The 84264-nt window shown below is 38.0% G+C and carries 99 protein-coding genes and 1 pseudogene (1 of these 100 cut by a window edge); 77 read left to right on the plus strand and 23 right to left on the minus strand.

Annotated features, from left to right (window positions below):
* Nucleotides 1-1335, minus strand: the 5' portion of a protein-coding gene (gene gdhA, locus IEW44_RS05855; protein ID WP_188614105.1) for an NADP-specific glutamate dehydrogenase. It extends 36 nt beyond the left edge of the window; 1335 of the gene's 1371 nt are visible here — the first part of the coding sequence; the start codon lies at nucleotides 1333-1335; its stop codon lies off the left edge, out of view.
* 192 nt (nucleotides 1336-1527) lie between these two features.
* Between gdhA and IEW44_RS05860 the strand changes: the two genes are divergently transcribed.
* Nucleotides 1528-1980: a YaiI/YqxD family protein gene (locus tag IEW44_RS05860; RefSeq protein ID WP_188614210.1), complete on the plus strand. Its 453-nt coding sequence runs from the start codon at nucleotides 1528-1530 to the stop codon at nucleotides 1978-1980.
* 146 nt (nucleotides 1981-2126) lie between these two features.
* Here IEW44_RS05860 and IEW44_RS05865 read toward each other — a convergent pair whose 3' ends face one another.
* Nucleotides 2127-2951: a squalene/phytoene synthase family protein gene (locus IEW44_RS05865; protein ID WP_373286132.1), complete on the minus strand. Its 825-nt coding sequence runs from the start codon at nucleotides 2949-2951 to the stop codon at nucleotides 2127-2129.
* A 317-nt stretch (nucleotides 2952-3268) separates the two neighbouring features.
* Between IEW44_RS05865 and coaW the strand changes: the two genes are divergently transcribed.
* From coaW to IEW44_RS05895, 6 genes are all read left to right on the plus strand, one after another.
* Nucleotides 3269-4105, plus strand: coding sequence for a type II pantothenate kinase (gene coaW, locus IEW44_RS05870; protein ID WP_188614106.1), 837 nt, complete (start codon nucleotides 3269-3271; stop codon nucleotides 4103-4105).
* Between the two features lie 348 nt (nucleotides 4106-4453).
* Nucleotides 4454-5554, plus strand: coding sequence for a citrate synthase (gene mmgD / locus IEW44_RS05875; protein WP_188614107.1), 1101 nt, complete (start codon nucleotides 4454-4456; stop codon nucleotides 5552-5554).
* Between the two features lie 119 nt (nucleotides 5555-5673).
* Nucleotides 5674-7110: a bifunctional 2-methylcitrate dehydratase/aconitate hydratase gene (locus IEW44_RS05880; RefSeq protein WP_188614108.1), complete on the plus strand. Its 1437-nt coding sequence runs from the start codon at nucleotides 5674-5676 to the stop codon at nucleotides 7108-7110.
* Between the two features lie 12 nt (nucleotides 7111-7122).
* Nucleotides 7123-8031 (plus strand): methylisocitrate lyase, encoded by a 909-nt coding sequence (prpB, locus tag IEW44_RS05885; RefSeq protein WP_188614109.1) that lies wholly within the window; start codon nucleotides 7123-7125, stop codon nucleotides 8029-8031.
* A gap of 338 nt (nucleotides 8032-8369) precedes the next feature.
* Entirely contained in the window at nucleotides 8370-8768 is a 399-nt protein-coding gene (locus IEW44_RS05890) for a MarR family winged helix-turn-helix transcriptional regulator (protein ID WP_188614110.1), read from the plus strand.
* A gap of 5 nt (nucleotides 8769-8773) precedes the next feature.
* Nucleotides 8774-9961, plus strand: coding sequence for an MFS transporter (locus tag IEW44_RS05895; RefSeq protein WP_308421627.1), 1188 nt, complete (start codon nucleotides 8774-8776; stop codon nucleotides 9959-9961).
* Here IEW44_RS05895 and IEW44_RS05900 read toward each other — a convergent pair.
* A complete protein-coding gene (locus tag IEW44_RS05900; protein WP_188614112.1) occupies nucleotides 9956-10348 on the minus strand; it encodes a ribonuclease HI family protein in 393 nt (130 codons plus the stop codon). The genes IEW44_RS05895 and IEW44_RS05900 overlap by 6 nt on opposite strands.
* Nucleotides 10349-10439: 91 nt before the next feature.
* Between IEW44_RS05900 and IEW44_RS05905 the strand changes: the two genes are divergently transcribed.
* The 3 genes from IEW44_RS05905 (at nucleotide 10440) to IEW44_RS05915 (ending at nucleotide 11901) form a co-directional block, all read left to right on the plus strand.
* Nucleotides 10440-10628 (plus strand): zinc-finger domain-containing protein, encoded by a 189-nt coding sequence (locus tag IEW44_RS05905; protein WP_229704176.1) that lies wholly within the window; start codon nucleotides 10440-10442, stop codon nucleotides 10626-10628.
* An 81-nt stretch (nucleotides 10629-10709) separates the two neighbouring features.
* The gene (locus IEW44_RS05910; protein ID WP_188614113.1) at nucleotides 10710-11261 is read left to right on the plus strand and encodes a hypothetical protein; all 552 of its coding nucleotides are present in this window, start codon (nucleotides 10710-10712) and stop codon (nucleotides 11259-11261) included.
* Between the two features lie 58 nt (nucleotides 11262-11319).
* Nucleotides 11320-11901: an SCO family protein gene (locus tag IEW44_RS05915; protein WP_188614114.1), complete on the plus strand. Its 582-nt coding sequence runs from the start codon at nucleotides 11320-11322 to the stop codon at nucleotides 11899-11901.
* 51 nt (nucleotides 11902-11952) lie between these two features.
* Here the strand turns inward: IEW44_RS05915 and IEW44_RS05920 are convergent, their stop codons facing one another.
* Nucleotides 11953-12852 carry a DMT family transporter gene (locus tag IEW44_RS05920; protein WP_188614115.1) on the minus strand — a complete coding sequence of 300 codons (900 nt, stop codon included), beginning with the start codon at nucleotides 12850-12852 and terminating at the stop codon, nucleotides 11953-11955.
* 143 nt (nucleotides 12853-12995) lie between these two features.
* On the opposite strand from IEW44_RS05920, the gene IEW44_RS05925 reads away from it, so the two are divergent.
* Both IEW44_RS05925 and IEW44_RS05930 read left to right on the plus strand, forming a co-directional pair.
* Entirely contained in the window at nucleotides 12996-13898 is a 903-nt protein-coding gene (locus IEW44_RS05925) for a LysR family transcriptional regulator (RefSeq protein ID WP_188614116.1), read from the plus strand.
* 40 nt (nucleotides 13899-13938) lie between these two features.
* Nucleotides 13939-14601 (plus strand): phosphopantothenoylcysteine decarboxylase domain-containing protein, encoded by a 663-nt coding sequence (locus IEW44_RS05930; RefSeq protein ID WP_188614213.1) that lies wholly within the window; start codon nucleotides 13939-13941, stop codon nucleotides 14599-14601.
* Nucleotides 14602-14720: 119 nt separating this feature from the next.
* Here IEW44_RS05930 and IEW44_RS05935 read toward each other — a convergent pair whose 3' ends face one another.
* Entirely contained in the window at nucleotides 14721-15110 is a 390-nt protein-coding gene (locus tag IEW44_RS05935) for a membrane lipoprotein lipid attachment site-containing protein (protein ID WP_188614117.1), read from the minus strand.
* A gap of 50 nt (nucleotides 15111-15160) precedes the next feature.
* Nucleotides 15161-15361, minus strand: coding sequence for a cold-shock protein (locus IEW44_RS05940; RefSeq protein WP_188614118.1), 201 nt, complete (start codon nucleotides 15359-15361; stop codon nucleotides 15161-15163).
* Between the two features lie 221 nt (nucleotides 15362-15582).
* Here IEW44_RS05940 and IEW44_RS05945 point away from each other — a divergent pair, with 221 nt between their 5' ends.
* Both IEW44_RS05945 and IEW44_RS05950 read left to right on the plus strand, forming a co-directional pair.
* The gene (locus IEW44_RS05945) at nucleotides 15583-17259 is read left to right on the plus strand and encodes a formate--tetrahydrofolate ligase (RefSeq protein WP_188614119.1); all 1677 of its coding nucleotides are present in this window, start codon (nucleotides 15583-15585) and stop codon (nucleotides 17257-17259) included.
* Nucleotides 17260-17772, plus strand: coding sequence for a hypothetical protein (locus IEW44_RS05950; protein WP_188614120.1), 513 nt, complete (start codon nucleotides 17260-17262; stop codon nucleotides 17770-17772).
* 98 nt (nucleotides 17773-17870) lie between these two features.
* Here IEW44_RS05950 and IEW44_RS05955 read toward each other — a convergent pair whose 3' ends face one another.
* Nucleotides 17871-19058: a multidrug effflux MFS transporter gene (locus IEW44_RS05955; protein ID WP_188614121.1), complete on the minus strand. Its 1188-nt coding sequence runs from the start codon at nucleotides 19056-19058 to the stop codon at nucleotides 17871-17873.
* Nucleotides 19059-19644: 586 nt separating this feature from the next.
* On the opposite strand from IEW44_RS05955, the gene IEW44_RS05960 reads away from it, so the two are divergent.
* The 4 genes from IEW44_RS05960 (at nucleotide 19645) to brnQ (ending at nucleotide 25236) form a co-directional block, all read left to right on the plus strand.
* Nucleotides 19645-20271, plus strand: a complete 627-nt coding sequence (locus tag IEW44_RS05960) for an HD domain-containing protein (RefSeq protein WP_188614122.1) — start codon at nucleotides 19645-19647, stop codon at nucleotides 20269-20271.
* Nucleotides 20268-22148, plus strand: a complete 1881-nt coding sequence (locus IEW44_RS05965) for an ABC-F family ATP-binding cassette domain-containing protein (protein ID WP_188614123.1) — start codon at nucleotides 20268-20270, stop codon at nucleotides 22146-22148. Before IEW44_RS05960 ends, IEW44_RS05965 begins: the two co-directional genes overlap by 4 nt.
* Nucleotides 22149-22160: 12 nt before the next feature.
* Nucleotides 22161-23270: a conserved virulence factor C family protein gene (locus IEW44_RS05970; RefSeq protein WP_188614124.1), complete on the plus strand. Its 1110-nt coding sequence runs from the start codon at nucleotides 22161-22163 to the stop codon at nucleotides 23268-23270.
* A 622-nt stretch (nucleotides 23271-23892) separates the two neighbouring features.
* Nucleotides 23893-25236: a branched-chain amino acid transport system II carrier protein gene (gene brnQ, locus IEW44_RS05975; RefSeq protein WP_188614125.1), complete on the plus strand. Its 1344-nt coding sequence runs from the start codon at nucleotides 23893-23895 to the stop codon at nucleotides 25234-25236.
* Between the two features lie 52 nt (nucleotides 25237-25288).
* On the opposite strand, the gene IEW44_RS05980 is transcribed toward brnQ, so the two are convergent.
* The 4 genes from IEW44_RS05980 to IEW44_RS05995 form a co-directional block, all read right to left on the minus strand.
* Nucleotides 25289-26167, minus strand: coding sequence for a DMT family transporter (locus IEW44_RS05980; RefSeq protein WP_188614126.1), 879 nt, complete (start codon nucleotides 26165-26167; stop codon nucleotides 25289-25291).
* A gap of 71 nt (nucleotides 26168-26238) precedes the next feature.
* Nucleotides 26239-27486, minus strand: a complete 1248-nt coding sequence (locus IEW44_RS05985; RefSeq protein ID WP_188614127.1) for a glutamate-5-semialdehyde dehydrogenase — start codon at nucleotides 27484-27486, stop codon at nucleotides 26239-26241.
* A complete protein-coding gene (proB, locus tag IEW44_RS05990; protein ID WP_188614128.1) occupies nucleotides 27483-28562 on the minus strand; it encodes a glutamate 5-kinase in 1080 nt (359 codons plus the stop codon). Before proB ends, IEW44_RS05985 begins: the two co-directional genes overlap by 4 nt.
* Nucleotides 28563-28862: 300 nt before the next feature.
* On the minus strand, nucleotides 28863-29255 hold the full coding sequence (locus tag IEW44_RS05995) for a sodium:proton antiporter (RefSeq protein ID WP_188614129.1): 393 nt from the start codon (nucleotides 29253-29255) through the stop codon (nucleotides 28863-28865).
* 129 nt (nucleotides 29256-29384) lie between these two features.
* Between IEW44_RS05995 and IEW44_RS06000 the strand changes: the two genes are divergently transcribed.
* The 11 genes from IEW44_RS06000 (at nucleotide 29385) to IEW44_RS06050 (ending at nucleotide 40671) form a co-directional block, all read left to right on the plus strand.
* Complete coding sequence (locus IEW44_RS06000) at nucleotides 29385-29999, plus strand: GntR family transcriptional regulator (RefSeq protein ID WP_188614130.1); 615 nt, start codon at nucleotides 29385-29387, stop codon at nucleotides 29997-29999.
* Nucleotides 30000-30011: 12 nt separating this feature from the next.
* Nucleotides 30012-30740 carry an NAD-dependent deacylase gene (locus IEW44_RS06005; protein ID WP_188614131.1) on the plus strand — a complete coding sequence of 243 codons (729 nt, stop codon included), beginning with the start codon at nucleotides 30012-30014 and terminating at the stop codon, nucleotides 30738-30740.
* Nucleotides 30741-30978: 238 nt separating this feature from the next.
* A complete protein-coding gene (locus IEW44_RS06010; protein ID WP_188614132.1) occupies nucleotides 30979-32382 on the plus strand; it encodes a cytochrome ubiquinol oxidase subunit I in 1404 nt (467 codons plus the stop codon).
* On the plus strand, nucleotides 32369-33391 hold the full coding sequence (gene cydB, locus IEW44_RS06015; RefSeq protein ID WP_188614133.1) for a cytochrome d ubiquinol oxidase subunit II: 1023 nt from the start codon (nucleotides 32369-32371) through the stop codon (nucleotides 33389-33391). The genes IEW44_RS06010 and cydB overlap by 14 nt, the downstream gene beginning before the upstream one ends.
* On the plus strand, nucleotides 33391-35088 hold the full coding sequence (gene cydD / locus IEW44_RS06020) for a thiol reductant ABC exporter subunit CydD (protein WP_188614134.1): 1698 nt from the start codon (nucleotides 33391-33393) through the stop codon (nucleotides 35086-35088). The genes cydB and cydD overlap by 1 nt, the downstream gene beginning before the upstream one ends.
* Nucleotides 35085-36794, plus strand: a complete 1710-nt coding sequence (gene cydC / locus IEW44_RS06025; RefSeq protein WP_188614135.1) for a thiol reductant ABC exporter subunit CydC — start codon at nucleotides 35085-35087, stop codon at nucleotides 36792-36794. The genes cydD and cydC overlap by 4 nt, the downstream gene beginning before the upstream one ends.
* 226 nt (nucleotides 36795-37020) lie before the next feature.
* The gene (locus tag IEW44_RS15990) at nucleotides 37021-37395 is read left to right on the plus strand and encodes a protoglobin domain-containing protein (protein ID WP_188614136.1); all 375 of its coding nucleotides are present in this window, start codon (nucleotides 37021-37023) and stop codon (nucleotides 37393-37395) included.
* A 25-nt stretch (nucleotides 37396-37420) separates the two neighbouring features.
* Nucleotides 37421-37681 (plus strand): hypothetical protein, encoded by a 261-nt coding sequence (locus IEW44_RS15995; protein WP_268236352.1) that lies wholly within the window; start codon nucleotides 37421-37423, stop codon nucleotides 37679-37681.
* 87 nt (nucleotides 37682-37768) lie between these two features.
* Nucleotides 37769-38308 (plus strand): methyl-accepting chemotaxis protein, encoded by a 540-nt coding sequence (locus IEW44_RS06040; RefSeq protein ID WP_229704177.1) that lies wholly within the window; start codon nucleotides 37769-37771, stop codon nucleotides 38306-38308.
* Nucleotides 38309-38463: 155 nt separating this feature from the next.
* Nucleotides 38464-40200, plus strand: coding sequence for a dynamin family protein (locus IEW44_RS06045; protein WP_188614139.1), 1737 nt, complete (start codon nucleotides 38464-38466; stop codon nucleotides 40198-40200).
* Nucleotides 40201-40248: 48 nt separating this feature from the next.
* A complete protein-coding gene (locus IEW44_RS06050; protein ID WP_188614140.1) occupies nucleotides 40249-40671 on the plus strand; it encodes an acyl-CoA thioesterase in 423 nt (140 codons plus the stop codon).
* Nucleotides 40672-40746: 75 nt separating this feature from the next.
* On the opposite strand, the gene IEW44_RS06055 is transcribed toward IEW44_RS06050, so the two are convergent.
* Together IEW44_RS06055 and IEW44_RS06060 are read right to left on the minus strand one after the other, a co-directional pair.
* Nucleotides 40747-41823 (minus strand): hypothetical protein, encoded by a 1077-nt coding sequence (locus IEW44_RS06055; protein ID WP_188614141.1) that lies wholly within the window; start codon nucleotides 41821-41823, stop codon nucleotides 40747-40749.
* A gap of 61 nt (nucleotides 41824-41884) precedes the next feature.
* Nucleotides 41885-43213 carry a sensor histidine kinase gene (locus tag IEW44_RS06060; protein ID WP_188614142.1) on the minus strand — a complete coding sequence of 443 codons (1329 nt, stop codon included), beginning with the start codon at nucleotides 43211-43213 and terminating at the stop codon, nucleotides 41885-41887.
* A 216-nt stretch (nucleotides 43214-43429) separates the two neighbouring features.
* Between IEW44_RS06060 and IEW44_RS06065 the strand changes: the two genes are divergently transcribed.
* Nucleotides 43430-44632 (plus strand): EAL domain-containing protein, encoded by a 1203-nt coding sequence (locus IEW44_RS06065; RefSeq protein ID WP_188614143.1) that lies wholly within the window; start codon nucleotides 43430-43432, stop codon nucleotides 44630-44632.
* Nucleotides 44633-44735: 103 nt separating this feature from the next.
* Here the strand turns inward: IEW44_RS06065 and IEW44_RS06070 are convergent, their stop codons facing one another.
* Entirely contained in the window at nucleotides 44736-45260 is a 525-nt protein-coding gene (locus tag IEW44_RS06070; RefSeq protein WP_188614144.1) for a YceI family protein, read from the minus strand.
* A gap of 148 nt (nucleotides 45261-45408) precedes the next feature.
* Nucleotides 45409-45582, minus strand: coding sequence for a hypothetical protein (locus IEW44_RS06075; RefSeq protein ID WP_188614145.1), 174 nt, complete (start codon nucleotides 45580-45582; stop codon nucleotides 45409-45411).
* Between the two features lie 251 nt (nucleotides 45583-45833).
* On the opposite strand from IEW44_RS06075, the gene IEW44_RS06080 reads away from it, so the two are divergent.
* Entirely contained in the window at nucleotides 45834-46310 is a 477-nt protein-coding gene (locus tag IEW44_RS06080) for a GNAT family N-acetyltransferase (protein ID WP_188614146.1), read from the plus strand.
* 85 nt (nucleotides 46311-46395) lie between these two features.
* Nucleotides 46396-47262: an aminoglycoside 6-adenylyltransferase gene (locus tag IEW44_RS06085; protein WP_188614147.1), complete on the plus strand. Its 867-nt coding sequence runs from the start codon at nucleotides 46396-46398 to the stop codon at nucleotides 47260-47262.
* A gap of 1116 nt (nucleotides 47263-48378) precedes the next feature.
* Here IEW44_RS06085 and IEW44_RS06090 read toward each other — a convergent pair.
* The 4 genes from IEW44_RS06090 to IEW44_RS06105 all read right to left on the minus strand — a co-directional run bounded on the left by IEW44_RS06090 (nucleotide 48379) and on the right by IEW44_RS06105 (nucleotide 51805).
* Nucleotides 48379-49524: a site-specific integrase gene (locus tag IEW44_RS06090; protein WP_188614148.1), complete on the minus strand. Its 1146-nt coding sequence runs from the start codon at nucleotides 49522-49524 to the stop codon at nucleotides 48379-48381.
* 20 nt (nucleotides 49525-49544) lie between these two features.
* A complete protein-coding gene (locus IEW44_RS06095; RefSeq protein WP_188614149.1) occupies nucleotides 49545-50048 on the minus strand; it encodes an ImmA/IrrE family metallo-endopeptidase in 504 nt (167 codons plus the stop codon).
* An 87-nt stretch (nucleotides 50049-50135) separates the two neighbouring features.
* Entirely contained in the window at nucleotides 50136-51002 is an 867-nt protein-coding gene (locus IEW44_RS06100; RefSeq protein ID WP_188614150.1) for a hypothetical protein, read from the minus strand.
* Nucleotides 50999-51805, minus strand: a complete 807-nt coding sequence (locus tag IEW44_RS06105; protein ID WP_188614151.1) for a HipA family kinase — start codon at nucleotides 51803-51805, stop codon at nucleotides 50999-51001. The genes IEW44_RS06100 and IEW44_RS06105 overlap by 4 nt, the downstream gene beginning before the upstream one ends.
* Before the next feature lie 336 nt (nucleotides 51806-52141).
* On the opposite strand from IEW44_RS06105, the gene IEW44_RS06110 reads away from it, so the two are divergent.
* Nucleotides 52142-52747: a hypothetical protein gene (locus IEW44_RS06110; RefSeq protein ID WP_188614152.1), complete on the plus strand. Its 606-nt coding sequence runs from the start codon at nucleotides 52142-52144 to the stop codon at nucleotides 52745-52747.
* On the opposite strand, the gene IEW44_RS06115 is transcribed toward IEW44_RS06110, so the two are convergent.
* A complete protein-coding gene (locus IEW44_RS06115) occupies nucleotides 52744-53076 on the minus strand; it encodes a hypothetical protein (RefSeq protein WP_188614153.1) in 333 nt (110 codons plus the stop codon). The genes IEW44_RS06110 and IEW44_RS06115 overlap by 4 nt on opposite strands.
* Nucleotides 53077-53160: 84 nt before the next feature.
* A complete protein-coding gene (locus IEW44_RS06120) occupies nucleotides 53161-53538 on the minus strand; it encodes a helix-turn-helix domain-containing protein (RefSeq protein WP_188614154.1) in 378 nt (125 codons plus the stop codon).
* 134 nt (nucleotides 53539-53672) lie between these two features.
* Here IEW44_RS06120 and IEW44_RS06125 point away from each other — a divergent pair, with 134 nt between their 5' ends.
* The 7 genes from IEW44_RS06125 (at nucleotide 53673) to IEW44_RS06155 (ending at nucleotide 56366) form a co-directional block, all read left to right on the plus strand.
* On the plus strand, nucleotides 53673-53870 hold the full coding sequence (locus IEW44_RS06125; RefSeq protein WP_188614155.1) for a helix-turn-helix transcriptional regulator: 198 nt from the start codon (nucleotides 53673-53675) through the stop codon (nucleotides 53868-53870).
* A 178-nt stretch (nucleotides 53871-54048) separates the two neighbouring features.
* Complete coding sequence (locus IEW44_RS06130) at nucleotides 54049-54372, plus strand: DNA-binding protein (RefSeq protein WP_188614214.1); 324 nt, start codon at nucleotides 54049-54051, stop codon at nucleotides 54370-54372.
* 94 nt (nucleotides 54373-54466) lie between these two features.
* Entirely contained in the window at nucleotides 54467-54754 is a 288-nt protein-coding gene (locus IEW44_RS06135; RefSeq protein WP_188614156.1) for a helix-turn-helix domain-containing protein, read from the plus strand.
* A 29-nt stretch (nucleotides 54755-54783) separates the two neighbouring features.
* Nucleotides 54784-55104, plus strand: a complete 321-nt coding sequence (locus IEW44_RS06140) for a hypothetical protein (RefSeq protein ID WP_188614157.1) — start codon at nucleotides 54784-54786, stop codon at nucleotides 55102-55104.
* Nucleotides 55105-55155: 51 nt separating this feature from the next.
* Nucleotides 55156-55371 (plus strand): hypothetical protein, encoded by a 216-nt coding sequence (locus IEW44_RS06145; protein ID WP_188614158.1) that lies wholly within the window; start codon nucleotides 55156-55158, stop codon nucleotides 55369-55371.
* A 163-nt stretch (nucleotides 55372-55534) separates the two neighbouring features.
* Nucleotides 55535-55993 (plus strand): hypothetical protein, encoded by a 459-nt coding sequence (locus IEW44_RS06150; protein WP_188614159.1) that lies wholly within the window; start codon nucleotides 55535-55537, stop codon nucleotides 55991-55993.
* Between the two features lie 184 nt (nucleotides 55994-56177).
* Complete coding sequence (locus IEW44_RS06155; RefSeq protein ID WP_188614160.1) at nucleotides 56178-56366, plus strand: hypothetical protein; 189 nt, start codon at nucleotides 56178-56180, stop codon at nucleotides 56364-56366.
* Here the strand turns inward: IEW44_RS06155 and IEW44_RS06160 are convergent.
* Entirely contained in the window at nucleotides 56363-56590 is a 228-nt protein-coding gene (locus IEW44_RS06160; protein WP_188614161.1) for a hypothetical protein, read from the minus strand. The genes IEW44_RS06155 and IEW44_RS06160 overlap by 4 nt on opposite strands.
* 75 nt (nucleotides 56591-56665) lie before the next feature.
* On the opposite strand from IEW44_RS06160, the gene IEW44_RS06165 reads away from it, so the two are divergent.
* Nucleotides 56666-56866, plus strand: a complete 201-nt coding sequence (locus tag IEW44_RS06165) for a hypothetical protein (protein WP_188614162.1) — start codon at nucleotides 56666-56668, stop codon at nucleotides 56864-56866.
* On the opposite strand, the gene IEW44_RS06170 is transcribed toward IEW44_RS06165, so the two are convergent.
* Nucleotides 56856-57074, minus strand: a complete 219-nt coding sequence (locus tag IEW44_RS06170; protein WP_188614215.1) for a hypothetical protein — start codon at nucleotides 57072-57074, stop codon at nucleotides 56856-56858. The genes IEW44_RS06165 and IEW44_RS06170 overlap by 11 nt on opposite strands.
* A gap of 278 nt (nucleotides 57075-57352) precedes the next feature.
* Here IEW44_RS06170 and IEW44_RS06175 point away from each other — a divergent pair, with 278 nt between their 5' ends.
* The 36 genes and pseudogenes from IEW44_RS06175 to IEW44_RS06350 all read left to right on the plus strand — a co-directional run.
* A complete protein-coding gene (locus IEW44_RS06175) occupies nucleotides 57353-57988 on the plus strand; it encodes an ORF6N domain-containing protein (RefSeq protein ID WP_188614163.1) in 636 nt (211 codons plus the stop codon).
* 36 nt (nucleotides 57989-58024) lie between these two features.
* Nucleotides 58025-58789: a conserved phage C-terminal domain-containing protein gene (locus IEW44_RS06180; RefSeq protein WP_188614164.1), complete on the plus strand. Its 765-nt coding sequence runs from the start codon at nucleotides 58025-58027 to the stop codon at nucleotides 58787-58789.
* Nucleotides 58789-60057 carry a replicative DNA helicase gene (locus tag IEW44_RS06185; protein WP_188614165.1) on the plus strand — a complete coding sequence of 423 codons (1269 nt, stop codon included), beginning with the start codon at nucleotides 58789-58791 and terminating at the stop codon, nucleotides 60055-60057. Before IEW44_RS06180 ends, IEW44_RS06185 begins: the two co-directional genes overlap by 1 nt.
* Complete coding sequence (locus tag IEW44_RS06190) at nucleotides 60038-60508, plus strand: hypothetical protein (protein WP_188614166.1); 471 nt, start codon at nucleotides 60038-60040, stop codon at nucleotides 60506-60508. The genes IEW44_RS06185 and IEW44_RS06190 overlap by 20 nt, the downstream gene beginning before the upstream one ends.
* A gap of 15 nt (nucleotides 60509-60523) precedes the next feature.
* Nucleotides 60524-60733 (plus strand): hypothetical protein, encoded by a 210-nt coding sequence (locus IEW44_RS06195; RefSeq protein ID WP_188614167.1) that lies wholly within the window; start codon nucleotides 60524-60526, stop codon nucleotides 60731-60733.
* A gap of 23 nt (nucleotides 60734-60756) precedes the next feature.
* On the plus strand, nucleotides 60757-61041 hold the full coding sequence (locus IEW44_RS06200; protein WP_188614168.1) for a helix-turn-helix domain-containing protein: 285 nt from the start codon (nucleotides 60757-60759) through the stop codon (nucleotides 61039-61041).
* 204 nt (nucleotides 61042-61245) lie between these two features.
* On the plus strand, nucleotides 61246-61443 hold the full coding sequence (locus tag IEW44_RS06205; protein ID WP_188614169.1) for an XtrA/YqaO family protein: 198 nt from the start codon (nucleotides 61246-61248) through the stop codon (nucleotides 61441-61443).
* A gap of 100 nt (nucleotides 61444-61543) precedes the next feature.
* The gene (locus IEW44_RS06210; protein WP_188614170.1) at nucleotides 61544-62770 is read left to right on the plus strand and encodes a Fic family protein; all 1227 of its coding nucleotides are present in this window, start codon (nucleotides 61544-61546) and stop codon (nucleotides 62768-62770) included.
* Between the two features lie 92 nt (nucleotides 62771-62862).
* Nucleotides 62863-63285, plus strand: coding sequence for an ArpU family phage packaging/lysis transcriptional regulator (locus IEW44_RS06215; RefSeq protein ID WP_188614171.1), 423 nt, complete (start codon nucleotides 62863-62865; stop codon nucleotides 63283-63285).
* Nucleotides 63285-63830 (plus strand): site-specific integrase, encoded by a 546-nt coding sequence (locus IEW44_RS06220; protein ID WP_188614172.1) that lies wholly within the window; start codon nucleotides 63285-63287, stop codon nucleotides 63828-63830. The genes IEW44_RS06215 and IEW44_RS06220 overlap by 1 nt, the downstream gene beginning before the upstream one ends.
* Nucleotides 63831-63842: 12 nt before the next feature.
* Nucleotides 63843-64670 (plus strand): hypothetical protein, encoded by an 828-nt coding sequence (locus IEW44_RS06225; protein WP_188614173.1) that lies wholly within the window; start codon nucleotides 63843-63845, stop codon nucleotides 64668-64670.
* A 620-nt stretch (nucleotides 64671-65290) separates the two neighbouring features.
* On the plus strand, nucleotides 65291-65815 hold the full coding sequence (locus tag IEW44_RS06230) for a type IV toxin-antitoxin system AbiEi family antitoxin domain-containing protein (RefSeq protein ID WP_188614174.1): 525 nt from the start codon (nucleotides 65291-65293) through the stop codon (nucleotides 65813-65815).
* On the plus strand, nucleotides 65799-67649 hold the full coding sequence (locus tag IEW44_RS06235; protein WP_188614175.1) for a phage terminase large subunit family protein: 1851 nt from the start codon (nucleotides 65799-65801) through the stop codon (nucleotides 67647-67649). The genes IEW44_RS06230 and IEW44_RS06235 overlap by 17 nt, the downstream gene beginning before the upstream one ends.
* Before the next feature lies 1 nt (nucleotide 67650).
* Entirely contained in the window at nucleotides 67651-67869 is a 219-nt protein-coding gene (locus IEW44_RS06240; protein WP_188614176.1) for a DUF6148 family protein, read from the plus strand.
* A gap of 12 nt (nucleotides 67870-67881) precedes the next feature.
* Nucleotides 67882-69453 carry a phage portal protein gene (locus IEW44_RS06245; RefSeq protein ID WP_188614177.1) on the plus strand — a complete coding sequence of 524 codons (1572 nt, stop codon included), beginning with the start codon at nucleotides 67882-67884 and terminating at the stop codon, nucleotides 69451-69453.
* Nucleotides 69386-70420, plus strand: coding sequence for a head maturation protease, ClpP-related (locus IEW44_RS06250; protein WP_188614178.1), 1035 nt, complete (start codon nucleotides 69386-69388; stop codon nucleotides 70418-70420). The genes IEW44_RS06245 and IEW44_RS06250 overlap by 68 nt, the downstream gene beginning before the upstream one ends.
* Nucleotides 70420-70776 carry a hypothetical protein gene (locus IEW44_RS06255; protein ID WP_188614179.1) on the plus strand — a complete coding sequence of 119 codons (357 nt, stop codon included), beginning with the start codon at nucleotides 70420-70422 and terminating at the stop codon, nucleotides 70774-70776. The genes IEW44_RS06250 and IEW44_RS06255 overlap by 1 nt, the downstream gene beginning before the upstream one ends.
* The gene (locus IEW44_RS06260; RefSeq protein WP_188614180.1) at nucleotides 70769-71824 is read left to right on the plus strand and encodes a major capsid protein; all 1056 of its coding nucleotides are present in this window, start codon (nucleotides 70769-70771) and stop codon (nucleotides 71822-71824) included. The genes IEW44_RS06255 and IEW44_RS06260 overlap by 8 nt, the downstream gene beginning before the upstream one ends.
* Before the next feature lie 2 nt (nucleotides 71825-71826).
* Nucleotides 71827-72174, plus strand: coding sequence for a hypothetical protein (locus IEW44_RS06265; protein ID WP_188614181.1), 348 nt, complete (start codon nucleotides 71827-71829; stop codon nucleotides 72172-72174).
* Nucleotides 72174-72500: a hypothetical protein gene (locus IEW44_RS06270; RefSeq protein ID WP_188614182.1), complete on the plus strand. Its 327-nt coding sequence runs from the start codon at nucleotides 72174-72176 to the stop codon at nucleotides 72498-72500. The genes IEW44_RS06265 and IEW44_RS06270 overlap by 1 nt, the downstream gene beginning before the upstream one ends.
* Complete coding sequence (locus IEW44_RS06275) at nucleotides 72500-73057, plus strand: phage tail protein (RefSeq protein ID WP_188614183.1); 558 nt, start codon at nucleotides 72500-72502, stop codon at nucleotides 73055-73057. Before IEW44_RS06270 ends, IEW44_RS06275 begins: the two co-directional genes overlap by 1 nt.
* Nucleotides 73054-73527, plus strand: coding sequence for a hypothetical protein (locus tag IEW44_RS06280; RefSeq protein WP_188614184.1), 474 nt, complete (start codon nucleotides 73054-73056; stop codon nucleotides 73525-73527). The genes IEW44_RS06275 and IEW44_RS06280 overlap by 4 nt, the downstream gene beginning before the upstream one ends.
* Nucleotides 73517-73819: a hypothetical protein gene (locus tag IEW44_RS06285; RefSeq protein WP_188614185.1), complete on the plus strand. Its 303-nt coding sequence runs from the start codon at nucleotides 73517-73519 to the stop codon at nucleotides 73817-73819. The genes IEW44_RS06280 and IEW44_RS06285 overlap by 11 nt, the downstream gene beginning before the upstream one ends.
* A complete protein-coding gene (locus IEW44_RS06290) occupies nucleotides 73812-75266 on the plus strand; it encodes a phage tail sheath family protein (protein WP_188614186.1) in 1455 nt (484 codons plus the stop codon). Before IEW44_RS06285 ends, IEW44_RS06290 begins: the two co-directional genes overlap by 8 nt.
* Nucleotides 75267-75278: 12 nt before the next feature.
* Nucleotides 75279-75803 carry a phage major tail tube protein gene (locus tag IEW44_RS06295; RefSeq protein WP_188614187.1) on the plus strand — a complete coding sequence of 175 codons (525 nt, stop codon included), beginning with the start codon at nucleotides 75279-75281 and terminating at the stop codon, nucleotides 75801-75803.
* Between the two features lie 6 nt (nucleotides 75804-75809).
* Nucleotides 75810-76124: a hypothetical protein gene (locus IEW44_RS06300; RefSeq protein ID WP_188614188.1), complete on the plus strand. Its 315-nt coding sequence runs from the start codon at nucleotides 75810-75812 to the stop codon at nucleotides 76122-76124.
* A gap of 157 nt (nucleotides 76125-76281) precedes the next feature.
* On the plus strand, nucleotides 76282-79323 hold the full coding sequence (locus IEW44_RS06305; protein WP_188614189.1) for a phage tail tape measure protein: 3042 nt from the start codon (nucleotides 76282-76284) through the stop codon (nucleotides 79321-79323).
* Complete coding sequence (locus tag IEW44_RS06310; protein ID WP_188614190.1) at nucleotides 79316-79519, plus strand: tail protein X; 204 nt, start codon at nucleotides 79316-79318, stop codon at nucleotides 79517-79519. Before IEW44_RS06305 ends, IEW44_RS06310 begins: the two co-directional genes overlap by 8 nt.
* A gap of 3 nt (nucleotides 79520-79522) precedes the next feature.
* Entirely contained in the window at nucleotides 79523-80539 is a 1017-nt protein-coding gene (locus IEW44_RS06315) for a phage late control D family protein (protein ID WP_188614191.1), read from the plus strand.
* Nucleotides 80539-80940: a phage baseplate assembly protein V gene (locus tag IEW44_RS06320; protein WP_188614192.1), complete on the plus strand. Its 402-nt coding sequence runs from the start codon at nucleotides 80539-80541 to the stop codon at nucleotides 80938-80940. The genes IEW44_RS06315 and IEW44_RS06320 overlap by 1 nt, the downstream gene beginning before the upstream one ends.
* 1 nt (nucleotide 80941) lies before the next feature.
* Nucleotides 80942-81334 (plus strand): phage tail protein, encoded by a 393-nt coding sequence (locus tag IEW44_RS06325; protein ID WP_188614193.1) that lies wholly within the window; start codon nucleotides 80942-80944, stop codon nucleotides 81332-81334.
* The gene (locus IEW44_RS06330; RefSeq protein ID WP_188614194.1) at nucleotides 81331-81651 is read left to right on the plus strand and encodes a hypothetical protein; all 321 of its coding nucleotides are present in this window, start codon (nucleotides 81331-81333) and stop codon (nucleotides 81649-81651) included. The genes IEW44_RS06325 and IEW44_RS06330 overlap by 4 nt, the downstream gene beginning before the upstream one ends.
* On the plus strand, nucleotides 81635-82747 hold the full coding sequence (locus IEW44_RS06335) for a baseplate assembly protein (RefSeq protein ID WP_188614195.1): 1113 nt from the start codon (nucleotides 81635-81637) through the stop codon (nucleotides 82745-82747). The genes IEW44_RS06330 and IEW44_RS06335 overlap by 17 nt, the downstream gene beginning before the upstream one ends.
* A complete protein-coding gene (locus IEW44_RS06340) occupies nucleotides 82737-83591 on the plus strand; it encodes a phage tail protein I (protein WP_188614196.1) in 855 nt (284 codons plus the stop codon). Before IEW44_RS06335 ends, IEW44_RS06340 begins: the two co-directional genes overlap by 11 nt.
* Nucleotides 83592-83596: 5 nt before the next feature.
* Nucleotides 83597-83950 (plus strand): hypothetical protein, encoded by a 354-nt coding sequence (locus IEW44_RS06345; protein WP_188614197.1) that lies wholly within the window; start codon nucleotides 83597-83599, stop codon nucleotides 83948-83950.
* Nucleotides 83943-84264: pseudogene (locus IEW44_RS06350) on the plus strand (hypothetical protein); the annotation flags it as partial. The gene IEW44_RS06345 and the pseudogene IEW44_RS06350, both read left to right, overlap by 8 nt.

The following is an 84264-nucleotide window of genomic DNA, read 5'->3' on the forward strand; positions in this document are numbered from 1 at the left end:
TTTAGTAAAGCCTGCAATATTAGCACCAACTACTAAGTTACCAGAAAAGCCGTAACTTTCAGCGCAACGTTTAGCGTTTGCATAAATATCTTTCATAATGCTGTGTAATTTTTCATCGACTTCATCAAATGACCAAAAGATGCCTGTTGCATTTTGCGCCATCTCTAATGAAGAAACGGCTACACCACCAGCATTAGCTGCTTTAGCAGGGCCAAATAAGATACGATTATCTAAAAATAAATTGATGGCATCAATTGTGCAAGGCATATTAGCGCCTTCACCCACTACTTTAACACCGTTATCTACTAGTACTTGTGCGGCTTCCGCATCGATTTCATTTTGTGTTGCACATGGTAGTGCAATGTGGCATGGTACAGACCAAATCCCTTCGCAACCTTCTGTATAAGTAGCGTTAGGATGATAATTAACATAAGTAGAAATGCGATCGCCTTTTTCTTCTTTAATTAATTTGACTGTACGTAAGCTAATGCCGTCAGGGTCATAAATATAGCCACCTGAATCCGAGCAAGCAACGACGCGAGCGCCTAAATGACGAGCTTTTTCAATGGCATAGATGGCAACATTACCAGAGCCAGATACCACAACGGTTTTATTATAGAAAGATTGCCCAATATCTTTTAACATCTCTTCAACAAAATATACGGTACCGTAACCTGTTGCTTCTTTACGACCTAATGAGCCTCCATAACCAGGACGTTTCCCTGTAAGCACACCAGGTTGATAAGCTCCTTGTAAACGTTTATATTGTCCCCATAAATAACCGATTTCACGTGCGCCAACACCAATATCACCTGCAGGCACATCAATATCAGGGCCAATATGGCGATAGAGTTCAGTCATAAATGCTTGGCAAAAGCGCATAATTTCCGCATCGGATTTACCTTTAGGGTTAAAGTTAGAGCCACCTTTACCTCCACCAATAGGTTGCCCGGTTAAAGCATTTTTAAAAATTTGCTCAAAACCTAAAAACTTCATAATGGATTCATTGACAGAGGGATGAAAACGTAAGCCACCTTTATATGGCCCAATCACATTATTATATTGTACACGATACCCACGATTGACTTGTGTACGGTTTTCATCATCTTGCCACGCCACGCGGAATGACACCACCCTGTCAGGTTCTACCATTCTTTGCAAAATGTTATGTTCAATATATTCAGGGTGTTGCTCGAATACAGGCTCTAAAGAAAGAAAAATTTCTTCCACAGCTTGTAAAAATTCGCGCTCATGTCCATATATTTGTCGTAATTGTTCATAAACACCATCAATATATTGTTTAGCGACCGTTTTTTCAGTTGTTACATTTGTCATAACAATTCCCCCCACGTAAAATAGTTCTTGTAACTATCGTATCTTGATTTTTTTCACTATTCAATAAAATGTTTTGTAGTTGTCTGTATCATTGTGAATAAATGAGCATAAACATGCAAAAAATAAATTATATTGTTATAGTATTTAAGTGAGGGAATGTAGTAAGAGAGGAGGCGAAATAAGACGATGAAAATACATGTATTAATTGATGCAGATGCTTGTCCTGTAACGGATATTGTCATACGTGTATCATCTGATTACGAGATTGAACCTATCTTGTTTTGCGATACATCACATCGTATCGAACGAGAGAATGTGAAAACAATCACAGTTGATAAAGGAAGAGACGCAGTTGATTTTGCGCTATTGGAGACGCTTACACCAAATGATATCGTAGTTACGCAAGATTATGGGTTGGCAGCGATGGCGTTAGCTAAGCGTGGTTTTGCGATTGACCAAAATGGTAGAGAATTCACGAACGAAAACATTGATTCATTGCTCTATACTAGGTTTGTAGGTCAGCAAATTAGACAGGCAGGTGGAAGAACAAAAGGACCAAAAAAACGTAAAAAAGAAAATAATTCTGCATTCGAAACGAAATTTCGACAAATTTGTGAACAGGCGATTTTAATAAAAGAAAAATAGTAAGACGGCTACTTATATCTCAAAATGAGATAAATACAATATCGCGTAAAGTTATAACGATTGTTTTGCAAAACGTTAATAAACATATACATCAATAAAAAAGTGGTAAAGAGAAAATCGTTATTTCTCTTTACCACTTTTTATAATTAATCTTGTTGTACTTCTTGTACGGTTTGTTCCACTTCTTCGCGAGAGATTTTTTCTCGGCCACTTTTCATCGCTTTTAATGTTTTATGTGCTAAGGCTAATGGTAAGCGACAGAATAATAAGATAGACCGTTTATTAATATCTTTCATATAAAGGTCTGCTTTGGCTAAGTTGTCATCTGCATAAGAGAAGAGGTCGTCACGTGTCCAGTTTGTAGGCATAAAGTTGACGCCACGCTCATCAAGATCTTCATCTGCATTGCGTAAAATATTAACAGCTTGTAATCCACGTCCATAACCAATGGCTAAATCACGATCTGTTTTTACACCAGCACTCCACTCCCAAAGTTCTGACAACATAACGCCTACCAATCCTGCTACGTAGTAAGTGTAGTCATCCAAATCTTCTTTTGTGTCGATTTGCCAATCACGCTGAGCCCATTTTGCCATACCAGTTGCCATTTCCGCTGTAGCACGACTAATGATGGGGCGCGCTTCTGCGGGGCAGAATGTTAACCAATCGCCTAAACGTAATGTCACCTCAGGTAAGAGAGCACTATACGATTGCAAACACGATTGGTACTGTGTGGCATCAAAAGGTTGATGCGCTAATAATTGACTTACTTCCATAAGTACATCATATTTAACGTCATTTGTTAGTTTCTCATGGTCTTCAATCTCATCAATGGCACGCATCGCTAAGTAGGCAGCAGCCACTGCTTGTTTTACATCTTTTTGTAAAAAGGTAATGGGTATGTAAAAGGTACGACTTGTATCCTTCAATACTTGCATTGCTTCTTTGTTTAATTGTTTGTCATTCACGATCAATTGCCTCCGTTTCAATACCTCCTGTCTATCGTAACGTATCTAGGAGTTAACATACAACTGAAATCTATCAATTTCTATTGTTTCCTATATATAGCCCATTTTATAATTAACAAAATAGGTAGCCTATTTTATGATTAACATCATCTAGTATGTGAAAGTTAATGTTGACGGTAACATATGTGACCGTTACACTAATGTGAGAGCTAACCATATGGAGTTAGCTTTTTTGTTTATCATACGTGATACGGTGTAAAAATGCATGTTAAAAAGTAGCGTTACAGTGTAGGAAAGGCGCAAATAAAGGAGAAAATGTTATGACAAAGGTGATAGGAATCGATACTGGGGGCACGTTAACAAAAATTGCGCATTTAGATGCTCAAGGTGAGTTACAGTATGTGTCATTTCCTTCAAATGATTTACAAGCTGTTCGAGAGTGGATTTTGGCACAAGGCGACTTGGACGAAATAGGGGTAACAGGTGGTCGGACAGAGCAACTACGCGAAGCATTACAAGATGTAAAAACGATACATTATATTGTAGAATTCGAAGCTACTTTAAAAGGTGTACGCTATTTACTGAAACAGCAAGGACATCAAATTGATGAATGTATAATTACGAATATCGGTACAGGAACATCTGTGCATTATATGAATGGCAACCATGATGTTCGAGTTGGCGGTACAGGTATTGGTGGTGGTACATTAATTGGTTTGTCAACATTGATGACAGGCATCACAGATTTTGAAGAGATCCGCACATTGGCGAATGTGGGGAAACGTGAGCATATTGATTTATTAGTAGAAGATATTTATCAAGGTATGGATACACCAATTGATGGCAAATTAACCGCTAGTAATTTTGGTAAAGTAGGCATCACAGAACAAGGCAATCAACCCGTAGAAGATGTGTTGGCTACCATTCAAGGTTTGGTAGGCGAAGTCATTACTACATTTAGTATTCAATATGCGGATGAGAAAAAGACAGAACATATTGTTTACATTGGCTCAACGCTAAGCGACAATGCTCATCTAGAAAGAGTGATTGCCAATTATACACGCACAAAAAAACACTCACCTGTATTTGTGGGTGACCACGGTTTTGCAGGTGCTGTAGGGGCATTATTAAATATAGTAGAACATGCGATCACTTAAAGATATGTAAACCATTTGCTTATTTATTACAGTAAATGGTTTTTATTATGGCTATTTTTAAAATTTGTGACGGAATGATGAATAAATATAAACAACATATTTTTTGAATAATCACACATATTTTTAACTATGTTTTAAATATGCTAATTGTCACTCAATTCTTAATTTAGCGTACATTGCACGCTAAAAAAACTTCTGTTAAGGTTTTTGTAGGAGGGTTAGCCATAATTTAGGCAATCTTCCTTTTACCAAGAAATCGAGAAAAGCGGGGGGATTTGATTTTTACGAATGTTAAATATGGTGTATGGGGATGCACAACATATTAATTAAATCAAAGGGGTTGGAAATATGGAAAAAACATACTCACCAGGTTTAGACGGTGTCATTGCAACAGAAACACAATTATCGTTTTTAGACACAGTGAATAGTCAAATTATTTTACGTGGCTATGACTTAATTGATTTATCAAAAGAAAACGTTTACTTAGATATTGTACATCTTTTGCTTAATGGCACATTGCCAACAAATGAAGCACGTAAAGCATTAGAAGATGACTTGAAACAAAAATACGTTATTCCACAAGCAATTATCAAAATTTTTAAACTACTTCCTAAAAACACGCATCCAATGGATGGTTTACGCACAGGTATTTCAGCATTAGCGGGTTATGATGAGCATATTGATGACCGTTCAGCTGAAAGAAATATGGAGCGTGCGCATACCTTATTAGGTGCAGTGCCTACTATCGTAGCGGCAAGCTACCGTGTACTACAAGGACAAGATGTAGTGCAACCTGATCAACGTCTCTCTTATAGTGGTAACTTCTTTTATATGATTACAGGTAATAAGCCAACGCCTGTCCAAGAAAAAATCTTTGATCAATCTTTACTCTTATATAGTGAACACGAAATGCCAAACTCGACATTTGCAGCTCGTGTTATTGCATCTACACAAGCCGATTTATACGGGGCATTAACAGGTGCTGTAGCGTCACTAAAAGGTAATTTACATGGCGGTGCCAACGAAGCTGTAATGTATATGTTATTAGCAGGTAAAGATGTTACTGGTTTTGAAAAATTGTTGTATGAGAAATTGGCAAATAAAGAAAAAATTATGGGCTTTGGTCACCGTGTCTACATGAAAAAGATGGATCCACGCGCTTTAATTATGAAAGAAGCATTAAAAGTGTTATGTGAAGAAAAAGGGGACGACTTATTATATCGCATGTGTGTGGCTGGAGAGGCCATTATGGAGAAGGAAAAAGGCTTATATCCAAACTTGGATTATTATGCGGCACCTGTGTATTACTTATTAGGTTTACCTATTGAAATTTATACACCTATTTTCTTCAGTGCACGCACAGTTGGTTTATGTGCACATGTTGTGGAGCAACATGACAATAACCGATTATTCCGCCCACGTGTTAATTATGTAGGCGAGCGTCAATAACTGTAACGAAGCTAGTAACGTATTACAAATGGATGATACTCACTACTGACGGGCGTACAATCACCACGCTCATCCGTCCATAGTATACAAAATTAACAATTGAAAGGGAAGTGCTTGTATTGATTAAAACAAATGACATTTCAAAAACAGACCAACTATTAGAAGATATTGCAGACTACGTCTTAAATACGGAGATTACGAGTGAAGAGGCGTTCGAAACAGCGAGATACGTATTGATTGATACGTTAGGTTGTGGGATTTTAGCATTGCAATATCCAGAGTGTACAAAACTATTAGGGCCTGTTGTTAAAGGTACTGTTGTTCCAAATGGTACGCATGTCCCAGGTACATCTTATGTACTTGACCCTGTTAAAGGCGCATTTAATATTGGTTGTATGATTCGTTGGCTAGATTATAATGACACATGGTTAGCAGCAGAGTGGGGTCACCCATCGGATAACTTAGGCGGTATTTTAGCTGTAGCAGATTATATTAGTCGTGTTAATGTATCCCAAGGTAAACCAGCGTTAAAAGTGCGCGAAGTATTAGAGATGATGATTAAAGCGCATGAAATCCAAGGTGTGTTGGCACTAGAGAATAGTTTAAATCGCGTAGGTATTGACCATGTGCATTTTGTTAAAGTGGCATCAACAGCAGTCGTGACAAAGGCATTAGGTGGTACTCGTCAAGAAATTATTAACGCTTTATCCCATGCATGGATTGATGGCGCAAGCTTACGTACGTACCGTCATGCACCGAATACAGGTTCACGTAAATCATGGGCAGCAGGTGATGCTACAAGTCGTGCGGTACATTTAGCAATGATGGCGGTAACAGGTGAAATGGGTTATTCAACTGCATTAACAGCACCAGTATGGGGCTTCCAAGATGTTGTATTTAATAAACAAGAACTTGTATTAGCTCGCCCACTTGCTTCATATGTTATGGAGAATGTACTATTTAAAGTATCATATCCAGCCGAGTTCCATGCACAAACGGCAGCAGAATGTGCTGTGCAATTACATGATGAAATTAAAGACCGTCTAGATGAGGTTGAGCGCATTCAAATTACTACACATGAGTCAGCTATTCGCATCATTGATAAGGAAGGGCCATTAAATAACCCAGCCGACCGTGACCACTGTATTCAGTATATTACAGCAGTTGGTTTAATCCATGGTGATATCGTAGCCGACCATTATGAAGATGAAGCAGCGGCAGACCCACGCATTGATGCACTACGCGATAAAATGGTAGTCGTAGAAAATGAGCAATATACGATTGACTATTTAGATCCAGATAAACGTTCGATTGCAAATGCTGTACAAATCTTCTATAAAGATGGTACATCTTCGGAGAATGTTACTTGTGAATATCCACTAGGGCATCGTTTCCGTCGTGAAGAAGCTTATCCACAAATTGAAGCGAAATTTAACGCTAATATGGCAACACACTTCGCTCAAAAACAATTTACACAAATTCAAGAAGCTTGTTTAGATCAAGAGTATTTGCCAAATATGGATGTACATGAATTTGTGAATTTATTTGTAAAATAGGAGGCAATACACATGGCTTGGATTGTGGAAAAACCTAAAACACAACAACAATTAGCACAACAATTTTTGACTTTGATGAAGGCGCCTGATATTTTGCAAATCCCAGGTGCGCATGACGCCATGGCTGGCTTAGTCGCAAGAAATATAGGTTTTGATGTTTTATATTTATCTGGTGCAGCATATACAGCAAGCCGAGGGTTACCTGATTTAGGTGTTATTACATCCGAGGAAGTAGCCAATCGTGCAAGAGAAATTATTCGTGCAACAAATTTGCCAATGTTAGTTGATATTGATACAGGCTTTGGTGGTGTACTAAACGTAGCACGTACGGCGCGTGAGATGGAAGAAGCAGGTGTTGCAGCTGTACAAATCGAAGACCAAGATCTGCCCAAAAAATGTGGTCACCTAAATGGCAAAAACTTAGTGAGCTGTGATGAGATGGTGCAAAAGATTAAAATGATTAAACAAGTAGCGCCAACATTAGTGGTAGTAGCTCGCACAGATGCAAGAGGTGTGGAGGATTTAGAGAGTGCAATTGATCGTGCCAAAGCTTATGTAGAAGCGGGGGCAGATGCTATTTTCCCAGAAGCACTTCATGACGAGGCAGAGTTTGCTCGCTTCTCAAACGAAATTCAAGTGCCGTTACTCGCAAATATGACAGAGTTTGGCAAGACACCGTATTATACAGCAGACGAATTTAAGGAAATGGGCTATGCCATGGTCATCTATCCTGTGACATCATTACGTGTAGCAGCTAAAGCTTATGAGCGTGTATTTACGATGATTCGCGATAAAGGTACACAAGCTGATGCTGTAGAAGATATGCAAACACGCAGTGAATTGTATGAGGCAATTGCATATGACGACTTTGAATCATTAGATACTAACATTGCCAAAACAGTTTTAACAAAAGAACAATAACATAACACAAATTTGTTAGACATCTCTCCTAAAAATAGCCAATGAAGTAAAAACTCAAATGTTGAATAAAATGTGACGAGAACGAACACAGAAGGTACATTATGTACTTTCTGTGTTTTTATGAATGAAACAATCGTACGTATGCTTTGGGAATACTTTTATTGAACGAAGTTAAACATTCAAAATATTTGGTGAGCATAGCAGTTATAAAAGAAATGAAAAAGCATAAAGGCATCTTTAACAGTGTGAGGGTGCACGTATGTCATCATATTGTCAAAAAGACGAAAGAAGCGTATAGTAGAATTATTGTTTACCTAGGTAAACAAAAGGAGGCCAATATGAATCCGTTATTTCATAAGTTATTTCAACAAAATCGTTATTTAACGAATCAATTAAATGATGTATTACAGCCTTTTGGTTTATTTAGCTCGCAGTGGACAATTATTTATTGTCTTGCACAACATGAAACGATGACATTGACTCAAATATGGCGTTATATTAACGTCGAGGCACCGACCGTGACAAGGACTGTAAATCGCTTAGAGAAGCTAGGGTGGGTGAGGCGTATTGAAGGAATGGACAAGCGTGAAAAAATCATAGCTTTAACAAGTAAGGCACAACAACAATTGCCGCGTATTCTTGTCGAAATCCAAGCATTTGAAGCTCAAATGTTAGGTTCTTTAACCGAAGAAGAACAGCGACAATTCATGCGTTTATTGCAAAAGATGAAAGGTTGAGTGATTTGAAACAAGTAGCAGAAAAAATATGGACACCGCGTTTTATTAGTTTATTTTTAACAAACTTAGCTGTGTTCTTTGTGTTTTATGGTTTAGTGACAACACTGCCTTTGTATGCTATTGATGCATTGGGGCAAACAGATAAAGAAGCAGGCTTATTATTGTCGGTGTTTTTATTATCAGCGATTATTGTAAGACCTTTTTCAGGCAAGTTATTAGATGTTATCGGGAAACGAAAAATGCTGTTAATCGGTTTAGCGATTTATTTTTTATGTACTATTTTATATTTATGGATTAAGCCTTTATGGTTATTATTAGGTTTGCGGTTTTTCCATGGGATTTGGTTTAGTATTATTACAACAGCAGCAGGTTCTTTAGCAGCAGATATAGTACCCAATAGCAAAAAAGGTACAGGTTTAGGTTATTATTCTATGTCAACAAACTTAGCTATCGTTGTAGGGCCTTTAGTTGGCTTGTTAATTATTCAAAAGGGTGATTTTAATACACTATTTCTCGTATTGAGTAGTGTGGTATTTTTAGGCGGCTTGTTAGCATTGACCATTAAAACACATGATCTAGCAGCGCCGAAAAAAACAAAGCTCGTATTTCAATGGGGTGACCTGTTTGAGAAGCCATCTGTCCCAATCGCTTTTATCGCTTGCCTAAGTTCATTTGCTTATGCAAGTGTGTTATCATTTATTTCGGTCTACGCTCAGCAGCAGGGTTTAATGGCAGCAGCTAGTTGGTTTTATGCCGTATTTGCTGCTGCCATGATTAGTACAAGACCGTATGTTGGTAAATTGTATGATAAAAAAGGACCGCGTGCTGTTATTGTACCTTCGTTTCTCTTTTTTGCGGCAGGGCTGTTTTTACTTGGCTATGCGGAAGGTACAGGGCTGTTTTTATTAGCGGGTGCATTTGTTGGGATTGGTTATGGCTCATTGAATATGAGTTTACAAACACAAGCGATTCAAGCGACAACACCTGATCGTAGCAGCTACGCCACTGCCACTTATTTTACTTTGTTTGATGTTGGCATTGCTGTTGGTTCATTTGTTTTAGGGATGATAGCAAGTCAATTTACGTACAAAGTGGTGTATCTTTTCTCTGCTGTGTTTGCACTCCTTGTGTTAGCCTTGTATTTGTTAATTTATCGTAATGTCAAGCAGGAAAAACAAATTGAATCACTATGATTTTTGCGCTTGAATGGCTTTACGCGCAAGGTGATCAGCCGCTTTGTTTTGTGCGTCTGGCAACCATGTAATGTAAAACATATCAAAATTTTGGATAATGTCCATTGCTTCTTTTAACAAAGGTTGGTATAATGGGTTCTTAACATAGTTTTTTTCAATGGAAGAAACTACAATTTTAGAATCTGACTTGGCCGCAACAAAGTTTGCGCCAAGTTTTTTTACTTCCTGCAAACCGCGAATTAATGCAGTAAATTCTGCAATATGATTATTCGTTGGTTGAATGGGCTCACTTAATTGAATAAGATGTCCTTCGCCTCGAATAAAAATACCAATACCACTAAGACCTGGATTGCCAGCGCTGGCACCATCTACGAATAATTCAATCATCATGACAACTCCTTACTGTATCGTTCTTCCTAGTATAGCAAAAGAGGAGACATGTGCTAAAATAAAAAATCATGAAAGAAAGGTGATTGATGTGACACAACCATCTCTTATTGAAAATATGGACCAGTTACATGATGCTTATTGTAAAGACTGCCCGATTAAAGCGGTTTTACGTAAAGAGCAAGGGAAGCGTAAGGCGCATGAATTTTGCATTACGACTTGCTCCGTTGGTCATAAATTAAAAGAGTTAGGAAACTCACTTCTTCAGCAAAAATCGTAGGCGTTATGTCTGCGATTTTTGTTGTGTTAGGATTGGTTTTATATAAAAGCGGGGAATTACATCAGTGAAGGGGGAATGAATATGGGAAGAGCATCAGCGAAAGATTTTTCTACAGAAATGTATTACGAAGCATTGCACTTCTCTTCATTGGCTCAACTCGAAAGTGATGATGTCTTAAAAAGACGTTATTCACGCTTTGCTATTATTAGCTATGCCACTTCATTTGAGGCGCTATTAAATTATTATTTGCGCAAAGAAACATCTGAGCTGAAGGGAAATCAGTACCGAGATGTCTTTAATTATTTGCAATATGGACGTCCACAATATGAGCCGCCTCATATTTTAAATACGGTGCGCAGTAAAATTGAATTGTTAGGGAAGTTAACAAAAGGAGAAAGTAAAATTGTATTAGATAGCTTTGCCTTTAAACAATTTGAAGAAGATATTATTCATTTACGCAATAATATTTTACATTACGCTCATGGCAATTTTTCGGAAGTATACGGCGCTACATTGCACGAGGCAGCGGCGAAAGGAGCAAGTGCATTACAACATGTTTTGGCAGAAATGAAAGAAAATTTAAATGTCATTCCACCGAGCTTCTTTGGTGTTATGAAAGTTGAAGTAAGTTAATGTATTGTTAGGATAAAAGGTGCTACAATAAGTATCGTGTGTAGAGGAGGCATCTTTTATGAAAAAACAACTGGTCGTCATGATGTTTACCATATTACTCATCATAACCGGATGTAGCAATTACAAAGTAAAACAGGAAACAGACATTGAAGTCCAAGATTTTACCCATAAGGATCAACGCGGTGAGGAAGTATCATTAGAAGATTTAAAAGGTTCACCGTGGTTGGCTACTTTTTTATTTACCAATTGCACCACAGTATGTCCGCCTATGACAGCTAACTTAACAGAAGTCCAAGAAGCTCTTAAAGAAGCAGGCGTAGAAGATTATAAAATTGTAGCCTTTAGTATTGACCCTGACAATGACTCACCAGAAGTCATCCAAGCCTATTTAGATAAGTATCCGATTGTAGACGAGAGTAAATGGCATTACTTAACAGGCTATGATCAAACGTACATCGAACAATATGCGAAAAAATCATTCAATGCGCATGTAAAAGATGACGTAAATTCTGACCAAGTCATTCATACAACCTACTTTCATCTTGTAACACCTGACGGGAAAGCGATTAAGTCTTATGACGGTATTGACGTACCAGTCGAGGTGATTGTAGAAGATTTAAAAACATTAGGTAAGAATTAAAGTAGAGTAAGGCATAGAAAACCCACCTTGAGAATTTCAAGGTGGGTTTTATTAGGTGTGCATTTCATGGTCATTTGTTTTATTTAGTGCACGCAATAAGTGGAACTGTTCAAACTGTGCGGCTAAATTGCCTACTAAAATGAAACTTCCACCTACAATGATTTGTATGGTAATCGCTTCATGTAAAAATAAAGCAGCAAATGCAGCAGCAAAGATAGGTTCAGCAGAGAAAATTAAGCCTGTGTGTGTAGGTGATGTATGCTGTTGTACAACAGCTTGTGTAATAAAACAAAAGGCACTACATACAATACCTAAACCTAAAATAGCTATCCACTCATTTGATGTTTGTGGTAGTTGTGGCGTTTCATAAGTGATGCAAAGAGCAAGTGCAATCAAACCTGCAAACCCTAATTGGTAGACACCGTATGTAATGGAGTCAACACGTGTTGTAAAGCGCCCATTTAAAATTAAATAAGTAGAGTAAGCCAGTGCTGCTAACACCATGTAAAAATCGCCTGGCTGAATAGATAGTGAACCCTTCAATGTTAAAATAGCGATGCCAATCAGCGTGAAGGCTACAGCGAAGCCAATGGCGCGAGTTGGTAATTTTTTATCAATAATGCTAGCCATAATCGGCACCATCACGACAGTTAATGACAAAATAAAACCTGCATTTGCAGCCGAAGTTGTTTCCAAACCAATTAAACTAAAAGCAAATACAATGAATAAGAGAAAGCCTTGGATAAAGGCGTATTGTAATGTTTTAATTGTTACTTTAATCATGCGTTGATAAAAGATAATGCCAGCAACAATAAAGGCGAGCAAACAGCGTTGCGCTACGATATTAAATGTGGACATTGTTTCAGCGCCTATAATCATAAATGTATAGGACAACCCCCAAAACATCGTCACAATTAACATTAATCCATTTGCTTTCATTTGTGTACTCATCTTTCATCACCTCAATAAATTACTTCTGTACTATGACAATATCTATAACAACATTTACTATAAGCAATGTATTGAGATTAGTAAAACGAATGTTTATAATAAGTTATATGAATAAAAATCATGTAAAGAAAAAGGTGCATTAAGTGAGCATAATCAAGTACGAAATAGTGAATAAAGTAGCAATGGAAAATAGTTTTACGCAAGCCGCACAGGTGTTAGGTTTGACACAATCCGCTGTTAGTCATGCGATTTCAAGCTTAGAAAAGCAATACGGGTTTGCCTTATTTCATCGCAACCGAGCAGGCTTAACAATTACACCAGAAGGTGAAGCGATGCTACGACAAATGCGCCGTGTATTAGAAGCTGAGGAATTAGTACAACAAGAAGCGACTAATCTTTTAGGCGTAGCCACTGGTACAATCCGTATCGGCGTTATTTCAAGTATTTCATCGAGTTGGATGCCAGGTATTATTCACATGATGGACCAACGTTTTCCGGGGATTAAGATTGAATTACGAGAGGGCGATTATTATGAGATTGAACGTTGGTTGATGAATGGAGAGATTGAGGCGGGCTTTTTAAATACTTTTGAGTCTGAACAATTTCAATATATGCCGTTGCGTAAAGACCCCTTACTATGTGTTGTCTCAGAACAGAGTGGTTTTTATCATCACACGCAAATTGACATTCATGAACTACAAGATGTCCCGTTTATTTTAATTGATTATAGAGGGGATAATGATGTGCGTAGATTATTGGCCTCATACCATGTGAAGCCGTATATTCGTTTTTTATTATCCGAAGAAGTGGGCGTATTATCTATGATTAAACATCATTTAGGTATTACCATTTTACCGCAATTATCGATTAATGCATTACCACGAGGTTTGCGAGTTATTCCGCTACAGCAAGGGAGTTATCGTACAATTGGTTTGGCATTGCGAAAAAATCCATCACCTGCCACAAAACAATTCGTTGCTGTTTTACAGGACTGGATTGATGAACAATATGAAAATCGCATACCATCCTCTCCTTTTTTGCGGTAAACTACTAAGTAAATGAACGAAAAAAGGTGATACAGTGAATATAACGGGGAAGACAGTACTCATAACGAGTGGCGGTACGCTTGAAAAATGGGATAATGTGCGTGGGCATACAAATTTGTCGAAAGGGATTATGGGGTGTTATTTAGCCGAAGCGGCATTAGCAGCAGGTGCTAATGTCATTTATGTACATGGTTATTTTGCGAAGTTACCTAATCATGCTGAGCAAATGTGTTTGATTGGCTTTGAAGGCATTGAACATTTAGGTAGCATTATTCAACAATACGTACAGGAAGAAAAAGTAGATATTGTTATCATGGCAGCAGCTGGTAGTGATTGGTTGGTTGATAAAGTGTTTGACCAGTCAGGTAATGAGCTAACAGAACAAGGAAAAATGCCATCCGATGAGCCACCGATTATTCATTTTAAAAAAGCGCCAAAAATTTTGCCGCAAATTAAAAAATGGCAACCAAATGTTACATTAATTGGCTTTAAATTAGAAGCAACAACAGATGAAGTCGAATTGAAAAAGCGTGCCATGAAACGCATGCAAACATCACAGGCACAATTTATGGTAGCTAACTCCTCTGCTTCATTATACGGAGAACATGAGCCACATTGGATTATTGCGGCAAATGGGGAAGTGATCCGAGTAGAAGGTAAAGAAGCGACAGCTCAACAGTTGATGAAAATAGTAATAACATAATCTAAAGTCTTTAAACAAGGTACGCATGACAGATGTGTATCTTGTTTTTTTCGCCGTAATAACTATTAAAAAAACAGCAAACGGGTAGCTTATTGTTTGCTGTTAGCGTGAGGGTTATTTTATTGTTGATTTGTAGACAATGGGAATGTTTCTTTTTTACCATCCCATTCTATTGTAAATGTAACGTCGTCTTGTTCTTGTAAAATGTCACAAGATGTACAAGTAAAAAGCCCATCTTCTTTAATCGTGCCTACAACCGATAAAGCTTTCGTATTATCATAGGTCATTTGAGGTGTTACTAATGTGTATGTAATATCAGGCTCTGTAGCTAAATCTAAAGTGTCTCCTATATATTTTATCTCTAGTAAGTAGTCATTCGTTGCGCTGGCATTTTGTTTTACTGTTAGTGCAATTTTCCATTCGTCGGATATGTGTCTATAAGTATGAGTGTTGGACGTACACCCTGCTAGTAACAGAATAGCTGTCACGAATACAATCAGTTTTTTCAATATTTCCCCTCCTATACGCATAAAAAAACGCACAAACGAGTGTGCGTGGTTTATTTCTTCACAACATTAGTTGCTTGAGGGCCTCTATTACCTTGAACGATGTCATACGTCACTTGCTGACCTTCTTCTAGCGTTTTGAAACCGTCAGTTTGGATAGCTGTGAAATGTACAAAAACGTCTTCACCATCAGTACCCTCAATAAAGCCATAACCTCTCTCGTTATTAAACCATTTTACTACGCCTTCAAACATAAAGAATCCCCCTTAACTCATGAATGTATGACAATTACTTGTACAACATACCTTATTTATTTCCCAATGTCAATGAATTGTCAGGATGGTTCATCATAAAGAAATTGCCCATTTTTGGTGTTGTAGGGCGGGGAGTACTTCGTCAGAAAATAGCGAATTGCTAGTGAAAACAGGTCACTTCTTTTATAATAGAACTATCAACAGAGAAGGAAGGTTACGTGATGACTACAGTTAAACCATTAACGGATTTAGAAATTGCGATGCAAGCAGAGTTGCGTCCTATTACAGAGATTGCTAAAGTGGCAGGTATTCCGGAAGAAGCGTTAGAACAGTATGGGAAATATAAAGGCAAAATTGACCCGAATTTGATTGCCCCTCAAGGTGACGATGCTAAAGTGGTACTAGTAACGGCAATCAGCCCTACACCAGCAGGGGAGGGGAAATCAACCGTAACTGTAGGGTTAGCGGATGCGCTACATCAATTAGACCAAAAGGTGATGGTCGCATTGCGAGAGCCTTCATTAGGGCCTGTAATGGGAATTAAAGGTGGAGCAGCAGGAGGCGGTCATGCACAAGTAGTGCCAATGGAAGATATCAATCTACACTTTACAGGTGATTTGCATGCAATCTCAACAGCTAATAATGCTTTAGCAGCAATAATTGACAATCATATTCACCAAGGTAATGCGTTACAAATCGATCCGCGACGTATTATTTGGAAACGTGTAGTAGATTTAAATGACCGCGCGTTGCGTAATGTTGTCGTTGGTCTAGGTGGGCCTGCACAGGGCATGCCGCGTGAAGATGGTTTTGATATTACCGTCGCGTCAGAAATTATGGCTGTATTTTGCCTAGCCACAAGCCTTACGGATTTACAGGAGCGCTTGGCTAATATTGTGATTGGCTATACCTTTGAAAAAGAACCTGTATTTGTACGTGACTTACAAGTAGAAGGTGCATTGACATTATTGTTAAAAGAAGCCTTTAAACCAAACTTAGTCCAAACGCTAGAAGGTACACCAGCCATTATTCATGGTGGGCCATTTGCTAATATTGCGCATGGTTGTAATTCGATTATGGCTACACAAACAGCGCGTAAGTTAGCTGATATCGTTGTTACAGAAGCAGGCTTTGGCTCAGACTTAGGTGCGGAGAAATTTATGAATATTAAAGCGCGTATGGGGCAATTTAAGCCAAGTGCTGTTGTTGTTGTAGCCACAATACGTGCTTTAAAAATGCATGGTGGCATAGCTAAATCAGATTTGGCTCAAGAAAATGTAGCTGCATTACAACAAGGCATGGCAAATCTAGCGAAACACGTGGATATTATTCGCACATTTGGTGTAGAGCCTATTATTGCCTTAAATCGTTTTATTACGGATACAGAGGCCGAGTTGCAAGCGGTATTAGATTGGTGTGCTACAGAAAATATCCGAATTGCTCGTACAAATGTATGGGAACAAGGTGGAGAAGGTGGTATAGCCTTAGCACAACAAGTATTACAAGTCATTGAACAAGAAAACGAATTCCACGTACTATACGATGTGACAGAAAGTATTGAACAAAAGGTGACAACCATTGTACAACGTATTTATGGTGGGGCAGGCGTTCAATTTGGTGAGAAAGCGAAAAAACAAATCCAACAAATTGAACAGTATGGATGGGATATTTTGCCGATTTGTATGGCGAAGACGCAATACTCTTTATCTGACCAACCGCAATTATTAGGTAGACCAGAAGGCTTTACCGTAACCATTCGAGAAATTATACCTAAGCTAGGCGCAGGCTTCTTAGTCTGTTTAACAGGTGACATTTTAACGATGCCTGGATTGCCAAAACAACCTGCTGCTTTACATATGGGAGTAACAGCGGATGGTAAGGCGAAAGGGCTGTTCTAATTGACATTTGTCATCATTATTGTCGTAGCCGCATTACTGTTATTCCTACTTACAACAAGTCAAAGTAAAGAGAGTTTTCAGTTCACGAATTTTGTAAAAGCCAAGTCAAAAGATTATATTGATGAAGAAATGGCGTACTATAAAGCAACATTACGGAATGCTAATGAAGATGCAGAGCATTATATGGCAGCTAAATTACTGGCTGAATTTAATAAAACGTACCAAAAAGAATTGCTGCCGTTATGTGAGGGGCGCATCAATGGCACATATACAGCACAACAATTTATTACTGCTACGACAGTACTGATTCAAACAACAGCTATTATTACAATGAAGGATTGGCGTGCTGCTTGTCAGGAGTTAGGCGATTTTGCCGTGCAGCATGGCTATAGTTCAAATGATTTTATCTTAATGAATACAGCAACTGTAGCAGCACTTATGACGACATATGATAATGATCATACCGCAAGTGATGCTTCCACAGACAGTGGTGATGGTGGCGGCGGAGAATAAGGCAAAAACAGCAAGAATCAAAAAATGTTAGGCCAGTGGTATTGGTCTAACATTTTTTAAATAGATGAAATGACATCTCTATTAAAGTTTTCTTTGCTTTAATATGCAGGCGCTTTAATAAGGAAACTATTGCCTACTGCTAATAAAGTACAGAATAAGATGACAATCGCCATTGGCAAAGCATTAGCGTCTCCCATTAAGCCAACTAAAGGTGAGGCAATGCCCCCACCAACAAAAGGAAGTAAACCGAGTAAGGCAGAGGCACTCCCTGCATTTTTCCCCTGGGCTTGCATAGCTAGAGAGAAAGTTGTGGTGGATACCATACCTACAGCAGAGACAATGAAAAATAACCCAATAAGAACAACTGCTACATGAGTGTTTACTAAAATAGCTAATAGTAAAATACAGGCGCCTATACCAGCTTGCATGACACTATATTTTAATAATGTCAACTCTGTAAAGCGTTCAGATAGCTTTCCTGTTACTTGAGCCATCATAATAATACCAATTCCATTAGCAGCAAAACATAAGGAAAAGGCTTGAGGTGATAGATGATACACATTTTGCAAAACAAATGGTGAGCCTGCAATATAGGCAAACATTGCCGTCATAAGTAAGGCTTGTGCAAGGGCAAGTTGCATAAAATAGCGGTCTTTAACTAAATTTCTAAATGTTTTCACCGTTTGTAATGGGCCACCCGTAGCGCGTTTTTCTTCAAGTAAAGTTTCCTCTAGACGAAATACAACGGCTGTAAAGACAGCAAGACCAATCCCTGCTAAAATATAAAATACCGTGTGCCATGTTGTGAATTGTAAAATAAATCCGCCCACTATAGGTGCGAGAATAGGTGCTGCGCCGTTGACTAATGATAATAAAGCAATAAACTTGGTGAGTTCTCTCCCGCTATATAAATCTCTTGCTGCAGCTCGTGCAATAACGGCGCCGGCTGCACCTGAAGCCCCTTGAATAAAGCGCATCACAATGAGCATCCAAATGGATTGCGATAATGCACATAATATAGAAGCTACTACAAAAATAAGTAGGGTGAAGAATAATGGTTTTCTTCGTCCTATGCGATCACTTAACGGCCCAAAAATGAGTTGACCAGAAGCCATGCCAATGAGGCAAGCTGTCAAACTGAGTTGAGCTAATGAAGTGGTAGTATGTAAGTCAGTTGCCACAATGGGTAAGGCAGGCAAGTACATATCCATAGACAAGGCACCAAAAGCTGTGAGTGAGCCTAAAATAATCACAAGTGACAGTGGTGCTTTAAATGATTTTGACATAATCTCTCTCCTTTAACTACTTAGTAGCATACAAGAAGTGAGAATCATGTTCAATAAAATAAGCGTCACTTTTCGATGTTTTTTCGAAAGTGACGCCTATTTTGTATGCTTGGGTGAGTCATTCAATTGTTGCAATGATATTTCCTACTTTCTTTAGATGAGGTACAGGCTCATCTCTCATTCTTTTTGGGATTTCGGTTTTCTTATGACTAACAGCAATAGTATGCAGGTGTATAAATTTACGTTTAACAAATGGTAGCCCAAAGGTAAATTTATTGTACCTTTATACGTAAAAAGGGGTAGTACTTGTTAATAACATTTGTCAAACACGTTGGATTACATGCCATTCGGTAAAAGCTACCGAATTATTGGGTGTAACATTGACGCCTTACGCTCACACCAAGTCATACTAACCAATGAAGGAACGGTCTACAAATGGTATTAACGTGAGAGCTAGAGAACTAGCTCTTGTTAAGAGTATATTACAATCAGAATTATCTGTCAATTGAAATGTTGTAAATGTAAAACTTTTTTCTATAAACTATGTATCATATCAGTTAAGCTATAAGGATAGAGGTGATAATAAATGAACGAAGACGTATTTTTAGCGGCAGTCAAAAGTGCCTATGCTCGCTTTGATGGAAGCCATGATTTTACACATATTGAACGTGTACTCCAAAATGCAGAGACCATTCTCCAAACCGAACCACAAGCGAATGCAGCGCTTGTGAGATATGCCTTATTATTACATGATGTGAGTGATAAGAAGTATGCTACGAGTAAAGCGCAAGAAAACGAATTGATTGCCATGTTACAGTTAGCACCTCATCAAGAACAGCAACTGCGTCATATTATAGCAGCCATTTCCTTTAATGGGGGACAAGAGGTAGCAACGACGATGTTAGAAGCTCAAATTGCAAGAGATGCAGACCGTCTTGATGCCTTAGGTGCGATAGGCATTGCACGTACTTTTGCTTTTGGTGGGGCAAGAGGGCGAAAAATATACGATGATACAGAAATCATTCAAACAGAAATGACAGAAGAACAATATCGTACGAATACCAATTCATCCGTAGCTCACTTTTATGAGAAATTATTAAAATTAAAAGACTTAATGATTACACCTAAAGGCAAACAAATGGCACAACAGCGCCATGCTTATATGGAGCAGTATTTACAGCAATTACAGAAAGAGAGAGAAGGATTATTATGAGTCACTTAATTGTACAACAATTAACTAAAACAGTAGGTGATAAAACGTTATTCCAAAATATAGAGTTTACGTTATATGAAGGAGAACGAGCAGGCCTTATTGGGATTAATGGCACAGGTAAATCTACCTTATTATCAATTATCGAGGGTAGTATGGATGCTGACCATATGCTAATGGATCACCCGAATAAATATCGCATTGCCTACTTAGCGCAAGACCCTCAATTCACAGCAGACGATACCGTTTTACAAGCGGTCTTTTCTAGTGATTCTCCTTTAATTCAATTAAATCGCGATTATGAAGATGCCTTAGCACAGCTTATGACAGATGCAGAAAATGAAACCAAACAGCAAAAGTTATTCCAGTTACAACAGCGCATGGACGAAGAAAACGCGTGGGATATTAATGCCTTAGCTAAGTCTGCCTTAACAAAGCTTGGTATTACAATGTTTGATCAAACAATGGCAACATTATCAGGTGGTCAGAAAAAGCGAGTAGCCCTTGCTAAAGTATTAATTGAACCAGCAGATTTATATTTATTAGATGAGCCTACTAACCATTTAGATGCCGACTCTACAGCTTGGTTGCAAGAAGCGGTTACGCGTTTAAAAGGCGCTGTTATTTTTATTACACATGACCGTTACTTTTTAGATGAAGTAGCCACACATATTTATGAATTAGCAGATCAAACATTATACCGTCATGTAGGGAATTATGGCGATTATTTAGAAGCAAGAGCGGAACGAATAGAACGAGAAGCGAGCTCACAGCAAAAGTTGCAAAATCGTTATCGTTCGGAGTTAAAGTGGGTGCGCCGTGGTGCTAAAGCACGTACAACGAAACAAAAGGCAAGATTACAGCGCTTTGATACATTAAAAGACCAAGTGACACATCAAACAGATGATGACCATTTAGATATGAATTTGGCAACGACACGTTTAGGGCGTAAAGTGCTAGAAGGTGAGCATGTGCGCAAGCAATTTGACGACCGTGTTATTATTGCTGATTTTTCTTTTTTACTCAAACAAGGTGATCGTATTGGGATTATTGGAGCCAATGGTGCTGGAAAGTCAACCTTATTAAAAATGTTAGCAGGCGAAATTGATTCGGATGGTGGAGAAGTGTTTGCAGGCTCCACAGTGAAGCGTGCCCATTTCAAACAAGAGCTGCCTAAAATGAATGAACAAGCACGTATGATTGAATATATTAGAGAAGCGTCAAATGCCATTACAGATGCCAATGGTGAGAGTTACTCAGCCGCTCAAATGTTAGAGCGCTTTTTATTTCCATTACATGTTCACGGCACGATTATCGGAAAATTATCAGGTGGTGAGCGTAAAAGACTTTACTTATTACGCTTATTAATGGAACAGCCTAATGTTTTACTATTAGATGAGCCAACGAATGATTTAGATATTGAAACATTAGGTGTGTTAGAAGATTTTATTGAACATTTTCCTGGTGTAGTCATTACCATTTCACATGACCGATTCTTCTTAGACCGTATTGCGAGTCAGTTATGGTATGTTAAAGATGGTGAAGTAACTTCTTATATGATGCGTTATACCGAATTTTTAACAGCGATTAAGGAGCAAGAAGTAGAAGCAGAAAAAAGCGAAAAAATAAAACCCCTACCTGAGAAAAAGAAAGTGCAAAAGAAAAAATTATCATTCTCTGAACAAAAAGAGTGGGAAACAATCGCAGCTGATCTTGATACTGCAGAGCGACTTATTGCTGAAATTGAACAAGATATGGCTTCATCAGGTAGCGACTTTACAAAGCTACAAGAATTACAACAACGTTTAGACGAACAAAATGAACGTTATGAATATTTAATTGAGCGTTGGAGTTATTTAGAGGAAATTGTAAGTGGATAAGGAGTGTAGACAATGAAAATTATCACAATTGAACCAACACCAAGCCCTAATTCAATGAAGGTAGTTGTAGACCAAGAGTTACCTTTTGGAGAAAGCTATAACTTTACAAAAGCAAATGCACAAGAGGCAACAGGTGAAATCGCGCAACTACTAGCAATTGAAGGTGTGAAAGGTATTTTTCGCGTTGCAGATTTCTTTGCAGTAGAACGCAATGCTAAGTTTGCATGGGAAGTTGTTCTTGCAGATGTGCGCCAAGTATTTGGTGAAAAGGTAGAGGCAGAAGAAACCGCACAACCTGTAGAACATTTTGGTGAAGTTTATGTACATGTTCAAATGTATAAAGGGATCCCGTTGCAAGTTAAAGCCTTCACACAAACGGACGAACAACGTGTGGCTATGCCTGACCGTTTTACGAAGGTATTAGACGAATTACTAGCAGCAGTAGAAGATGAGAACTATATTTATTTACGCAAGTGGGTCGATTATGGTGTACGTTATGGTGATTTAGCAGATGTAGCAAATGAAGTAGCTGCAGAGCTAGCTATTACATTCACAGATGAACAATTGACAGCAATTCAAGCAGCTGCCATGTCAACACAAGAAGTATTACCAACAAAAAAACAGCCACTTCACTATGAGACATTTGTCCAAGCTTCTACAGAAGAGCGCTTTAAAATGCTAGATAATATGATAGACCCTACTGTAGAAGATGTAAAAACATTAGCAGTAGCGTTGCAAGATGAGAAGATGTCTGTGCGCAGACTTGCCACTGTTTATTTAGGCATGATAGAAGATGAAGCAGTTGTCCCTTATTTAACAGAGGCTTTACAAGATAAAAGTGCTGCTGTGCGCCGTACCGCTGGTGACTGTATTAGTGACTTAGGTTTTGTTGCCTTTGAGAAAGCTATGATTATGAGTTTGCAAGATAAAAATAAGCTCGTACGCTGGCGAGCGGCTATGTTTTTATTTGAGACGGGTACAGAAGCAGCACTACCTGCTTTGGAAGCCGCTGCAAACGATAATGAATTTGAAGTAAAACTCCAAATTGAGATGGCGATTGCTCGTATCGAACAAGGCGAAGAGGCACAGGGTTCTGTGTGGAAACAAATGATGGAGCGTTAAACCCTAAATGGGAGACCATAAGTGGTAGAGGGAAGCAGGATAAGCCCTTTACCACTTTTTTATTTATGCATAGGCAGTGGGTTCAAGACTCCCATATATTTTACTAGGTATGGTAGAGTAATCTGCCAAGTAAAAAAAGAAAAAAATTCTTTATTAACGTTAAAATTTTGTGATAAATGCAAAACTACTATGTATTTTTTAAAAAATAAAGTTGTTTTTTTGTTTTGTTGCTATAATGAAAAGCTGTGTGTACAAAGTGGGGTTATTGTATGTCAAATGATGGATGAATAGGAGTGCTACCTGTTTATAAATTCCTTTTACCTCGGATTTTAACAGTGGGTATCATACGGTACTCATATTATGTTACAAAAAAAACGTAAGAGAATCGTATGTTTTACGTAAATGTCAATGATCTATTTCAAAAAACTGAAAAATGAAACGAGCGCTTACATTTTACTTTGACAATGAATGAATAACCGTGTATTGTACTTAACAGAAGTATTTTGAACTGACATTCCATTCTGAATTATCAGAAAATTTGACTGTACAATAGTATTGTACTGATAATAAAGTTGGGTATGCATGTTTCAATATTCTGAAAATTTAGTAAGGAGTTTTTCACATGAACCGATTGTATGATTTCACAAAGGAGAACCTTGCAGTAGGCTTATTTTTATTCGCATTATTTTTAGGTGCAGGTAATATCATTGGCCCACCATTTTTAGGGCAACAAGCAGGAGAAAATATTGTACCAGCATTGATTGGCTTTTTAATTACAGGTGTCGGTCTGCCATTGTTAGCGATTATTGCAGCCGCGCGTGCAGGGGGCGATTTATATACATTAGCTAGTCGTGTACACCCATGGTATGGTTTGATTTTTACATCTATTATTTATTTAACAATAGGTCCATTATTTGCTACACCACGTGTAGCTACAGTTGCTTATGAGATTGGGGTTATTCCATTTTTAGAATACTTACCAGCAGAAGTGGTTGAAGGGCGTTGGCCGTTGTTAATTACCTCGATTATTTTCTTTAGTTTAGTGTTATACTTAGCGCTGAATCCGAGCAAAATGGTAGACCGTATTGGTAAAGTATTAACACCGATTTTACTCGTTACTATTTTAATTTTATTTATTAAAAGTTTACTTACACCGATTGGTGAGCTGCAACCTGCTCAAGGAAATTACATAAGTAATGCATTGACAGAGGGCTTTATTGAAGGTTATGTCACAATTGATGTATTGTCGGCTTTAGTATTTGCGATTGTTATTTTACAAATCTTAAAAGAGCGTAAAATCTTTGACCAGCGCAAACAAATTGTAACGATGTCGTTTGCTGCAGTAGTAGCTGCAGTAGGCTTAGCATTTGTTTATATCGCACTTGGCTATATTGGAGCAACAAGCGTATCTGAAATAGGTTATGCAGCTAATGGTGGTGAGGTCATTCGACAAGCTACGGCGATATTGTTTGGTGATTTTGGCAAGATTTTATTAGCGATTACGATTATTTTAGCTTGTTTCACAACAGCAGTAGGGTTAATTGTAGCAAATGCACAATTTTTTAATCGGATTTTTCCTAAAACCTCATATAAAGGTTTAATTATCTTATTTACTTTAGTGAGTGCTGTATTTGCTAACTTCGGTTTAACCAAATTACTAGAGACGACATTGCCAGTATTATTATTTATGTATCCACTTGCTATTGTATTGATGTTTATTTCATTTATTGACCATTATTTCAATGAGGCGCGTATCGTATACATTTGTACGCTTATTCCAACAGCGTTTGTCGCATTACATGATGCATTATATGCACCTGATCAACCGTTAGGCATGTATACAGATATTGTGGCGAATTTACCATTATTTGACCATAAATTAGCATGGATTTTGCCAGCTGTTATTGGCTTTGCGATTGGTTTAATCCTTTATAAAGCATTACCTAAAAAAAGAGAATATGCGTAGATATAAAAGAGCGGGGCTGTTTATAGCCTCGCTCTTTTTGTTTCAATAGTATTTAGGTGATTGTTTTTATCTTTTGTTTAGGTGTGTAGATGGTATAAATAATACCTGTAAATACGAGTATAATACCAACGGTTTGCATCGTTGTTGGCATAAAGTCGAGCAGTAACATATCTAATAAAATAGCTACGACAGGGTCTACGAAAACGAGTACCGATACGATGATCGTAGGTAATAAACGTACGCTATCGAAGAATAAATAATACACAAAACCTGTGTGAATAAAGCCTGTGCCCATAATGTATAGCCAGTTACTCATTGTTAAGCCTTCAAAAACGGTAAAGTCGCTAAATGGCGCTAGTAAAATAATACCTACAAACGTTTGTGTGAATGTTAGGGCATAGGCACTTAAATGATGAATAGTTTTACTAGTAAATACCGTTAACGCATAAAAGATAGCGGATAAAATAGCCCATACAAATCCCGATTGATATAAGTCTTTAAAAGAAGTGAATTGCTCTATGCCAATAATTAAAATACTGCCTAAAAAACAAATGATAATGGCAAGTACATTGCGAAGCGTTAAGCGTTCTTTTAAAAAGATTGTACCTAAAATAAGAACAAAGATAGGTGCTAAATTATAAATAGAAATTGCAATAGAAATAGACATCTCTTCAAATGCCTTAAATAAAAACACCCAGTTTAAGACGATAAAGATGCCGCAAATTAAAGTGCGTACAACTTCTTTTTTTGACCACTGTTCGGTTTTATGACCGCCTGTGAGTAACCATAGCATACCTAAAAACAATGTGGCACAAATGCAACGTATAAAGACAAGCTCTAGCGCAGGGATGCCAGTATGAACAGTGAAAAAACCAATTGAACCAAAAATAGCCATTGAAACGGTTAGCTTAATCATAGCTGAAATATTCATTGTATTAACTCCTTTTCTAACCGTAACATTACTATAGCAAAACTACGTGAAAATAGGGAGTATTCAAAAAATTATGAGCGGATTTGCCCACTACCTGTAATCATGTATTTTGTTGTCGTTAGTGCAGGTAGCCCCATTGGCCCTCTAGCATGTAATTTTTGTGTGCTAATGCCAATTTCTGCTCCATAACCAAACTCAAAACCATCTGTAAAACGTGTAGATGCATTGTGATAAACAGCGGCTGAATCAACATGTTGTAAAAAATAGTCTGCGTGTCGTTGATTTTGAGTAATAATAGCTTCTGAATGGTGCGTACTATTGGCATTAATAATCATTACAGCTTGTTCAACATTTTCTACGACTTGAACGCTGACCGTTTCATCTAAATATTCTGTTGTAAAATCCTTTGATGTAGCAATTTGCGCTGTTGGAAAATAAGGTTGTACATGTTTATCTGCGATAATCGTTACGCCTTGGTTAGCGAGTGCAGTTAATACTTGTTTTCCATGATTTGCTAAAAATGTTTTTGAGAGAAGTAAACTTTCGAGCGCATTACACACAGAGGGGCGCTGTGTTTTGGCATTGATAATAATAGTTGTTGCCATCTGCATATCAGCACTGTCATCTAAGAAAATATGACAATTGCCAGCACCCGTCTCAAGCACAGGTACCGTAGCTTCTCGCACAACGAGTTCAATCAGCTTTTTACCACCTCTAGGAATTAAAACGTCTAAATATTCCGTTAATGTAAAGAGTGAAGCGGCTGTTTCGCGAGATGTATCTTCAATTAACTGTACACTATTAACAGGCACAGCACTTTGTTGCAATGCGTCATGGATTATATTGACTAAGGCAATGTTGGAGTGCTTGGCTGATGAGCTTCCGCGTAATACAACCGCATTACTTGTTTTAATAGCTAGTGTTGCAGCATCAATTGTAACATTCGGACGCGCCTCATAAATCATACCAATAACGCCTAACGGTACACGTTTTTTACGAATATGTAGCCCATTTTCTTTTGTTATCTCCTCTAAGATCTCGCCTACTGGGTCGGGCAGTGTAATGAGTAGTGCAATGGCTTCACTCATCGCTTGAATGCGTTCTTTAGTTAGTAATATGCGATCTAAAACAGCTTGGTCTAAACCAAGTTGTGCACCACTTGCTATATCTTTTTCATTTTCTTGTAGCAAGTAACTTTGCTGGTGGCAAAGAGCCTCAGCAATGTATTGCAGTGCCTCATTTTTTTGAGCAGTCGTTAGGTGATTTAATTGATAACTTGCTTGTTTTGCTAATTGTGCTTTCTTGATAACTTCATTCATGTGTATTCCTCCTCATATTGCACCCAGCGATTACGATGGATGACTTCAATTTGTTTGGTCTTGGTTTGTCCGATGTATTGCACTAAATCTGTTTTAGCGTATTGCACCTCGCCACGCCCTAGTACACGTGATAAGCCATGTACTTCTACCACATCATGTTTTACAAAGTCTCCTTCAATACGTGTGACACCTGCAGGTAACAAACTTTTTCCGTTAAACATTAAGGCGTCTTCTGCACCTTCATCAATATAAATCATGCCTTTAACTTCTGCTAAACGTATCCATTGTTTTTGTGTTGAGGTAAACGTTAAATCATCACGCTCAATGTAAGTGCCATCGCCATGTCCTGCTAAAATGCGGAGTAATTTATCCGCACCTTGTCCTTTACCGATAAATACTTTGACGCCAGATTGTAAAGCGCGTTTTGCGGCTAATAATTTAGAAAACATACCACCTGTGCCTACTTTAGACGTACCTTCTGCTTGTTGCAGTACATCATCTGTAATAGTGGTTAAATGATTGATGCGTGTCGCATCTTTAACAAGTGCAGGATTAGCTGTGTATAAGCCATTCACATCGGTTAAAATGATGCATTGCTCGGCATGAATTAAACTACTCACTAATGCGGATAACATATCATTATCACCAAAGGTTAGCTCAGCTACAGAGACAGAGTCATTTTCATTGATGATGGGCACTAAACCGCGCGCTAGTAATTCTTCTAAAGTAGCGTAAATATTTTGATAACGCTCTTTGCTTAAAAAATCTGTACGTGTTAATAATAGTTGCGCAGGCGTTATGTCGTATAGGGCAAAGCGTTCGTAATAATGTTGGATTAATAAACTTTGCCCAACAGCTGCAGCCGCTTGTTTGCCTTTTAATGTGACAGGGCGATGGGGATAGCCTAATTGCTTAAATCCTGCGGCAACAGCACCAGATGACACAAGAATTACATCGTATCCCGCTTTTTTTAATTGAGCGATGGCTTGTACATGGTCATTAATTTGCAACGTGTCTAACTCGCCATAAGCGTTTGTGAGTGAGCTACTGCCAATTTTCACAACAATTCGTTTCATAATCGTCCCTCCTTAATAAAAAAAAGCCCACTTCATCCTATAAATAGGACGAAGTGAGCTTAGCTCCGTGGTACCACCTAAATTGAATGTTTATACATTCCACTTAAACTCCTAACGCCGAGACCGCGCCTAGTATTAGTAGGGCTTAACATTGAAGTAGGTTTTGTAATTGTACTGTACGATACCTTTCAGCCGGTGAATATCGCTCTCTTTTCAGCCAGTATTACATAGTAGTCTTCAACACGCTTTTATATAGCATGCCCGATAAGGAGATAAATGTCAAGTTGATTATTTATAAGTTTACCGATATAAAAATGCGATAATAATAATAGGCGAGACCATGATAAACGCAATAAATATAGGCCAAATAATCCGTTGGTAACGTTTTTTTAATGGAGGTTCTAATGAAGTTTGTTCATAAAGTTTTTGAATAGCTAATTGCTCCTTAGCAAATAACATAGTTTGAAATTCATCATAATCCTCGATATAGGAGGAGGGGAGTTGTGGGCTGAGGCGCAATTGTAAAATGGCATCCGTTACTTCCTCCTCATCCAACCAGTAGGTCAATACAGGCACTAAACTAGAGGATTGGCTAGCTTTAACCTCCACGTCAACACGCTTCATATAATAGGCTGTTGTATGATGATGTTTTCGCTCTTCGATCAGTCGATTAAGCGCTATAATAATCGCCACCTTTTTTCTTTTAGTATAAAACAATTGTCAGCAAACAGCGAATGCATACATAACATGCTATTCCTTTTTTTTGCAACTACCAACAACTTTGTTATAATGAAGTTGTTAGTTAAAGAAAGGGTGACGACCATGACATTACCTCGCTATGTCACAATCGCAATGGATCTAGCTGAGCGAATTTATCAAGGCGAATTGTTAGAGGGTGAGAAAGTATATGGCCGCTCAACTTTAGCAGCGAGTTATCGTGTATCGCCAGAAACGGTGCGTCGTGCTGTGAGGTTATTAAGTGAGATGGATGTTGTAAATGTATCAGATAAAAGTGGTATTTATATTAGATCACGTCAACAAGCATACGTTTTTTTACAACATTATAATACACGACAAAACTTTGAAGAAATCCGTGCTAAAATTGCTCATTTACAAACGGCTAAAATGCAAATTGAACGAGAATTAAATGATTATTTAGATATGTATATGGAATACGCAATGGGACTTGAGCGCCATCACAAAAAGGACCATGTACAAATTATTATTGATGCGACTTCTCCCATTATTAATCAAACGGTAGCTTCAACACAGTTTTGGCGCCATACAAATGGCACTATCTTATCTGTGAAGCGAGACGGTATGGAGTATATTTCGCCAGGGCCAGACTTTACATTCCAAGCGAATGATGAGCTAACAATTGTATGTGCCACGCAGTATCGTGAGCGTTTAGAGAAGTTTTTAGAACAATCTTTATAAGGAGGTTATCATGTGCTAGCTGAAAAAATACGAGATGCTAAGTCTGTTGTGATATTTACAGGGGCAGGGATGTCAACAGAAAGCGGCTTGCCTGATTTTCGTTCGTCTCATGGAGTTTGGCAAAATGTGAATCCGAGTGAAGTAGCTACAATAGAAGCACTCAATAACAATGTGACGCAATTTTTCGAATTTTATCGCACACGTGTTTTAGGTGTTAGGGAATATCAGCCTAATCAGGGGCATTATATTTTAGCCAAATGGGCGAATGAAGGGCTAGTCTCTACTATTATTACGCAAAATGTAGATGGCTTTCATACCGCAGCTGGTGCACCAGAAGTATTGGAGTTACATGGTACGCTACGCACTGTACATTGCCAAACATGTGGCAAAAAATACAGTAATGTGATGTATGAAAAGCAAACGTATTATTGCCAATGTGGTGGTACATTACGTCCTTCTGTCGTATTGTTTGGTGAGTTTTTGGATGAGCATGTGATGTTTAAGGCAACCGTAAAGAGTGAAAAGTCTACTATATTTATCGTGTTAGGCTCGTCCTTGACGGTATCGCCTGCTAATTACTTTCCGGAGTTAGCCAAACAACATGGTGCCTATTTGGTCATAGTGAATGCCGAGCCAACACCTCTTGATGCTATTGCAGATGAAGTCATTCAACATGAGAGGATAGGCGCATTTTTAACACGTATGGATGAAGAAATTACGCAACTCAGAAAACAAAGATAGACTTTGGAATAAAAAAACGTATCGTGTGCGTTTTCTCATAGCCAAAGTGTGTTCATGAACAAAAGGGATGTGAAATCTACGTGAAATGTGTCTAAAATATCACGAGAAAGCGAGTAAAACCCCATTTGTTACGAGGTTTGTAACAAGGTATTTACACAATAGTCACGAAATTTGAATAGAAAGCTCGTACAATTAGTTATAGAAGTTGATTTTGCGAAAGCGAAAGGAGAGCTTATACATGGAAGAACTCATTTTAGCTAGACTTCAGTTTGCATCAACGACCTTATTCCACTTTTTATTCGTACCATTATCTATTGGTCTCGCATTTATCGTGGCGATTATGCAAACACTTTATGTAATTAAGAAAAAAGAAGTCTATTTAAAAATGACGAAGTTTTGGGGTGTGTTTTTCCTCATTAACTTCGCAGTAGGTGTTGTAACAGGTATTATTCAAGAGTTCCAGTTTGGTATGAACTGGTCTGATTATTCAAGATTTGTCGGTGATATTTTTGGTGCACCGCTCGCAGTAGAAGCTTTATTAGCATTCTTTTTAGAATCAACATTTATCGGGATTTGGATTTTCGGTTGGAAGAAGGTTCCAAAAGGTATCCACTTAATGTCGATTTGGCTTGTATCAATCGGTACGATCTTATCCGCATTTTGGATTTTAGTAGCTAACTCATTCATGCAAAATCCCGTGGGATATGCCATTAATAATGGCCGTGCGGAAATGAATGACTTTTTAGCTGTATTATCGAATGAAAAATTATGGGTAGCTTTCCCTCACACAATTTTTGCAAGTTTTGCAACAGGTGCATTTTTCATCGCAGGTGTGAGTGCTTGGAATATTTTAAAGAAACGCGATTTAGATTTATATAAACGTTCGATGAATGTGAGTTTAGTGGTTGGTTTAGCCGCAGCATTAGGTATTGCTTTTTCAGGGCACTCACAAGCGACTTATTTAATGCATGCCCAGCCGATGAAAATGGCAGCAGCAGAAGGGTTATGGGAAGATAGCTCAGACCCAGCTGCATGGACAGTTGTAGCTAATATTGATGTGGAGAATCGCGAGAGTACAGGGCGTATTGAAGTACCTTATTTACTAAGCTATTTAGCATATAGTGAATTTAGCGGTAAAGTAGAAGGGATGAATACGTTAGAAAAAGAAATGGTGGAGAAATATGGGGAAGGTTCTTATATTCCACCTGTTAAAACTGTCTTTTGGAGCTTCCGTATTATGGCTGGTTTAGGTGGCGTATTAATTGTGCTATCTGGTTTAAGTTTATTTTTAGCATGGCGCAAAAAATTAGAAACGAAGCCATGGGTATTAAAATTATTAATTGCAAGTTTATTTATGCCTTATATTGCAAACTCATTTGGTTGGATTATGTCAGAGATTGGGCGTCAACCATGGGTAGTAAATGGCTTAATGTTAACGTCTGCTGGGATCTCACCAAATGTAACGGCAGGGCAAATTTTGTTCTCGTTAATTGCTTTCTCTACTATTTACACAATTTTAGGTGTCATTATGGTCATGTTATTTATTAAAGTGATTAAACGTGGTCCAGAGGAGCCTAAAGAGGAAGATGTTTCGACAACGGACCCATTTGAGACGGGAGGCGTAACACATGGAGCTAAGTGAGTTTTGGTTTCTATTAATAGGCGTTTTATTCGTTGGATTTATGTTTCTAGAAGGATTCGACTTTGGGGTTGGTATGAGTACACGTTTCTTAGCGAGAAACAAAGAAGAACGTGAGATTATGATTAAAACGATAGGGCCGGTTTGGGACGCTAACGAAGTATGGTTGATTACAGCAGGTGGTGCGATGTTTGCTGCCTTCCCTCACTGGTATGCCTCTGTGTTTAGTGGCTATTACTTGCCATTTGTGTTGTTATTATTAGCACTTATTGTGCGAGGGGTATCATTTGAGTTTAGAGAAAAAGGTGAGTCGCATGCTTGGCATCGCACATGGGACTATGCACTTCTGATTGGTAGTATTTTACCACCATTTTTAGTAGGTGTATTGTTCACTAGTATGTTAAAGGGATTGCCAATTGATGCAGAAATGAATATTAATGCGAGTTTCTTTGGTGATATTTTAAATCTGTACACTATCGTAGGCGGTCTATTCTTTGTTGCCTTATCTTATTTACATGGTTTATTCTTTATCGGTTTAAAAACGGTTGATGATATTCGTGCAAGAGCATTGCAACAATCCAAAAAGATGTATGTGGTGACGGGTATTCTTTTCATTGCCTTTGTGTTACTTACGGTCATGCAAACATCAGCAACAGAAGGGAAACTTGGTTTCTTAATTATGCCAATGTTCATTGTAGGTGCTGTGCTTTATGCTGCATTATTTATAACGATGAACAAACACCGTGAGGGACTGAGCTTTTTACTAACGGGTTTACTCTTTGTGATTGTTGTCTCTAGTTTCTTTGTTGGTTTATTCCCAAATGTATTAATTAGCTCAACAGATGTAGCAAATAATATTTCAGTGTATAATGCCGCTTCAGGAGATTATAGCTTGAAGATTATGACGTATGTTGCGTTAACAATGGTACCCATTGTATTAGCTTACACCGCATGGACGTATTACATCTTTAGAAAACGAATTAAAAGCAGCAAAGAGGAAGTTGGTTACTAATGGATAAACAACTCTTACAATATGAAGGTAGTAAAAAAGTGTTCTTGCAAATTGGTGTGATTACTGCACTCCAAGCAGTAGCCATCGTTATGCAAGCGATATATTTAGCAAAAGCCATTACGCAAATGTTTCATGGTGCGCCGTCTAAGACGGCGCTCATGTCGTTTGCTATTTTTTTACTCGCTTTTACCATACGTCATGCGTTGCAATGGGCAAAAGAACGCATTGCTCAGCATTATAGCGAGCAAGTAGCAGAGCAATATCGTGAGCGTTTGCTCACCGCCATTTTTGCACAGGGCCCTTATCAAGCAAGCCAGTATGGGACAGGGAGTTTACTAACATTAGTGTTAGAAGGGATACCTAAATTTAAAACGTATGTACAATTATTTATTCCGCGCATGTTGGCAATGGTCATTATTCCAACAGCCATCGTACTTTATGTACTAACACAAGATATGATCTCAGGTATTACGCTCATCATTGTCTTACCTGTGCTCATTATCTTTTTAATCTTAATCGGTATCGTATCTAAAAATAAAATTAACGCACAAATGGAGACGTATCGTTTATTATCACGGCACTTTGTGGACTCTTTACGAGGGCTTGTTACGCTAAAGTATTTAGGCAAAAGCAAGGGGCATCGGGATGCCATTGCTACGGTGAGTAACAAATATCGCATCGCAACCAATTATGCTTTGCGCTATGCCTTCCTCTCCTCATTTGCTCTGGAGTTTTTTGCTAGTTTATCTGTTGCTTTAGTAGCAGTTGGTCTCGGCTACCGCTTAATTGAAGGTATGGTGTTTTTAGAGATGGCACTGACCGTTTTAATATTAGCACCTGAATATTTTATGCCCGTGCGTGAGTTAGGTAATGATTTTCATGCGACAAAAGATGGGCAAGATGCTGCTAAGGAGTTTGAGAAGATTTTACAACAGCAACAGCCCGAATTAGCTATTCAAATGCCAAAGTGGCAAGTAAATGATACGCTCACTTTGCAACATGTTTCACTAGAAGGACGATTGAAAGAGTTAGAAGCGACAATTGGTCATAACGAGCGGATTGGGATTGTTGGCAGCTCTGGCGCAGGTAAATCTTCGTTAATTGCCTTGTTAGCTGGCAATATTAAGCCGAGTGAAGGTCAATTTTTATGGCGTGGTCAAACGTATGACACATTAACGACGCCTGATTGGCGCAAACAGTTATCCTACATTCCGCAACATACAACAATTTTTGCGATGACGTTACGTGATAACATTCGTTTTTATGCACCACATGCTACAGATGAAGAGGTGTTAGCTGCTATTCAACAAGTGGGGTTATCTCCATTAGTAAAGCGTTTTCCCAATGGATTATCAGAAGCTATTGGACAAGGGGGGCGTACATTAAGTGGTGGAGAGGAGCAGCGTGTGGCGTTAGCTCGTGCCTTGTTACAACAACAAGCTATTTTGTTATTTGATGAGCCAACTGCGCATCTCGATATTGAAACAGAGCATGATATTAAACAAATCATGTTGTCGTTATTTGAAGAACGCACTGTGATCTTTGCGACGCACCGTTTACACTGGATGCCTCATATGGATAAAATTATTGTGCTAGAAGAGGGGCATATTGTGGAGATTGGTAGCCACGAGGCGCTCATAAAACGCAATGGTGCCTATGTAAAATTAAGACAAGCTCAAAGAGGTGAGGTAGAATGATAGCACATTTATGGCATTATATGAAAAAGTATAAATTAGCTATGGCTCTCACGATATTAATGGGCATACTCGCCTTACTATCTGCAGCAATGTTAACATTTACATCAGGCTATTTAATTAGTCGAGCATCCGAGCGACCAGAAAATATTATGATGGTTTATGTAACAACGGTCATTGTGCGTGCATTAGGGATTTCCCGCGCGGTATTTCATTATGTCGAGCGTTTAGTGGGGCATAATGCTGTATTAGAGATTTTAGCTAAAATGCGTGTGTTACTATACGAGGCACTTGAACCACAAGCTTTGTTCATACGCGAACGTTTTACAACAGGTGATTTATTAGGCACGTTAGCAGATGATATTGAACACTTACAAGATGCTTATATTCGTACCGTATTTCCTACATTAATTGGTTTATTTGTATTGTTGTATGCCGTTATTGCATTGGCGGTTATTGATTGGCCGTTTGCTCTTTTAATGGCATTGTTACTAGGTGTTGTAGCGTTTGTTTATCCTGCTTGGTCATTATTTAAAATGAAACAACATCAAATGAAAGCACAACAAGCACAACGGACGTTATACACGACATTAACGGATGCATTTTTAGGGATGCAGGATTGGCTAATTAGTGGGCGCTCCCACGAATTTATCACCTCTTTTTTAGGCCAAGCTAAAGAGGCAGACAAGTTAGAGCGAACGTTGGGGCATTGGCAGCAGTCACGCAACTTGCAATTGCAATTAATAACAGGTGTTTTTGTAATTATTGTAGGGTTATGGGCGGGCAATCAAGCTGCAGAAGGCGTTATTTTACCTACGTATATCGCAGCCTTCACCTTAGTCGTGATGCCTATTTTAGAAGGGTTAATCCCCATGTCTCATGCAATAGAGCGTATACCTGTGTATGAATCTTCATTACAAAGAATAAATGCGATAAAACGTGAGGAAAATGAAGCACAAACAGTTGCGCCTACGATTGCACATACTACAATAGCTTTTCAACATGTGCAATTTACGTATGACCAAGCAACAACACCTGCTATTGCTCAGGTTGATTTGACCATTCAAGCAGGAGAAAAAATTGCGATACTAGGGCAAAGTGGTGCAGGTAAATCTACATTAGTACAACTATTACTAGGCAACCTACAAGCACAACAAGGAAAAGTAACACTTGGCGATACGCTTACCACACAATTTGGTGATACGATTTATGATTACGTGTCGGTATTAAATCAAAAGCCCTATTTATTTGCAACATCTGTAGAAAATAATATTAAATTAGGCAACCAACAAGCGACAGATGAAGAAGTAGCAAATGCCATTGCAATTGTACAATTGCAGGACTATTTATCTACATTACCTTTAGGGATAAAAACACAAACCGAAGAAACAGGTCAACGTTTTTCAGGTGGTGAGCGTCAGCGTTTAGCACTAGCTCGCATTTTACTAAAAAACACACCCATTGTAGTATTAGATGAGCCAACAGTAGGCTTAGACCCCATCACAGAGCGTCAATTGATGACAACGACCTTCCAAGCGCTCCAAAATAAAACGATCATTTGGGTAACGCATCATTTAACAATGATGGAAGAAATGGATCGTATTATCTTTATGGAAGAAGGCGAAATTGTTATGATAGGCACTCATAAGGAATTATTTAGCAATAACGAAAGATACCGTCAGCTGTATGCGTTAGATTATGGTGATTAAATAACATTTATATAATTCCAATGATTAAAGGATGTGAAATCTAATCATTGGAATTATTTTTATAATAGTAATAGCTTTCCCTTAAGACCTATTTTTAAGGTAGTAATTATCTTTGAATAAGAAAATACCCATTTTTCACAGCAAATTAGCGACATGAAAAATAAGTTGCGTTTGTTTAGGAAAATAGTATTATTATATTTAGACTAGTAATTAAAGGAGTGAAATTATGTTCCGCACAAAAAAGTATAAAGCCACAGACTTTGAAAGGAATTATACTGATGTAGGTATTTTTGTCACTAATCCAGAACATCGCTTGCAGCTTTGTATTATTGAATTAGAAGACCAGGACTTACAAAAAATACGGGCTTTGCAACCGTATGTAGAGCAACACATTAAGCCAATAGTTGATAATTTTTACAAGGCAATTGAACAAGTGCCACATTTAAAAGCAATTATTGCAGATAATAGTACAACTACCCGCTTACGACAAACATTGACTACACATGTGCAACAGATGTTTTCTGGTAAAATCGACGATGCATTTATTAACGTGCGTCAAAAAGTAGGGCGGGTATCATGTACGCATTGGCCTATATCCTAAATGGTATTTGGCCGCTTTTCAACGTTTGGAGAAAGATGTTCGCCGTGTGATTTTACAATTAGATGAACGAATAGAGATCAAGTTAGCATTAATCGAATCACTCGGCAAGATTTGTAACTTTGAGCAACAGCTTGTGCTGGAGGAATATGATAAATTTTCTACTACCATTGTGCAAGAGAAACAAGAAGAAATTAACCGTCGCGTTCGTGAAGAATTAGGGAGTGTTTCAGGGCATTTGGAATTGCAATCGCGTTCAACGGCACAAGCAGTTGCTGAACTCATATAAAGTACAGTCGAAGTAGAGCATAATTTAAAAATAAGTATGGAAGAGGCAACCGAAACGAAAAAAGCATCCGAAAAAGGTTGCAAACAGATGCAAGCATTGAATGAGCAAACGGGAATGATACATAATAAAACACTAGAAATGTCACATATGGTACAAGAGTTAAACGGCTCTTCTAATGAGATTAAAAATGTTATTGAAATTGTAAAAACGATTGCCAATCAAACAAATTTGCTTGCGCTTAACTCTGCGATTGAAGCAGCACGCGCAGGTGCACATGGTAAAGGTTTTGCCGTTGTGGCAGATGAGGTGCGTAAACTAGCAGACGAAACGAAAGCATCTGTCGAGCAAATTGCGTCACTAATTGAGGAGTCAAATGCTGTGACAAATGATGTGGTTGCGGCGATTGAACAAATCCAAGCCCTTATGCATATTGGTAAAAAGGAAAATGAAAAATTAATGGTAGCCTTTGAAGGCATTTCTACAAATGTAGAAAGTACCATTAATGATTTCCAAAGTGTGAGTCAACAAATTAGCACGCTTTCTACCGTTATTGCAACGATGGGGAGTTCTTCTGAACAGTTAGAAGAATCGGCAAGTATTTTAGACCAAACCATTCAAAACTTTTAAAACACGAAATGCCTAAGTTGCATACTTAGGTATTTTCTTTTGGTAAAATTACCTAGTGCTAAAGAAAGTGTAGAGATAGCCGATATAATGAAAGATTAGCTATGTGGTTGAAAAGTAGTGTACACTTTTTAGGCCAGCAATGGGGAGGAAGTTATATGGAGCAACATAATGCCCAGTTTTGGGAAAAGATTTTATTAGAATTGGCGGACAAGCTTGACCAAGTATCTCAAACCATAGCGGATAATACATATATTGTCGAAACAAAACGTCAATTACGACAAATTATTGCGGATGCTCGTAATGAAACACTCGTACTTTTTCTCGGTAACCGTCAAACAGGTAAATCAACTATTATTAATGGTTTAATAGGGCGTGAAGTGCTCATTCGCAAACGAGGAGAAATGGCTACAGCGAATACATTTGTACGCTATGGCGAACATGAACATGTAAAAGCTTTCTTTTACGATGAAGTGGTAGAAGACTTTGGCTTAAAACATCTCCCCCTATTAACAAACTCAGAAAATTTCACCTCTCAAATTTTACAAGACCATATTGATTATGTGGATGTGTTTGTAAAAAGTGAAATATTAAAGAAAATGACTTTGATTGATGCGCTAGCTGTTAAGCGAGAGCAAGAAGATGCGATGTTTTTATCGCATTCGCTCATTCAACGTATTGATGAAGTATTTTGGGTACTGCGTCCAGACTTTGAGATTACACAAGATGAAGTGGCGTTAATTGAACATTTACAAGAATGTGGCATCATGATACATGTGTTAATTAATCAAGTGGTAGACCGTACGATAAATGAAAAATTTATCCAACAATTACAGCAAAATTATGCCCATTTGTTTACCGCATACGACGTAGTGGATGCTTTAGCGATTGAAAATTATGTGAAAACAGGCGATGTTAAGCAATGGGAAAAAAGTCAGTTTATGCGCTTATCTGCAAAATTGCAAACATTGAGTGCACAAAAGGAGCAACGTACAAGGCGTATTTTACTACGTTTTATAGAATGGTTAGAGCGTTTTGATATTGAGACGAGCCTATTGCCCGAACGTGAGCCATTACTATCAGCCGTACAAGAATTGGAACGTTACCATGCGAATGTGATGCTAGAAACAGCGAAACAACAAGAAAGCATTGCAGCCATCCAACAACATGAAAAAAGCTATCAAAAAGCGGCTAAAGTGTTTGAACAAGTGCGTACATTGTATCAATTAGTACAGCAAATTGAAGGCTTTGAGGCATTGCAAAATTCTACTATAGAAGATTTTATCGCCAAAGCGAATACTTATTTGCAAAAAGTATTAACGTATCGCCAAGCGTATAAAATGTATGAAGATTTATGTGAACAAACGAACGAGCAACATGTATTAGACGAAGCCTATCAAGAAATGGTAGCGTACTATAATGAAATTGCGGAAGCAGAAATGATAGTTGTTAGTCTGTGGGATGGTGTGGAACCTCAGATTAAACAGTTGCATCGTGATGAGTTAACCTATCATTATCAAACAGCTAATCGTATTATGACAGTAAGACAACAAGAGTTAGCACAACTCAAATTAAGCGTAGTGAAAATGACAGAGTTTAATTGTTTGATTGAAGCACAAGGCATTTTACGTGACGTAGTATGGCCATATATTAAACAAACCGCCTTACCAATCAATGAGCGAGAGCAAGTTTATATCGAAACATTAATTCAACAAATCTCTCATGTAGATTTATCTGGCAATGGTATTTTAGCACGTAGTGGAGCGATTAATGCCGTAAACGAAAAACGACTGGAGAGTTTAACGAATTATGTTGTGCATGAGCTTTCACTGGAAGAAAACGGATTGAAATCGGCAGATATTCCACCATTACCAGACGCTTATCAATTACCCTAATCCCCATAATATGCGTAATTGCGTTATACTAGTATAGAGGTGATTGATTTGTTTACAAGTGAAGCAAAAGTAGAAGTGCGTTATGGAGAAACAGACCAAATGGGTGTTGTTTACCACGCAAATTATATTGTGTATTTGGAGTTAGGGCGCACACAGCTTATTCACGACCTAGGCTATAGTTACGCAGAGCTTGAGGATATTGGTTATGTCTCGCCTGTGATGGATTTAACGATTTCATACAAAGCGGCATTGCGTTATGGACAAACCGCTACAGTGAGAACATGGATTGAAAAGCATGAGCGTGTACGTACAACATACGGTTATGAGATTTTACATGAGGATGGTACAGTAGCTGCTACAGCAAGCTCTGTACATGCCTTAGTGACAAAAGAAGGTTTGAGACCTGTGGCACTTAAAAAAATAGCACCCGATTGGCATGATACATATGCTAAAGTAGTGAAACAACAATAAATGGCTATGAGATACGGAGTTAGTAAAAAAACAGCAAAGCGACAATTGTCGCTTGCTGTTTTTTATTTGGGTAAGTTATGGTGTGAACGTAATGGGTTTTACACTCAATGTTGCCATTTTACCAACCGTGTAGGTGTCCATATTATTAGCGAATGAGATATAGGCTGTTTTATCATCCCAAGATATATCAGGGCTATGGACATCGGCTATAATTTGTGTCGTATTAATAATGCCATTATCCGTTAAATTAGCGGCATAAATATTTCTTCTATGCTCTATATCAGATTCTGTTGTAAATAGGATGATGGTTTCATCTGGTGAAATATTATAAAAAGTCATATATCCGCTTTCTGAATAATTTGCTAATAAATGCAGTGTATTCTTTTTTGTATGATAGAGGAATATGCCTGAATTATTTTTAATTGTTCCTGAAATGATAAAGTTGCCATTTTTTAATAGTGTACTATCATGGATTTCAATGTCCTCAATTAATGGCACTTGTGTGCCGTCTTTTTTGACATGGGTAAATACCGTTGGCGCTGTATCAGAAGTAGCCATCGTATAGTAATCGGTTGTGCGCTCTGCAATGGCAAAGAGCATGCCTTGCAAACTCGTCCATACCTCGCTTAAGTCATGGTCATTTCTCTCACCAGTTTTAGCATCAATTAGTGCCAAGCTTTGTTTCTCGGTTTTCTGGTCATAGAGGAAGGAAGCAATAATATTATTTTGTAAAAAACGAATCGAAAAATTATCAAGGATCCCAATTGAAGTCTGCTTGTCATCTTGTAACCGAACTACTGTAATCTCGGTATCTGAGGTGTGGTCTTCTTCTTCAAAGGCAATCGCCACAGAGGCATCCTCTGAGATATATCTTACAGGTAAGGAGCTTGCAAATTCAGGTTTTTGGTCATAAATATTCATTTTCCACGTTTGATTATCCTTAATGAAGAATGCTGTTTCACCACGTAATTCGGAAAAGGAAATATATTCAGGAAGTACAATGGTCTCTTCTTCTGTATAGTGTATTGCACCGTCAGATGTTTCACTCTCTAGTTGTGCGTTCTCTGTAATGATGGTAGGTTGTACCATAGCTTCTGTACTACAAGCACTTAATAATGTGATGGCTAATACTAATGTGCCAAATCGTTTCATGCTATTGCCTCCTAAAAAGTAGTTATTTCTCAATTTCCACTATAATACATAGTTGTTGCGATTATGTTTCAGTTATTGCCAACTTGTTGCTAAAGTCTATTGTGACAATTGCGCGCCCCTCTTGATAGGTAAAGGTGATATGCCCTTGATGTGCTTCAGTAATTTGTTTCGCAATATATAACCCAAGTCCGTTACTTGTAGGTGTATTATTATGTACGAAGGGTTCAAATATATTGTCTAAAACACGTGAAGGGATGGGCTTAGTATCATTCATAATCGTAATCACATCTGTCATGGTGACAACAACATTGTTACCATGAGTTGTGGCATTATGAATAACATTGCTAAATAAAATCCGTAGCTCGTCTTCATTGCCATTGATCCATATCGGTTGCCCTTTGACGGGGCAAAATTCATTGACAATCTGTAATACGTTAATGGCTGTCACTTGTGGTGTATATAAGTCTAGTTTTGTTAAATACAATAATTTTTTTACAAGTTGATGGAGATGATTGGCATCATTATGAATGGCTGTTATGGCACGTTTAGTAAAGACAGGGTCATGGAACGAGGCATCACCTAAAATTTGTGCGTACCCAGAAATGCTTGTAATAGGGGTTTTAAGCTCATGTGTCATATGTTGAAAGAAACGTGTTTGTTTTTGTTTCTCACTATGAATGGTAGCCCGCATGTGGTGAATGGCTTTTGTCAAATCACCAATCTCATCTTTTGTAACGGCAGGGAGCGGCGTATCATAATGTCCATCTGCAATTTGGGTAGCCACTTTGGCTAATGCTGTAATAGGAATACTAATATGGCGTGTTAGTACAAAAATAATTAAAAAGATTAAAATAAAAATAATTGTCAGTACCGTCATGGCAGACAGTTTTAATTGTTCGTAATAGGCGCTAGTCGCCGAATAATCTTGCGAAAAGTGAATGATGCCAATCAATTCTCCGTAAATGTATATCGGATAAGCAAATTGTACAAACCCCTCCTCAATTACAAACCCTGCTTTATTTTGCTTGGCTAATGCTAATAGTTCCTTGTTAGGTGCAATTGATTTTTGTGACAATAGCTTATTTTTAGCAGGTAAAGCCTCATGTAATAGCTTGCCTTCTATTGTGTAAAGCGCCACATGTTGAAGATACATATTACTTAAATTTTGTGTGAGCTCAGTGGCATGTGTTTGCAATAAATGAGGCGAGATAGCCAGTTGGCGAAACTGCATAATATAGCGTTTTGATGTTTGTTTTAATTGGGTAGTTTGCTCAGTCAATGTCAATTCCTGATGCTGTGCTAATGTTTGACTGAGTAAGGTATGGACTAATAATAATGTCAATATAAAGGTGATGAGTAAGGCGAGTACAAATTTCTTTTGAATCTTCATAATAGTATATGCCTCAAATGGTGAAAAATAGTTATCATGATACAGTCTCCTTGATATGTAATGTAAGTGTACGGAGTAGTATACACTACAGTTATTGCGAAATTATAAATAAACAGTGTGTAAAATGCCATTATTCGAGAGGAGTATTTGCAAAGCAAGGAAGAAAAACAGTATGATAGAGTTGTTTAACGCGTAGTGTAGCAAGGAGGAATACGCATGGATGCTATTGATTTTTTAACAAATTTATCAGAGCTAAACGTACAGTTTCAGCCTATTTTTAGTGCAGATGAACATATTGTAGTCGCTTATGAAGCACGAGGCGAAATTTTGATAGACGGTGAGTTACATACAATACAGCCATTTATTGAAGACGAGGATATTCCTATTGAGTATCGTTTAGATATGGAATTACAATTTATGAAGAAAGCGCTATTTGCCTTCCAAAACTTTGATGAGGAGGTGTCGTTATTTTTAGCTTGTCATTCGACGTTATTGATGGAGGCATATGGCGAAAAACACTTAGCTGTTTTGCGCACATATTTAATTGATGAGGAGTTAGGACGCATTGTTATTGAGACAACAGAACGTCTAGAAGGACAACAAGTTGAGCAATTGCAACATGTGTTGAAATATTTCAAAACCTATGGTATTAAAATTGCGATTGCTGAAGTAGGCTCTGAAAGCCATATTGAACACGTCACGCAATTAGAGCCTAACGTTTTGAAAATATCCATTGCCCAATTACCTTATGAGTCATGGGCTTCGCAAATGGACATGATCGCAGCGATTGGCATGATTGCACATAAAATTGGTGCGAGCTTATTTTTCACAGGCATCGACACAATTTATCAATTGCAGTTTGCTTGGCGCAACGGGGGACGTTATTATCAAGGCAGTTATTTAGCAGATTACCATTATGCACCTATTGTTAAAGATGTGCATAAGGCACGTTTTAAAGAAGATTGCCAAAGTTTTATTAGCTCAGAAAAGAAGTTAATCGAACGAAAATTAGATGCGCTACAAGCAGTAGAAGAACAATTGACAAATGTGATTAAACAGACGAGGTTAGGGGATGACAAAGTAAGTTATCTTGAGGCGTTAGGTAAACCACTGATTGATTGTGCTTTTCGCATGTACATTTGTAATGAAGATGGTTTTCAAACTACCCCAAATGTGATTTTACAAGAAGGAATATGGCATGTGAATTATGAAGCAGAGCAAAAAAATTGGAGCTGGCGTCCGTATTTTTTAGAGACATTAGTTAAAATGCGTAAAGAAAACGAATGCGTTATTTCAGCCCCTTATAGCGATATTGAAACAGGTGAATTAACCCGTACTTTCTCCACACGTATGAATGATAGCGAATTTTTATTTATTGATTTGCGTCATAACTATATTTTTAAGCATGATTTAATATAACGTAGCTCACAATCAATTATTCGGATGATACAACAATACAGTAATATAAAACGCAATAAAAGTGGTAAAGGGGAGTTTTATTTCCGCTTTACCACTTTTTTAGTTACGCAGGATTCACTTCTAATTCCACTGTGATTTTAATATCTTTCCCCACTAGTACGCCACCTGTTTCTAATGCAGCATTCCAAGTTAAACCAAATGCTTCACGGTTAATTTTTGTTTCTGCTTCAAAGCCATAAACATCAACGCCCCAAGGGTTTTTTCCTTTCCCATTAAACGCGACATCAAATGTTACAGGTTTTGTAATGTCTTTAATAGTTAAATCACCTGTTAATGCATAATCATCGCCTTTTTTAGTAATGGCTGTTGATGTGAATTGGATTTTAGGGAATTGGTCTGCATCAAAGAAGTCAGCTGAACGCAAATGGTCATCGCGGTCTTTTGAGTTTGTATCAATAGAAGCGGTTGAAATAGTAAATTGAATGATTGCATGTGTTAAGTCTGTTAAATCGGCTGCTTCAATTGTAGCCGTATAATCAGAAAATTGCCCTTTCACTTTTGATACCATCATATGCTTTACCGCAAAGCTAATATGTGAGTGAGATTGATCGACTTGCCAGTTTGTCATAATAATTCCTCCTAGTTTCTAATATCTCGAATTCGAGATTAATTAAGTTAATAATACCATAGCGTAAAAAGATGTCAATACCTAACTTACGTATTACTCATAAAAAAACCAGTCACACTATGCGGGAAGTGGTGACTGGTTTTTTTTATTAAGCGTCTTTTTTAGTCTGTTTGTCTCCTGGATCTGTGGATGGAGAAGGAGATTCTTTTTTGATTTTATAATATTTATCTGCACCAAGGCCGCCCTCATCAATCATTTTAGAAATCTCTTTTGTACGCATTTCAGCTTCTACTTTTACCGTTTTACGATTATCTTGTTTCATGATTGCCAACCTCCCATTATATGATAGTATTTATTATTTACCTTAAAACACCGCAGTTGAAACCATTTTGCCTGCTAATTTTATGATATAAGTGTTATGATAATGATTTATTGTGCTAGTGATGTAGAAAGAGGGGGGATAGAAGAGAAAAGTGCAGTCGCCAACCTCGAAACTAGCCTTCCCTACTATTAATATAACAAGGTGATAAATCGCGCTATTGTATATGTTGCTATTTTCAAGGAGATGAAAAAATGATTATTATGAAGTTTAAGGAAAAGGATACTGAGGAGATCGTCTCTCTATTTTATGAAACCGTTCATTCCGTTAATTTGAAAGATTATTCGCAAAAACAATTAGATGTTTGGGCAACAAAAGAAGACAAAGCATCGACAATCAATTCGTGGCAAGTTTCATTAGCTCACAATATAACATTTGTGGCAAAAATTAATGATAAAATAGTGGGCTTTAGTGATTTGACTGATGAGGGGTACTTAGATCGACTGTTTGTTCATAAAGATTTTCAAGGTCAAGGTATAGCTTCAGCATTAGTAGATATGCTTGAAAGTGAAGCGAAAAAACGAAATCTCCTAGTAATTGAAACGGATTCAAGCATTACAGCTAAATCATTTTTTGCACATAAAGGTTACAATATCATTTGTTTACAAACGGTTGAACGTAAAGGTGTTAAGTTGATTAATTTTAAAATGAGAAAGAAATTAACAACCTGATAGTTAAGCGGAGCAATAGACATAGTAAAATTAAACTTTATATGTAGAAATACATTTTAATAAGTTAAGCTTTAGGGGGAGAAAAATGCGTTCAGAAAAAGAAATGATGGCATTGATATTACAAGTAGCTAACAAAGATGAGAGAGTACGAGCTGTTGCAATGAATGGTTCTCGAACAAACGCTAATGTACCTAAAGACACTTTCAGAGATTATGATATTGTTTACCTTGTATCTGAATTAGCCTCGTTTTTAAGTGATCCGGATTGGATAGATGTTTTCGGTAAAAGAATCATCATGCAAACGCCAGAAGATATGGCAATGTTTCCACCTGAATTAGGTGGCAGGTTTACCTATTTAATGTTATTTGAGGATGGGAATAGAATGGATTTAATGCTAATGCCGATTGAGGAAAAAGATAAGTATTGTGCTGAAGATGGATTGACAGTTATTTTATTAGATAAAGATGGGCATATGCCTAAGCTTTCTGAACCAACAGATAAAGATTACTGGGTAAAAAAGCCTTCAGCTGAATTTTTTGCAGATTGTTGTAATGAATTTTGGTGGCTCACAACTTATGTGGCAAAAGGGTTATGGAGACAAGAAATACTTTATGCTTATGACCACTTAAATAGTGTAAGAAAAATGTTGCTCACAATGCTCGAGTGGAAAGTTGGTATAGAAACCAATTTTTCTCTGAGTGTAGGGAAAAACAGTAAGTACATAAAAAACTATCTTGCTAACGATATATGGAAAAGATTGATGAAAACCTACCCGGCTGGAGAGTATGCACACGTTTGGTATTCATTATTTGAAGCTATCCATTTATTTGAACAAGTAGCTATTGAAGTAGCTACTATTCTTGGCTACCAATACTCTTCTGAAGATGCGAGTAAGGTGAAAACGTATCTTGCTCAAAATTACGTTTGTTTTGTGAATCCATCTACTAAATAGATAGATGTAACCTGGTTTTAAAAAGATTGCGCAGAAGTTAACGGAGAATTTAAATGAATGAACATGTCACTTTGCGCGAACCTCATGTGGCGAACCCGAAGTGCCCATGAAATCCCTAGGGGGTTCGCACACCAGATGACCAAAATAATACACTTATCAAATAGCATAGGATAAAGAACTTTCCAATAAACCCTAGATATAGTACAATGAAGGCGTGAGATAACCATATCTCGCAGTCACTCCCTACATGGGGAGTGTGGATTGAAATTTTACCAAAAATAGTAGCTGCATAGTGTGCTTTTTGTCACTCCCTACATGGGGAGTGTGGATTGAAATATACTTGATTTATAAGGTTTATAATAAAGAAGAAGTCACTCCCTACATGGGGAGTGTGGATTGAAATATTTGGTAACTCTCCTCTTATACTCCCGTTGCCGTCACTCCCTACATGGGGAGTGTGGATTGAAATACTAACGAAGATGCTGAGTTGCCCCAAAACTGCGTCACTCCCTACATGGGAGTGTGGATTGAAATTTCAGTGTACTTGGGTGTGGTTTGCTGTAGTTAGCGTCACTCCCTACATGGGAGTGTGGATTGAAATGATACAATCACCTCTAGCAAATCTTTGTTTTCGTCACTCCCTACATGAGAATATGACAAATAAAATAGCTACATTGAATAAAAGTCATGTGTTATTGGTATCATTCACAATAGCGCATGGCTTTTTTATTTTGCACTTTTTGGATAGGATAAGGTTATCGGCTAAATCACAAAAATTTATCAAAGGCTTATTTTGTGATTTTTAAGATGAGTGAATAAATGGCTGTGATTTATGGGGCTGAAAAATCACATAAAAGTCACAAAAAATCACGAGAAAGTCACAGAAAGCATGAAATAAGGAGGAAAAGTGTGAAAGTTCCCTTACTAGATATCGCTTGTAATCCTTGTTATAATAGGCTTTGTGAACAAAGAAGAAAGAGGGCGAAAATATGAACGCGTACGATGAATATAAGCCTTCAAATATAGAGGAAACCTTTATGTATCAAGGGTTTGAGCGGGTTAATGTTGACCTCAAATGTGACTGAAATCACATTTAAGTCACATTTAGCCCGTTTTCTAATTTTGGAGTAAATCGGAGAATTTATTTTCCATCTTTTCAGAGGCATTAGAACGCATGCCTTGTGTGATATGAAGATAAATATTTGTGGTGGTCTTCGAGTTTTGGTGACCAACACGATTCATAACATAGGTGAGCTCAATACCTGCTTCAGCCAGTAAGCTAATGTGTGTGTGACGCAGCATATACGTATTAACAGGACGTCCAATAGATGTACGTGCGCTAATCCGTCTAATGGTTTGATTAAGTAGCTTGACTGTACGAGGAGAGCCATCAGCTTCAGCAAAAATAAATTTGCTTTTTGCCCAACGCTTGCGTTTACGGTAGGTCGCCAGCTCTTGTAGTTTCGTTAGGACAATATCATCTACATCAATCATGCGAACACTATTAAGCGTCTTAGGTGGTGTGACTTCAAAGTCATTAATAACACCTGATTTAAAGAACATTGTTTTATTAACTCGTATTGTTTTGGTAGTGTAATTAATATCTTCTAGCTGCAGGGCAATAGCTTCGCCTGGGCGCATACCTGTAAAAGCAAGCACAAAGATTAACGTGCGTGTCACAATATTACGATACTTTGCGACTTCATCTAAAAAGATTTTCAACTCATGGTTTTCTAAGTATAATTTCTGCGCCTCACTGCCATCCACGTCTTTCACTTCTAAACGCTTCTTAGGTACAAACACGCCATCCATTGGTGTTGCATCTAAAATACGCATTTTATACGCATGGTCAAAGAGCATCTTTAATACATTATGCACACCACGTAGCGTATGATAAGCACGTCCTTCTGTAAGGAAACTGCCAAGCAAGTTTTGTAGCATATCGGTAGTAATCCGATTTAGTGGTCGATTACCCAATTGCTCCTTAACAAGTGATAGGGTATAAGCTCGGTAGCGATTTGTAGTTTCTTTATTGCCACGCATAGTATAGAGCTCTAGCCAATAATCCGCGAAAGTAGAGAAGGGGGTATGGCTACTATATGTGTTTAAATCGGCTTCAAAAATAGCTTCTTGTACTTTTGTTTCTGCTTCACGTTTCGTTTTACCAGAGCGAGCAAATTGACGTCGCTTACCAGTCACTGGATCTCTCCCTGCATCGCCAACACAACGCCAAGTCCCTTTTTTGATTTGCTTACAATACATAACATAACCTCCATTCTCTCTTATTCTTTCACAGCGTCTGTATGTCTACCGTTCCAATTGAGCAACATCTGATTCATCAGGTATTGCGTTATACGCTTCAATGCGAAGTCATACTCCACACCAAATAGCTGTTGCAGGCGCCTTATTGTTATGGGCATGTAATCACGGATTTGTAGCGCATCTAACATAAAGGTTGGCATACAGGCATGATACATAAAATTGTTTGCCTTATTCTCTTGATACTCACGAAAAAGGGGAGCCATATTACCTTGATGTCCAGTATGCAACAACACATGGCAAAGCTCATGACAAAAATCTTGCCATTGTTGCTCTTTATTTTGCTGGTCATACAGCATGATATAAGGGAGCTGATTATGAAACAATGCCATACTACGCTTTGGCCATAAGTACAATTTAATGCCTAATGCTTGTGCAATGATACGATAATCCAATGCTTCATGGGAATTTATACCAATCCTTGTATACAGCTGCTTAACAAAATCCTCAGTGTGCGTGTAGTACATATGCCCAACTCCAATTCTATGTTTTGGAACAAGTGTTCTATTTTAGTATAAAACAAAACCCCACTTTTAGGAAGTGGGGTTTTGTTTTTATATATCTAGATAGAGCTGATTCGGCTTATTAAAAATAGTGTCGAAATTCTTTTCAAAGTCTTGAAGAGTTATTAATTGCCCATAGTTTAATAGTTCTTGTTTTGCTATTGATTCATATTCATTGGTTAAGTCCCAGTTGTTTATTACAAAGTACATATTGCTTTTTTTGATTTTTTCTCTGTAAGAATCATTATAATAGTTAATATAAAGTATAATACTTCTCACATTAGAGTAAAAATCATGTGGGCGTTTATATTCTACACTTAATGATTTAATATAGTGCTTAACACAGTTATCTTCTATTACATAATCGTAAGGAGGGAGATAAAAGCTTAGAGGCTTGGGTTTTGGAGCTTCTTTATATTCTCTATTTTTAATTCTTAAAATTTGTTTAGTTAGTCGTTGGACTCTTTTATTATCTATTCGTTTATTTTTAGGTTTATCATAATAAAGATATAGATCTTTTAAATCTTCTAGAACTAATTCCAAGTAATCTTTAGGCACATCTGTTTTAGGATTGGGGAGTACATCAATGTGATCAAAGCAGATTGAGTTAACATAATTATAAATTTTGTAATTCAATAAATCTTTACTGTCAGCTTTTAAAAGAGATTCTATGCGTTCAAATTCATCTTCAACTTCTAGACTATCTATTGAAAAGTCGAATTTCAAAGAGTCTTTTAAAAAAGTTATTTCATCTAATTCTAATTCATCGTCAAAACTTTTTAATCGATTTGTATTTGTAGTATGAACAAAACCTAATTTCCCCTTTTTAGGGTAGTGATAGGCAAATCCAAATATTATTTTTTCATCTCTAAAATTATCAGGTACATACTTTGCAATTGAAAAATAAATATTATTCATGTAGAATTACCTCCTTTCCAACGAGGGCAATAATCTCTTAGTCCTTCTAGTATTTGAGGAATTAAATTTAAACGATAGCATAAAAAATCTTTCAAGGCTAGTTTTTCTTCTGGACTAATATTCCATTCTAGAGGCACCTCATGTAGTATGCTTTCTATAAAGTCTGGAGTAATTAGCGCAAATTTTTCTAAAGCTTCTTGAAAAGGGCTGTTTCCTTTTATATACATTGTTAAGAGAGAATAGTACTTTCCATCTACATTATTCACTAGTAATTGATCTTTATGAAGTTCTAGGCTAGAAATCGTCCAAATTAATCCATTTTTGAAGACATGAGAGTGATCAATTACAATAAGCTGTTTATTTTTAAAATCAAAAAGTAAGTTCCCATCATTATAAGCACGATCTTCATTTAATATAATTTGATCAAATAAATATAATGTTGGAATAATTGCGTGATTCACTGATTGGTCAAGTGCGATAGAATTAACTTTATTATGCACTTTCTTGAGGTAGGTACTGCCGAAACCAATTAAAGAAGATGTTTCTCTGTCTATCCGTTTTAAATCATCCGAAGTGAGTATTGTTAAATCAATAAAAACTGCATCAGGAATAGGTAAACCTATTTTTCTACCTATACAATAACATACATATTCATTGAGTACAGTTAATTTACCTGAAACATCGTCATCTTGTATTTTACAGACGTAGATACCTCCATCTTCTGTTGCTGCTAAGAAAGGTTTAGTAACACCAGCTCCCATAACTGTTTTTTTTATATTCACTATTTTTTTTCGTTGTAGCACTTAATCCCGCCTTTTAACTTGTTTTTAAGCTGGCTATCTAAGTTTTTAATTATTATATAATTAATTATAATTACCTTCTTTTCTATAAAGCTATATTTCATAATAAGTTTATTTACATTTTTCGGTATTTAACCATATATTTTAGATTACCCTATTTCTAATAACATATAATTGCGTAAATAATTTATGAGAGAATAAGACAAAAATACATAATTTTGTTAATAAAAAATATTCACAAGTATATATAGCGGAAAAGACAAGTTTACTCATTTCAAAACGGCAACTACTATATATTTCTAAATACAAATCGTATAAAATGAAGTTGAAGGTGTATTTATGAATACATACAAAAAAATTCAAAATGTTTTAGCATTATTTTTAGCACTCTTTCTTTTAGCTGCTTGTAGCAATGATGAGAAGGCTACTGAAGAGCCAAGTGCGTCCGAGCCACGAGATGCTACTGAAAATGGTGTGAAGCTGATTGTAGAAGACGAAATTAAAGCTACTACAAACTCAGATAAAGAACGCGTTAGAGAAGTGAAAATTAATGATATTCCTGATAATAAGAATGTTGTTATTCACTTAAACAGTTCTGATAATTTGACAGACAAAATGGTTAAGACAGGTATGTGGATGGACACAGTGTCTATTCTTAAGCCGATAAATGAATTGGGTGAGTTTGATACAATCAGTGTTCTTTGGTACTTGCCATTAGTTGATACTAAAGGAAACACAGAAGATGTTAAGGTATTGTCTTTTGATTTTCCAAAGTCCCAATTGGATCAAGTCGCATGGGACAAATTTTTATATCAAAACTTACCTACTATAGCTTCAGATTTTTATGAGCATCCTGTTATGCAAAAAAATAGAATAATATATACAAAGACATCTTATTTACTTGAGGTGTCTTTGTTTTTAACTAGAATATTTGCTAATCATTAACCTAAAGTGACCCGTGCCAATTGTTTCTTTCTATCAGCAAGTTCTTTTTTCAGTGCAGCCATTTGTTGTTCAATGTCTTGCATTCCTTGTAAAACAGGTGCACCTTCGCTTTGTTGAAAGGCTACATGAATCTCCTCCAGTGCATTTACATCGCCTTTGATAATATCCTTTGGTAACTTGTTCTCGAAAAACGGTAGAACGTGTTTACACATCACTAAACGGTTGCCAGCAGGGCAATCACATATCGCTTTAAAATCACCCGATGTATTAGTTAAGCGAACTGTATATGGCTCGTCAGCAGAGCCTTGAATTTTAAACGTATAGTCCATATGTCTCCTCCATTCTAATGTATCTATATAACTCTAATAATGAAAAATATTGCCATGTATTTTTAAAATAAAAGACACGATTACTCATGTCTTATTTTTATGTTTAATAAACTCCCAAAACTCACGTAACATTTCAATTTCTTCTTCTTCCGAGTTAGGCAGTTCTTTATAGAACACTTGCAAGTTAGGATCGTTCAAGAATTTTTGGAAGGCTTCTTCATCAGCACTCTTTTTTTCTTGTGAATAGGGATTAGGTGTATCTATTCTTCCTAGTAAATAATCTGTACTTACATCAAAATAATTTGCGAATTTATTTAGTAACTCAAAATCAGGTCTACGTTCATCACGTTCATACATACCAATTGTGCTTTCTGCTAAACCAAATAATTTACCAAATTCTTTTTGCGACATTTTCTTTGAAGTTCTTAAAGATTTTAATCTTTTTCCAAATAGCTCAATCATAATCATATCACCTAACTTAATTTTAACACAAGATGTGTTAAAAAGGATTTTAAAAAATAATAAGTTGACAACACGTTTTGTGCTGTTATATAGTTGTTTTATCAACACATAATGTGCGGTAAAGGAGGGAGAGTATGAATAAAGAAAAAATTAGTAGAACACTTGTGGCTCTTAGAGGTCAAAGATCTAGAGAAGAAATAGCTAGTGACTTAGGTATTAGTGTTAGTGCATGGCAAATGTATGAAAACGGTCAGAGAATTCCAAGAGACGAAATAAAAATAAAAATCGCTTCTTACTTTAAAAAAAGTGTAGAAGAAATTTTTTACACATAATAAGCACGAATCGTGTTGTTTTGTGGTAAGTAAGCTTTTGTTTTAAAGAATTTGTCCCCAAAAGCTGATTTCTTTCTATAACAATAGTAAGGGCAATTTGTAGAAATTAGCATGCCCACTGGTTGACCAGTAGGGGAGTTACGGTAACGCAAATTTAAGAATAAGGAGCGGAGTAATGATGTTCCAAGTGAATTTTGATCCAGAGATGCTGCGACAAATTATACGTGAGGAATTAACGGCGATTTTAGAGGAGCAGGCTAATCCATATTATGATCTACCGCCTCTGTTAACGCGAAATGAATTAAAGCAACTTTTACGAATTGGAGATACGAAGGCTGCGGAGTTATTAGGGAGAGAAGATTTTCCTGTGTTTCGTGAAGCTGGGGTGCTCATTCCCACTGATTTATTATTTCGGTGGATAGTACAACATACTACGTGGATTGACCATAATTCACCCAATGCCCCACTGGTTTATAAGTTAATGCGTCAGGTTCCTACTTAACTTTATTGTACGGTTTGTATCGTAAAGCTATGGTGCTCCTTGTATCTCATAACGTTCCAAATGAGAACGTTTAGACAAAAGGGGGTGAGATCGTATGAAGCAATTTGACCAGGGCCCGATTTTACGTGCATTACGCATTAAAGCAGGTTTTACACAAGATAGGTTGGCTGAAGAGTTAAATCGCACACGCTCGTGTGTAAGTAAGTTTGAAAATAATCGTAAGGTGATTGATATGCCTACGTTTATGCAGTGGGTAAGTGCGACCAATATGCCAGAGGTGGCAGTAGCGATGATGTATGGCATGGATGGTATTCAAATCATTAATGACTTGTTACCCTTGCTCAGCTTCGTCAGCCACTTTACCTTGCGATTGGTTGGCTGAAGCTAAATCGAGAAAGGATGACCAAGTTTATGAAAGTACAGCCTATTACGACATCGGCTTCCCCTTTACAGCGCTTAGCGCAACGATTAACTGCACAAGGTATCACAGTTAAGGTGGTGAAAAGAGGTGAAACAAACATGTCAATAGAGGAGATAATGTTGCACTTTAAACAGTTAGAGCAAGAGGCTGAACAAAAGGCAGTAAGTAGTGACCATGATAATTATCGGTACATGAATAAAGGGCTGGCATTAGGTATTCGCGCAGCTTATGAGTATTTGGCCTTTGTGGCCAAACAGGAGGAGGTGATTGTATGTGGTTTAGCAGACGAGGTTGGGCAAAGCTCACGCTAAAAGAACGGTTAATTGTCATACAGTTTACTCAAATATAAGGAGGAGCAGGTTATGCACATAAAAGCGATTATTGACCATTTAGAAGACATGGCAAATCAAGAACAAGAGGCGTTACGTGATGTGGCGCAAGAGGTAGCGGAGAGTAGCTCGCAAGACATCTGGGACAAACAGTTAGAATACCATCTTTTGCAGCAACGTATCATTGGCATTCAAGACACGATTGAAGAAATTAAAGCATATCAGGCAGGTGAAAAACATGAAAATTAAAGCAGGCGAATGGTGCCGTTTACCCAAGCATGAGCAATTTATTAAATTGTACTTTGCGATGCGTAACAATCATTTTACACACAAAAAAGCTGACTAACTGTTACAGCAGTTAATCAGCACATCAAGAAAATATCATAATCCATTATAACACAGGAGGTACAAAATGAATATTGAAGTAACCTTATCCCATGCACATTTAAAGGCAGAGCAAGTGAGTGCGGAACATGTGACCGCCATTATTCAGGGCTTTTTCCAACAACCCATCTTAATAGAGGCAACACCAATTAAACAAGCTGTAGAAACGCAAACAAACACACCAAAACAGCTCTCTAAAATTAATGCTACACGCACACTACATACCCCCATTGGTGACTTAGTAGCGCAAAAGCAATGGGAGACGGGCATCAAAGTACGTGAAGATGGTACAAAACATTACCAAGCCTATTACTGGTGTGAATGTGGAGACAAAGGCAAACGCTATATTGCGCCAACAGACACTACATTATGCTGTCGTGTTTGTGAGCAGGCATTAGCCGTAGAGCCTGCCACGCTGACCAAAGAAAATGGCTTACCTGAACGTGATACATTCGGCAATTTCTTTATAGCAAGAGAACTCGTCTGAGCGAGGATAAACAGGCATTAGGCTCAGAGCGTCCCACCACTAGTTAGTATTTTATAGAATTATTTTGGTCTACTAAAAATACATCTGTGGCATATCGAAGTTCTACTTCACCGCTTAATTGTCCATTCTAGGTGAATTATATCAGCATTGATTCTTAATGATAATAAATTGTGAGGTGAATGACATGTTTCCATCTAAAAAAGAGGCTAGAAAGATCACAGTGCTTACGAGTGAGCAACTGGAAGGACTAAATGAAATGCAAGTAGCTATATTGCTTTATTACTTAATTGCTAACAATGGGAGAACTACCTATCAGATCGAAGTGGTAGGCAGTTCGCTGAGTAATGTAGCGATGCAATCAGAGAAACTCTAACGTAATTTAACACCAACTATTAAATCTTCAAATCCAGATTTATTCATGTATACAATAGATAATTTATTCTGTTTTTCGAGATTCAACAGTAAGGATTTAATTATGTCTGCATTATCTTGACCATAAAGTTTACAAGCGTTAACGATGTCGTTGTTAGCAATAACGACACCGTAGTCAACAAAATGTTTTGGTGTTAATGATCTTAAAATATCAAATATATTCAATATATCCACCTCGCTTTCTAGGAGGATTATACCAGTGAATATAATACAAATCATTAAAGGAAGGGAGGTGTAGTTATGAAACCTATTACAACATCTGAAGCAATGGTTGAAGCAACTGAAAAATTTATTACTGAGCAAATTAAGAGTTTTACACCAAACACAAGCTCAGGCGATATTCATGTTATCGCAGAGCTTGTGCGTTCAATCACTATTGCTAAACGTACCATCCGATTAGAAAATTTGGATGCAAAAGAAAATGATAAACCTAGCGAATAGGCTCCCAAGCTGAAATGTCTGTAGGTGCATCGATTTCTCCGTCTAAATCATCCCAACTGTCGTAACCAGTGGTATGAGTGTAGACTTCATCAGCAGCTTGTATGGCACTTTGGTAATTACCCAGTAACTCACTGCCAATAAATAAACCATAACCCTCAGTAGTCATACGTATTGTAAAAGTACCAACACAGCTTTTGTAAATGTACAAGATTGTCACCCCCTTTAAAACATTGTAACAAGTAGAAGATAATGTTAGAAATAGTGAACGTTATCTTAAAGGGGAAAGATTGCAAAGTGGAAAAACAAACTCGTCTGAGCGAGGATAAACAGGCATTAGGCTCAGAGCGTCCCACCGCTAATGGTGGGGGTTGCGTAAATTTGCGCATAAAAAAAGTTGTTTAACTGTGCCAAGTTAAACAACTAAAATACTGTGATTAAGCAAAGTATAGCATGATATTCGCTATGTTTGCAAAGGAGGAAGAGAAGATGTTACCTACTACAATTGAATATGCTTCGCAACGTACTTTAACAACACAACAAATAGCAGATGCCTACCAAGTAGAGGCAAAAAGTTTGTTGCGTAACTTTCAACGTAATCGTAAGGCTTTTATTCAAGGCGAGCATTATTATGCTCTAACAGGTGATGAATTAAAACGATTTAAAGCCTCACGACAAAATGACGCCACCCTAAAATTCATCAGCACTTTATATTTATGGACAGAGAAAGGGGCATGGCAATTTGCTAAGTCTTTGCGTACAGAGGCAGCAAGTCGTGCATTTCAATTGTTAATGTCACAATGCTTTACTAAACCAAGTGAATATGCACCACAAACAGCTGCATTGATTACATCGCCAGAGTATATTGTGGCAATTGAACATAGAGTAAGCCATTTAGAACAAGAATTGCGTAAAGCAACGATCCATACAGGTGAACAAAAGCGTGTGCAAATCGCTGTACGTCAACGTGTACAAGGGTTGTCTACATCTCGTGCATATCAAGCTAAGTTATATCCTAAACTTTATCATGCATTGAAAAAGACATACCAAGTGTCGAGTTATCGTGATATTTGTCGAGTGGATTTACCAGAAGCCATGCGATTTATCGCTCATTGGCAATCGTGAAATAAGTATGGTTGTAGTATCACAGGAGGTCTATATATGAATTTATTAATTAATGAACCACCTCTACAAGTCCTACCAAGTCTCGCTAACTTGGTAGGTTTAAACGAGGCTATTATTTTACAACAGTTGCATTTTAGGTTGCAAATCTCAAGTAATATCCGTGAAGATTATGCGTGGATTTATCGCACGTATGATGAGTGGCAAGTTGAGTTTCCATTTTGGTCGAGAGATACGATCCGCCGAGCAATGGCCAAGCTGGAGAAACAGGGATTAATTATTACAACAAACCGCTTTAATCGCATGAAAATGGATAACACAAAATGGTATCGCATTGACTATGTGCAAATGGCGACGTTGCAAGGTGTGCAAAATGCACAGATGAGGGAGGCAGATTGCACAGATAAGCCTATGCAAAATGCACAGAGTAGTCTAGGCAATTTGCATAGGCCAATAACCAAAGAGATTAAGAGTAATAAGAATAATACTGTCGAGTTGGCACTCGACGTTGTCGCTTATTTAAATCTCAAAACAGGAAAAAATTTTAGAGCTCAATCGACAGTCACACAAAAATATATTAAAGCTCGTAACAACGAGGGGTTCATTTTATCCGACTTTAAAAAAGTCATCGATGTTAAAACAAAACAGTGGTTAAACACAGATATGCAAAACTACTTACGCCCAGCCACCTTATTTGGCACAAAATTTGAAGCATATCTCAACGAGGCACCGCTATCAATATCAGCTGATGTAACCGTACCAGCAAGTGTGGAGCTTAACTTTAATGAAGGAGAGGATTGGTAATGCAGGATCGTATTGAATTAGCTGAAAAAAGTGTACTAGGTAGTATGTTGAAAGATAATTATTTAATTAGTGATACAGCGATAACAGCGGCACATTTTGCGACACATATTCATAAAACTATTTTTACAAGTATGTGTGAGTTAATATCGCAAACAAAGGCTGTTGATTATATTACTTTGTTAACTACAACAGACCCAGCTAATTTGGGAGGCGCTAATTATCTTAGTGAGCTAACAAGCTTTGCCAATGAGGCGAAATTTGAACAGTATGTAGCACTAATACAAGAACGCTGGCGCAATGATCAAAAACGAGCTATTTTATTTAATGCGCAAGAAGGTGACTGGGCAATCGAGCAAGTACAACAAGCACTTGATAACATACAAGATAATGTGAGTGATATCGATACGGATATAAAAAATAATTTGGCTAATCTGTTAGAACGCCCCTATATCGAAGCTGTTGAAAATGTAGGAGTACCCACAGGTTTGCGTGATTTAGATCGTATGTTAAACGGTTTTCAAAAGAAGGAGATGACTATCATTGCAGCACGCCCTTCGATGGGGAAAACGGATGTCATGAATCAATTAGCGATAGCTGCAGGTAAAACACATCAATATTTACCTATTATTTTTTCTATTGAGATGTCACGTGAGACATTAATTGACCGTCAAATCGCAACAGTAGGTGGTTTCAATCGTTTAAAAATGCGAAATCCCTATCAGTTTTTTAGTGATAAACAAAAAGCATACTGGGCAACGGCCATACGTGAGATGAGTCGTTATAATTTACACATTGATGACCGCGCTAGTCTAACCGTGGCGCAAATTAAAGCGCAAGCACGTAAGGTGATTCGAAATAACCAAGATCTAACACCTATTATTTTTATTGACTACTTACAGTTAATTCAACCTGAAGATGCTAAAGCAAATCAAACGCAAGCAATCGGGCAAATTAGTTGGGATTTAAAACAAATGAGCAAAGAATTAAATTGCCCTGTAGTGGCATTATCACAATTGTCACGTGGTGTTGAACAACGCCAAGATAAACGTCCACTCATGAGTGACTTACGTGATTCAGGCAATATTGAACAAGATGCAGATGTTGTTATCTTTTTGTACCGTGATGATTATTACAATAAAGAAAGTGAACGGAATGGTTTACTTGAAATGATTATTGCTAAGCAACGTAATGGTCCAACAGGTACAGTGAGTGCTATCTATACAAAAGAAACAGGGAGAGTGTTTGATTATGACTTTAACGGTGCATGAGGGTTTAGAGTTATTAATGCAAAACATTTGTGCGACAGACTACGAAACCGATAAATTTTACAGCATGACGTATGACGCTTTTTGGCAACTACAAGAAGGGCTTGTGACACCACAAACAGACTTTCAACAAGTACAGTGGGACTGTCCACAAGCTGTGCCATTAAAGGAGCAAAATGTATTTGCCATTCAGCCCATTCAACTATATGCAGTGCAAGACCATTATGGTTATGCCTTTTGGTTAGGATTGGAAGCTCTAAGCGTTGACCAGGCACACCGTCAAAAATTTGGGCAAGGCCGTGTACAAAATGCACGGAGGCTTATGTATAAAACATTTACAGATGCAACAACAATGAGAGGGATCACACCACAAAGCTTTCGTCATACGGTACCAAGTTTGCCTTATTATATGGGGCATGCTCAGGCAGGGAAATTAGTATTAACAAAACGATAGAGAGGGGTTATGGCTATGCGCCAACGTATCTTAACATTACTAGACCAATATGCATATGATGAGACTACTGTAAGTGACACGTTAGACCGTTTAGATAATAGCTCAGAATCATTACTCATCAAACGCTATCAATATTTACGTAATTTGGTGGATCAACAACATGTATCAAAAAAACCTGTACAAATGGCGGCCACGCCAAGTGGACAATTAAAATTTTTATTGTAGTAGAGTAGAAAGGGGCATAACTCATGCGCAGTATATTACATATACAAATGGCCAAGCGTCGTGTGAGCATCACACAAGTTTCAAAAGATACGGGAATCTCACGCACCACATTAACTGCATTGTATCACGATAAGGCAGTTGGCATACAGTTCAAAACACTGAACGTTTTGTGCAATTATCTGAACTGTAAACCTAATGATTTATTTGTACCTGAAACACCAACAGCGTTAGCCAACCGTTTAGCAGAACAAGATTTTTTAAAACGTCAAATGACATTGGATGACGTATTGAAAGGATATGAGCTATGACAGCAAAAGAAATATTGGTGCATTATAAGTTGCATGGCGAACGTGTAGATGAGCTACTCTATCAAAACGCATGTCAATATGGCGCTTTATGTGAGAAATGTTGTAAGAAATAAAAAAGCCACAACGTTTAGGACCGTTGTGACTCGTATACAGGCTTCTTCCCTGCTTATCTCAAGTTATAGTATAGCACAGGGAGGAAGCATTATGCGTTTAACTGAACTACCAATCACAAAAGAAGGTTTACTGGCTGTTGATATTATGGAGCTACCTGAGTCATGTGTCATCGTGCTATCCAACGGCGTCGCAAAAGTAGCTGCCTTACCAGCATACGCTGAAACCAAAATTGTCACTCATCAAGGAAAAGTGAAACGCTTGAGGTTTGATGAAGGCGAAGAGTTTTGATATTTAAAATGTCAAAATATCTATATTTTGAGCTTATAGTTTAAATAGAAAAAGTGAGTGTGATAATATTAAGGTAATATGATAATAAGGAGTGTTATATATGGATCCTTTATATAAAATTTTCTCAATGAAAACATCAACAGAGTTTAATCGTGAGTATGAAAAAAGGCGTGAAGGTGAAACTACAGTAGTTTTGAAATTAGCTATAAAGCCAATGAATCAATCTAACATTTATCCATTGTATTTTATACCAACATTAAGAATGTTTAAATTATCACAAGATATCAACAAATACGATGCTCTATTAAAAGAAGAGTTTGAAGATCTCCCAGAAATCGCTAAAGATAAATATATATTAGAAAGTATTATAAATGAGCTTCAAAATACTAATGAGATTGAAGGAGTAAGAAGTTCTAAAGAGGAGTTAGTCAGAAGCGCAAGAGCGTTAGCTATGAATAAAAAAACCAAGGCTAGATTTACTAGTATGATTCATTCGTACTCTCAACTAATGCTCAAGAAATTACAACAAATCGACAAAATTCAAGATATTAGAACAATATATGATTATTTATTAAAAGAAGAGATTGATGAGAAAGAATTACCTGATGGTGACATATTCCGAAAAGATAAGTGTGTAGTATTGAAAAAGTCTGGTACACAAAAAGAGATTCACCAAGGAGTGTATCCAGAGAAAGAAATTAAAAATGAACTAGAAAATATGTTAGCTTTCTTAAATGAAGAGGAAGAAATACCCCTTATTATTAAAGTTATCATAGGTCACTACTATTTTGGGTATATTCACCCTTTCTATGATGGAAATGGTAGGACATCTAGATTTATCAGTAGTTTATATCTTCAACAAGAGTATTCTGAAATAACAAGTATTTCATTATCTAGAGGATGTAACTTTAATGCTAAAAAATACTTATCTATTTTTGAAAATACAAATAAATTTAGTAATGCTGGCGAATTAAATGAATTTATCGAAACTATGTTAGAAATAATAAACGAAACACAAAAGACGATGTTAGGGGAAGTTAAAGAAAAATCGACATTGTTGAATTTAGCTAAAAAAGCGATCGAAGAAGTTCGAGAAAAGGATGAACTTATCGATTTAGAATGTTCTTTATTATACATCTTGGCGCAAGATTATTTATTTGCTCCTACCCCAGGATTGCAAGTAAATGAATTGAAAGAAATTATTCATGTAGGTTCAACTACAGCAAGAAAAACGATAAATGGTTTGGTTAATAAAGGATATGTTTTATATGAAGGAAACAGACCTAAAATATATAAAATAAACAAAGATTTTTTGGAAAGTAATTAATATAGTCTTCCGAATCCATTCGCAGACACTCAACCTAATTAATTTTAGGAAGGGTGTCTTTTTTTATTGTCAAAATTAAAGGAGTGTTGAATATGTTAGAGATGAAACAGTTACATGAAAAGGGTACACGTAAGAATGCAGAGCGTGTATTGCGCCAGTACCGCACGTATCAATTAACTGCAGCTTGTGAAGTTATGCCAAAGGTGACAGCAACCTATACACTAGAAATGCCGAACTTTTCAAATGCAAAGTCATCATCAACGGAACGAGCAGCCATTGTAAATGTAGATCGCCTTCAGGAGTTGCAACAATTTATGAAGTTACTTAACGCAGCACTCACAAAGTTGAGCCAGATGGAACGTCAATTGATTGCGTTAAAATACTTACAGGCAGAGCCTATGTTTAATTATGTGATTTATTCAGAGTTGGGTATAAGTGAGAGCCATTTTTATCGTGTGCAAGGCAGCGCATTATGTAAGTTGGCAATAGCGCTGGGTGTGGAGGTGTATGAATAATGAAGTTTGTACAGCCTATAAGAGACACGGATCAAGTGACACTGATGATGAGATATTTACGAGAGCGCAGTGAACGAGATGCACTAATGTTTGCGATGGGCGTATATGCGGGGTTACGGATAAGTGATATTTTAGCATTGCGTGTGCGTGATGTTCAAGGAAAAAGTGATTTGGTGATAAGAGAGTTAAAGACACGTAAGTCTAAGCTAATGCCTATTAACCCGAAACTTAAACGCATGATTGCGCATTATATTGCAGATATGGAGGCGCATGACTATTTGTTTCAGTCACGCCAAGGCACGAACCGACCTATCACACGTGTGCGAGCGTATCAGATTTTACGTGAAGCTGCGGACGCTTTACATATGGATTCCATTGGTACGCACTCTTTACGTAAGACATTTGGCTACCATATCTATAGGGAGTCAAAAGATATAGGAATGTTACAAGATATGTTTAATCACTCTACTCCTTATGTTACACTTAGGTACATTGGTATCAATCGAGACCAACAACAAAAATCAGTAGAGATGCTGGGGTATTGAGGTGAAATTGGATTGCTTAAAATAAAAAATATAGTAATAATATTAGGAATAATAATAATTGCACCTTTAATATTAGGAGTAATCATCACATATTGTGATGTATTTGCTGTAATCGCAGGAGATGCTGAAAGTTGGATTGCTTTTTGGGGTAGTTATTTAGGAGGTATAGTTGGGTTAATGGCTGTAATGTATACAACTCATATTATGCTAAAGCAACAGGATGAGAATCATAAGGAAATTATGAAACAGCAAGAGGTAGCTATAGAAGCCGCAGCAGAAGCTAATGATAAAAAAGAACGAAAAAGATTTAAGACGATATATTATATTGAAAAACAAGAGAAGACATTACATCAATTAGTACTATTTAAAGAGAACTATTGTGAGTACTCATTGACAGTGGATAAATTCCTAACAATATTTAGAACAATGGAAGGGCGATTGAAATCCAGTCATAAAGATAACCATGAATTGTTTATAAAGTATAAGGAAGAATTCAAAGAGAAGTCTAAAGAGTTTTCTTCTAAAGGTAATGATAGCATAACAATGATTGAGGTTTTAGAAGCGCAGTTTCGTATGTACAAATTGGATGAAAAAAAATTGCAAGAAGTACATGAGTGTATAAAGGAAATAGAAATTTTAGATATAAACATCATCAAGGAAATTACGCATATTTGTGATAAAGCAGAATATTATCAAGGAAGTTATAAATTTGCTGACATTAAAAATGTTTGTGTTAATGCTAATAAAAAAGGGCTTTTAATTGAGGGGGTGTTACAACAGTTAAGCGATATTATTGAGCAAAACGTGAAAGATTTACAAGCTAAAATTGATAAGTTATAAAGTGTTATCGGCAACCAACAGCAGTCTTTCACTCATATGTGAAGCTGTTGTTTTTCTTTTGCACTGTTAGCTTAACTTAAAACGGCTATGTTAAACTCATTGACCGAGGTTAAGGAGAAGGCTTGATAGCTCTAGCATTAGTGGATGTGTACGAGTTTAACAGAATATACATTATGTATAACTAATATTTTTAACGATAAACGATAAAAATGATATTGATTGTTAATCATAATGCAGTCATAGCAAGGCTTGAAGCAACATTTCAGGTATCCCATTTTGAATTTAGTGGACTTTAAAAGTAGGGGCTCTTTTTATAAGCAAATGATGGGAGTATTTTGGGAGTATCTTGGGAGTTTTTTTTACTTTGAAGTTGTTATAGTAGTAATATGTAAAAATAATTCTTAACAAATGAAATAAAATTCTTTTGTAATAAAGTATGTACATGTGCACAAATAAAAAAATAGTTACATGAAAAGAACCTCTTTTATCCCAAAAAAGTAGGTTCTTTTTTTGAAAAAAATTTGCTTGCGGGTCGCCGTGACCCCAAAGTTCGGTTAGTCACAGCGTTTTTTAGCGTGTTCCTTCCAGCCAGATAATAAAAATAATGAGGTGATACAAAAATGGTGAAACGCGATCAGGTGATTGTAAATACAACAGCAGTAGCAAAAATGTTTGGCATGACAGAGCGTCGTGTACGCCAATTAGTAGAAGAAGGTATTATAGAGCGAGTTGCACATGGACGTTATGACATCGTAGATACCGTTAACCGTTATATTAAACATTTAAAGTTATCAAGTGATGCTGTTTCAGCGGATGACATTATGGAATCGTTGGAGTATGAGCGGTTCTTGCATGAAAAGGCAAAGCGTGAGAAGGCTGAAATTGAGTTATCTCACTTAAAAGGTCAAATGCATAAGGCATCAGCTATTGAAGCCGTGATGAATGATATGTTAATGGCGTTTCGAGGAAAGCTACTGGGGCTACCTACTAAATTAGCACCTGAGCTTGTGACAATTATTGATGTTGGTGAGTTACAGGAGTTATTACAGGCCCAAATGAACGAAGTGTTAGAAGAATTATCTTATTATGACCCAGCAATGTTTGTGTCAGTGACAGAAGGTGATGACGATGAGCAAGGCGAGTGAGCGTTTAACAGATTTATCTGAGGATATTGCGCAAGGTTTTAAAAGCACACAGCGTTTATTTGCCCGATTAGCACGTGTCGTTGCGCCACCACCTACATTAACGGTGAGTGAATGGGCAGATGAGTATCGTATTTTGTCAAAGGAATCTTCAGCTGAGCCAGGACGTTGGCGTACGAGTCGCACACCTTATCAACGTGAGATTATGGATTGTGTGACAGACCGTAATACTAAAGAGGTTGTGGTTATGGCATCAGCACAGGTTGGAAAGTCGGAACTGATTAATAATATTATTGGCTATTACATCGACTATAACGCAGCACCTATATTACTACTGATGCCTACGCTGGAAATTGCCCAAGCATATAGTAAAGACCGTATTGCGCCTATGATACGTGATAGTAAAACATTAAGTTCTAAGGTAGGTGATCCAGCTGCACGTGATGGTGACAACACATTGTTACATAAAAAGTTTCCTGGTGGGCATTTAACACTTGTTGGTGCTAACTCGCCTGCAGGTTTAGCAAGTCGACCAATTAAAATTGTGTTAGCTGATGAGGTGGACCGTTTCCCAGCGTCAGCGGGGAGTGAAGGTGATCCACTATTTTTAGCGCATCAACGTACCAAAACATTTTGGGACGCGAAAAAGATTTCAGTGTCTACTCCAACAGAAGAAAAAACGTCGCGTATTTATAAAGAGTTTCGCGATTCTACTAAAGAAGAGTGGTATATATCGTGTCCGAGTTGTGGTTATTTTCAACCATATGTATGGGAGCAGATCATATTTGAACCTGTTAGTATGAAGTGCGCGTATTGTGAAGAGTTACATACAGAACAAGAGTGGAAAAGTCGTCCAGGTGAATGGGTAGTGACAGGTGATAAAACGTCAAATCGAAGAGGCTTTCACTTAAATGCATTAATGTCACCTTGGGAGAGTTGGGGTAATATTATTGTTAACTTTAAATCGGCAAAAAAGAGTCAAGAAACCTTAAAAGCATGGGTTAACACAACACTTGGTGAAGTATGGATTGAGGATTATGAGTCACAAGATATTGAGCCATTATTAAAGCGTCGCATAGAGTATAAAGCCGAATTACCAGAAGGAGTGTTGATTTTAACTGCTGGTGTTGACGTTCAAGATGATCGCTTAGAAGTTGAAGTAGTCGGTTGGGGACATAATGACCAATCTTATGGCATTAGCTATCAAATTTTTATGGGTGACCCAGGGCAAGGTGATGTTTGGGACACACTTGACCATTATTTACAAAAGTCTTTTGAATTTGAAGACGGTGTGCAACTAGCCATATCATGCACTTGCGTCGATAGTGGCGGTCATTATACACAAGAAGTTTATGAATTTTGTAAAGCGCGTGAGCATCGTAGAGTGTATGCAATTAAAGGACGTGGCGGCGAAGGTGTACCATTTGTAGGTCGTCACACACGTAATAATAGACAACGTGCAGCTCTATTTAGTATTGGCGTTGATGCAGGTAAAGAAATGGTGGTTAATCGTTTAAAAGTAGTAGATAACGAAGCACACGGTTATTGTATCTATCCAGCAAACGAAGAGCGTAATTATGATGAGATGTATTTTAAAGGCATTACTTCAGAGCAACGCAAAATAAAATATGTCAATGGTCAGCCTAAAGTAATTTGGGTGAAGAAAAGCGGTGTACGAAATGAACCACTGGATTTACGCAACTATGCTACAGCTGCTTTAAAGATTATAAATCCACAATTTGATTTGCTTGAAAGCTTACGTAAGTCAGGAAAAACAGGCATGGAAGCACCAAGACGCAGACGTAGAAAGCGAAAACAAGTATCAAGGGGGTTATAACATGTGGAGTAGTGTAGAAATTAAAGAACGTTTACATCTATGGTTAAATGCAGAAGCTGCAATTGCGAAAGGTCAGGCATATCAAATTGGTTCGAGACGTTTGGAACGAGCTAACTTGCATCAGGTACGTGAGCAAATTAAGTTTTGGCGTACAGAGCTTGACCGTGTGGAAGGTCGGAAAAAGCGCCGTGTAACACGCATTGTGCCAAGAGATTTATAAGGAGTGAAGTAGATGAATGTTATAGACAAGGTAGTGCATTTTTTTAATCCATCTGCTGGCGTTAAACGGCAACAAGCTCGTCAAATCGCTAAAATTATGAACACAGGTTATTCGCATGGTGGTGCCAGCAAACGTAAGAAAAGTATGATTGGATGGATTTCAAGCGGTGGTAGTCCAACAGAAGACATTGATGAAAACTTAGAAACCCTACGTGAGCGTTCACGCGACCTATATATGAACACACCAATTGCAACAGGTGCTTTAAAAACAATCCGTACCAACGTAGTGGGTGCAGGCTTACGACTGAAGTCGCAAATTGATTACACAGTATTAAATATGGACGAAGAGCAAGCAGGTGTATGGGAAGCACAAGTTGAGCGAGAATTTAAATTATGGTCAGAGTCAATATTTGTGGACACTATGCGTATGAATAATTTTTATGAGCTACAGCAAATCGCTTTTCTAAGCTTTTTAATGAGTGGCGAGATATTTGCCACACTACCTTATCGTGAGAGTCCAGGTACACCTTATCAGCTAACCGTAAATTTGTTAGAAGCCGATAGAGTAACGTCACCAGGTGGCCGCGATACAGAAACAATTTTAAGTGGTGTTGAGCTTGGAATTTATGGCGATGTGACGCATTATCATGTGTGTAATATCCATCCTTTAACATCAAGTTCTAAACAAAAAGAATGGCACCGCATACCAAAGTTTGGTGAGGAGAGCGGCAGACAAAATATTTTACATTTAATGATTGCGGAACGCCCTGAACAACGTCGGGGCGTTCCTTTATTATCTCCAGCCATTGAAGCGATTAAACAATTAGGTCGCTACACTGAAGCAGAGTTGATGGCGGCCCTTGTATCAAGTATGTATACCGTGTTTATTAAGTCTGACTCGCCAGACGAAGCACCTTTTGGTGAAAGTATTTCCGAATCAGATCAAGTTGATGCCCAAGACGAGAACAGCTACGAACTAGGAGCAGGAGCTATTATTTCACTCGGTGATGGTGAAGAAATTGAACAAGCTAATCCTATGCGTAATAATGCGACGTTTGATGGCTTTGTGCGCTCGGTATGCCGTCAAATTGGCTCGTCATTAGAGTTGCCATATGAATTATTGTTAAAACATTTTACATCATCTTATTCAGCTTCACGTGCAGCTTTGCTTGAAGCATGGAAAATGTTTCGTATGCGACGAGAATGGCTTGCAGCACGATTTTGTCAACCAATTTATGAAGAGTGGTTGGCAGAAGCAATTGCATTAGGTCGTATTGATGCACCTGGTTATTTTGATGATCCATTAATCAAAAAGGCTTATTGTGGGGCCGAATGGAATGGTCCAAGTCAAGGACAGATTGACCCACTAAAAGAAGTAAATGCGGCAATAAAGCGTGTAGATGAAGGCTTTAGTACACGCGCCAAGGAAACGGCAGAGCTTACAGGTGGCGATTTTTGGCGCAATTTACCGCAACGTGTTCGTGAGGAACGTGCGATGAAGGAAGGAGGGTTAAAAGATGCCGAAGAAGTTTTGGAAGATGATGAACAAAGTGAAGAACAGCCAGCAGGAGAAGCGGACAGCTGAGTTAATTTTGTATGGTGATATTGGCGAAGATGACTGGTGGGACGACATTACGTCAAAAGGTTTTGTGGCAGATTTAGCGACACTAGGTCAAGTCGATGAACTAACCATACGCATTAACAGCGGTGGTGGTGATGTTTTTACAGCACAAGCCATTTACAATGTATTGCGCCATTATAACGCTCATAAAATTGCGATTATTGATGGTTTAGCGGCTTCTGCTGCAACTGTCATTGCAATGGCTGCAGATGTTATTAAGCAACCTAAAAATGCGTTGATGATGATTCATAATCCGTGGACATTTGCTTATGGCGAAGAAAAAGACTTTGCCCAAACGCAGGCACTGCTTGCTAAAGTTAAAAACACAATTATTGATACGTATGAACGTAAAACATCGCTGTCACGTGATGAAATTTCTGCATTGATGGATGAAACTAAGTGGATGAATGGTGAAGAAGCCGTGGCATTAGGCTTTGCGGATGAGCTAATGGAAGACGTTGACATGGATGTTAGCGCTAAAGGTAAGACGCTTGTCTTAAATAGCATTAGCCATGATTTATCAGCAGTTGGTGGTGTGCCAACGCAATTTAAAAATAAAGGAGACGATAGTATGACACCAGAAGAACTATTAGCTAAGTACCCTGACGTATACAACGCAGTAATGAATGTGGGTGTAGAGCAAGAGCGTGAGCGTATTAAAAATTTAGAAGATATTGCGATTCCTGGCTCGGAAGAATTTATTGTTAAAGCTAAGTTTGAAACAGGCATTTCAGCTGACGTTGCCGCAATTGAAATTTTGAAAAACCAACGCCAAAAAGGTACAGATACTTTTAAAAATATGCAGAAGGATGCAGGTGCACTTAACGCAATTACTAATCAAGCGCAAGGTACACCAGGTAATGAGCCATCTATTGAGGATCAAGCGGCACAACTACTTAAAAATGCAGGCATGTACAAGGAGGTTAAATAATGTATCAGCAACCGTATGAAAATTTACTGTCAGGCTTTCAAACGCCTGTTGTAACGAAGGATATTATTGTAGCTGCCAATGAAGAGTTAGCGGCAGGACAAGTATTTGCACTTAATGAGCAAGGGCAAGCAACAGCAACCATTGCCACTGCTGATAAAGTGTATGGCATTATGGCCGATGCAATCGCTACGAGCGGTGAGCCTCGACCTTCTGTTTATTATGCAGCAGGAGAATTTAATAAGTATAAAGTGCTGTTGCCGAAAGAAGCGGTGTTTGTGGAGTATGAACAAGCATTACGCAAACTTGGTATTTATTTAGACAGCGCAGTTAAAAATGAGGAGGATTATAATGTCTAAGTTAAATTTATTAGAAACACGTTCACAACTTGCGGTTATTAACTTAATGGATACGCCAAAGACATTTTTACGTGATACATTTTTCACGAAAGTGGAGAAGTTTCCTACAGCAAAAGTAGATGTAGACATTAAAAAAGGGCATCGTAAAATGGCACCCTTTGTACATGAGCGCATTGGTGGTAAGTTAGTCGAAAATACAGGCTTCTATACAGAAACTTACCAACCACCACTTGTGGGCCCGCATACTGTAACAACTGCTTTTGATCTAATGATGCGTACAGCAGGTGAGTCAACGAGCGGCGGCATGACACCAGAAGAACGTGGTAAAAAGAAATTTTTAGAAGACAGCTTAATGCTTGAAGAAATGATTACACGCCGTGAGGAATATATGTGTGCTCAAGCTATTTTTGAGGGCAAAATTGATGTGGTGGGCGAAGGATTAAACCATGTCATTGACTTCAATCACACAAACCGTGAAACTTTATCAGGCAAAAAGCTATGGTCAGACCCAACAAGTCAGCCACTTGGTGATATTAAACGTTGGGTGCGCCAAGTACAAATCACGGGCTTTGTAAATGTTGATACGATGATTATGGCATCTGATGTGGTAGATGAGTTTTTACGTCACCCAGATATTAAAGAAATGCTTGATGTACGTAAATATTCGCTCGGCGAAATGAGCCCACGTCAATTGCCTAACGGTGTGACGTATATCGGTACGCTCACTCGTGAAGGTATTGATATTTACGAGTACAATGAACACTTCTTGGACGATTTTACAGATGAAAAAAATCCGAAAATGAAACCATTAGTGCCAGCGGGTACAGTTGCGCTATTAAATAGCCGTGCAGATTATGCTCGTTTATATGCAGCTGTTACCATTGCTGATGATAAAAGCAATGCGCTTGTTACTTACGAAGAAACACGTGTGCCGTCACAATGGGTAGAACGCAATCCTGCTCGTCAAATGTATCAATTAAATGCGAAACCACTTATGGTACCAACACAGGCGGATAGTTGGTTTGTGGCGCATGTATTGGAGGCATAACGATGACATTACAAGCACTCACTACCGTTAATCACAGTGGCAAGATTTATGAAAAAGGCAGCTTAATTGAAAAGCTAACGAAAAAAGAAGAAGAACGTTTAATTCGTTTACGTGCTGCACAACGTGTACAAACAGTAGTAATGGCAGAGAAAGTAGCGCAGCCACCAATCAATCCTGCTGAGTATGAAGCACTGAAACGTGATTTAGACGAGGCATACGGAGCGGATGAACTACTACGTCAAGCTAAGTCGCATAAGGTTGATCTAGCTGCAGGCACAAAAAAAGAACAGGTGATTGAAGCAATCATTGCGCAAGGATTTGTAAATGAATTTTTGGAAGATGATGCGTAATGACAAGCTTTAAAGATTTGCTTAGGGAAGATTTTGAAGTGTTTTTAGCCGAAGATGAATTTGCCGAGAAATTAGAGTTTGATGGCAAAGAAATTACGGCCGTGCGTGACGATGATGTATACGCTAAACGTAATCAAGTGAATATTAATTATGAGGGTGATGGCATTTTTAAAGATGCAATCACTCTTTTTATTCGCAAAGAAGAGCTAGATTATAAGCCAGTAGAAGGACAAACCGTAACGCTCGAAGGTGAATTTTATACGGTGTGCAATTGTCGTGAGGACATTGGTATGTACACCATAGAACTGGAGGCGAATATTGGCTGATGGATATTGTAGAGCAAGGGTTAGCAAGAGCACGAGAAGAGCTTGCTCATTTGCCAGGTGGGATTGAAAGGGCAACAGGGCGAGCATTAAAGCGTGCTGTTACGAAAGCACGTACGGAGTCTGTGCGTATTGTGCGAACGCAATACACGATTAAGGCTGCTACAGCTCGCAATGATATGAAAATCCAACGCTATAGTGGCGTACTTGAGGTAAAGGGGTATACGCATAAACTAACAGAGTTTAGCGTGAACCCTCGTCGTCCAACACCTAAACGTCGTGCTCCTATTAAAGTACAAGTGCGACGCACAGGCGGTAAAACAATTAGTCGTGCCTTTGTCGCGGGTGCATTTAATGACAGTTATGCAAGTGGTGGCACAGGCGTTTATATGAGACGTACGTCAAAGCGCCGCCCACTGGATGAGTTATATGGCCCATCCGTACCAGGTATGTTAAGCAACCCAGAGCACCGTTTACAAATTGAAACGGTGATGGGCGAAGAGTTTGTAAATCGTTTATCGCATGAAGCGGGTAATATTTTAGGGGGAGTGACACGTTGAGTACGCCAGTAATGTTAGTAGATGATTTAGTTAATTTCATTCGCCAAGTTGTTAAAGACCGCCCTATGGAAAATCGCAATAATGAAATAGCTGAGGTACTTGTGCATGATGACGAGCTACCAAGTAAGCGCCCAAATGAAGCGGACTATCCTTGTGTGATAGTTCGTTTTATTTATATGGAAAATACGATTGCACGTGTAGACATTATTGGTGGTGTGCATAGCATGCAAAAAGGCTGGCGAGATGTATTAAATTTACTTACGCCAATACAGCAAGCATTGCTTAAAATGCCTAGCGTGGCAAAGCGGCATCGTATGAGTAAAGCACATCCTATGAAATTCGTGTTGCCACCTGAGCAAGCAACACCGCAATATTTAGCAGCCATTGAAACCTATTGGGAAATGCCAATGGTTACGTTAGAGCAAAATAAAATTAATGCAGAAATGGAGGCGTTTTTACGTGGAGAATAAAACGACTGTAAAGCGCAAGGTGACGACAAAACGTCGCAAGGATGAAACACAGGTTATGTATATTGGTCCAAACTTAACGGGTGGCCTATTACAACGTGCGATGGTTTTTAAAGGTGGGTTACCACCAGAGGTCAATGCTTTGTTTGACAAAGAACCTTTGCTAAAAAATTTATTTGTACCAACGGATAAATTAGCAGAGGCAGAAAAAGAATTAAAGACAGCAGGCACACTATTAAATGAAGCCTACACAGCTGTAACAAATGGACGAAAGGAAGTGACAAGCCATGTATAAACACGGTGTCTATACAAGCGAAGTACCTACAAGTCTAGTGCCACCTGCTAATACAAGTGCAGGTTTAACTGTAGTTGTTGGGACAGCACCTATCCATTTAGCCAAAGCACCCGTAGCCCCTAATACCGCCACGCTTTGCTACAACTTAAGCGAAGCAACAGAGCAGTTCGGTTATTCGGACGACTGGGAAAAGTATACGCTTTGTGAGGCAATGTCTTCTCATTTTAAAGCGCATAGCGTTGCACCACTGGTACTTATTAATGTGCTCGATAATAAGGAACATATTGCCGCAGTAGAGAATGAAGAATTGTATTTTGATGCTAAACTGCGTGTTACCTTACTAGAAGCGGGCGTTTTAAAAGATAGCATTGAATTGACAGCAGGAAGCACTAAATTTGAAGCGTTGCGTGATTATGTAGCAGCTTTTACAAATGATGGCGAGTTAATCATTACAATAATTGAAGAAAGTGACTTAGCTGCAGCAATCGCTAAGAAAACGCAAGTGGTAGCTAAATATGATAAATTAGCACCTGAAGCTATTACTAAGAAAGATATTATTGGTGGTATTGATGTCGAGAGTGGTCAACCATTTGGCTTGGAGTGTGTTGATACAGTGTTTCCTCGTACACGTTTGATCCCAGGACAAATTATTGCACCAGGTTACTCGACGGATGTTGAGGTAGCTACAGTAATGGCGGCTAAGACTAGCAATTTAAACGGGCACTTTTCGGCAATGGCATTAACGGATATTGATACCGCAATCATTAAAAAATATACAGATGCACCTGCGTGGAAAGAAAAGAATAATTATGTCGATCCACGCCAAATTGTTTGCTGGCCCAAAATTGCGCTTGGCAGTAAACAGTATCACTTATCTACACAGTTAGCTTCATTAATCTGTAAAGTGGATAGCATAAATGACGATATTCCCACAGAAAACCCATCGAATAAAAATCTGAAGATGAATGCTGCTGTTTTAAAAGATGGTAACGAGGTATTGTTAGGCCCAACACAAGCTAACTACCTTAATGGGCAGGGAATCGTGACAACACTGAACTTTATCGGCGGTCAAAAAGCTTGGGGCGAGCGTACAGGAGCATACCCTGCCAATACGGACCCAAAGGATACATTTATTAATATTCGCCGTATGTTCAACTGGATTACAAATCAATTAGTAATGACATGGTGGCAAAAGATTGACACTAATACGAGCCGCCGTATGATTGAATCGATTATTGATAGTAATAACGTTTGGTTAAATGGTTTAGCAAGTCGTGGCTATATTTTAGGTGGACGCGTAGCCTTTCTACGCGACGAAAATCCAACGACAGATTTATTGGATGGCATTAATCGCTTTCATGTGTATCTAGCACCACCGCCGCCTATGCGCGTGATGGACTTTATTTTAGAATATGATCCAAAATATATGGAAACCCTATTTGTGTAAGGAGGATAAAGGATGAGTAATCCAGTTACAGAACATTTAATTGCCTATCATGCTTATGATGCAGATGGTGAAATGTATGGTGTTGTAGATGTTGAGTTACCTACTGTTACGAGTATGAAAAAGACAATTAAGGGAGCAGGTATTTCAGGTGAAGTTGAAGTACCTCTTTTTGGTCATACAGAGTCACTAAAAGTAAAAATTAACTGGCGTTCATTAACACCACATGCTATTAAGTTGAGTCGTCCAGGTGCGCATTTACTTGAGGTACGTGGCGCATTACAAGAACAAAATGCCTCAACAGGCGAGTATCGTGTAATCCCTCACAAGGTAGTGATGCGCACAATGGCACATAATATTGGACTTGGTAAATTAGCGGTTGGTGAAGATAGCGATACCAACAATGAGCTTGAAGTATCCTACCTAAAAATTTCACAAGATGGCATTGAAACACTAGAAATTGATAAATTCAACTATATTTATAAAATTGCTGGTACAGATTATTTAAAAGATGTGCGTGTAGCACTTGGAAGGGAGTAAGTAAAAATGGATGTGTATTTAAAAGAACCTTTACTCAATAAAAAAGGTGAAGAGTTAACGAAGGTAATTGATAAGGAAGGTGGCGAAAAAAGCTACCTTCTTTCTTTTTCTGCAGAAAGTATTACAGGTAAACATATGATGCAAGCGGAGAAAAAATATCGTGAAGAAGGCGGCAGCGACTATGTGCCAGTACTTACATCTATGCCTTATCGTGCGGCATTGGTAGCTGTCGTATTAGATGTTGATTATGAAGCGATTGCAGGTTTATCTGGTGTTGCTTACTTTGCATTAACTACGGCGGTACAGGATTTTTTCTTTTAATCAACATTAAGTCAGTAGACTGGATCAAGCGTAATGCGCTTATTATGAGTCAAATAAATTACACACCACTGACATACTGGCTTGATTTGCCAATACGTCAGTTTTTAGATTGGATTGCGGTGTCTAACAAAATTGTTGACGAGAAGGAGGAGAAATAATGTCACGTAGGTTATTTGAAATCGCATTTGCCTTACAAGGACGCCTAGACTCCTCTTTCCGTGGTGCTTTCCAAAATGCTGACTCACAAATGAATCGTTTGACACGTGGCATATCGGATACACGTAATAGTTTACGTCAATTAGACAGCCAGTATCGTCAAGGTGGTATGAGTCTGACACAATACATTGCCCAACAAGAGCGCTTAAATGGTGTATTACGTCGGCAACAACGGGAATTACAATCACAAGAGCGCCACCAACAACGTGTCAATCGAGCGCAAGCTTTTGAAGGGCGTATTAACAGTGTAAGAGATGGTTCACGTGGCGCTATGATGGATGCCATAGCTAAGACTGGTATTGTAGCCGCGCCGATTAAGCAAGCGATTGAGTTTGAGAGTACCTTTGCAGATGTTAAAAAGGTTGTAGACTTTGATACAGATGGCGAAATTGCGGAAATGAAGAAGGAAATCATTTCTATGACAAAGGAAATTCCCATGTCAGCAACAGAATTTAATGAAATTATTGCTTCAGGTGGGCAAGCAAACATTGCTAAAAATGAATTAACGACTTTTGCTAAGGACGCAGCTAAAATGGGTGTTGCTTTTGATATGACCGCTCAAGACTCTGGGCAAATGATGGCTGAATGGCGTTCAGCTTTTAAGATAAATCAAAAGGAAGTCGTTGAATTAGCTGACAAAGTAAATCACTTAGGTAATAAATCGGCAGCTTCAGCGCCCAAGATTTCAGAAGTATTACAACGAATTGGTCCATTAGGTGAAGTTGGCGGTGTAGCTACTGGTGAAGTAGCCGCATTGGGGGCTGCAATGGTTGAAGTAGGTACTGCACCCGAAATTGCAGCTACGGGATTGAAAAATTTAGTCTTAAAAATGACAGCTGGTGAATCTGCAACAAACACTCAAAAGAAAGCTTTTGAGAAGTTAGGACTAAGTGCAACAGATATGGCAAAGGCAATGCAAGATGATGCACAAGGAGCTATCTTACAAGTTTTTGATAGTATTCAAAAGCTAGAGGAACATGAACAAGCAGCTATATTAACACAATTATTTGGTTCAGATTCTGTAGCAGCTATTGCACCATTACTTACTGATTTAGACCGACTTAAAGAGCTATTTGGAATGGTAGGTGACGAATCACAATATGCAGGTTCAATGCAAGCCGAGTTTGAAGCACGCTCAGCTACAACAGAAAATAGTATTCAGTTATTAAAGAATCAAGTAGCAGCCTTAGGATTAAAGTTTGGTGATATGTTATTACCAGCATTAAATGTTGTGGTAGATAAATTAAGTGCAGGTGCAGAAAAAGTGCAAGCTTTTGCAGATAAGCATCCCAAATTAACTAAAGCTATCGCTTTAGGAACTGCAGGTATGCTTGCAATGTCAGTGGCTGCTACAGCTATTGGCTATGCCGGAGCGTTAATGCTATCTCCTTTTGCTAAGCTTATTACGCTAATTACTAAATTAGGTAGGGCGCCAGGTATATTAGGGCGCATCGCTTCAAGTATGCGTGGTATACGTCCACCTGCAGATTGTGGTGCAGGTAGTGGTAACCATAGAGATCGACGTGGACGTAGGAGCAGTAACCGTAATCGTCGAAACAATAATACATCTCAAAGTCGAGGAAGATCAACGAGACAAACACGTCCATCAAGACAGCCAAGACCAACAGGTAGAGGTGGATTAGGTGGACTAGTACGTCGAGGAGCAAGTAGTGCATTGAATGGTGTGCGTAGTATGGGTGTAAGTGGATTATTGAAAGGTGGAGCCAAACTAGGCATGAGGGCTGTTCCTATATTGGGCGCAGGCATGTTAGCATTTGACGTTGGTAAGTTTGCTTATAACAAGATGGGTGGATTACAAGGTATTAAAGATAAATTTATGCCAAAGGCCTCAGCATCAGAACTTTCAAAGAGTATAGCGGAAGATGGTAATAAAGCAGTAACAGAAGCTACAAGAGCTGGTCAACTATCAGGTCAAAGTTTTTCGCAGGGTTTAGCGCAAAATATGAATTCAAATGACTTGTCATCCATAGTATTTGATCAGTTTAATAATATTGCTAATGGAGCTAATGCATATGGCAGTGCCGCAGGTTTTAATTTTACAACTGGCATAGGGCAGAATGTAGCTTCAAATACACTATCATCCATAGTATTTGACCAGTTTAATAATATTGCTAATGGAGCTAATGCATATGGCAGTGCCGCAGGTTTTAATTTTACAACTGGCATAGGGCAGAATGTAGCTTCAAATACACTATCATCCATAGTATTTGATCAGTTTAATAATATTGCTAATGGAGCTAATGCATATGGCAGTGCCGCAGGTTTCAATTTTACAACTGGTATAGGGCAGAATGTGGCTTCGAATGTATTATCATCTACAGTATTCGATCAATTCAATAATGTTGCAATTGGTGCTGCAGCTTATGGTAACGCAACAGGTTTTAATTATAGTATGGGATTAATTCAAACACCTATTCCTGTGCTGCCTTGGATAGCTTCACAAGTTTATATGCCTCTAGCTATGACAGCTGTAATGATGTTTAGTATTGGCCAAAATATTAGTTTGAATTTAGCAAGAGGAATTTCAAGTGGTCGCGCAGCAATAGCAGCTGAAGTTGCGGGTATTAGATCGCTTGTAGCACAAGCAACTAATTTAAGTGTTAATATCAATGCTGTTGCAAAAGGTGGTCGTGTGCCAAAATATGCACGTGGTACGATTGCTACTCAAGCTCATGTTGGTATATTTGGAGAGGCAGGACCAGAAGCTTTAATTCCATTAGACGGTTCGGCTAGGGCTCACGATTTATATCAACAAACAGGAGCAGCATTAGGCTATAAAAACGAAACAAAAATACCTGAAGCTAAAATGGATAAGTCTACACAGAGTATCACATTACATTATGCGCCAGTCATCCAAGGTAACAAGACAGAAGTCGAAACGATTTTACGAGAAGATAAATCAAGTTTCATGGATCAATTAAAAGAGTTGCAAGCGCAACAAAGGAGGGTGACGTTTGGATAAATACATTACCACACAGGGCGATATGTGGGATGCCATCGCCTACCGCCTATATGGTGACGAAACAAAAATGACGACATTACTTGAGCATAATCAAGGGTGGCGTCATTTTGTCGTCTTGCCTGCAAATGTTGAACTTGTCGTACCAAAATTAACAGTCACAAAAAAAATACAGCGTCCACCGTGGTTGGAGGAATAGCGGATGCAAGCGAGGCAATCCTTATTAAAATTACAGTACACCAATAAAGATATTAGTAAATCGCTTGCTTCTTATTTATTAGGCTGGACTTATACAGATTACATGAGTGGAGCTATTGATGACCTGCAAATTAACCTAGAGGATAAGGCACATTTGTGGAATGCCGCATGGATGCCGAACAAAGGAGCAACGCTACGAGCGACTATTATACTTAAAAATTGGGAAGCAGAATCATCAACCCTTGATGCAGTCATCGGGCTATTCGAAGTAGATACTTTAAATAGCAAGGGCCCACCATCTGTAGTAACGATTAAGGCACTCGCAATCCCAGAAAGTTCGGCTTTGCGTGGTGAGGATAAAAATAAAGCATGGGAAAAGACCAAGCTACGCACAATCGCTCAAGAGCTTGTAAGTAAAGCCGGCATGAAGCTATTTTATGATACAAGTGAAAACCCAGAGTATGATCGAATGGAACAAACAGGTGAAACAGATTTATTATTTTTGTTTCGTTTATGTAAGGATGCAGGGCTTTGTCTAAAGGTAACTAATGGGCAAGTTGCAATATTTGATGAACAAAAATATGAAGCAAAGCCACCCATTACAACGATTACTAGAGGTAAGTCATTAATTGAAGGGCACGACTTTACCACAACAATGAATGAAATTTATGCTGCGTGTAAAGTGTCCTATCAAGATGGTGACAAAAAACAAAAGATTGAAGCTACTTTTACCGCGCCGAAGTCACCAGGTACAAAGCGTACGCTTTATATTAATGAGCGCGTGAAGGATAAAACTGAAGCGCAAAAGCTTGCCAAAAAGAAACTGCGTGAAAAAAACCGTGAAGCTACAACAGGCAAGTTTCAATTGATGGGGCATCCTAAATACACGGCAGGCGCTACGATTATGGTTAAAGGGTTTGGTTGGTTTGATGGCAAGTATATTATTACGCAAGCTACACATAGTAAGTCAGGGAAATATAGCACTTCGATTGATGTACGACGTTGTTTGGAGGGGTATTAATGGACACATTCCTTAAAAATATGGTGAGAATTGGCGTGATTTCTTATGTTAATCCTAAAGAAATGAAAGCACGCGTGTTATTTGAAGAGCGTGACGTAGTATCAGCTGAGCTAGATATTGTTGTGAAAGGTAGCTTGCACAATACAAGTTACTGGCTACCACAAATTAATGAGCAAGTATTGTGCTTATTTTTAGCGACGGGTAACCAAAAGGGCTTCGTTTTAGGCTCGTTATATAACAAAACAGATGTGCCAAAAATTAATAACGTTAATAAAGTACGTCATGATTTTAAGGATGGCAGCTTTGTAGAACATGACTCTGCAACAGGCGATATGCTTGTGCGAGCAACAGGCAATGTAACGATTAAAGCGCACAAAATAACACTAGTGGAGGATGGATAATATGGTGATCGGCGTGTTTGGCCCAATTATTTTTGAGGTTTCGGATAACTTGATTCGTACTTTTGATGAGTTTACACGAACAAATAATGAGCGCTGGGAAACGCATGATATTGATGGTGCAAAGCCGAAAAGTGAATATGTTGGGCCAGGTTTGGACAAAATTAGTTTTACGATTGACTTTACTTTATCGCTAGACGTTAATCCAATCGAAGAAATGGACAGAGTTGTGCGAATGTCGCGAAATGGTGAGGTGCACTCATTAGTTATAGGTAACAAGCGCTTTGGAATGAATAAATTTAAGCTTATAAGTGTTAGCGGAGCGTATGAACAATTTGATAAAAACGGCGTGCTATGGTCGTCGAGCACGCAGGTGGAATTGGAGGAATACGTATGATGGTGTATGAGGTAGTACCTGCAACTGAAATTGATTACGGAGCGACAGGCGTAAAAGAAGTATTGCAAAATGTAGCGTGCATTTTAGCAACGACGGCTTATGAACAACCTATGTTTCGAGAAGCGTTTTGGCAACCCGATATTGATATAAATATTAACGTTGCCCGCATGCGAGCCATCCCAATGATTATAGACACCATCGAAAAATATGAGCCACGTGTTCATGTAGCAGCCGTTGATTTTATTGCCAATGAGCAAGAGCTTGATGGTATTTTAACACCGAAAGTGCAGGTGACAGTGGATGAAACCACGCTTTAATTTACAAGATATTGATTTTATAAAAATGGATGCAGAGGAAATACAAGACCGTGTTTTACGTAAGATAGAAGAACGTATGGGCGTGCGATTGTTTCCTGCTGACCCACGTAAGCTTTTTATTCAATCGTTAATGCCCATTATTGTAGGCATTAAAAATGATATTAACTATACCGGCAAACAAAATTTATTAGCGTATGCGAGTGATGATGCGCTAGATCATTTAGGTGTTATGACTGATACTGCACGCTTGCCAGCAGTAGGCGCAAGTGTCCCACTAAAGTTAACATTTACAACGGATGGCCCTCATGTTATTCCGTTAGGTACACGCTTTACGCCCAACAATGAACTAGTTTTTAGCACAGTAGAGCGTTATGAGTTTGTAGGCAATCATATTACGATACTCACAAAATGTACGACACCAGGCGTAATTGGAAATGGTTATGCCCCTGGTCAGATTGACACGCTTGTTGACCCATTGCCGTATTTTGATGCAGTTGAAAATATCGCAACTACTGAAGGCGGCAAAGATATTGAAAGTGATGATGCTTATGCGGCACGTATTCATCTAGCACCTGAGAAGTTTTCGACTGCTGGTCCTGATGGCGCTTATATTTATCATGCGAAAAGTGCCAATCAAGACATACAGGACGTATATCCGTATATGGAAACGCCAGGTACAGTCGAGGTAATTTGTTTAATGCAAGGTGGACGGTTGCCAAGTGAAGAAGAACTAGCAGAAGTCGATGCGTATTTAAAGCAACGCCATGTACGCCCTTTAACAGATAAGGTTGTGGTGCGCACACCCAACTTCGTGGACTACAGTATAGATGTGACTTATTGGATTGCAGAAGCTTCTGTGTATCAGGAACAATTGGTACGTAAAAAAATCGAAGCAGCAGTAGATGAATATATTGCTTGGCAACATGCAAAGCTTGGACGTGATATTAATACGACTGAGCTTATTTATTTGATGCGTAAAAATGGTGCAGCACGTATTCAAACGCAAGGTATGGAGCATGTAACATTAAAGGATTACGAAGTGGCTCGTTTAACGACAAAGCAAGTAACGTATGGCGGTGTGGATTATGGTACATAGAGCACCAACACATCAGTTACTGACACGCTTTATGGACAGCGATGCCTTCACGCGAAATCTTTTCGAAGTCATTGTCGAGGAATTATATGAAGTAGCTGTCGAAGTACCAATGTTGCATCTCATGGCAAATTTAGAAAAGCAAAGCGACGATGTACTTGATCATTTAGCTTGGCAGTTTCATGTGGATTTTTACGATGCTAAATTTGAGAGACACAAAAAGATAGCATTAATACGTACAGCATTTGCAACACACAAATATAAAGGCACCCCATATGCAATGGAAAAAGTATTAGAAGCAGTAAAATTATCTGGTGAAGTTGTTGAGTGGTTTGAATATAACGGAGATCCCTATCACTTCTCAATAGAATTAAAACTTATTCAAAAATTAAATGACCTCAACCTTATCTATGACATGATAATGGCGTATAAAAATGTGCGTTCGTGGTTTGATGGTTTTGTCATTCTAGCTTTGGAACAAGGGTTTTGGTATTGGGATGACAGTTACAGCTACCCCGTGTATTATAAAACATGTGGCGATTTTTTTGGCGATACAGCAACGATTAACCAAAATCTAGGTGGCACACTTTATCAAGACTACAGCTATAGTTATCCCGTGTATTTTGACGATGTCAATCCAACGTATGTCCAATACATGGATACAGGAGTAGGGTTTGTGCTTGTAAGTGATAATTATAGTTACCCTATATATTACAAAACGTGCGGGGATTTTGAAACGCCCTATGCTAAAAGTGCACAATTCAATGGGGCAACAGATATGCTGTTTGAGGCATATTCTTATCCCGCGCACTATGCCGTGTGTGGAGAATTTGAAGCAGGAGAGTGAGGCAAATGGAAGGCGTTAAAGACAGTGAAGAAATCAAAAGTTGGGAATGGGCCATCATGCCATTTTATACAAACGTTATGCGTAATATGGCGTCTAGCATCGCTAAGGATGCTGCCGTAACGATTGACGGCCAAACCTATAGTTATCCCATTACAAAAACCGTAATCGAGGACAACTTTTTTAAACATTACATCGAAATACAAGACGAGCCTATCGGTAATATCGAGCGTATCGTGTTACGCAATGAAAACGAAATACCTCTCGCTGAAGGGTATGGCTTAATCGAAAAAGATGACGAAGGTTGGCACATGGCATTTAAACTATATTTCGAGGAAAAGAAGGTGATGGGCAATGGTTGATGAAAGAAAACGAGCATATGTTGATATCAAAGAGCTGCAAGAAGCCGCGTTTGATTACCAACCCGAAGATTGGAAAGATAAAGTCGTTGATCCTGAAGGACATAATAGTCAGAGGGGCACGAAGTTTACAGCTCGTCGGGCCAATAACATTGAACAAGGTGTAGACAAGGCGCACGAACGCCTTAACTTACATGTCGATTTTTTAGAAGGTACAGAATTAACCAATAAACAGATGCGCTTTCGTCTGTTGTTGTTAGAGGCTGCTGTTGCTCAGGGCACAGCTAAAAATATGATGGTCGATAATTTTGAGGATG

It is taken from the genome of Lysinibacillus alkalisoli (genome assembly GCF_014643595.1).
Lineage (GTDB): Bacteria > Bacillota > Bacilli > Bacillales_A > Planococcaceae > Metalysinibacillus > Metalysinibacillus alkalisoli.

Coding starts and splice junctions, on each gene's coding strand:
- IEW44_RS06125 (WP_188614155.1), top strand. CDS start 53,673: ATGAATAAAGAAAAAATTAGTAGAACACTTGTGGCTCTTAGAGGTCAA.
- IEW44_RS05960 (WP_188614122.1), top strand. CDS start 19,645: ATGAACGAAGACGTATTTTTAGCGGCAGTCAAAAGTGCCTATGCTCGC.
- IEW44_RS06335 (WP_188614195.1), top strand. CDS start 81,635: ATGAAACCACGCTTTAATTTACAAGATATTGATTTTATAAAAATGGAT.
- IEW44_RS06220 (WP_188614172.1), top strand. CDS start 63,285: ATGAAGTTTGTACAGCCTATAAGAGACACGGATCAAGTGACACTGATG.
- IEW44_RS06140 (WP_188614157.1), top strand. CDS start 54,784: ATGAAAGTACAGCCTATTACGACATCGGCTTCCCCTTTACAGCGCTTA.
- IEW44_RS06080 (WP_188614146.1), top strand. CDS start 45,834: ATGATTATTATGAAGTTTAAGGAAAAGGATACTGAGGAGATCGTCTCT.
- IEW44_RS06095 (WP_188614149.1), bottom strand. CDS start 50,048: ATGTACTACACGCACACTGAGGATTTTGTTAAGCAGCTGTATACAAGG.
- IEW44_RS06060 (WP_188614142.1), bottom strand. CDS start 43,213: ATGAAGATTCAAAAGAAATTTGTACTCGCCTTACTCATCACCTTTATA.
- IEW44_RS06070 (WP_188614144.1), bottom strand. CDS start 45,260: ATGACAAACTGGCAAGTCGATCAATCTCACTCACATATTAGCTTTGCG.
- IEW44_RS06270 (WP_188614182.1), top strand. CDS start 72,174: ATGACAAGCTTTAAAGATTTGCTTAGGGAAGATTTTGAAGTGTTTTTA.
- IEW44_RS06045 (WP_188614139.1), top strand. CDS start 38,464: ATGGAGCAACATAATGCCCAGTTTTGGGAAAAGATTTTATTAGAATTG.
- IEW44_RS06150 (WP_188614159.1), top strand. CDS start 55,535: ATGAATATTGAAGTAACCTTATCCCATGCACATTTAAAGGCAGAGCAA.
- IEW44_RS06165 (WP_188614162.1), top strand. CDS start 56,666: ATGAAACCTATTACAACATCTGAAGCAATGGTTGAAGCAACTGAAAAA.
- prpB (WP_188614109.1), top strand. CDS start 7,123: ATGGCTTGGATTGTGGAAAAACCTAAAACACAACAACAATTAGCACAA.
- IEW44_RS05920 (WP_188614115.1), bottom strand. CDS start 12,852: ATGAGTACACAAATGAAAGCAAATGGATTAATGTTAATTGTGACGATG.
- IEW44_RS06275 (WP_188614183.1), top strand. CDS start 72,500: ATGGATATTGTAGAGCAAGGGTTAGCAAGAGCACGAGAAGAGCTTGCT.
- IEW44_RS06195 (WP_188614167.1), top strand. CDS start 60,524: ATGCGCCAACGTATCTTAACATTACTAGACCAATATGCATATGATGAG.
- cydD (WP_188614134.1), top strand. CDS start 33,391: ATGGATAAACAACTCTTACAATATGAAGGTAGTAAAAAAGTGTTCTTG.
- IEW44_RS06040 (WP_229704177.1), top strand. CDS start 37,769: ATGCAAGCATTGAATGAGCAAACGGGAATGATACATAATAAAACACTA.
- IEW44_RS06300 (WP_188614188.1), top strand. CDS start 75,810: ATGGATGTGTATTTAAAAGAACCTTTACTCAATAAAAAAGGTGAAGAG.
- IEW44_RS05940 (WP_188614118.1), bottom strand. CDS start 15,361: ATGTTTGAAGGCGTAGTAAAATGGTTTAATAACGAGAGAGGTTATGGC.
- IEW44_RS06265 (WP_188614181.1), top strand. CDS start 71,827: ATGACATTACAAGCACTCACTACCGTTAATCACAGTGGCAAGATTTAT.
- IEW44_RS06135 (WP_188614156.1), top strand. CDS start 54,467: ATGAAGCAATTTGACCAGGGCCCGATTTTACGTGCATTACGCATTAAA.
- IEW44_RS06100 (WP_188614150.1), bottom strand. CDS start 51,002: ATGAATAATATTTATTTTTCAATTGCAAAGTATGTACCTGATAATTTT.
- IEW44_RS06110 (WP_188614152.1), top strand. CDS start 52,142: ATGAATACATACAAAAAAATTCAAAATGTTTTAGCATTATTTTTAGCA.
- IEW44_RS05890 (WP_188614110.1), top strand. CDS start 8,370: ATGAATCCGTTATTTCATAAGTTATTTCAACAAAATCGTTATTTAACG.
- IEW44_RS06255 (WP_188614179.1), top strand. CDS start 70,420: ATGTATCAGCAACCGTATGAAAATTTACTGTCAGGCTTTCAAACGCCT.
- IEW44_RS15990 (WP_188614136.1), top strand. CDS start 37,021: ATGTTCCGCACAAAAAAGTATAAAGCCACAGACTTTGAAAGGAATTAT.
- IEW44_RS06175 (WP_188614163.1), top strand. CDS start 57,353: ATGTTACCTACTACAATTGAATATGCTTCGCAACGTACTTTAACAACA.
- IEW44_RS06290 (WP_188614186.1), top strand. CDS start 73,812: ATGTATAAACACGGTGTCTATACAAGCGAAGTACCTACAAGTCTAGTG.
- IEW44_RS06115 (WP_188614153.1), bottom strand. CDS start 53,076: ATGGACTATACGTTTAAAATTCAAGGCTCTGCTGACGAGCCATATACA.
- IEW44_RS06240 (WP_188614176.1), top strand. CDS start 67,651: ATGTGGAGTAGTGTAGAAATTAAAGAACGTTTACATCTATGGTTAAAT.
- IEW44_RS06190 (WP_188614166.1), top strand. CDS start 60,038: ATGACTTTAACGGTGCATGAGGGTTTAGAGTTATTAATGCAAAACATT.
- IEW44_RS05970 (WP_188614124.1), top strand. CDS start 22,161: ATGAAAATTATCACAATTGAACCAACACCAAGCCCTAATTCAATGAAG.
- IEW44_RS06345 (WP_188614197.1), top strand. CDS start 83,597: ATGGAAGGCGTTAAAGACAGTGAAGAAATCAAAAGTTGGGAATGGGCC.
- IEW44_RS06065 (WP_188614143.1), top strand. CDS start 43,430: ATGGATGCTATTGATTTTTTAACAAATTTATCAGAGCTAAACGTACAG.
- IEW44_RS06250 (WP_188614178.1), top strand. CDS start 69,386: ATGCCGAAGAAGTTTTGGAAGATGATGAACAAAGTGAAGAACAGCCAG.
- IEW44_RS06075 (WP_188614145.1), bottom strand. CDS start 45,582: ATGAAACAAGATAATCGTAAAACGGTAAAAGTAGAAGCTGAAATGCGT.
- IEW44_RS05980 (WP_188614126.1), bottom strand. CDS start 26,167: ATGAATATTTCAGCTATGATTAAGCTAACCGTTTCAATGGCTATTTTT.
- IEW44_RS06145 (WP_188614158.1), top strand. CDS start 55,156: ATGCACATAAAAGCGATTATTGACCATTTAGAAGACATGGCAAATCAA.
- IEW44_RS05900 (WP_188614112.1), bottom strand. CDS start 10,348: ATGATTGAATTATTCGTAGATGGTGCCAGCGCTGGCAATCCAGGTCTT.
- IEW44_RS05955 (WP_188614121.1), bottom strand. CDS start 19,058: ATGTCAAAATCATTTAAAGCACCACTGTCACTTGTGATTATTTTAGGC.
- IEW44_RS06320 (WP_188614192.1), top strand. CDS start 80,539: ATGGACACATTCCTTAAAAATATGGTGAGAATTGGCGTGATTTCTTAT.
- IEW44_RS05985 (WP_188614127.1), bottom strand. CDS start 27,486: ATGAATGAAGTTATCAAGAAAGCACAATTAGCAAAACAAGCAAGTTAT.
- IEW44_RS06305 (WP_188614189.1), top strand. CDS start 76,282: ATGTCACGTAGGTTATTTGAAATCGCATTTGCCTTACAAGGACGCCTA.
- cydB (WP_188614133.1), top strand. CDS start 32,369: ATGGAGCTAAGTGAGTTTTGGTTTCTATTAATAGGCGTTTTATTCGTT.
- IEW44_RS05910 (WP_188614113.1), top strand. CDS start 10,710: ATGGGAAGAGCATCAGCGAAAGATTTTTCTACAGAAATGTATTACGAA.
- IEW44_RS05965 (WP_188614123.1), top strand. CDS start 20,268: ATGAGTCACTTAATTGTACAACAATTAACTAAAACAGTAGGTGATAAA.
- IEW44_RS06330 (WP_188614194.1), top strand. CDS start 81,331: ATGATGGTGTATGAGGTAGTACCTGCAACTGAAATTGATTACGGAGCG.
- cydC (WP_188614135.1), top strand. CDS start 35,085: ATGATAGCACATTTATGGCATTATATGAAAAAGTATAAATTAGCTATG.
- brnQ (WP_188614125.1), top strand. CDS start 23,893: ATGAACCGATTGTATGATTTCACAAAGGAGAACCTTGCAGTAGGCTTA.
- IEW44_RS06315 (WP_188614191.1), top strand. CDS start 79,523: ATGCAAGCGAGGCAATCCTTATTAAAATTACAGTACACCAATAAAGAT.
- IEW44_RS06260 (WP_188614180.1), top strand. CDS start 70,769: ATGTCTAAGTTAAATTTATTAGAAACACGTTCACAACTTGCGGTTATT.
- IEW44_RS06200 (WP_188614168.1), top strand. CDS start 60,757: ATGCGCAGTATATTACATATACAAATGGCCAAGCGTCGTGTGAGCATC.
- IEW44_RS06325 (WP_188614193.1), top strand. CDS start 80,942: ATGGTGATCGGCGTGTTTGGCCCAATTATTTTTGAGGTTTCGGATAAC.
- IEW44_RS06010 (WP_188614132.1), top strand. CDS start 30,979: ATGGAAGAACTCATTTTAGCTAGACTTCAGTTTGCATCAACGACCTTA.
- IEW44_RS06055 (WP_188614141.1), bottom strand. CDS start 41,823: ATGAAACGATTTGGCACATTAGTATTAGCCATCACATTATTAAGTGCT.
- IEW44_RS06230 (WP_188614174.1), top strand. CDS start 65,291: ATGGTGAAACGCGATCAGGTGATTGTAAATACAACAGCAGTAGCAAAA.
- IEW44_RS06185 (WP_188614165.1), top strand. CDS start 58,789: ATGCAGGATCGTATTGAATTAGCTGAAAAAAGTGTACTAGGTAGTATG.
- IEW44_RS06130 (WP_188614214.1), top strand. CDS start 54,049: ATGTTCCAAGTGAATTTTGATCCAGAGATGCTGCGACAAATTATACGT.
- mmgD (WP_188614107.1), top strand. CDS start 4,454: ATGGAAAAAACATACTCACCAGGTTTAGACGGTGTCATTGCAACAGAA.
- IEW44_RS06180 (WP_188614164.1), top strand. CDS start 58,025: ATGAATTTATTAATTAATGAACCACCTCTACAAGTCCTACCAAGTCTC.
- IEW44_RS06120 (WP_188614154.1), bottom strand. CDS start 53,538: ATGATTGAGCTATTTGGAAAAAGATTAAAATCTTTAAGAACTTCAAAG.
- IEW44_RS06000 (WP_188614130.1), top strand. CDS start 29,385: ATGACATTACCTCGCTATGTCACAATCGCAATGGATCTAGCTGAGCGA.
- proB (WP_188614128.1), bottom strand. CDS start 28,562: ATGAAACGAATTGTTGTGAAAATTGGCAGTAGCTCACTCACAAACGCT.
- IEW44_RS06155 (WP_188614160.1), top strand. CDS start 56,178: ATGTTTCCATCTAAAAAAGAGGCTAGAAAGATCACAGTGCTTACGAGT.
- IEW44_RS06205 (WP_188614169.1), top strand. CDS start 61,246: ATGCGTTTAACTGAACTACCAATCACAAAAGAAGGTTTACTGGCTGTT.
- IEW44_RS06235 (WP_188614175.1), top strand. CDS start 65,799: ATGAGCAAGGCGAGTGAGCGTTTAACAGATTTATCTGAGGATATTGCG.
- IEW44_RS06245 (WP_188614177.1), top strand. CDS start 67,882: ATGAATGTTATAGACAAGGTAGTGCATTTTTTTAATCCATCTGCTGGC.
- IEW44_RS06295 (WP_188614187.1), top strand. CDS start 75,279: ATGAGTAATCCAGTTACAGAACATTTAATTGCCTATCATGCTTATGAT.
- IEW44_RS05945 (WP_188614119.1), top strand. CDS start 15,583: ATGACTACAGTTAAACCATTAACGGATTTAGAAATTGCGATGCAAGCA.
- IEW44_RS06210 (WP_188614170.1), top strand. CDS start 61,544: ATGGATCCTTTATATAAAATTTTCTCAATGAAAACATCAACAGAGTTT.
- IEW44_RS06340 (WP_188614196.1), top strand. CDS start 82,737: ATGGTACATAGAGCACCAACACATCAGTTACTGACACGCTTTATGGAC.
- IEW44_RS06090 (WP_188614148.1), bottom strand. CDS start 49,524: ATGTATTGTAAGCAAATCAAAAAAGGGACTTGGCGTTGTGTTGGCGAT.
- IEW44_RS05915 (WP_188614114.1), top strand. CDS start 11,320: ATGAAAAAACAACTGGTCGTCATGATGTTTACCATATTACTCATCATA.
- IEW44_RS06085 (WP_188614147.1), top strand. CDS start 46,396: ATGCGTTCAGAAAAAGAAATGATGGCATTGATATTACAAGTAGCTAAC.
- coaW (WP_188614106.1), top strand. CDS start 3,269: ATGACAAAGGTGATAGGAATCGATACTGGGGGCACGTTAACAAAAATT.
- IEW44_RS06215 (WP_188614171.1), top strand. CDS start 62,863: ATGTTAGAGATGAAACAGTTACATGAAAAGGGTACACGTAAGAATGCA.